The 115,343-nt window shown below is 62.7% G+C and carries 101 protein-coding genes, 1 tRNA gene and 1 pseudogene (2 of these 103 cut by a window edge); 43 read left to right on the forward strand and 60 right to left on the reverse strand.

Annotated features, from left to right (window positions below; genetic code table 11):
- A protein-coding gene (locus A6B35_RS06930) for a class II glutamine amidotransferase (RefSeq protein WP_006206865.1) crosses the window boundary here: on the forward strand, positions 1 to 204 show its end. Its footprint begins 597 nt before the window's first position; only the last 204 of its 801 coding nucleotides appear in the window; its start codon lies off the left edge, out of view; the stop codon is at positions 202 to 204.
- A gap of 172 nt (positions 205 to 376) precedes the next feature.
- Positions 377 to 1,750, forward strand: a complete 1,374-nt coding sequence (locus tag A6B35_RS06935) for an amidase (RefSeq protein WP_006206864.1) — start codon at positions 377 to 379, stop codon at positions 1,748 to 1,750.
- On the opposite strand, the gene A6B35_RS06940 is transcribed toward A6B35_RS06935, so the two are convergent.
- A complete protein-coding gene (locus A6B35_RS06940) occupies positions 1,744 to 2,817 on the reverse strand; it encodes an NAD(P)/FAD-dependent oxidoreductase (protein WP_006206863.1) in 1,074 nt (357 codons plus the stop codon). The genes A6B35_RS06935 and A6B35_RS06940 overlap by 7 nt on opposite strands.
- Positions 2,818 to 2,958: 141 nt before the next feature.
- Between A6B35_RS06940 and A6B35_RS06945 the strand changes: the two genes are divergently transcribed.
- A complete protein-coding gene (locus A6B35_RS06945) occupies positions 2,959 to 4,551 on the forward strand; it encodes a peptide chain release factor 3 (protein ID WP_006206862.1) in 1,593 nt (530 codons plus the stop codon).
- 139 nt (positions 4,552 to 4,690) lie between these two features.
- Here the strand turns inward: A6B35_RS06945 and A6B35_RS06950 are convergent, their stop codons facing one another.
- The 7 genes from A6B35_RS06950 to A6B35_RS06980 form a co-directional block, all read right to left on the reverse strand.
- Entirely contained in the window at positions 4,691 to 6,118 is a 1,428-nt protein-coding gene (locus tag A6B35_RS06950; RefSeq protein WP_065518159.1) for a gamma-aminobutyraldehyde dehydrogenase, read from the reverse strand.
- A 27-nt stretch (positions 6,119 to 6,145) separates the two neighbouring features.
- Positions 6,146 to 6,961: an ABC transporter permease gene (locus A6B35_RS06955; RefSeq protein WP_006204426.1), complete on the reverse strand. Its 816-nt coding sequence runs from the start codon at positions 6,959 to 6,961 to the stop codon at positions 6,146 to 6,148.
- Positions 6,951 to 7,919, reverse strand: a complete 969-nt coding sequence (locus tag A6B35_RS06960; RefSeq protein WP_006204424.1) for an ABC transporter permease — start codon at positions 7,917 to 7,919, stop codon at positions 6,951 to 6,953. The genes A6B35_RS06955 and A6B35_RS06960 overlap by 11 nt, the downstream gene beginning before the upstream one ends.
- The gene (locus A6B35_RS06965; RefSeq protein ID WP_006204423.1) at positions 7,916 to 8,914 is read right to left on the reverse strand and encodes an ABC transporter ATP-binding protein; all 999 of its coding nucleotides are present in this window, start codon (positions 8,912 to 8,914) and stop codon (positions 7,916 to 7,918) included. Before A6B35_RS06965 ends, A6B35_RS06960 begins: the two co-directional genes overlap by 4 nt.
- Positions 8,915 to 9,130: 216 nt before the next feature.
- The gene (locus A6B35_RS06970) at positions 9,131 to 10,285 is read right to left on the reverse strand and encodes an ABC transporter substrate-binding protein (protein ID WP_006204422.1); all 1,155 of its coding nucleotides are present in this window, start codon (positions 10,283 to 10,285) and stop codon (positions 9,131 to 9,133) included.
- Between the two features lie 142 nt (positions 10,286 to 10,427).
- The gene (locus A6B35_RS06975; RefSeq protein ID WP_006204420.1) at positions 10,428 to 11,339 is read right to left on the reverse strand and encodes a LysR family transcriptional regulator; all 912 of its coding nucleotides are present in this window, start codon (positions 11,337 to 11,339) and stop codon (positions 10,428 to 10,430) included.
- A gap of 64 nt (positions 11,340 to 11,403) precedes the next feature.
- Positions 11,404 to 12,180 carry a DeoR/GlpR family DNA-binding transcription regulator gene (locus A6B35_RS06980; protein WP_006204419.1) on the reverse strand — a complete coding sequence of 259 codons (777 nt, stop codon included), beginning with the start codon at positions 12,178 to 12,180 and terminating at the stop codon, positions 11,404 to 11,406.
- A 412-nt stretch (positions 12,181 to 12,592) separates the two neighbouring features.
- Here A6B35_RS06980 and A6B35_RS06985 point away from each other — a divergent pair, with 412 nt between their 5' ends.
- Both A6B35_RS06985 and A6B35_RS06990 read left to right on the forward strand, forming a co-directional pair.
- Positions 12,593 to 13,477 carry a phosphotransferase family protein gene (locus A6B35_RS06985; RefSeq protein ID WP_006204418.1) on the forward strand — a complete coding sequence of 295 codons (885 nt, stop codon included), beginning with the start codon at positions 12,593 to 12,595 and terminating at the stop codon, positions 13,475 to 13,477.
- Complete coding sequence (locus tag A6B35_RS06990) at positions 13,474 to 15,927, forward strand: GcvT family protein (protein ID WP_006204417.1); 2,454 nt, start codon at positions 13,474 to 13,476, stop codon at positions 15,925 to 15,927. The genes A6B35_RS06985 and A6B35_RS06990 overlap by 4 nt, the downstream gene beginning before the upstream one ends.
- Before the next feature lie 120 nt (positions 15,928 to 16,047).
- Here the strand turns inward: A6B35_RS06990 and A6B35_RS06995 are convergent, their stop codons facing one another.
- A complete protein-coding gene (locus A6B35_RS06995) occupies positions 16,048 to 16,680 on the reverse strand; it encodes a class I SAM-dependent DNA methyltransferase (RefSeq protein WP_065518160.1) in 633 nt (210 codons plus the stop codon).
- Positions 16,681 to 16,782: 102 nt separating this feature from the next.
- On the opposite strand from A6B35_RS06995, the gene A6B35_RS07000 reads away from it, so the two are divergent.
- Positions 16,783 to 17,685, forward strand: a complete 903-nt coding sequence (locus A6B35_RS07000; RefSeq protein WP_006202834.1) for a phosphotransferase family protein — start codon at positions 16,783 to 16,785, stop codon at positions 17,683 to 17,685.
- A gap of 12 nt (positions 17,686 to 17,697) precedes the next feature.
- Here A6B35_RS07000 and A6B35_RS07005 read toward each other — a convergent pair whose 3' ends face one another.
- The 3 genes from A6B35_RS07005 to A6B35_RS07015 all read right to left on the reverse strand — a co-directional run bounded on the left by A6B35_RS07005 (position 17,698) and on the right by A6B35_RS07015 (position 20,412).
- Positions 17,698 to 18,621, reverse strand: coding sequence for a DMT family transporter (locus A6B35_RS07005; RefSeq protein ID WP_006202835.1), 924 nt, complete (start codon positions 18,619 to 18,621; stop codon positions 17,698 to 17,700).
- A 128-nt stretch (positions 18,622 to 18,749) separates the two neighbouring features.
- Complete coding sequence (locus A6B35_RS07010) at positions 18,750 to 19,004, reverse strand: hypothetical protein (RefSeq protein ID WP_006202836.1); 255 nt, start codon at positions 19,002 to 19,004, stop codon at positions 18,750 to 18,752.
- Positions 19,005 to 19,119: 115 nt separating this feature from the next.
- Positions 19,120 to 20,412: an amidohydrolase family protein gene (locus A6B35_RS07015; RefSeq protein ID WP_006202837.1), complete on the reverse strand. Its 1,293-nt coding sequence runs from the start codon at positions 20,410 to 20,412 to the stop codon at positions 19,120 to 19,122.
- A gap of 175 nt (positions 20,413 to 20,587) precedes the next feature.
- On the opposite strand from A6B35_RS07015, the gene A6B35_RS07020 reads away from it, so the two are divergent.
- Positions 20,588 to 22,342 (forward strand): ABC transporter ATP-binding protein, encoded by a 1,755-nt coding sequence (locus A6B35_RS07020; protein WP_006202838.1) that lies wholly within the window; start codon positions 20,588 to 20,590, stop codon positions 22,340 to 22,342.
- Between the two features lie 35 nt (positions 22,343 to 22,377).
- Here the strand turns inward: A6B35_RS07020 and ilvD are convergent, their stop codons facing one another.
- Positions 22,378 to 24,222, reverse strand: a complete 1,845-nt coding sequence (gene ilvD / locus A6B35_RS07025) for a dihydroxy-acid dehydratase (RefSeq protein WP_006202839.1) — start codon at positions 24,220 to 24,222, stop codon at positions 22,378 to 22,380.
- A 263-nt stretch (positions 24,223 to 24,485) separates the two neighbouring features.
- On the opposite strand from ilvD, the gene A6B35_RS07030 reads away from it, so the two are divergent.
- Complete coding sequence (locus A6B35_RS07030) at positions 24,486 to 24,956, forward strand: VOC family protein (RefSeq protein WP_006202840.1); 471 nt, start codon at positions 24,486 to 24,488, stop codon at positions 24,954 to 24,956.
- Between the two features lie 111 nt (positions 24,957 to 25,067).
- Here A6B35_RS07030 and A6B35_RS07035 read toward each other — a convergent pair whose 3' ends face one another.
- The 7 genes from A6B35_RS07035 to A6B35_RS07065 form a co-directional block, all read right to left on the reverse strand.
- A complete protein-coding gene (locus A6B35_RS07035; protein WP_040582946.1) occupies positions 25,068 to 25,376 on the reverse strand; it encodes a formate dehydrogenase subunit delta in 309 nt (102 codons plus the stop codon).
- Positions 25,366 to 26,196 carry a formate dehydrogenase accessory sulfurtransferase FdhD gene (gene fdhD, locus A6B35_RS07040; RefSeq protein ID WP_006202842.1) on the reverse strand — a complete coding sequence of 277 codons (831 nt, stop codon included), beginning with the start codon at positions 26,194 to 26,196 and terminating at the stop codon, positions 25,366 to 25,368. Before fdhD ends, A6B35_RS07035 begins: the two co-directional genes overlap by 11 nt.
- A gap of 2 nt (positions 26,197 to 26,198) precedes the next feature.
- Positions 26,199 to 29,108, reverse strand: a complete 2,910-nt coding sequence (gene fdhF, locus A6B35_RS07045; RefSeq protein ID WP_006202843.1) for a formate dehydrogenase subunit alpha — start codon at positions 29,106 to 29,108, stop codon at positions 26,199 to 26,201.
- A gap of 10 nt (positions 29,109 to 29,118) precedes the next feature.
- A complete protein-coding gene (locus A6B35_RS07050; protein WP_006202844.1) occupies positions 29,119 to 30,675 on the reverse strand; it encodes a formate dehydrogenase beta subunit in 1,557 nt (518 codons plus the stop codon).
- A complete protein-coding gene (locus A6B35_RS07055) occupies positions 30,672 to 31,151 on the reverse strand; it encodes a formate dehydrogenase subunit gamma (RefSeq protein WP_006202845.1) in 480 nt (159 codons plus the stop codon). Before A6B35_RS07055 ends, A6B35_RS07050 begins: the two co-directional genes overlap by 4 nt.
- A 134-nt stretch (positions 31,152 to 31,285) precedes the next feature.
- The gene (locus tag A6B35_RS07060) at positions 31,286 to 32,185 is read right to left on the reverse strand and encodes a LysR family transcriptional regulator (RefSeq protein ID WP_006202846.1); all 900 of its coding nucleotides are present in this window, start codon (positions 32,183 to 32,185) and stop codon (positions 31,286 to 31,288) included.
- 60 nt (positions 32,186 to 32,245) lie between these two features.
- Positions 32,246 to 32,623: a VOC family protein gene (locus tag A6B35_RS07065; protein WP_006202847.1), complete on the reverse strand. Its 378-nt coding sequence runs from the start codon at positions 32,621 to 32,623 to the stop codon at positions 32,246 to 32,248.
- A gap of 195 nt (positions 32,624 to 32,818) precedes the next feature.
- Here A6B35_RS07065 and A6B35_RS07070 point away from each other — a divergent pair, with 195 nt between their 5' ends.
- Positions 32,819 to 33,991, forward strand: coding sequence for an Mrp/NBP35 family ATP-binding protein (locus A6B35_RS07070; protein ID WP_244425943.1), 1,173 nt, complete (start codon positions 32,819 to 32,821; stop codon positions 33,989 to 33,991).
- Positions 33,992 to 34,003: 12 nt separating this feature from the next.
- Here A6B35_RS07070 and A6B35_RS07075 read toward each other — a convergent pair whose 3' ends face one another.
- A complete protein-coding gene (locus A6B35_RS07075) occupies positions 34,004 to 34,453 on the reverse strand; it encodes an SRPBCC family protein (RefSeq protein WP_006202849.1) in 450 nt (149 codons plus the stop codon).
- A 149-nt stretch (positions 34,454 to 34,602) separates the two neighbouring features.
- On the opposite strand from A6B35_RS07075, the gene A6B35_RS07080 reads away from it, so the two are divergent.
- Positions 34,603 to 36,408, forward strand: a complete 1,806-nt coding sequence (locus A6B35_RS07080) for an IlvD/Edd family dehydratase (protein WP_006202850.1) — start codon at positions 34,603 to 34,605, stop codon at positions 36,406 to 36,408.
- A gap of 113 nt (positions 36,409 to 36,521) precedes the next feature.
- Here A6B35_RS07080 and A6B35_RS07085 read toward each other — a convergent pair whose 3' ends face one another.
- A complete protein-coding gene (locus tag A6B35_RS07085; RefSeq protein ID WP_006202851.1) occupies positions 36,522 to 36,941 on the reverse strand; it encodes a GFA family protein in 420 nt (139 codons plus the stop codon).
- A 162-nt stretch (positions 36,942 to 37,103) separates the two neighbouring features.
- Between A6B35_RS07085 and A6B35_RS07090 the strand changes: the two genes are divergently transcribed.
- On the forward strand, positions 37,104 to 37,502 hold the full coding sequence (locus A6B35_RS07090; RefSeq protein ID WP_040582948.1) for a hypothetical protein: 399 nt from the start codon (positions 37,104 to 37,106) through the stop codon (positions 37,500 to 37,502).
- A 21-nt stretch (positions 37,503 to 37,523) separates the two neighbouring features.
- Here A6B35_RS07090 and A6B35_RS07095 read toward each other — a convergent pair whose 3' ends face one another.
- Positions 37,524 to 39,113, reverse strand: coding sequence for a trimethylamine methyltransferase family protein (locus A6B35_RS07095; protein ID WP_006202853.1), 1,590 nt, complete (start codon positions 39,111 to 39,113; stop codon positions 37,524 to 37,526).
- Positions 39,114 to 39,310: 197 nt separating this feature from the next.
- The gene (gene pdxR / locus A6B35_RS07100) at positions 39,311 to 40,804 is read right to left on the reverse strand and encodes a MocR-like pyridoxine biosynthesis transcription factor PdxR (protein WP_006202854.1); all 1,494 of its coding nucleotides are present in this window, start codon (positions 40,802 to 40,804) and stop codon (positions 39,311 to 39,313) included.
- Between the two features lie 252 nt (positions 40,805 to 41,056).
- On the opposite strand from pdxR, the gene pgi reads away from it, so the two are divergent.
- Positions 41,057 to 42,700 carry a glucose-6-phosphate isomerase gene (gene pgi / locus A6B35_RS07105; protein WP_040582954.1) on the forward strand — a complete coding sequence of 548 codons (1,644 nt, stop codon included), beginning with the start codon at positions 41,057 to 41,059 and terminating at the stop codon, positions 42,698 to 42,700.
- Positions 42,701 to 42,705: 5 nt separating this feature from the next.
- The gene (locus tag A6B35_RS07110; protein ID WP_006202856.1) at positions 42,706 to 43,428 is read left to right on the forward strand and encodes an HAD family hydrolase; all 723 of its coding nucleotides are present in this window, start codon (positions 42,706 to 42,708) and stop codon (positions 43,426 to 43,428) included.
- A 78-nt stretch (positions 43,429 to 43,506) separates the two neighbouring features.
- Here A6B35_RS07110 and A6B35_RS07115 read toward each other — a convergent pair whose 3' ends face one another.
- The 4 genes from A6B35_RS07115 to A6B35_RS35445 form a co-directional block, all read right to left on the reverse strand.
- Positions 43,507 to 44,004: a GNAT family N-acetyltransferase gene (locus A6B35_RS07115; RefSeq protein ID WP_006202857.1), complete on the reverse strand. Its 498-nt coding sequence runs from the start codon at positions 44,002 to 44,004 to the stop codon at positions 43,507 to 43,509.
- 186 nt (positions 44,005 to 44,190) lie between these two features.
- Positions 44,191 to 44,922, reverse strand: a complete 732-nt coding sequence (locus A6B35_RS07120; protein ID WP_006202858.1) for a class I SAM-dependent methyltransferase — start codon at positions 44,920 to 44,922, stop codon at positions 44,191 to 44,193.
- An 8-nt stretch (positions 44,923 to 44,930) separates the two neighbouring features.
- Positions 44,931 to 46,910 carry a long-chain fatty acid--CoA ligase gene (locus A6B35_RS07125; protein ID WP_006202859.1) on the reverse strand — a complete coding sequence of 660 codons (1,980 nt, stop codon included), beginning with the start codon at positions 46,908 to 46,910 and terminating at the stop codon, positions 44,931 to 44,933.
- Positions 46,911 to 47,014: 104 nt separating this feature from the next.
- Positions 47,015 to 47,257, reverse strand: coding sequence for a hypothetical protein (locus A6B35_RS35445; RefSeq protein ID WP_139032215.1), 243 nt, complete (start codon positions 47,255 to 47,257; stop codon positions 47,015 to 47,017).
- A gap of 122 nt (positions 47,258 to 47,379) precedes the next feature.
- Between A6B35_RS35445 and A6B35_RS07130 the strand changes: the two genes are divergently transcribed.
- The 5 genes from A6B35_RS07130 to A6B35_RS07150 are packed head-to-tail and all read left to right on the forward strand — an operon-like array spanning position 47,380 to position 52,623.
- The gene (locus tag A6B35_RS07130) at positions 47,380 to 48,978 is read left to right on the forward strand and encodes an ABC transporter substrate-binding protein (RefSeq protein WP_006202860.1); all 1,599 of its coding nucleotides are present in this window, start codon (positions 47,380 to 47,382) and stop codon (positions 48,976 to 48,978) included.
- 45 nt (positions 48,979 to 49,023) lie between these two features.
- Positions 49,024 to 50,031 carry an ABC transporter permease subunit gene (locus A6B35_RS07135; protein ID WP_006202861.1) on the forward strand — a complete coding sequence of 336 codons (1,008 nt, stop codon included), beginning with the start codon at positions 49,024 to 49,026 and terminating at the stop codon, positions 50,029 to 50,031.
- 47 nt (positions 50,032 to 50,078) lie between these two features.
- A complete protein-coding gene (locus A6B35_RS07140) occupies positions 50,079 to 50,939 on the forward strand; it encodes an ABC transporter permease subunit (protein WP_244425944.1) in 861 nt (286 codons plus the stop codon).
- Positions 50,939 to 51,796 (forward strand): ABC transporter ATP-binding protein, encoded by an 858-nt coding sequence (locus tag A6B35_RS07145; protein ID WP_006202863.1) that lies wholly within the window; start codon positions 50,939 to 50,941, stop codon positions 51,794 to 51,796. Before A6B35_RS07140 ends, A6B35_RS07145 begins: the two co-directional genes overlap by 1 nt.
- On the forward strand, positions 51,793 to 52,623 hold the full coding sequence (locus A6B35_RS07150) for a dipeptide ABC transporter ATP-binding protein (RefSeq protein ID WP_006202864.1): 831 nt from the start codon (positions 51,793 to 51,795) through the stop codon (positions 52,621 to 52,623). Before A6B35_RS07145 ends, A6B35_RS07150 begins: the two co-directional genes overlap by 4 nt.
- Before the next feature lie 167 nt (positions 52,624 to 52,790).
- Here the strand turns inward: A6B35_RS07150 and A6B35_RS07155 are convergent, their stop codons facing one another.
- From A6B35_RS07155 to A6B35_RS07175, 5 genes are all read right to left on the reverse strand, one after another.
- Complete coding sequence (locus A6B35_RS07155) at positions 52,791 to 54,086, reverse strand: cysteine desulfurase-like protein (RefSeq protein WP_006202865.1); 1,296 nt, start codon at positions 54,084 to 54,086, stop codon at positions 52,791 to 52,793.
- Between the two features lie 51 nt (positions 54,087 to 54,137).
- Positions 54,138 to 54,812: an amino acid ABC transporter permease gene (locus A6B35_RS07160; protein WP_006202866.1), complete on the reverse strand. Its 675-nt coding sequence runs from the start codon at positions 54,810 to 54,812 to the stop codon at positions 54,138 to 54,140.
- A gap of 219 nt (positions 54,813 to 55,031) precedes the next feature.
- The gene (locus A6B35_RS07165) at positions 55,032 to 55,829 is read right to left on the reverse strand and encodes an ABC transporter substrate-binding protein (RefSeq protein WP_006202867.1); all 798 of its coding nucleotides are present in this window, start codon (positions 55,827 to 55,829) and stop codon (positions 55,032 to 55,034) included.
- Between the two features lie 73 nt (positions 55,830 to 55,902).
- Positions 55,903 to 57,099, reverse strand: coding sequence for a pyridoxal phosphate-dependent aminotransferase (locus A6B35_RS07170; protein ID WP_040582958.1), 1,197 nt, complete (start codon positions 57,097 to 57,099; stop codon positions 55,903 to 55,905).
- Positions 57,100 to 57,278: 179 nt separating this feature from the next.
- Positions 57,279 to 58,055 carry an HpcH/HpaI aldolase family protein gene (locus A6B35_RS07175; protein ID WP_040582959.1) on the reverse strand — a complete coding sequence of 259 codons (777 nt, stop codon included), beginning with the start codon at positions 58,053 to 58,055 and terminating at the stop codon, positions 57,279 to 57,281.
- A gap of 122 nt (positions 58,056 to 58,177) precedes the next feature.
- Here A6B35_RS07175 and A6B35_RS07180 point away from each other — a divergent pair, with 122 nt between their 5' ends.
- A complete protein-coding gene (locus A6B35_RS07180; protein WP_006202870.1) occupies positions 58,178 to 59,269 on the forward strand; it encodes an LLM class flavin-dependent oxidoreductase in 1,092 nt (363 codons plus the stop codon).
- A 1-nt stretch (position 59,270) separates the two neighbouring features.
- Here A6B35_RS07180 and A6B35_RS07185 read toward each other — a convergent pair whose 3' ends face one another.
- The 12 genes from A6B35_RS07185 to A6B35_RS07240 all read right to left on the reverse strand — a co-directional run bounded on the left by A6B35_RS07185 (position 59,271) and on the right by A6B35_RS07240 (position 72,437).
- Positions 59,271 to 59,666, reverse strand: coding sequence for a RidA family protein (locus tag A6B35_RS07185; RefSeq protein ID WP_006202871.1), 396 nt, complete (start codon positions 59,664 to 59,666; stop codon positions 59,271 to 59,273).
- A 68-nt stretch (positions 59,667 to 59,734) separates the two neighbouring features.
- On the reverse strand, positions 59,735 to 60,883 hold the full coding sequence (locus A6B35_RS07190) for an acyl-CoA dehydrogenase family protein (RefSeq protein WP_006202872.1): 1,149 nt from the start codon (positions 60,881 to 60,883) through the stop codon (positions 59,735 to 59,737).
- A 231-nt stretch (positions 60,884 to 61,114) separates the two neighbouring features.
- On the reverse strand, positions 61,115 to 61,927 hold the full coding sequence (locus A6B35_RS07195) for an enoyl-CoA hydratase family protein (protein WP_006202873.1): 813 nt from the start codon (positions 61,925 to 61,927) through the stop codon (positions 61,115 to 61,117).
- Positions 61,924 to 62,394, reverse strand: coding sequence for a MarR family winged helix-turn-helix transcriptional regulator (locus A6B35_RS07200; protein ID WP_006202874.1), 471 nt, complete (start codon positions 62,392 to 62,394; stop codon positions 61,924 to 61,926). The genes A6B35_RS07195 and A6B35_RS07200 overlap by 4 nt, the downstream gene beginning before the upstream one ends.
- Positions 62,388 to 63,161: an SDR family NAD(P)-dependent oxidoreductase gene (locus A6B35_RS07205; protein WP_040582950.1), complete on the reverse strand. Its 774-nt coding sequence runs from the start codon at positions 63,159 to 63,161 to the stop codon at positions 62,388 to 62,390. Before A6B35_RS07205 ends, A6B35_RS07200 begins: the two co-directional genes overlap by 7 nt.
- On the reverse strand, positions 63,158 to 65,452 hold the full coding sequence (locus A6B35_RS07210) for a bifunctional salicylyl-CoA 5-hydroxylase/oxidoreductase (RefSeq protein ID WP_006202876.1): 2,295 nt from the start codon (positions 65,450 to 65,452) through the stop codon (positions 63,158 to 63,160). The genes A6B35_RS07205 and A6B35_RS07210 overlap by 4 nt, the downstream gene beginning before the upstream one ends.
- A 145-nt stretch (positions 65,453 to 65,597) precedes the next feature.
- Entirely contained in the window at positions 65,598 to 66,434 is an 837-nt protein-coding gene (locus tag A6B35_RS07215) for an ATP-binding cassette domain-containing protein (RefSeq protein ID WP_006202877.1), read from the reverse strand.
- A complete protein-coding gene (locus A6B35_RS07220) occupies positions 66,427 to 67,308 on the reverse strand; it encodes an ABC transporter ATP-binding protein (protein ID WP_006202878.1) in 882 nt (293 codons plus the stop codon). Before A6B35_RS07220 ends, A6B35_RS07215 begins: the two co-directional genes overlap by 8 nt.
- A complete protein-coding gene (locus tag A6B35_RS07225) occupies positions 67,305 to 68,153 on the reverse strand; it encodes an ABC transporter permease (protein ID WP_006202879.1) in 849 nt (282 codons plus the stop codon). Before A6B35_RS07225 ends, A6B35_RS07220 begins: the two co-directional genes overlap by 4 nt.
- On the reverse strand, positions 68,146 to 69,153 hold the full coding sequence (locus tag A6B35_RS07230; RefSeq protein ID WP_006202880.1) for an ABC transporter permease: 1,008 nt from the start codon (positions 69,151 to 69,153) through the stop codon (positions 68,146 to 68,148). The genes A6B35_RS07225 and A6B35_RS07230 overlap by 8 nt, the downstream gene beginning before the upstream one ends.
- Positions 69,154 to 69,224: 71 nt before the next feature.
- Positions 69,225 to 70,751 (reverse strand): ABC transporter substrate-binding protein, encoded by a 1,527-nt coding sequence (locus tag A6B35_RS07235; protein WP_006202881.1) that lies wholly within the window; start codon positions 70,749 to 70,751, stop codon positions 69,225 to 69,227.
- Between the two features lie 111 nt (positions 70,752 to 70,862).
- Entirely contained in the window at positions 70,863 to 72,437 is a 1,575-nt protein-coding gene (locus tag A6B35_RS07240; protein ID WP_006202882.1) for a phytoene desaturase family protein, read from the reverse strand.
- Positions 72,438 to 72,556: 119 nt separating this feature from the next.
- Between A6B35_RS07240 and A6B35_RS07245 the strand changes: the two genes are divergently transcribed.
- From A6B35_RS07245 to A6B35_RS07270, 6 genes are all read left to right on the forward strand, one after another.
- Positions 72,557 to 73,348, forward strand: coding sequence for a cyclase family protein (locus A6B35_RS07245; protein ID WP_006202883.1), 792 nt, complete (start codon positions 72,557 to 72,559; stop codon positions 73,346 to 73,348).
- 312 nt (positions 73,349 to 73,660) lie between these two features.
- Positions 73,661 to 75,232 carry a phytoene desaturase family protein gene (locus A6B35_RS07250; RefSeq protein WP_006202884.1) on the forward strand — a complete coding sequence of 524 codons (1,572 nt, stop codon included), beginning with the start codon at positions 73,661 to 73,663 and terminating at the stop codon, positions 75,230 to 75,232.
- Entirely contained in the window at positions 75,232 to 75,714 is a 483-nt protein-coding gene (locus tag A6B35_RS07255) for a MarR family winged helix-turn-helix transcriptional regulator (RefSeq protein ID WP_006202885.1), read from the forward strand. The genes A6B35_RS07250 and A6B35_RS07255 overlap by 1 nt, the downstream gene beginning before the upstream one ends.
- Positions 75,715 to 75,760: 46 nt before the next feature.
- The gene (locus A6B35_RS07260; RefSeq protein WP_006202886.1) at positions 75,761 to 77,914 is read left to right on the forward strand and encodes a thiamine pyrophosphate-dependent enzyme; all 2,154 of its coding nucleotides are present in this window, start codon (positions 75,761 to 75,763) and stop codon (positions 77,912 to 77,914) included.
- A complete protein-coding gene (locus A6B35_RS07265; protein WP_006202887.1) occupies positions 77,907 to 79,478 on the forward strand; it encodes an indolepyruvate oxidoreductase subunit beta family protein in 1,572 nt (523 codons plus the stop codon). The genes A6B35_RS07260 and A6B35_RS07265 overlap by 8 nt, the downstream gene beginning before the upstream one ends.
- A gap of 161 nt (positions 79,479 to 79,639) precedes the next feature.
- Complete coding sequence (locus tag A6B35_RS07270; RefSeq protein WP_006202888.1) at positions 79,640 to 79,933, forward strand: GYD domain-containing protein; 294 nt, start codon at positions 79,640 to 79,642, stop codon at positions 79,931 to 79,933.
- A gap of 242 nt (positions 79,934 to 80,175) precedes the next feature.
- On the opposite strand, the gene A6B35_RS07275 is transcribed toward A6B35_RS07270, so the two are convergent.
- On the reverse strand, positions 80,176 to 81,918 hold the full coding sequence (locus A6B35_RS07275; RefSeq protein ID WP_006202889.1) for an adenylate/guanylate cyclase domain-containing protein: 1,743 nt from the start codon (positions 81,916 to 81,918) through the stop codon (positions 80,176 to 80,178).
- A gap of 589 nt (positions 81,919 to 82,507) precedes the next feature.
- On the opposite strand from A6B35_RS07275, the gene A6B35_RS07280 reads away from it, so the two are divergent.
- The 10 genes and pseudogenes from A6B35_RS07280 (at position 82,508) to A6B35_RS07310 (ending at position 90,742) form a co-directional block, all read left to right on the forward strand.
- Positions 82,508 to 83,701 (forward strand): tyrosine-type recombinase/integrase, encoded by a 1,194-nt coding sequence (locus A6B35_RS07280; RefSeq protein WP_006202890.1) that lies wholly within the window; start codon positions 82,508 to 82,510, stop codon positions 83,699 to 83,701.
- 373 nt (positions 83,702 to 84,074) lie between these two features.
- Positions 84,075 to 84,419, forward strand: coding sequence for a hypothetical protein (locus A6B35_RS07285; protein WP_006202891.1), 345 nt, complete (start codon positions 84,075 to 84,077; stop codon positions 84,417 to 84,419).
- Positions 84,420 to 84,421: 2 nt separating this feature from the next.
- Complete coding sequence (locus A6B35_RS07290; protein ID WP_006202892.1) at positions 84,422 to 84,706, forward strand: helix-turn-helix transcriptional regulator; 285 nt, start codon at positions 84,422 to 84,424, stop codon at positions 84,704 to 84,706.
- A gap of 5 nt (positions 84,707 to 84,711) precedes the next feature.
- Positions 84,712 to 85,776: a hypothetical protein gene (locus A6B35_RS07295; RefSeq protein WP_006202893.1), complete on the forward strand. Its 1,065-nt coding sequence runs from the start codon at positions 84,712 to 84,714 to the stop codon at positions 85,774 to 85,776.
- Positions 85,777 to 86,167: 391 nt separating this feature from the next.
- Positions 86,168 to 87,076: a hypothetical protein gene (locus A6B35_RS35450; protein WP_139032216.1), complete on the forward strand. Its 909-nt coding sequence runs from the start codon at positions 86,168 to 86,170 to the stop codon at positions 87,074 to 87,076.
- 154 nt (positions 87,077 to 87,230) lie between these two features.
- A pseudogene (locus A6B35_RS36425) lies at positions 87,231 to 87,439 on the forward strand (IS5/IS1182 family transposase); the annotation flags it as partial.
- Positions 87,440 to 88,538: 1,099 nt separating this feature from the next.
- Positions 88,539 to 89,246, forward strand: coding sequence for a competence protein CoiA family protein (locus tag A6B35_RS34300; protein ID WP_244425945.1), 708 nt, complete (start codon positions 88,539 to 88,541; stop codon positions 89,244 to 89,246).
- A gap of 17 nt (positions 89,247 to 89,263) precedes the next feature.
- Positions 89,264 to 90,133, forward strand: coding sequence for a PGN_0703 family putative restriction endonuclease (locus A6B35_RS07305; RefSeq protein ID WP_006202896.1), 870 nt, complete (start codon positions 89,264 to 89,266; stop codon positions 90,131 to 90,133).
- A gap of 28 nt (positions 90,134 to 90,161) precedes the next feature.
- Positions 90,162 to 90,401, forward strand: a complete 240-nt coding sequence (locus tag A6B35_RS35455) for a hypothetical protein (protein ID WP_139032217.1) — start codon at positions 90,162 to 90,164, stop codon at positions 90,399 to 90,401.
- A 71-nt stretch (positions 90,402 to 90,472) separates the two neighbouring features.
- Entirely contained in the window at positions 90,473 to 90,742 is a 270-nt protein-coding gene (locus tag A6B35_RS07310) for a hypothetical protein (RefSeq protein WP_006202897.1), read from the forward strand.
- A gap of 111 nt (positions 90,743 to 90,853) precedes the next feature.
- On the opposite strand, the gene A6B35_RS07315 is transcribed toward A6B35_RS07310, so the two are convergent.
- A complete protein-coding gene (locus A6B35_RS07315) occupies positions 90,854 to 91,363 on the reverse strand; it encodes a hypothetical protein (RefSeq protein WP_006202898.1) in 510 nt (169 codons plus the stop codon).
- Positions 91,364 to 91,549: 186 nt separating this feature from the next.
- On the opposite strand from A6B35_RS07315, the gene A6B35_RS07320 reads away from it, so the two are divergent.
- Positions 91,550 to 92,215, forward strand: a complete 666-nt coding sequence (locus A6B35_RS07320) for a hypothetical protein (protein WP_006202899.1) — start codon at positions 91,550 to 91,552, stop codon at positions 92,213 to 92,215.
- Positions 92,216 to 92,625: 410 nt separating this feature from the next.
- Positions 92,626 to 93,105 (forward strand): GIY-YIG nuclease family protein, encoded by a 480-nt coding sequence (locus A6B35_RS07325; RefSeq protein ID WP_006202900.1) that lies wholly within the window; start codon positions 92,626 to 92,628, stop codon positions 93,103 to 93,105.
- Positions 93,106 to 93,272: 167 nt separating this feature from the next.
- On the opposite strand, the gene A6B35_RS07330 is transcribed toward A6B35_RS07325, so the two are convergent.
- Positions 93,273 to 93,971, reverse strand: a complete 699-nt coding sequence (locus A6B35_RS07330; RefSeq protein WP_006202901.1) for a hypothetical protein — start codon at positions 93,969 to 93,971, stop codon at positions 93,273 to 93,275.
- A gap of 567 nt (positions 93,972 to 94,538) precedes the next feature.
- Between A6B35_RS07330 and A6B35_RS07335 the strand changes: the two genes are divergently transcribed.
- Entirely contained in the window at positions 94,539 to 96,272 is a 1,734-nt protein-coding gene (locus tag A6B35_RS07335) for a retron Ec67 family RNA-directed DNA polymerase/endonuclease (RefSeq protein ID WP_006202902.1), read from the forward strand.
- Between the two features lie 191 nt (positions 96,273 to 96,463).
- Here A6B35_RS07335 and A6B35_RS07340 read toward each other — a convergent pair whose 3' ends face one another.
- The gene (locus tag A6B35_RS07340) at positions 96,464 to 97,624 is read right to left on the reverse strand and encodes a Shedu immune nuclease family protein (RefSeq protein ID WP_006202903.1); all 1,161 of its coding nucleotides are present in this window, start codon (positions 97,622 to 97,624) and stop codon (positions 96,464 to 96,466) included.
- A gap of 448 nt (positions 97,625 to 98,072) precedes the next feature.
- Positions 98,073 to 98,148, reverse strand: a tRNA-Thr gene (locus A6B35_RS07345).
- Between the two features lie 373 nt (positions 98,149 to 98,521).
- On the opposite strand from A6B35_RS07345, the gene A6B35_RS07350 reads away from it, so the two are divergent.
- Positions 98,522 to 99,664 (forward strand): hypothetical protein, encoded by a 1,143-nt coding sequence (locus A6B35_RS07350; protein ID WP_006202904.1) that lies wholly within the window; start codon positions 98,522 to 98,524, stop codon positions 99,662 to 99,664.
- A gap of 3 nt (positions 99,665 to 99,667) precedes the next feature.
- Here A6B35_RS07350 and A6B35_RS07355 read toward each other — a convergent pair whose 3' ends face one another.
- Complete coding sequence (locus A6B35_RS07355; protein ID WP_006202905.1) at positions 99,668 to 101,266, reverse strand: cisplatin damage response ATP-dependent DNA ligase; 1,599 nt, start codon at positions 101,264 to 101,266, stop codon at positions 99,668 to 99,670.
- 4 nt (positions 101,267 to 101,270) lie between these two features.
- Positions 101,271 to 102,281, reverse strand: a complete 1,011-nt coding sequence (locus A6B35_RS07360; protein WP_006202906.1) for a ligase-associated DNA damage response exonuclease — start codon at positions 102,279 to 102,281, stop codon at positions 101,271 to 101,273.
- A gap of 109 nt (positions 102,282 to 102,390) precedes the next feature.
- Here A6B35_RS07360 and A6B35_RS07365 point away from each other — a divergent pair, with 109 nt between their 5' ends.
- Complete coding sequence (locus A6B35_RS07365) at positions 102,391 to 103,305, forward strand: class I SAM-dependent DNA methyltransferase (RefSeq protein ID WP_006202907.1); 915 nt, start codon at positions 102,391 to 102,393, stop codon at positions 103,303 to 103,305.
- A 183-nt stretch (positions 103,306 to 103,488) separates the two neighbouring features.
- Complete coding sequence (locus A6B35_RS07370) at positions 103,489 to 103,797, forward strand: hypothetical protein (protein ID WP_244425942.1); 309 nt, start codon at positions 103,489 to 103,491, stop codon at positions 103,795 to 103,797.
- A gap of 10 nt (positions 103,798 to 103,807) precedes the next feature.
- Here A6B35_RS07370 and A6B35_RS07375 read toward each other — a convergent pair whose 3' ends face one another.
- The 7 genes from A6B35_RS07375 to A6B35_RS07405 form a co-directional block, all read right to left on the reverse strand.
- Entirely contained in the window at positions 103,808 to 104,749 is a 942-nt protein-coding gene (locus A6B35_RS07375) for a 2-hydroxyacid dehydrogenase (RefSeq protein ID WP_006202909.1), read from the reverse strand.
- Positions 104,750 to 104,777: 28 nt separating this feature from the next.
- A complete protein-coding gene (locus tag A6B35_RS07380) occupies positions 104,778 to 106,406 on the reverse strand; it encodes an ABC transporter ATP-binding protein (protein WP_006202910.1) in 1,629 nt (542 codons plus the stop codon).
- Positions 106,403 to 107,542 (reverse strand): ABC transporter permease, encoded by a 1,140-nt coding sequence (locus A6B35_RS07385; RefSeq protein ID WP_006202911.1) that lies wholly within the window; start codon positions 107,540 to 107,542, stop codon positions 106,403 to 106,405. Before A6B35_RS07385 ends, A6B35_RS07380 begins: the two co-directional genes overlap by 4 nt.
- Complete coding sequence (locus A6B35_RS07390; RefSeq protein ID WP_006202912.1) at positions 107,542 to 108,636, reverse strand: microcin C ABC transporter permease YejB; 1,095 nt, start codon at positions 108,634 to 108,636, stop codon at positions 107,542 to 107,544. Before A6B35_RS07390 ends, A6B35_RS07385 begins: the two co-directional genes overlap by 1 nt.
- 30 nt (positions 108,637 to 108,666) lie before the next feature.
- Positions 108,667 to 110,535: an extracellular solute-binding protein gene (locus A6B35_RS07395; protein ID WP_006202913.1), complete on the reverse strand. Its 1,869-nt coding sequence runs from the start codon at positions 110,533 to 110,535 to the stop codon at positions 108,667 to 108,669.
- Positions 110,535 to 112,412: an extracellular solute-binding protein gene (locus A6B35_RS07400; protein ID WP_006202914.1), complete on the reverse strand. Its 1,878-nt coding sequence runs from the start codon at positions 112,410 to 112,412 to the stop codon at positions 110,535 to 110,537. The genes A6B35_RS07395 and A6B35_RS07400 overlap by 1 nt, the downstream gene beginning before the upstream one ends.
- Before the next feature lie 159 nt (positions 112,413 to 112,571).
- On the reverse strand, positions 112,572 to 113,219 hold the full coding sequence (locus tag A6B35_RS07405) for a c-type cytochrome (protein WP_006199378.1): 648 nt from the start codon (positions 113,217 to 113,219) through the stop codon (positions 112,572 to 112,574).
- 190 nt (positions 113,220 to 113,409) lie between these two features.
- Between A6B35_RS07405 and A6B35_RS07410 the strand changes: the two genes are divergently transcribed.
- Entirely contained in the window at positions 113,410 to 114,138 is a 729-nt protein-coding gene (locus tag A6B35_RS07410) for a 3-deoxy-manno-octulosonate cytidylyltransferase (RefSeq protein WP_006199379.1), read from the forward strand.
- Between the two features lie 9 nt (positions 114,139 to 114,147).
- Positions 114,148 to 115,011: a prephenate dehydratase gene (locus A6B35_RS07415; RefSeq protein ID WP_006199380.1), complete on the forward strand. Its 864-nt coding sequence runs from the start codon at positions 114,148 to 114,150 to the stop codon at positions 115,009 to 115,011.
- Between the two features lie 48 nt (positions 115,012 to 115,059).
- Here the strand turns inward: A6B35_RS07415 and A6B35_RS07420 are convergent, their stop codons facing one another.
- Positions 115,060 to 115,343, reverse strand: partial view of a LysR family transcriptional regulator gene (locus tag A6B35_RS07420; protein WP_006199381.1) — the end only. 559 nt of this gene lie beyond the right edge of the window; 284 of the gene's 843 nt are visible here — the last part of the coding sequence; its start codon lies beyond the right edge, outside the window — the gene reads right to left on this strand; it ends in the stop codon at positions 115,060 to 115,062.

Here is a 115,343-nt window from a genome sequence, read left to right on the forward strand (position 1 = left end):
TACGCCACCGACGCCCACGCGCCGACGCTCTACACCTCCGTCTTCCGCAATGGTGGCGGCCGCTGCATCGTGTCGGAGCCCTTCGACCGCGACGGCGGCGACTGGCAGGCGATCCCGCCATCGAGTTTCGTCACCATCGGCAGCGACGGCATGGCCATTCGTCCCTTCGCGCCCGCGTCGGCCAAGCTGGCACTCGTCGTCTAATTGCAAATTGCGGCCACGCCGGCAGGACAGGGGGCGTAGCGCGTCGACCTCGACGGATCCAGCGCAATCCCAATCAAGCGCCACAACGCCCTCCCATGCTGAACTTGGCTTGAAGCCGCGCCGCAGCCCGCCATCTTGATGCACAAGCGCGGCCGCCAGCCGGAGTATTGTCATGCACCTCGCCTTTTCCTCCACCATCAAACTCGCTGCCGCGATCGCCGCACGAAATATCTCCGCCGTCGAAGCGCTGGAGGCGCATCTGGCGCAGATTGACCGGCACAACGGAGCGGTCAACTCTGTCGTCATTCTCGACCGCGAAGGGGCCCGCGAGCGTGCGAAAGAGGCCGACGCGGCGCTGGCGCGCGGCGACGCTCTCGGGTCGCTGCATGGCGTGCCCTTCACGCTGAAGGACATGCATGAAACGGCAGGCATGAGAACCACGGTCGGCTTCCCGCCCTTTGCCGACTATGTCGCGAGACAGGACAGCCCGATCGCTGCCCGGCTTAAGGCCGCCGGTGGCGTTCTTGTCGGCAAGACCAATGTCGCGACGATGCTGGGTGATTGGCAGTCGGACAATCCGCTGTTCGACCGCACCGGCAACCCGTGGAACCTCGACCGTACCGCCGGCGGCTCCAGCGGCGGCGCGGCCGCGGCTGCCGCAACGGGCATGACGCCGTTCGAGGTCGGCACCGACATGCAGGATTCGATCCGCCTGCCTGCCAGCTTCTGCGGCGTCTACGGCCTGAAGCCGACCGAGCATCGGATCTCGCTGGCCGACGCCTTCCCCGATCCCGGCGGCGCTGCGCGCAGCGTGCGGCTGATGTCTTGTCTCGGCCCGCTGGCGCGGACCGTCGAGGACCTGGCTTTGATCTACCAGATCATCGCCGGACCGGACGGAAGCGACACCGACCTCGCGCCGGTGCCGGTCGAGCCCATGGAGACGCTCAACCTCAAATCGCTGCGCATCGCCATCGCGCCGTCCTTTCCCGGCTTTCCGGTGGCCGGCGAGATCAGTGCTGCCGTCGAAAACCTTGCCCGCCAGTTGCAGGGCGAGGGTGCCACCATCGAAGAAGCCAAACTGCCTAAGCTCGACCTGCACGACGATCTGGAACAGGGCGGCGAACTGATCGGCATGATGCTGGAGGCAGCGCAGCCGGAACCGCCCGAGCAGCCTTCGACTGTCTCCCGCTGGTTCGAGGCGCTCGCCCGTCGCGACCGCTCGATCCTCGCCTGGGACCGGTTCTTCGAAACCTGCGACGCGCTGCTCTGTCCGGTCGCGATGACCACGGCCTTTGCGCATTGCGCACCGGGTACGTCGATCGAGGTCGATGGCAAGGAGCAGAGTTACTGGATGCTGCCCGCCTATGGCGCGGTCTTCAACTATTCCGGCCATCCGGCGCTGGCGATACCATGCGGACAGGACCGCAACGGCCTGCCGATCGGCCTGCAGCTGGTCGGCAGGCGCTGGTCGGAATCGCGGCTGCTCGGCATTGCCAAGGCGATCGAACCGCTCACCGGCGGCTTCCGCCGCCCGCCCAATTATTGAGCTAAGCGCTCCACTCCATAGGGGGCAAGCAGCGGATCGCGCTCGCAGTCGAGGATTTCGCGAGAGGCAAACAGACCGACAGCCGGCGCCAGCGTGATGCCGGAATGCATGACCGCGACATAGAGGCCGTCGACGCCCTCGGCGCGGCCGATGATTGGAAAACCGTCGATAGGCGTTGGCCGGTAACCGATCGTGTGGAAATCCAGCTCCAGCCCGTCGGCGCCGCGCAGCATGCTCTTCGCTGTCGCGAACAGGTCCCGCGCGGTGGCTTCGGGGTCCATGCCGGGATCGCCGCCGCCGAAATCGGATCCGGCAATGATGCGGCCCTCCAACGTCTGGCGCATATGCAGCGGCTCGCCCATCACCAGGCCGTTGAGCAGCTTTTTGTACGGGCGCGAGTGGACGATCAGGCCGGCCGGTGTCTCGATCGGCAGATTCACCCCGGCCGTCGCGGCAATGGCCGGGGCGCCGGCGCCGGCAGCGATCACCACTTCGTCCGCGGCAATCCGTTGCCCCGAAATCTCCACGCCGGTGACCTTGCCGTTGCTGTGCACCAGGGCGGTGACGGCTCCGACCATCATTCTCGCGCCGCATCGTTCGGCATCGGCCAGCAGCGCTTTCGCGGTGGCGACCGGTTCGGCCACGCCTTCCTCGGCGACATGGAGGGCGAAGTCGGGAGGTTCTACGAGATTTGGCTCGATGCGCGCCGCTTGTTCGCGCCCGATACGTTCAACGCCATAGCCCCACGACGAATGCTCGGCGGCATGGGCTTCCAGCCTGTCCACCGGCATGTCCCAGCACAGGCTGCCGCACCAGGCGAGCGGCAGGCCGGGCAGGTCCTTTGCCAGCCTTGTCCACTCCGTCATGGCGCGGGTGCGCAACCGGAAATAGATCTCGGGATTGCCCCAGCTGGCATTGATCCAGGCAAAGGAATTCGGCGTGGCGACGCCGCCGGCGGCGCTTTCGGCAATCACCGTCACTCGCGCTCCGGCCTTGGCCAGATGCCAGGCGATCGAGGCGCCGATGATGCCAGCGCCGATGACGATGACTTCCTTCGCTTTGCTCATGCTGAACTCTCTCCGAATTGAGCTCCCTGATGCCATTGCGGCGGTCCAAGCTCAAGCGCGGTCGGGGCCCATCCGCCCAAAACCGTCGACAGGCCGGGAAAGCGCTGCTAGAAGCCCGCGCCACAGACAGGATTCCAAAAATTGGCTGAAGACATCGAACAGGCGGTATCGCGCCGCCGCACTTTCGCGATCATCGCGCACCCCGACGCCGGCAAGACCACGCTCACCGAAAAGCTGCTGCTGTTCGGCGGCGCCATCCAGCTTGCCGGCGAGGTCAAGGCCAAGAAGGACCGCATCCAGACCCGGTCCGACTGGATGAAGATCGAGCGTGAGCGCGGCATTTCGGTCGTTACCTCGGTGATGACCTTCGAATATGAGGACAATGTCTTCAACCTGCTCGACACGCCCGGCCACGAGGATTTCGCCGACGACACCTACCGCACCCTGTCGGCGGTGGACTCTGCGGTCATGGTCATCGATGCCGCCAAGGGCATCGAGCCGCGCACGCTGAAGCTGTTCGAGGTCTGCCGGCTGCGCGACATCCCGATCATCACTTTCGTCAACAAGATGGACCGCGAAAGCCGCGATCCGTTCGAGATCCTCGACGAGATCGAGCAGAAGCTGGCGCTGGACACCGCGCCGATCACCTGGCCGATCGGCCGCGGCAAGACCTTTGCCGGCACCTATCATCTGGCGCTGAACGCAGTGCGCAAGGGCGACGCCGAAAAAGAGCGCACGCCGGTCAACGGTCCCGATTCCAATCGCGTCGCCGGTCTGTTGCCGGAAAATGAGCGCGAGGCCTTCATCGAGGAACTGGAGCTCGCGCGCGAAGCCTGCCGCCCGCTCGACATCGATGCTTTCCGCGAGGGCCATCTGACGCCGGTCTATTTCGGCTCGGCGCTGCGCAACTACGGCGTGCGCGACCTGATCGAGGCGCTTGGCGCCTTCGGGCCGCCGCCGCGCGCGCAGGAGGCCGACAGCCGCAAGGTCGAGGCGACCGAGGACAAGATGACCTCCTTCGTCTTCAAGATCCAGGCCAACATGGACCCGAACCACCGCGACCGCATCGCTTTCGTGCGCGTCTGCTCGGGCAAGCTTGAGCGCGGCATGAAGGCCAGACTGGTGCGCACCGGCAAGCCGATGAGCCTGTCGGCGCCGCAATTCTTCTTCGCCCGCACCCGCGTCACCGCCGACGAAGCCTTCGCCGGCGATGTCGTAGGCATCCCCAACCACGGCACGCTGCGCATCGGCGATACACTGACCGAGGGCGAGGAGATCCTGTTCCGCGGCGTGCCCAATTTCGCTCCGGAAATCCTGCGCCGCGTTCGCCTCGGCGACGCGATGAAGGCCAAGAAGCTCAAGGAAGCGCTGCACCAGATGGCCGAGGAGGGCGTCGTGCAGCTGTTTTCACCAGAAGACGGCTCGCCTGCCATCGTCGGCGTCGTCGGCGCGCTGCAGCTCGACGTGCTGAAGGAGCGGCTGAACTTCGAATACACGCTGCCCGTCGATTTCGAGATGTCGCGCTTTTCCGTCTGCCGCTGGATATCGGCCGACGACAAGGCCGAAGTCCAGCGCTTCATCGAGGCGCATCGCGGCGACATCGCCCGCGACCTCGACAACGACCCGGTGTTTTTGGCCCAGCACGCCTTCTCGCTCAACTACGAAGCCGAGCGCTGGAAGGCGATCCGGTTTGCTGCGGTGAAGGATTATCAGGTGCGCGACAAGGCGGCGTAAGCTGCGGCCCTTCCCTTCTCACCTTACAAGCGGAGAAGGGAAGTGCTGCGACGGGCTGCCGGCCCTCCGCTATGGCTCCGGGCGTTCGTCGTTCGAAAAGCCAAATCGTTGGCTTTTCGTCCGCTACGCGGACCGCTCTTCACCCATGCGCCACCATCACATGCCGCACGGCGGTATAATCCTCAAGCGCGTAGAGCGACATGTCCTTGCCGTAGCCGGACTGCTTCACTCCGCCATGCGGCATCTCGTTGGTCAGCATGAAATGGGTGTTGATCCAGGTGCAGCCATATTGCAGGCGGGCTGCCGTCGCCATGGCGCGCGAGACGTCCTTCGTCCACACCGACGACGCCAGCCCGTAGTCGCTGTCATTGGCCCAGTTCACGGCCTCGTCGACCTCGGAGAAGCGTGTGATCGAAACGACCGGACCGAATACTTCGCGGCGCACGATCTCGTCTTCCTGCAGCGCGCCGGCAACAACCGTCGGCTGGTAGAAGAAACCCGAGCCCTCGCCCGGCTTGCCGCCGGTGGTGATCTCGATATGTTTCAGTTCCGAGGCGCGCTCGACGAAGCTGGAGACGCGGTCGCGCTGGCGGCGCGAGATCAGCGGCCCGATCTCGTTTTCGGTGTCGTCGGGGCGGTTGTATTTGATGGTCGAAACGGCCGAGGAGAGATCGGCGACGAGCTTGTCGTATATCTTCTTGCCGGCATAGATGCGGCAGGCGGCGGTGCAGTCCTGGCCGGCATTGTAGTAGCCGAAGGCGCGCAGGCCGTTGACCACTGCGCCGAGATCGGCGTCGTCGAAGACGATGACCGGCGCCTTGCCGCCGAGTTCGAGATGCGTGCGCTTGACCGACTTGGCGGCGGCCTGCAGCACCTTCTTGCCGGTGGCGACGTCACCGGTGATCGAGATCATGTTGACCTTGGCGTGGTTGATCAGCGTGTTGCCGACGCTGTCGCCACGGCCGAGCACGACGTTGACGACGCCTTCCGGCAGGATATCGGCGAGGATCTTGGCCAGCTTTAGCGCCGTCAGCGGCGTTTGTTCGGACGGCTTGAAGACGACGGTGTTGCCGCCGCCGATCGCCGGCGCCAGCTTCCAGGCCATCATCATCAGCGGATAGTTCCATGGTGCGATCGAGGCGACGATGCCGATCGGGTCGCGGCGGACCATCGAGGTGTGGCCGGGCAGATATTCACCGGCGACCACGCCTGGCATCGAGCGGACGGCGCCGGCAAAGAAGCGGTAGCAATCGACGATCGCCGGGATCTCGTCATTGAGCACGGCATTGATCGGCTTGCCGCAATTCAACGCCTCGAGCGCGGCGAACTCTTGCGCTTCGGCCTCGATGCGATCGGCGATCTTCAGCAGATAGCCTGAGCGCTGCGCCGGCGTGGTGCGCGACCAACTGACGAACGCGTGTTCGGCGGCACTGACAGCAGCCTCGATCTGCGCCGGGCTGGCTTCCGGCAGGTTGAGAATGGTCGCCCCGGTCTTGGGATTGAGGATCGGCTCCTCGGTCTCGGTGCCCTTGTCGAAGATCGAGCCGATCAGCATCTGGGTGTCCATGGAGGTTTCTCCCTTATTCTTTTGGGGTTATTTGCCCGAACCGGCGATCTGGTCGCCGTCGCGGGTCAGGTAGTAGGCAAGCAGGATGGGCAGCAGCGTCACCAGCACCACGACCATGGCCACGACATTGGTGACCGGGCGCTGGCGCGGACGGATCAGTTCCTCCAGCATCCAGATCGGCACGGTCTGCTGCTGGCCGGCGGTGAAGGTGGTGACAATGACTTCGTCAAAAGAAAGGGCGAAGGCCAGCATGCCGCCGGCTAGCAGAGCGGTGGCGATGTTGGGCAACACGACATGCCGGAAGGTCTGGAAGCCATCGGCGCCGAGATCCATCGAGGCTTCGATCATCGAACCTGAGGTGCGACGGAAACGGGCGACGGCATTGTTGTAGACGACGACCACGCAGAAGGTGGCGTGGCCGAGCACGATCGTCCAGAACGAGAACGGGATGTCGGCCAGCGAAAAGGCCGAGCGCAGCGCAATGCCGGTGATGATGCCGGGCAGCGCGATCGGCAGGATGACCAGCAGCGAAATAGTTTCACGGCCGAAGAAGCGCGTCTGCGAGACGGCGGCGGCGCATAGCGTGCCCAGCACCAGGGCGATGGCTGTCGAGATGGCCGCGACGCGGACCGACAGCGAAAGCGCTTCCCACACATCCGGACGATTCCAGGTGACGGCGAACCATTGCGTGGTCAGCCCCGGCGGCGGCCAGACGAAGCTTTTCTCTTCGGTGGTGAACGCATAGACGAAGATCAGCAGGATCGGCAGATGCAGGAAGAGCAGGCCGCAGGCTGCGGCGATCTTCAGGCGGAGAGGGGCCGACGGGCCGCGGTCAGAGCGCATCGAAGGCCCCCATGCGCTTGGCGCCCCACAGATAGAAGCCCATGATGACGATCGGCACCACGGTGAAAGCGGCGGCGAGCGGGATGTTGCCGGCCGTGCCTTGCTGCGAATAGACGGCCTGGCCGATGAACAGCCGTGACGTGCCGATGATCTGCGGGATGATGTAGTCGCCCAATGTCAGCGAGAAGGTGAAGATCGAGCCGGCGACGATGCCGGGCAGCGCCAGCGGGAACAGCACGTTGCGGAAGGTCTGGCCGGGCGAGGCGCCGAGATCGGACGAGGCCTCGACCAGATTGCCGGGCACGCGCTCGAGGGCGGCCTGAACGGGCAGGATCATGAATGGTAGCCAGACATAGACGAAAACGATGAAGGTGCCGGTGAAGGACACCGACAGCGAATTGCCGCCGACAATCGGCAGCGACAGCCAGCCATCGAGCAGCCACAGGAGGTGCAGCTTGGCGAGCAGCCAGGTGAGGATGCCTTCCTTGGCGAGGATCAGCTTCCAGGCATAGATCTTGACCAGATAACTCGACCACAGCGGCAGCATGACGCCGAGATAGAACAGCGCCTTCCAGCGGCCGCGTGCGTAGCGCGCAGCATAATAGGCGATGGGGAAGGCGATGATCGCCGAGGCCACCGTGACCAGCGCCGCCATCGTCACCGTGCGCAGGATGATATCGAGATTGGCGGCCTGGAACAGGTCGCCATAGGTCTTCAGCGTGAACTCGCGGTTGATCAGGCCGGAGAACTCGTCGATCGAGAAGAAGCTTTGCAGCAAGAGCGCAAACAGCGAGCCGATATAGACGATGCCGAGCCACAGCACCGGCGGCAACAGCATGAGCAAAAGCAGGAGTTGCGGCCGGCGCCAGAATAGGTCCGACAGCGTGCCGCGCAGGCCGCCGCTTCCCGGCAAGATGGCGGGGGCGGTGGTGCGCGGCATGGCAGCGTCAAGGCTCATGCCGGCTCGTCCATCAGATGCAGATGTTCGCGATTGAAGGTGAGCACGACCGCTTCACCTTCCTCCGGCACCGCAGTGCCTGCCGGCACGATGGCGTGCAGCCTCAGCCCGTCGGCATCAAGCGCCAGTCTTGTCGTAGCGCCGAGATAATTGGTCGAGACGAGACGGGCGGCGACGCCGTCGCCCTTGGCCCCGCGGCCGACGCGGATGGATTCGGGGCGCAGGCTGCCCCAGCGGTGCTGTCCGGAATAACGCTGGACGAAATCCGGCGGCAGCACGTTAGAGGAGCCGACGAAATCGGCGACGAAGCGCGTCCTCGGCCGCTGGTAGATATCCTCGGGCGTGCCGATCTGCATGATCTTGCCGTCGTTGAAGACGGCGACGCGATCGGCCATGGACAGCGCCTCGCCCTGGTCGTGGGTGACGAAGACGAAGGTTATGCCAAGCGCCTTCTGCAGAGATTTCAGCTCGTCCTGCATGTTCTCGCGCAGCTTGAGGTCGAGCGCGCCGAGCGGCTCGTCGAGCAGCAGCACCTTGGGCTGGTTGACCAAGGCACGCGCCAGCGCGACGCGCTGGCGCTGGCCGCCGGAAAGCTGACCCGGCCGGCGCGCGCCATAGCCCGGCAGCCGCACCAGCGACAGTGCCTCTTCGGCCGCCTTCTGCCGCTCCGGCTTGCCGACACCCTTGACCATCAACCCGTAGGCGACGTTGTCGAGCACGTTGAGATGCGGGAACAGCGCATAGTCCTGGAAGACGGTGTTGACGTTGCGACGATAGGGCGGGACGCCCTCTGCACGCTCGCCGAAAATCGAGATCGAGCCCGCGGTCGGCTGCTCGAAACCGGCAATCAGTCGCAGGCAGGTGGTCTTGCCGGACCCGGACGGGCCGAGCATGGCGAAGAATTCGCCCGGCTCGATGTCGAGATCGACCGCATCGACGGCGCGCACGCTGCCGAAATGGCGGGAGACCTTTTGGAAGGAGACGGCGGAGGTCATGGGCTGTCAGTCTGTTGCCTGTTGATTTGTCGATATCGCCAGCGCCGCCACGGATTGCGGGCGGGGCCAGCGAACTGCGCGCCCTTGTGGGGAGGTCGCGCGAAGTCGCGGGTGGGGGTGATCCGGCAAGACCTGCCGAGAATCCCCCCACCTCGCTGACCCCACCCCAACGTTACGCGTTGGCCCTCCCCACAAAGGGGAGGGCGATGGGCTAAATCACCGGCCGCCGATGACGCCGATATAGTCCGACACCCAGCGGTAATAAGGCACGCACTGGTTGTTTTCGCTGGCGCATTTCGACACCGGCGTCTTCCAGAACTTGATCTTGTCGAAATTGTCGTAGCCGTTGGTCTTGCAGCCTTCTTCGCCAAGCAGTTCATTGCCCTTGCAGGCGGCGGGCACCACGGGAAGCGAGCCGAACCAGGCCGAGACATCGCCCTGCACTTTCGGCGACAGCGAGTGCTCGAGCCACATATAGGCGCAGTTCGGATGGGCCGCGTCGGCCTCCATCATGGTGGTGTCGGCCCAGCCGGTGACGCCTTCCTCGGGGATGGTCGAAGAGACCGGCTTCTTGGCGGCGACCAGCGTGTTGACCTGGTAGGGCCACGAGCCCGAGGCCACGACGCCTTCGTTCTGGAAATCGTCGACCTGGATGGCGGCGTCGTGCCAGTAGCGGCCAACCAGCGTGCGCTGGACGCGCAGCAGGTCGAGTGCGGCCTTGTACTGGTCCTCGGTCAGCTCGTAGGGATCCTTGATGCCGAGTTCCGGCTTGTGGAACATCAAATAGTTGGCTGCGTCGGCGATGTGGATCGGTCCGTCATAGGCCTGGACGCGGCCCTTGTTCGGCTTGCCATCGGGCAGGTCCATCGCCTCGAAGACGACGTTCCAGCTCTTGGGTGCTTCCTTGAACACCTCGGTGTTGTACATCAGCACATTCGGACCCCACTGGTAGGGAACGCCGTAATGCACCTTGTCGACCGTGAACCAGGGCGCATCCTTCAGCCGGTCGTCGACCGTCTTCCAACTCGGGACGAGATCGGTGTTGATGGGCTGCACGCGCTTGCCGGCGACGAGCCGCAGCGAGGCATCCCCCGAGGCCGTGACCAGATCGAAGCCACCCTCATTCATCAGCGACACCATTTCGTCCGACGTGTTGGCTGTCTTGACGTTGACCTTGCAGCCGGTGTCCTTCTCGAAGGACGTCACCCAGTCATAGCCCCTGTCGGTTTCGCCGCGCTCGATGTAGCCCGGCCAGGCGACGATATTGACCTCGCCCTCGCCCTTGCCGAGTTCCTTGACCTGGGCGATAGCCTGGCCGGAGAAGGCCAGCGCGACCGTCAATGCAGTGCATGACTTAAGGAATGAATTCATCGTCGATCTCCCATTTTAGGGGCCGCACTCTCGCGGCGGCTTTGGTCCCTGAAATGAAAGGTGCGGCGAAATTTCCGGTTTCGCAAATTCATTTATCAGAAAGGCGATATCGGTTTTTCCGATAGGCCGAGGCCGAGCCTTGTCAGGGCCGCTGGCGGACCGTGCGCTGCGACTGGGCAAGGCCGATGAAGTCGCGCGCAGCCTGCGGCAGGCTGGAGCCGCGGCGCCAGACCATGCCTACCTGGACGACCGGCAGAGTGCCGGAAATATCACGCGATTCGATACGGTCGCCTTCAAGCGACCATGGCCGGTAGACGAGGTCGGGCAGCAGCGCCACGCCGGCACCTGTGGCGACGAGGCTGCGCACCGCCTCCACCGAGCGGGTGCGGAAGGCGACATGCGGCTTGGCGCCAATCGCCGCCAAAAGCTTGCCGGTGTTCTCCTCGATCTCGTCGACGGTGAGCATGATCAGCGGTTCGCCGGCGATGTCGCCGATGCCGATGATGTCGGCGCTGGCCAGCTTATGGCTGAGCGGCACCCACAGGCGGTAGGCCGAGACCTCGAGGATTTCCGACTGCAGTGCTGTGCGGTCGCGCAGGTTCGAGGTAACCATGACGGCGATGTCGAGCTTACCGCCGATCAGCAGGTGTTCAAGGTAATCGCCATTGTCCTCGATGGCCGAGACCTCGACGCCCGGATAGGCGCGACGGTAGCGGGCGAGCAGGTCGGAGAGCACATAGCCGGCGACCAGCGAGGTGACGCCGAGCTGCAGGCGGCCGCCGGCGACCAGCTGGTCGCCGAAGAAGGCGCGGCGCGCATCGGACACATCGGCCAGGATCTTGGTCGCGTGGCGCAGGAACTGGTGGCCCTTGTGGGTGATGTTGAGGCCGCGCGGATGGCGCTCGAACAGCTCGACACCGAGATCGCTCTCAAGCTCCTTGATCGCCTCGGTGACCGAGGATTGCGAGATCGACAGGTTCTGGGCGGCGCCCGACACCGTGCCTTGCTCGGCGACGGCGACGAAGAACTGCAGTTGTCTGATGGTGAAGGCCATGGCCGGACTAAACACGGCGAAGGCCGCGCTGGGAAGTGGCAGGGCACTGATCCTGCGGCGCGGATCAGAACCCGGCTTCGGCGCTCGCAATGCTCAGCCGCGCGCCGGCCTCGGAAAGGGCGGCGGCGATGTCGCGTGGCGGCGGGTGGTCGGTGGCGAGTTCGGAAAAGCCGCCGAAGCCGCAGACCTGGACCAGCCCCTGGCGGCCGAACTTCGAGTGGTCGGTGATGACGAGGGAACGCTGGCCGCGCGACAGCACCATGCGGGCGAATTCGGCCTCTTCCAAATCGTAGTCCATGACGCCCGCGACGGCATCGACGGCGCCGATGGAGATCACCGCGTGGCTGACGGAAAAGCGGCTGACGAATTCGATGGCCGAGGCGCCAAAGGCCGCGCCGGAATCGCTGCGCAGTTCGCCGCCGGCCATATAGACCTTGTTGCCATTGACGGTGGCCAAAGTGCGGGCGATGTCGGACGAATTGGTGACCACCGTCAGCCGCCGGTGGCCGAGCAGCTCGCGGGCGAGGAACGACGTCGTCGTACCAGTGTCGAGCATGATCGATTCGCCGTCGCGGATGGTGGTGGCGACCATGCGGGCGATGAGGCGCTTGGCGTCGGCGTTGTCGCGCATGCGCCGCTCGAACGGCGCCTCACCGATCAGTGATGGCAGGCCGATGGCACCATGCATCTTGAGGACGGACCCGTCGCCGGTGAGCGGCTTGACGTCGCGCCGCACGGTTTCCAACGAAACCCCCAGGCGATCGGCCAGGCTGGCGATGGTGACGGTGCCCTCCTCCTGCAGGAGGCGCAGGATCTCGCCATGCCGTTTCGAGTGGACCATGCGGCTTTCCCGGGGACTTGCGCAGTTGACCGATTCTAAGGCAATTCAAACGTTTTTAAAGGAATTGCTTATGGTTTCGGGCAAAACACCCAAAAAAAGTCACAGCTTTTTATTGACAGCCGGTCAGCACTGGCGTGAGATCAACCGCGTGACAGGCTCAAACTGCCACTGGAGGTTGATGGCAGAGCCGCAGGCAAACGCACCGGCCAGACCGTCTGTGCCTGCGCAAGGAATTTTCAGATCCGCGGGGGCGGATGCCGGGGGCTCAAATACCTGGCCAAAAGGGGCTCGTCGGTGCGGTGCGGGATAATGACCCGGCGTCCCGCACCGACGAGGTTTTTGTGTTTCTCCCCGCCAGCGTTGCGCTATGTGCGGCGCTTTGTCGAAGTTCAGCCGAACCAGGGATGATCCCGTGATTGCCGAAGACCGCATCCGCGCCCTGCCTTGCTGGACCGGCAGCATCGAGATTGCGCCGCTGCCGGGCGGCCTCAGCAACGCCAACTATGTGGTCAAGGACGCGGCCGGGCGGCATGTCGTTCGCTTCGGCCAGGACTATCCTTTCCACCACGTCTTTCGCGAGCGCGAAGTGATGACATCGCGGGCGGCCCATGCCGCCGGCTTCGCACCTGCGGTCCGCTATGCCGAGCCGGGCATCATGGTGACGGAATATCTCGGCGCCAGAACCTATACGGCCGAAGACGTGCGCGCCAACATCGGCCGCGTCGCGGCCCTGATGCGCGGTTTCCATCGCGAGATGCCCAACCACATCTCCGGCGCCGGCTTCATGTTCTGGGTGTTCCACGTCATCCGCGACTATGCGCGCACGCTGGAGGAAGGCGGCAGCCGCAAGCGGGGCGACCTGCCCTATCTCCTGACGCTGGCGGACGAGCTCGAGCGGGCACAGAAGCTGCTGCCGATCGTCTTCGGTCACAATGATCTTTTGCCGGCTAATATTCTTGACGACGGCAACAGGCTGTGGCTGATCGACTTCGAATATGCCGGCTTCAACACGGCTATGTTCGACCTTGCGGGTGCTGCCTCGAATGCCGGCCTGAGCGACCAGGAATCCTTCGCCCTGCTCACCGCCTATTTCATGAAGGAGCCGGACGAAGCGATCCGCCGCTCGCATGCGGCCATGCAATGTGCCTCGCTGTTGCGCGAGGCGATGTGGAGCATGGTCTCCGAACTCTACCTCGACGCACCGGGCATCGATTACGTCGCCTACACCGAGGAAAACCTGACGCGGCTGGAAGCGGCGCTGGAAAACTACCGGACAAAATACGGGATGCTGACATGACCTTGCCCAGCCATGCCGGGATCGTCGTCATCGGCGGCGGCATCATCGGCTGTTCGACGGCCTATCATCTGGCGCGCGACCACAAGGCCGATGTCGTGCTGCTGGAACAGGGCAAGCTGACATCGGGCTCGACCTGGCATGCGGCAGGCCTTGTAGGGCAGTTGCGCTCGTCGGCTTCGATCACCCGCGTGCTCAAATACTCGGTCGAGCTCTACAAGGGGCTGGAGGCCGAAACCGGTCTCGCCACCGGCTGGAAGATGACCGGATGCCTCAGGCTGGCCACCAATGCCGATCGCTGGACCGAATACAAAAGGCTGGCGACGACGGCCAAAAGCTTCGGCATGGACATGCAGTTGCTGTCGCCGGCCGAGGTCAAGGCAATGTGGCCGCTGCTCGAGACCGGTGATCTCGCCGGCGCTTCCTGGCTGCCGACCGACGGACAGGCAAGCCCGTCCGACATTACGCAGTCGCTGGCCAAGGGCGCACGCATGCATGGCGCGAAACTGTTCGAGGATGTCCGCGTCACCGGCTTCGAGATGAAGGACGGCCGCATCACCGCGGTGAAGACCAGCAAAGGCGATATCGGCTGCGACAAGGTGGTGAACTGCGCCGGGCAATGGGCAAGGCAGGTGGGTGCCATGGCCGGCATCAACGTGCCGCTGCAGCCAGTGAAGCACCAGTACATCATCACCGAGAAGATCGAGGGCCTGGCGACCGACGCGCCGACCATCCGCGATCCCGACCGCCGTACCTACTTCAAGGAAGAGGTCGGCGGGCTGGTGATGGGCGGCTATGAGCCGAACCCGCAGGCCTGGATGACTGATCTCCCCGGGGGCGACGTCCCGAACGACTGGGAATTCCGTCTGTTCGACGACGACTACGATCATTTCGAGCAGCATATGAGTCAGGCAATTGCGCGCGTTCCGGCGCTGGAGACCGTTGGCGTCAAGCAGATGATCAACGGTCCGGAAAGCTTTACCCCGGACGGCAATTTCATCCTCGGCACGGCGCCTGAATGCGCCAACATGTTCGTCGGCGCCGGCTTCAACGCGTTCGGCATCGCCTCCGGCGGCGGCGCCGGCTGGGTGCTGGCGCAATGGGTGGTCGATGGCGAAGCGCCGCTCGATCTATGGGTGGTCGACATCAGGCGGTTTTCCGGCCTGCACCGCGACCGGCAATGGGTCTGCGACCGCACGCTGGAAGCCTATGGCAAGCACTACACGATTGGTTTCCCGCATGAGGAGTACCTGTCGGGACGGCCGCGCATCGTTTCGCCGCTCTATGAGCGGCTGAGGACGCATCGCGCGGTGTTCGGCTCGAAACTCGGCTGGGAACGGCCGAACTGGTTCGCGCCCGAGGGCAGCAAACCGGAAGACATCTATTCGATGGGTCGGCAGAACTGGTTCTCGGCGGTTGGCGAGGAGCACAGGCATGTGCGCGAGAAGGTCGGCATTTTCGACCAGTCGTCCTTCGCCAAATACGAGATGACTGGCGCGGATGCGCAGAAGGCGCTGGACTGGATCTGCGCCAACGACGTCGCCAAGCCGGTCGGCCGGCTGACCTACACGCAGCTTCTCAACACGCGCGGCGGCATCGAGGCCGATCTGACCGTGGCGCGGCTTGGCGAAGAAAAGTTCTACGTCGTCACCGGCACAGGTTTCCGCACGCATGATTTCGCGTGGATCGACGACCATGTCGGCAAGGATCTCGACGTCACCTTCAGCGACGTCACCGAGGATTTCGGCACGCTGTCGCTGATGGGACCGCGTGCCCGCGACGTGCTCTCAGCAGTGACAGACTCGGATGTGTCGAACGCCGCCTTCCCGTTCGGCCATGTGCGCGAGTTCGCCATTGCCGGCCATACAATTCGGGCGCTTCGCGTCACCTATGTCGGCGAACTCGGCTGGGAGTTGCATGTGCCGATCGCGGCAACCGGCGAGATCTTCGACGCGCTGATGGCGGCGGGCAAGACATACGACATCCGCCCGGTCGGCTACCGGGCGCTGGAATCGCTCAGGCTGGAAAAGGGTTATCGCGCCTGGGGCTCGGACATCACACCCAACGACACGCCGCAGGAGGCCGGCCTTGGCTGGGCGGTGAAGCTGAGGAAGAACACCGATTTCGTCGGCCGGCGGGCACTTGAGAAGGTCAATGGCAACGCGCCGAAGAAACGCTTTGCCGGCTTCACGGTCGACGATCCGGAGATCGTGCTGGTCGGCCGCGAGACGATCCTGCGCAACGGCGAGCCGGTCGGCTATCTCACCAGCGGCGGCTACGGCTATACGGTGGCCAAGAATGTCGGCTTCGGCTATGTGCGCAATGCCGAGGGCATAAGCGACGACTTCCTCGCCTCCGGCGACTACGAGCTGGTGGTGGCGATGGAACGCACGCGGGCAAAAATCCATCTCGAGCCGCTGTATGATCCGGCGGGAGAAAGGATCAGGGCTTAATGCATGTCGCGCAAAAGTGCGCAGCGGTTTTGCGACAACGACATGCATAAAACAAGAACCTAAAGCGCGTCGCATGAATCCGTTTGAACGCGACGCGCTTTAGGCCTTCTCCAGTCTCGATCAGATGACGCGCAGGACAAGACCTCGGCTGGGCACGGTATCGGCCTCGCCCGGCATGGAGACATAGGGCGCCGTCTCTTCGTCGCGCGTGACGACGCCTTGCGCCTCCAATTCGGCGATGCGCGCGGCAAAGCCCGCCTCCCACAGCGTGTTCTTGACCGTCAGCACGATCGCGCCGCCCGGCCGGCAGATGCGGATCAGCTCGTCCAGTCCTTCGGCGCCGACATGGCCCGAAGTGAAGACACCGGCCGAGACGATTCCGGCATAGGCATTGTCCGCGAAAGGCAGCGGCCCGCCGAGCGCCAGGCAGTGAAGCGCCGAATAGATGCCCTTGGCCGACGCCTTGGCCAGCATGCCCTCGGAAATGTCGAGCGCCTCGACTTGCGGGTAGCCGGTGATGGCAAGCCATTCGCCGCTGAGCCCGGTGCCGGCGCCGGCATCGAGAAGCGGGGCTGCCCCGCGGGGCAGATGGCGGGCCAGCAGAGCGAGGCATATCGTCGGATGACGGTAGCCGGCGGTCGACATGTCGGCATCGTACGTCTCGGACCAGCTGTCGTAGAGCGCCGCCACCTCCTCGGGTCGCTTCGCCGCATAGGCCGCGCCTAGCGCAGTGTTCTGCTTGCTGTGTGCCATTGCCGCTCGCCCGACTCTTTGCCTGTGACGGGATGATAGCCAAATGGCGAAAACTGTGGAACCGTCGCTGCGATAATAAAGGCGTGAAGGGGGATCGAGGCGATGGCGGATGAGATAGCACGCGCTGCACTGGCCACCATTCCAGTGCTGGCCGGTTATGACGGACCGCTGGAACGGCTCGGCGGCCTCACCAACCTCGTCTACAGGGCCGGCGATTTCTGCCTGCGCATTCCCGGCAAAGGCACCGAGGAGTACATCAACCGCGCCAATGAAGCCGTGGCGGCGCGCGAGGCGGCGAAAGCCGGCGTCAGTCCGCAGGTGCTGCATGTCGACGCCGGCACGGGCGTGATGGTGAGCCGGTTCATCGCCGGCGCCGAGACGATGTCGCCGGAAAAGTTCAAACTGCGTCCGGGCAGTCCGGCGCGCGCGGGCGATGTCTTCCGCAAGCTGCACGTTTCCGGTGCGGTGTTTCCTTTCCGCTTCGAGTTGTTTGCGATGATCGACGATTATCTGAAGGTGCTGTCGACCAAGGAAGTGGCGTTGCCGCCTGGTTACCACGATGTCGTGCACGAGGCCGAAACCGTGCGTGCAGCACTTGCCGCCCATAAGCTGCCGCTTGCCGCCTGCCACTGCGATCCGCTGTGCGAGAACTTTCTCGACACCGGCGAGCGGATGTGGATCGTCGACTGGGAATATTCGGGGATGAACGATCCGCTCTGGGATCTCGGCGACCTCTCGGTCGAAGGCAAGTTCGATACCGCGCAGGATGAAGAACTGATGCGCGCCTATTTCGGCCGCGAGCCGAAGCCGGTCGAGCGCGGTCGCGTCGTCATCTACAAGGCGATGTGCGATCTGTTGTGGACACTGTGGGGGCTGCTCCAGCTTGCCAACAACAACCCGGTCGACGATTTCCGCGCCTATGCCGACGGTCGCTTCGCCCGCTGCAAGGCGCTGATGGAAACGCCGGAGTTTTCACGGCATCTGGCGGCCGTGCGCCAGGGTTAAGCCCGGCTCGGTTCAGTTCACGCCCTTCGGCACGTTCTCGGGCGGTACCACGGTGTCGACCACCTTCTGGCGGTGGAAGATGAACATGCCGGCGAGCACGACGATCGCCGAACCGACCAGAATGCGCAGGCTCGGCACGTCGCCGAAGAAGACCAGGCCGAAGACCACGGCCCACAAGAGCAGCGTGTAGTGCAGCGGCGCCAGCGTCGAAGCCGGCGCCAGCTTGAGCGCCCGCGTGATCATCAGATGCGCGGCGCAGGAGACGATGCCGAGCAGCAGCATGGCGCCGAAATCGAGCGCCGACGGCGTCTGCCACGCGCCGATGGTCAGCACACCACCGACAATCAACGTGCCGATGGTCTGCCAGGTGACCAGAGTGGTGTCGCTGGTGCCGCGCAGCCGCCGGTTGAGGATGATGGCGAAGGCGAAGGCAATGCTGCCGACGAGCGCGAATATCGAGGACAGCGAAAACGCCGCCGAGGACGGCTTCAGCATGATCAGCACGCCGCAGAAGCCGACCAGGATCGCCAGCCAGCGGCGCCAGCCGACCTTTTCGCCAAGCAGCAGGTGCGACAGCGCCGCGACATAGATCGGTCCGGCCATGTAGAAACTCATCACATCGGCGAGCGGCAAATAGACGACGGCGGCGTAGAAAAGCGCGGTGTCGAGCGTCGTCGCCACCACGCGCAGGACCTGCAGGTCCGGCCGCTCCATCTTGAACAGCCTGCCGGCGCCCTGGTTGGCGATCATCGGGCCGAGCACGAAAAAGGCGCCGACCGAGCGGATCAGCACGACCTGGCCGACGGAAAAGCTGGCAACCAGCCATTTGCCCATCGCGTCGTTGAGCGCAAACAGGAAATCGCCGGCCAGCATCAGCAAGATGCCGGCCAAAAGCACGTTCCTGATCGTAAGATTGCGGGCAAGGGAGGGAGCCATGCCGGCTCCGTAGACGCAAGCGGCCGATTTGACGAGCGCAATTCGAGGGAGTCGATAAGACCAGCGGCGGAAATCGGCTGGTTCTATGCCTTCCGTGCGCTTTCGGCAGGCCGCGTCTGTACGATCCGCTATTTAGGCTGCGGCCGAATGATGATCGGGCGATAGAGGATAGGCCTGTCCCAGGGATCGGAAGCCGATGCGCTTCGGAGTTCCGCGCGCCGATCGAGGTCGATGCGCTGCAGGCATTCGGCGAAGGCATCGTTCTTCTTGGTGAAGCCGTAGGACCGGCATTTGGCCTCATCGGCGGCGCGGCGGTCCTCCGCCGACATACAGCCCGCACAAGCCGCCGCCAGCGCAACCGCCATCACAGTCTTTTGCCACATGGTGATCCTCCTCGAACCAAAGTGGAGGTTTATTGCAGACTTAATTATGGCCAGACGAAGCGGAGAGCCTAGATGCAGAGAGGCTGGCCTTTTGGGCCTGAAAGGCTCGGCTCGCCTATGACAGGGAGCCGGCTGCCTTGTGCCGACGGTTCACCTGTGTCGGTCGGCCGGCGATCGACAGGCGGGTTTCCTGCTTCGTCCGCTCGGCAACCACTTTGCCCCTGGCGATGACGCAGAGACGTTCAGGGCGCAAACGAATGGCCTCGACCGGATTGCCGGCGTCGAGGACGACGAGACTGGCGCGCTTGCCGACGGCAAGGCCGAGATGGTCGAGCCCCATGATGGCCGCGTTGACGTTGGTGACCATGTCGAAGCAGCGCGCCATGTCGGCGGGGCTCGACATCTGGGCGACGTGCAGGCCCATGAAGGCGACGTCGAGCATGTCGGCCGTGCCCAGCGAATACCAGGGATCGAGCACACAATCCTGGCCCCAGCCGACGCGGATGCCCATGGCGAGCATTTCCTTGACGCGCGTCAGGCCGCGGCGCTTGGGAAAAGTGTCGTGTCGGCCCTGCAGCATGATGTTGATCAGCGGGTTGGGGATGGCCGATACGCCGGCCTCGGCGATCAGCGGCAACAGTTTGGAGACGTAATAATTGTCCATCGAGTGCATGGAGGTAAGGTGCGAGCCGGCCACCCTGCCTTGCAGGCCGAGCCTCTGCGTCTCATAGGCAAGCTGCTCGATATGGCGCGACAGCGGATCGTCGGTTTCGTCGCAATGCAGGTCGACCATCAGCCCACGCCTGGCGGCGATTTCGCAGAGTTCCGTCACCGAACGCGTGCCGTCGGCCATGGTGCGCTCGAAATGCGGAATGCCGCCGACGATATCGACGCCCATGTCGAGCGCGCGGACGGTGTTCTCAAGCGCCGTCGGCGAACGATAGAGCCCGTCCTGCGGGAAGGCGACCAGCTGCAGGTCGATATAGGGCGCGACCGTTTTCTTGACGTCGAGCAAGGCCTCCACCGCCAAAAGGCGATCGTCGCAGACATCGACATGGGTGCGGATGGCGAGCAGGCCCATCGATACGGCCCAGTCGCAATAGGCAAGCGCGCGCTCGCGCACCGCCTCGTGCGTCAGAAGCGGCTTCAGCTCGCCCCATAGCGATATGCCCTCCAGCAGCGTGCCCGAGGCATTGATGCGCGGAATGCCGTAGGAGAGCGTGGCGTCCATGTGGAAATGCGGATCGACGAAAGGCGGTGCGACCAGGTTGCCATGCGCATCGATCACCGTGCCCGCGGCAGCGTTCAGTTCGGGTTCGATCGCCGCGATCGTCTCGCCAGTAATGCCGATATCGGCAACCCTGCCGTCAGGCAGCGTGCCGCCGCGCACGATGAGGGCGAAATCCATCTTTCGTCATCCCCTTGAAGAACCAGCATCCCATCGTGGCGCAAAAGCCACCCTGCCGCAGCCATTTCCTTTCGCAGTGGCGAAAGGTTCCATCCGGCGGCAACTCGCTCTATAAGCCGCCTCTCGCCCCCGTGGCGAATCCGAATTCGCGTCAGCTAGGCATGGGATCAGCCGTTTGTTTCGCTTCTTCCGCTCGACGGAGAACCAGCGCCTCATCGTGAGGCTGGTCAAGGAATCCTTCCGGGAACATAGGTTCGGATACGGCGCCGCCATACTGTCGATGCTTGTGGTGGCCGCCATGACAGGCGCCAGCGCCTGGATCCTGCGTGAGATCACGAACGAATTCGTCATCTACAAGCGACTGGACCGCGTCAACCTGATTGCGGCCGCGGTCGCTGCCATCTTCATCTTCAAGGGCGTCGCCAATTTCGTCCAGGCCTATTTCATGAGCCGCGTCGGCAACGCCATCATCGCCGACCGGCAGCGCAAGATCTATGACCGGATCCTCGCGCAAGGCATCGAATTCTACCATTCGACCTCGTCGTCCGACCTGATCACCCGCATGACCAACAATGCACAGGCCGCGCGCAGCGTCCTTGACCTCGTTGTCACGTCCTATGTGCGGGACCTGGTGACGCTGATCGTGCTGGTGGCGGTGATGGTCTGGCAGCAGCCGGCACTGTCCCTGATCTGCTTCGTCATCGGGCCGGTCGCCATCTTCGGCGTCAACCGCATCCTCAAGCGCGTCCGCAAGATCGCCGCGATGGAGTTCCGCTCGCTCGGCCAGATCGTGCATGTGATGCAGGAAACCGCAATTGGCGTGCGTGTCGTCAAATCCTTCAATCTCGAAGGCGCGATGCGCAAGCGCATGTACAAGGCGGTATCGGACGTCGAGAACCGCGCCAACAACATCGCAACGCTGGAGGCTGCCACCAGCCCGGTGATGGAAACACTTGCCGGGCTGGCGATATCCGGCGCCGTCTTTGTCAGCGGCTTCCTGGTCCTGCAGGGTGGTCAGATGCCGGGCAACATCATGGCCTTCATCGGGGCGCTGCTGCTTGCCTATGAACCGGCAAAACGGCTGGCGCGCGTGCGCATATCGCTGGAAACCGGTATCGTCGGCGTGCGCATGATGTTCCAGCTGGCCGACCGGCCGCTGACCTTGGCCGAAAAGCCGGACGCCAAGCCGCTGCAGCCGGGGCCGGGCGAAATCCGCTTCGATGGTACGAGCTTCGCCTATCCGGAAAGCCCGCCGGTATTCGAAGGATTCGACCTGACGCTTGAGGCCGGCAAGATGACGGCGCTGGTCGGGCCTTCGGGCAGCGGCAAGTCGACGATCCTCAACCTGATCATGCGCATGTACGATCCGCAAAGCGGCAGGGTGCTGTTCGACGGCCAGGACATCTCCTACGCAACGCTGGCTTCGGTCAGGGAAAAGATCGCCTATGTCAGCCAGGACACGTTCCTGTTTGCCGGGACGATCATGCACAACATCCGGCTTGGGCGCCAGGACGCCACCGACGAGGAGGTGATCGCCGCCGCCAAGGCGGCCAATGCCCACGACTTCATCAGCGCCATGCCGAAAGGCTACGAGACGGATGTGGGCGAGAACGGCGCGCTGCTTTCCGGCGGCCAGCGCCAGCGCATCTCGATCGCCCGCGCCATGCTGCGCAATGCCGAAATCCTGCTGCTCGACGAAGCAACCAGCGCGCTCGACGCCGAATCCGAGGCCCTGTTTCGCGACGCGCTGCAGCAGCTGACGGTCGGGCGCACGACCATCGTCATCGCCCACCGCCTGTCGACCGTGCACCAGGCCGACACGATCGTGGTGCTGGAGAAAGGCAAGGTCGTGGAAAGCGGCCCGCACAAGATCTTGCTCAAGCAGGGCGGGCTCTACCAGAAGCTCTATGAATATCAGCTGATGCCGTGAGGCCCTTCTCCCTGTGGGAGAAGGTAAAGCGATCCTTAGTCCGGCACGTGCCTGACCGCACCTTTGTCAGCGCTGGTGGCGAAAGCAGCATAGGCGCGCAGGGCCGTCGTAACCTTGCGCTTGCGCTTTTCCTCGGGCTTCCAGGCCGTCGCGCCCTTCGCCGCCATCGCCGCGCGCCGCGCAGCCAGTTCGGCCTCGCTAACCGCCAGGTGGATCTTGCGGTTGGGGATGTCGATCTCGATCATGTCACCCTCCCGGACCAGGCCGATCAGACCGCCTTCCGCCGCTTCCGGCGAGACGTGGCCGATCGACAGGCCGGACGTGCCGCCCGAGAAGCGGCCGTCGGTGATCAGCGCGCAGGCCTTGCCGAGGCCTTTCGACTTCAGATAGCTGGTCGGGTAGAGCATTTCCTGCATGCCGGGTCCGCCGCGCGGTCCCTCATAGCGGATGACGACGACTTCGCCGGCCTTGATCTCGTTGGAGAGAATCGCCTTGACCGAGGCGTCCTGGCTTTCGAACACCCGCGCCGGACCGGTGAATTTCAGGATCGATTCGTCGACGCCCGCGGTCTTCACGATGCAGCCGTCGAGCGCCAGATTGCCCTTCAGCACGGCAAGGCCGCCGTCCTTCGAAAAGGGTGTGTCCGCCGAGCGGATGACGCCCTTCTCTCGGTCGAGATCGAGCTCGTCCCAGCGGCGGTCCTGGCTGAAGGCGACCTGCGTCGGCACGCCGCCGGGTGCGGCCAGGAAGAAATCCCGCACATTCTGGCTCGAAGTGCGGGAAATATCCCAATGCTCGAGCGCCTCGCCGAGGCTCGCCGTGTGCACCGTCGGCAGGTCGCGGTTGATCAGCCCGGCCTGGTCGAGCTGGCCAAGGATGGCCATGATGCCGCCGGCACGGTGGACGTCTTCCATGTGCACGTCGGACTTCGCCGGCGCAACCTTGCATAGCACCGGAACACGCCGCGACAGCCGGTCGATGTCTTCCATGGTGAAGTCGACCTCGCCCTCATGCGCTGCCGCGAGGATGTGCAGCACGGTGTTGGTCGAGCCGCCCATGGCGATGTCGAGCGTCATGGCGTTCTCGAACGCACCCTTGGAGGCGATGCTGCGCGGCAGCGCCGTCTCGTCGTCCTGCTCGTAATAGCGCTGGGCGAGATCGACGACGAGATGCCCGGCCTCGACGAACAGGCGCTTGCGGTCGGCGTGGGTGGCCAGCGTCGAGCCGTTGCCCGGCAGCGACAGGCCAAGCGCCTCGGTCAGGCAGTTCATCGAATTGGCGGTGAACATGCCGGAGCAGGAGCCGCAGGTCGGGCAGGCCGAGCGCTCGATGATCTTGACGTCTTCGTCGGAGATCTTGTCGTCGGCGGCGGCAACCATGGCGTCGACCAGGTCGAGCGCCTGCGTCTTGCCGGCCAGCACCACCTTGCCGGCTTCCATCGGACCGCCGGAGACGAAGACGGTCGGGATGTTGAGGCGTAAGCTGGCCATCAGCATGCCCGGCGTGATCTTGTCGCAATTGGAGATGCAGACCATGGCGTCGGCGCAATGGGCGTTGACCATGTATTCGACAGAGTCTGCGATCAGCTCGCGCGACGGCAGCGAATAGAGCATGCCGTCATGGCCCATGGCGATGCCGTCGTCGACGGCGATGGTGTTGAACTCCTTGGCGACGCCGCCGGCCTTCTCGATCTCGCGCGCGACCAGCTGGCCGAGGTCCTTGAGATGGACATGGCCCGGCACGAACTGGGTGAAGGAATTGACCACGGCGATGATCGGCTTGCCGAAGTCCGAGTCCTTCATGCCGGTGGCGCGCCACAGGCCGCGGGCGCCGGCCATGTTGCGGCCATGGGTGGTGGTGCGGGAACGATAGGCAGGCATGAGTATTCCCTAGCTGGCTGGCTGCGCTCCATGCGGAGCGTGGCGGCGCTGAATTCGGATCGCAGGGGTTATAGACGCCATAGTCTGGCCTGGCCACAATTTTGCGCTGCGCCAGATTTTCCCGAAAAGCCGGACTTTCCGAAAAAATTGCATGCCACTGTCGGATCGCCCGACGCACGGCCGTCCTTGGGCAGACGGCATGGCACCATTCTCGGAGCCAGCCGTTTACCGCAAAGCAAACGAAGCAACCCGAGGAGCACGACATGCAAAAGATCACCACCTGCCTGTGGTTCGACGACCAGGCCGAAGAGGCGATGAATTTCTACGTCTCCATCTTCAAGAACTCGAAGGTGCTGAGCGTGATGCGCTGGCCAGAGGGTCATGCAGATGAAGGCAAGGTGCTGGTGACCACGTTCGAGCTCGATGGCGTGCAGTTCCAGGCACTCAACGGCGGACCGCAATTCAAGTTCAACGAAGCCATGTCGCAGTCGATCGACTGCAAGACGCAGGAAGAGGTCGATTATTTCTGGGAAAGGCTCATCGAAGGCGGCGGCGAACCGTCGCAATGCAGCTGGCTGAAGGACAGGTTCGGCGTCTCCTGGCAAGTCGTGCCGGAGCAGCTGCCGCGCCTGCTTCTGGATCCGGACCGGGCCAAAGCCGGCCGGGTGATGTCGGCGATGATGCAGATGAGCAAGATCGACATCGCCAAGATCGAAGAAGCGGCGAAGGGGTGAGTGGAGGCGCACTTGCCTTCCCCCACAAGTGGGGGAAGGCGGATCGGCGCGCAGCGCCGAGACGCGATGAGGGGTGTTGGACGGAGTCCGGCGCGCTGTTGTCAGGCTATTTCAGCGGGCTGCGTTCTCGGCCGGGACAGGCCCGGTGTAGCCGATGTTCTTGTCGGCCTGTTCTGGTGCCTTGGGCCGCTTGATCCTGGCGGAGGCGGCCACCACCAACTCGTTGAAATTCTCGGTGCCGCCGTCCAGCATCTCGAACAGCTGCCGCCGCATGCGCGGCTCCCAAAACTTGTTGATGTGCTCGGCAACGCCGGCAATGCCTTCCTCGCGCGGCTTGGAATGGAAGAAATCGGCGATCTGGTTGGCCATGCGCACCAGCTTTTCCTTGGTGCTCATAATGTGTTCTTCGTCATGCGACATGCTTGGCAACTCCGGAAGCCACCCGGTCCGGGTGGGTGAAAACATCGAAATCTTCGCCGCGAACCAATGCCACCAGCGTCATTCCGGCGGCCTCCGCCGTGCGGATGGCAAGCGCGGTCGGCGCCGAGACGGCAATGATGAAGGCCGAGCCGATCGCCGCCGTCTTCTGCACCATCTCGACCGACACGCGAGACGTCACGATCACGGCGCCCGACGCGCCATCGATGCCGGCCTTGGCCAGCGCGCCGGCCAGCTTGTCCAGCGCGTTGTGGCGGCCGACATCTTCGCGCGCCATGACGATGCCCTTGCCGGGGATATAGAAGCCCGCGGCGTGCACGGCTCCGGTCTCGGTGTGCAGCGGCTGCACTTTCGACAAAAGCTTGACCGAACGGACGATGTCGTCGGCTTCAAGCGTAAGCTTTGACGCACCGACCGCGTCGACCGAACGCATGGCCTCTTCGATAGACTCGATGCCGCACAGCCCGCAGCCGACCGGCCCGGCAAGCCGGCGCCGCCGCGCCTGGAAGCGCGTATTGGCCTTGTCCTTCAACCGGATCTGGATGTCGATGCCGGCGCCGAGATACTCGACCTCGATCGCCTCGATCTCTTGCGGATCGGCGATGATGCCTTCGGTCAGCGAGAAGCCGAGCGCGAAATCCTCGAAATCGGCGGGGCTCGCCATCATCACCGCATGCGTGGTGCCGGCGAAGGAGAACGCCACCGGCGTCTCCTCCGGCACCATGCGGTTCGCGGCCGCCGTCCCGCTGGCGCGGTGCGCCAGCCGCGATATCTGCGTCGTTGCTTTGCGGCGCGCGGCCAAGGTTACTCCGCCGCTTCCAGCGGTGCGATGCGGCGGCTCTGGCGCGCCTGCTCGTTATAATCCCTCTGCCACTCGGTCGGGCCATTGGACGGCGCCACCTGCACGGCGGTGACCTTGTATTCCGGACAGTTGGTCGCCCAGTCCGAGAAGTCGGTTGTGATCACGTTCGCCTGCGTGTCCGGATGGTGGAAGGTCGTATAGACCACACCTGGCGAGACACGATCGGTGATCAGCGCGCGCAACGTCGTCTCGCCGGAACGGCTCGCCAACCGCACCCAGTCGCCTTCGCGAATGCCGCGGTTCTCGGCATCGTGCGGATGGATCTCCAGCATGTCCTCGGCATGCCACATCACATTTTCGGTGCGCCTCGTCTGCGCGCCGACATTGTACTGCGACAGAATCCGCCCGGTGGTGAGCAGCAGCGGGAAGCGCGGCCCGGTCCTTTCGTCCGTCGCCACATATTCGGTGCGGATGAACTTGCCCTTGCCGCGCACGAAGCCGTCGACATGCATGATCGGGGTGCCGAGCGGCGCCTTCTCGTTGCAGGGCCACTGCACGGACCCGACACGGTCGAGCAGTTCGAAGGAGACGTTGGCGAAGCTCGGCGTCGTCTTGGCGATCTCGTCCATGATCTCGGAAGGATGCCGGTAGTTCCAGTCCAGCCCGATCGCGCGGGCAAGCTCCTGCGTCGCCTCCCAATCGGCGTAGTGCGCCTTTGGCTCGATAACCTTGCGCACCATGTTGATGCGGCGCTCGGCATTGGTGAAGGTGCCGTCCTTCTCGAGGAAGGTCGAGCCCGGCAGGAAGACATGTGCGTAGTTCGCCGTCTCGTTGAGGAAGAGGTCGTGCACGACGACGCATTCCATCGCGGCCAGCCCTGCGGCGACGTGCTTGGTGTCGGGATCGGACTGCAGGATGTCCTCGCCCTGGATGTAGATGCCCTTGAAGGAGCCGTCGACGGCGGCATCGAGCATGTTGGGGATGCGCAGGCCCGGCTCGTCGTCGAGCTTCACGCCCCACAGGCTCTCATAGATGTCGCGCACGGCCTCGCCCGAGATATGCCGATAGCCGGGCAGTTCGTGCGGGAACGAGCCCATGTCGCACGAGCCCTGCACGTTGTTCTGGCCGCGCAGCGGGTTCACGCCGACGCCGGGACGGCCGATATTGCCGGTGGCCATGGCGAGGTTGGCGATCGCCATCACCGTGGTCGAACCCTGGCTGTGTTCCGTCACGCCGAGGCCGTAATAGATCGCGCCGTTGCCGCCGGTGGCGTAGAGACGCGCAGCACCCCGGATCAGTTCGGGATCGACGCCGGAGAGCTTGCCGACGGTTTCGGGGCTGTTTTCCGGTAGCGCAACGAACGAGGCCCAGTCCTGGAACTCCGCCCAGTCGCAGCGTTCGCGGATGAAGGCTTCGTCGAAGAGGCCTTCGGTGACGATGACATGCGCCAGCGCCGTCAGCACCGCCACATTGGTGCCGGGCTTCAGCGGCAGATGATAGGCGGCTTCGATATGCGCCGACTTGACCATCTCGGTGCGGCGCGGATCGAGCACGATCAGCTTGGCGCCCTGGCGCAGCCGCTTCTTCAGCCGCGAGGCGAACACAGGGTGGGCCGAAGCCGGGTTGGCGCCGATGACGACGGCGACGTCGGTGAAATCGACCGAATCGAAATCCTGCGTGCCGGCCGACGTGCCATAGGTCTGGCCGAGCCCATAGCCGGTCGGCGAATGGCAGACGCGCGCGCAGGTGTCGACATTGTTGTTGCGGAAGCCCTGCCGCACCAGCTTCTGGACGAGGTAGGTTTCCTCGTTCGTGCAGCGCGAGGAGGTGATGCCGCCGATCGCGGTGCGTCCGTACTGGTACTGGATGCGGCGGAACTCCTTGGCCGTATGGGCAACAGCCACTTCCCAGCTCACTTCACGCCAGGGATCGGTGATCTTCTCGCGGATCATCGGCGACAGGATGCGATCCTTGTGGGTGGCGTAGCCATAGGCGAAACGGCCTTTCACGCAGGAATGGCCGTGGTTCGCCTTGCCCTCCTTGTAGGGCATCATGCGGATGACCTCGTCGTCCTTCACTTCGGCCTTGAACGAGCAACCGACGCCGCAATAGGCGCAGGTGGTGACGGCCGAGCGCTCCGGCATGCCCTTCTCCAGCACCGTTTTCTCGCGCAACGCGTCGGTCGGGCAGGCCTGCACGCAAGCGCCGCAGGACACGCATTCGGAGGCGATGAAATCCTCGTGCATGCCGGCGACCATGCGCGATTCGAAACCGCGGCCCTCGATGGTCAGCGCGAAGGTGCCCTGCACCTCTTCGCAGGCCCGCACGCAACGCGAGCAGACGATGCATTGCGCCGGATCATAGGTGAAATAGGGGTTGGATTCGTCGCGGGCGATGTAGTCGACCGCCAGCGATCCGTGGCCGGGCGCGACGCCGTCCTCCTTGACGTGGTTACGGCCTTCGATGCCGAAGCGGTTTTCGGTCAGGCCAACCGACTTCGCCACAACGTCGAACTCGCTGGCGCCGGTGCCGGCCTTCTCGTTCCAGCCGGTCGGATGGTCGGAGATGTAAAGCTCCATGACGCCGCGACGAATGGCGTCGAGCCGCTCGGACTGCGTGTTGACCACCATGCCTTCGCCGACCGGTGTCGTGCAGGACGCCGGCGTGCCGCCGCGGCCCTCGATCTCGACGAGGCAGACGCGGCACGAACCGAACGAGTCCAGCATGTCGGTGGCGCAGAGCTTGGGGATTTCGACCCCGCCTTCCATCGCCGCTCGCATGATCGACGTGCCTTCCGGTACGGTGATGCTGCGGCCGTCGACGGTCAGCGTGACCCGCTTCTCCGCATTCGATTGCGGGGTTCCGAAGTCGATCTCTTCGATGAGTATCGGGAAGTCGGCCTTGATGTTCATCTGCCAGCTCCTATTCAGCAGCCACGCGCGCCGGCGCAGGCTTGAAATCTTCGGGGAAATGGGTGATCGAGCTCATCACCGGGTAAGGCGTGAAGCCGCCCAGCGCGCACAGCGATCCGAACTTCATCGTGTTGCAGAGGTCGGTGACCAGAGCGAGGTTCTTCTCCGGTTCGATGCCGGCGGCGAGCCTGTCGATGGTCTCGACGCCACGCGTCGAACCGATGCGGCAAGGCGTGCACTTGCCGCAGCTTTCGATGGCGCAGAACTCCATGGCGAAACGCGCCTGCTTCAGCATGTCGGCGGTGTCGTCGAACACGGTGATGCCGGCATGGCCGATCAGCCCGTCCTTGGCGGCGAAGGCTTCGTAATCGAACGGCGTGTCGAACAAGGCACGCGGGAAATAGGCGCCGAGCGGTCCGCCGACCTGCACCGCCTTCACCGGCCGTCCGGTCGCCGTGCCGCCGCCGATTTCGTCGACGATTTCGCCCAGCGTCATGCCGAAAGCCGCTTCGAACAGGCCGCCATGCTTGACGTTGCCGGCAATCTGGATCGGGATCGTGCCGCGCGAGCGGCCCATGCCGTAATCCTTGTAGAAGGCGGCACCCTTATCCATGATGATCGGCACGGAGGCTAGGCTGATGACGTTGTTGATCACTGTCGGCTTGCCGAACAAGCCCTGGATCGCCGGCAGCGGCGGCTTGGCGCGAACCACGCCACGCTTGCCTTCCAGGCTGTTCAGCAACGAGGTTTCCTCGCCGCAGACATAAGCGCCGGCGCCGACGCGGATTTCCATGTCGAAGGCGTTAGGCGAACCCAGCACATTGGTGCCGAGCACGCCGGCCTTGCGCGCGACCTGGACAGCCCGGTTCATCGTCGCCACCGCATGCGGATATTCCGAGCGGATATAGACAAAGCCCTTGGTCGCGCCGGTGGCGATGCCGGCGATCGCCATGCCTTCGATCAGCACGAAGGGGTCGCCCTCCATGATCATGCGGTCGGCGAAAGTGGCGCTGTCGCCCTCATCGGCGTTGCAGACGATGTATTTGCGGTCGCCGGCGGTATCGAGCACCGTTTTCCACTTGATGCCGGTCGGGAAGCCGGCGCCGCCGCGGCCGCGCAAGCCCGACTCCGTCACCTGCTTGACGATGTCGAGCGGCGCCATGGCCACCGCATTCTGCAGGCCCTTCAGCCCGCCGAGCGATTTGTAGGCATCGAGCGACAGCGGGTCGTTGATGCCGCAGCGCGCGAAGGTCAGGCGCGTCTGCTTGGCCAGGAACGGAATTTTGTCCGGCGCGCCCAGCCAGCGCTTATGATGGCCACCCTTGAGGAAGCCGCTATCGAACAGGCTCTTGACGTCGGAAGGCTTCACCGGTCCGTAAGCGACGCGGCCTTCGGCGGTCGCCACCTCGACCATAGGCTCGAGGAAATAGGCGCCGCGCGAACCATTGCGCACGATCTTGGCCTCGATGCCGCGTTCGGCCAATTCCTTGGCGATCGTCTTTGCGACCTTCTCGGCGCCGAGCGCCAGCGCGCCGGAGTCACCTGGAATGTAGATGCGCGGGATCATGAGCGTACCTCCGCGACGATCTCTTCGATCTTCTCGTCGTCGAGCCGCCCGATCACCTCGCCGTCCAGCATTGCTGAAGGCGAACAGGCGCAAAGCCCGAGGCAATAGACCGGTTCCAGTGTAACCGATCCGTCGCGGGTGGTCTCGTGGAAACCGATGCCGAGCAATTGCTTGATCTTGGCGGCGACTGCGTCCGACCCCATCGACTGGCAGGCTTCCGCCTGGCAGAGCTTGAGCACGTGCCGGCCGGCCGGCTTGGCGCGGAAATCATGATAGAAGGTGACGACGCCGTGCACTTCGGCCCGCGACAGGTTCAACCCATCGGCAATGACCGGCAGCGCGTCGTGCGGCACATGGCCGAACTCTTCCTGGATGCCGTGGAGGATCGGCAGCAACGGACCTTCGAGGTCCTTCAATTCCTGGACGATCGCCGCCGTGCGCGATGCGATCTCGGTACTTGCAGGCTGCATCGTCATGCAGCGCCCTCCCTGGTCGATAGCTTTTTTCGCTAAGTCTTTACAAAATCAGAGGAAACCTCTGGAATCAATAAAGCTGATCCGTTGCTTGATAGAAATTTTCTATCAAACCTGTTCAGCCAGCACTGTCTAGCTCAGCGGCGGGCGTGGAAATCGTCCGCCAGCGCCATTGCCTCGTCCAGCAGCGCCTGGACCAGCGGCGTGTGCGGCTCGCGCGGCGTCGCCACCAGCCCGACGGTGTGGCTGGCATCCGGCTCGACGATCGGAATGGCCCGGATCGGTTCGGAAAAGCCGAATGTTTCCGCAAGGTTGAGCGGCATGATCGAGGACCATTTGCCGGTGCGGATATGCGAAAACAGGACGATCATCGAGTTGGATTCGAGCGTCGGCCGCACCTGCACGCCGGCCTCCGCCAAATGCTGGTCGATGATGCGGCGGTTCTGCATGTCCGGCGTCAAAAGGCAGAGCGGCAATTGGCTGATTTCCGCCCATGTCACTTTGTCGCGGTCGGAATAGGGGTTTCCCACCGCAGTGATCAGTTGGTAGCGCTCGTCATAGAGCGGCACGCTGGTCACTCGCCCCAGCGGTTCGTTGTCGAGATAGGTGATGCCGGCATCGATGTCGAAATTGCCGAGCAAAGACAGCACCTCGATCGAGGTCCGCGACAGCACCGAGAAGGTGACGCCCGGATGCTTTTCGCGAAACGGCGTCGTCAGCCGCGCCACCATGGCCAAAGCCGTCGGAATGGCGGCGATGCGGATGCGGCCGGAAAGCCCGTGTCGCGCCGCGCGCATCTCCTCGCGCATGGTACGGCTGTCGCCGACGATGCGCCGCGCCCACACCAGCACTTGCTTGCCTTCCGGCGTCAGCCCCTGAAAGCGCGAGCCGCGCAGCACCAGCATGACGCCAAGCTGGCCTTCCAGCTGCTTGATGCCGGCCGAGAGCGTCGGCTGGGTAACGCCGCATACTTCCGCGGCCCGGCCGAAATGCTCTTCCTTGGCCAGAGCGATGAAGAATTCCAGCTTGTCGATCATCGGCGCAAGCTATCCGGCACGGCGCGGCTGCGCCAGATCATACCCGCGCCACCTGGCCGCCTATTTGTCCACCAGGTTCAGGATGTTGCCGTCCGGGTCCTTGAACCAGGCGACCTTCATGCCGTAGCCGACATGGATATCGCCTTCGAGCGAAAGGCCGGGCATTTCAAAGTGCTCGAAGGCCACGCCTTTCGACTTTAGCGATTTGACGACGCTGCCGATCTCGTCGCCGACCGTCCAGGTCACCGCCGTCGCCTTGTTGGTTCCCGCGAATTCGGAATGATAGACATTGATGACCGTGTCGCCGCTTTTGTAGACGACCAGTTCGTTGCCCATGTCGTCCACCTGTTTGAGGCCCAGCGTCCCTTCGTAAAAGGCCTTTGCCTTCGCCAGGTCCTTCACCGCGAGATTGGCCGTTGCGTTGCTGTTTGCGAGCATGATCCGTCTCCTTCCCTTGATGTCGTGCTCATGCTGCTCCTTCAGATAGGTCGCGCCGGATGGTTGGCGACCGTCGATCAGGCAAATCCGACAGCTTCCGTCGTTTTCCGGGGCACACCAGGCCGGCCGTTGCTCCACGGCTTGGTTCTGTCCGGAAACTGCACTATCTCAGGCACGAGCTTGCATAAGGAAGACCTGATGTCCGTTACCAAGGAAATCGTCGTCGAGCGCCTGAAGACGGTCAACGGGCCGGATTTCACCGGCAACATCGTCGATCTCGGCATGGTTTCCGAGATTTTCATCGCCGATGGCAAGGTGTTCTTCTCGATCACCGTTCCCGCCGCCCGCGCGCAGGAAATGGAGCCGCTGCGCGCCGCTGCCGAGCGGGTGGTCAAGGCGATCCCGGGCGTCGCCGGCGCCATCGTAGCGCTGACCGCGGAGAAGAAAGGCGGCGGCATGGAGGCTCCGGTTCCGCCGCGTCCAGCACCTCGGCCGGCACCGCCGGCAGCACCCCAGCGGCCTGCGCCCCAGGCGCCGGCCTCGCATAGCCACGGCAAGCGCGGCGTGCCCGGCATCGAAGCGATCATCGCGGTTGCCTCCGGCAAGGGCGGCGTCGGCAAGTCGACCACCGCCGTCAACCTGGCGCTTGGGCTGGCGGCCAACGGCCTGAAGGTGGGCGTGCTCGACGCCGACATTTACGGCCCGTCCATGCCAAGGCTGCTCAACATCCACGGCCGGCCGCAGACTGTCGACGGCAAGATCCTGAAACCGATGGAGAATTATGGCCTCAAGGTTATGTCGATGGGCTTCCTCGTCGACGAGGAGACGCCGATGATCTGGCGCGGGCCGATGGTGATGTCGGCGCTGACGCAGATGCTGCGCGAGGTCGAGTGGGGTCCGCTCGACGTACTGGTCGTCGACATGCCGCCTGGTACCGGCGACGCCCAGCTGACCATGGCGCAGCAGGTGCCGCTGGCCGGCGCCGTCATCGTCTCGACGCCGCAGGACTTGGCGCTCATCGATGCGCGAAAAGGCCTAAACATGTTCAGGAAGGTCGACGTGCCGCTGCTCGGCATCGTCGAGAACATGAGCTACTTCCTCGCCCCCGACACCGGCAAGCGCTATGACATTTTCGGCCATGGCGGCGCCCGCCGCGAAGCCGAGCGCCTCGGCGTCATCTTCCTCGGCGAGGTGCCGCTCGAAATGGGCATCCGCGAAAGCTCGGATGCCGGCACGCCGGTGGTGGTCTCGAAGCCGGAGAGCGCCGAAGCGAAGATCTATCGGGATATCGCAGCTAAGGTCTGGGACCGGGTCAATGAGGAACGCGGCGCGGCGGAAGCCGCGGTGCCAAGCATCGTGTTCGAGTAAGTCGGCCGCGGCTCAGCCGCCCACCTTCTCGCCAAAGCTCGAGAAAAATTGCCCCGCAAGCTTCTTCGACGTCGATTCGATCAACCGGCTGCCGAGCTGGGCGATCTTGCCGCCGACATCGGCCTTGGCAGCGTATTTGAGCACCGTCGTTTCCGGCCCGTCTGATGTCAGCGTCACGTCGGCGCCACCCTTGGCGAAGCCGGCGATGCCGCCCTTGCCTTCGCCCTGGATCGTGTAGGAATGCGGCGGCTTGAGGTTTTTCAGCGTCACCTCGCCGTTGAACGTCGCCTTGATCGGCCCGATCTTCAGCACCACCGTCGCCGCCATCTCGGTGGCCGACTTCATTTCGAGGCTTTGACAGCCGGGGATGGTTTCCTTGAGGATCTCGGGATCGTTCAACGCTTCCCACACTTTTTGCAGGGGTGCGGCGATGCGTTCCTCGCCTTCGATCACCAAAGCCATCAAAAACCTCCCGGAAAGATTGGCTCGAACCCCTAGCGCAGGGGCGCTGTTGTGTCTATCGCACCAAAGTGTTGGTTCGGATCGCGCATGCCTCTTGCCTGCTTCGGCGCGTTGCCATATCGATTTGTCCTACAAATATGGAGATCATGATGGCCGGCGCCCCCACAGATAAGAAGAAATTTCGCTCGCAGGAGTGGTTCGACAACCCCGATAACCCCGGCATGACGGCGCTTTATCTCGAGCGCTACCTGAACTACGGGCTGACGCGCGCCGAGCTGATGTCGGGCAAGCCGCTGATCGGCATCGCCCAGACCGGCTCCGATCTGTCGCCCTGCAACCGCCATCACATCGAACTGGCCAAGCGCGTGCGCGAAGGCATCGTCTCGATGGGCGGCATCCCTTTCGAGTTCCCGTGCCATCCGATCCAGGAGACCGGCAAGCGTCCGACCGCTGCACTCGACCGCAATCTTGCCTATCTCGGCCTGGTCGAGGTGCTGTACGGCTATCCGCTCGACGGCGTCGTGCTCACCATCGGTTGCGACAAGACAACGCCCGCCATGCTGATGGCGGCGGCCACCGTCAACATTCCAGCGATCGCGCTGTCGGTCGGCCCGATGCTCAATGGCTGGCACAAGGGCAAGCGCACCGGCTCCGGCACCATCGTCTGGGAATCGCGCCAGCGCCTGTCGGCCGGCGAGATCGACTATGACGAGTTCATGGACATCGTCGCCTCCTCGGCGCCGTCGACCGGCTATTGCAACACCATGGGCACCGCCACCACCATGAACTCGCTGGCCGAGGCGCTCGGCATGCAGTTGCCGGGTTCGGCCGCCATTCCGGCGCCCTACCGCGAGCGCGGCCAGATTTCCTACGAGACCGGCAGACGCATCGTCGAGATGGTGCATGAGGATCTAAAGCCGTCCGATATCATGACGCGACAAGCCTTCGAGAACGCCATCGTCGTCAATTCCGCCATCGGCGGCTCGACCAACGCGCCGATCCATCTCAATGCCATTGCCCGCCATCTCGGCGTGCCGCTCGACAATGACGACTGGCAGACGGTCGGCCTCAACGTGCCGCTCATCGTCAATCTGCAGCCGACGGGCGAATATCTCGGCGAGGACTATCACCACGCCGGCGGCGTGCCGGCCGTGGTCGCCGAACTGCTGAAGGCCGGGCTGTTGCCGCATCCCGACGCCGTGACCGCCAACGGCAAGTCGATCGGCGACAACTGCAAGGGCGTGGCCAACGAGAATGCCGACGTCATCCGCACCGTCGCCAAGCCGCTCAAGGCCAATGCCGGCTTCATCAACCTCAAGGGCAATCTGTTCGATTCGGCGATCATGAAGACCAGCGGCATCTCGCCGGAATTCCGCGAGCGCTATCTGTCCAACCCGAAGGACCCGGAGGCCTTCGAGGGCAACGCCATGGTCTTCGACGGGCCGGAGGACTACCACGCCCGCATCGACGATCCGGCGCAAGGCATCGACGAGCACACCATCCTGTTCATGCGCGGCGCCGGCCCGATCGGCTATCCGGGCGGTGCCGAGGTCGTCAACATGCAGCCGCCGGCCTACCTCATCAAGAAGGGCATCCATGCGCTGGCCTGCATCGGCGACGGCCGCCAGTCGGGCACGTCGGGCTCGCCGTCGATCCTCAACGCCTCGCCAGAAGCCGCGATCGGCGGCGGCCTGGCGTTGATCAAGACCGGCGACCGTGTCCGCATCGACCTGAACAAGGGCACCGCCAACATCCTCGTCAGCGACGAAGAGATCGCCACGCGGCGCGCGGCGCTGCAGAACAATGGCGGCTTTCACTACCCGCAGCACCAGACGCCGTGGCAGGAGATCCAGCGCGGCATGGTCGACCAGTTTTCGGCCGGCATGGTGCTGAAGCCGGCGGTGAAATACCAGGATGTGGCGCACACCAGGGGCGTGCCGCGCGACAACCACTGAGCGGCACATCACGGCTTTCGTGCAAGCAAAAAGGGCGGCTTGATCTGATCAAGCCGCCCTTTTGCGCCTGATCTAAGCCTGACGACGGGCCTTCCTGCCTTGGTCCGGACCGATCACAAATATCCGGTGATCTCGGGCGGTTGGTCCTGCCGGTCGCGTTTGCCGTCCTCGTAGATGATCGGTGCTGCGGCGAGTTCCTCCTCGGTGACGTCGTCGAGGCAGGCGACATTCACCGCCCAGAAATTGCCGCCCATGAAATCGAGGTAGCCGCGGGAGAAGAAATTCGCGCCGCAGTTCGGGCACATATAATGGTTGATGTCGCCTTCCGGCCAGTTGGATGGGCTCGCCTTGTATTCCCGCATCCGGTCGCGGCCATCCGTTACGCGCAGCGCCTCGAAGGCCGTGAAGGATTTCCTGTAGCCGAGCTTCCAGCAGAAGCTGCAGTTGCATTTGCGGATGCCCTCGGCGAGGTCGAGATCGGCCTCGAAATGCACCGCGCCGCAATGGCAGCTGCCGTGATAGGTCTTCTTCATGGGTTCTCCCTGCGGAATTGCACTGTCCCGTCGACGGTCGACGAAGCCAGACTCATGCTTGCAGCTACGCCAGATAGGCTCCCGATCGCTGCTGGCAATCCGCCTCCATGTGCAATAGCGGCACGCGCTGCCCATATTGTTTGAAAGCGGAACAGGATCATCATGACGAAACGGCGCTCTTCCCTTGGTTTTCTTGGAATGTTCGGCCGCTCGGGGGACCTCAGGGAACTCGACACGGCGCTGCGCGGTGCCGACCTTCATCCAGCCCTTGTTCCGGAGGGCGTGAAGCTCACCATCGTCAATCTGATGAAGGACCACTGGCCCGACGAGCCGCCGTCAGACGCTTATCGATCCATGGCGCAGCTTTTCGCCTACTGCATTGCCGGGCCGGAGACATTCGAGCAGGCCAATGGCACCGAGCGGCGGCTGGATGCGGAACGCCGGATCGAGGCGGCACTCGAAGCCGGCGACAGTTTCGATGCGCAGATCGTGTTGATGGCGCTGCATGCCAAGCTGATCAGCGCCGAAGTGGTCGAGCATTACGGGCTGAGCGCCGACTGACCGGTTTCCGAGACAGGCGCCTCAACCGCCCATGCTGCCGCGCGGCAGCTTGATCATTTCGCCGAAGCGGGCGCGCAGTTTGTCGTCGACCAGCTTCGGGACATGGCGCGGGAAGCGCTCGGCAAGCACGCGCTTCTTCTCGATGATCGCCCGCTGCAATATGTCGGGTCGGCCCTTCTCGTTCCATTCCTTCGGCGAAAAGCGATCGCCGACGGCCGGGTAGAAATATTCGGTTTGCATCAGCCTGAGCGTCTGCTCGTTGCCGAGATAGTGGCCCGGTCCCTTCAGGCACACATCGGCGATGGTGTCGATCGACAGCGCCTCGTCGGTCACCTCGATGCCGCGCACGCAGCGCAGGCAGTGGCCCAGCATGTCATTGTCGATGATCAGGCTTTCCAGGCAGAAGCCGAGCAGCGAGGCATGCATGCCGGCAGATTCGTAGACCAGGTTGAGCCCGGCAAGGCCGGCCATCACATCGGTGATGCCTTTTTCATAGCCGGACTGGATGTCGGGCAGTTTCGAATCCGTCATGCCGGCGGCCGAGCCGCCCGGCAGGTCGTAGAATTGCGCCATCTGCGCGCAGGCCGCAGTCAGCACCGCCTGCTCGGCGGAGCCGCCCGACATGGCGCCGGTCCTGAGATCCGAGACGAACGGCCAGGTGCCGAAGATCGCCGGGTGGCCGGGCTTGATGGCGTTGACATAGACGAGGCCGGCGAGCACTTCGGCCACCGCCTGCACCACTGCGCCGGCAATCGCCGCCGGGGCCGTGGCACCGGCCTGGCCAGCCGACAAAAGCAAGATCGGGATGCCGCCTTCGACGCAGGCTTCGAGCACGCCGCAGGCGTCCTCGGCGAACTTCATCGGCGGCACGACGAAACAGTTCGAGTTCGAGACGAATGGCCGGGCGCGGAAATTCTCCTCGCCGCCGGCGATCGCGTAAAGCATCTCAAGCGCCGGCTGCACATTCTCGCGCACCGTGAACGAGGTGCCGACATGCTTGGACGTTCCCATCACGCAGGCGTAGAGCGTGTTGAAGTCCATATCGAGCGGATCGGGAATGTCGCGCGGCACCATCGGCCGCTGGAAGAAGTGGATGTTGTCGAGCCCCTCGACGATGCGGGCGGCGTCATAGATGTCCTGCAGAAGCGACTCGCGGTATTCGCGCTTCTCGACGTCGACCAGATGCACGGCAGCACCCGCCGTTCCGTAATGCACGCGCTTGCCCTTGATCAGCATGTCGTGCTTCGGGTCCTGGCCGTGCAGCGTGAAATGCCGCGCCGCTTGTCTGATGGTGTCCAGCACCAGCGCGCGCGGGAAGCGGATGCGCCCATCATCGCCGTAGGTGGCGCCAGCCTTGGTCAGCGCCTCTATGCAGGAGGGAATGGCGTTGGCGAAGCCGACCGTCTCCAGCAGTGTCAGCACCGCCTCGTGGATGCGCTCGCGATCGTTCTCGCCGAGCGGTCCATAACTGCCGCCTTCGAGGCCGGCGCGCACCGGCCTGATATCGTCGGCGAGTGGCGCCGCCCGCATGGCGCGACGCGCTTCGCGCCCGCCTGAGCGCCGCGAACGCTGGTCGCTCGACGCTTCCTGCTTCTCAAGAGCCACTGACATGGAGGCACTCCACCTTTAGCTGCGAAGCGGGAGGCGGTGGTTGGTCCACCATCGGCCTGCTTCGTCCCCTTTATGCCTCGACTATGCCGCCGGCATTGGCACAGCCTATGAGCCAGCGGGTCCCGTCGCATATGCCAGAGCGCTAAAGAAAACGGGGCCGTTTCCGGCCCCGTTGTGAATTGGCTCCAATCAGCCTGTCAGGCTGCCGCCGGCCTGCGGCCTGCCGCCGTCGCCAGTTCGCGAATGCCGGGCTCGATGTGCTGCAGCGCGATCGAGGAAATGCCCAAGCGCATGAAACGCGACGGCTTTTCGGTCCTGTCGAAGAAGCGGTCGCCGGGTTCGATGATGACGCTGCGCGAGGCGGCCGCCTCTGCCAGGCCGCGCGAATCGGTGCCGCGCGGCCCTTCGAGCCAGAGCGACGTGCCGCCGGCCGAGTCGGTCGAGCGCCATTCCGGCAGGAAGGCGGAAATCGCATGGACCAGACGCTTGCGCCGCTCGTCGAAGGCGGAGGATAGCCGCCGCACCAGCGCCTCGTGGTGGCCGAGCGAGAGGAACAGCGCGACGGCACGCTGGTTGTTGGCCGGCGGATGCCGGAGCATGAAGCGGCGCAGCGCGCGAAGCTCGGCGATCAGCCCGGCCGACGCTACGATGTAGCCAAGCCGAAGGCCGGGAGCCAGCGTCTTCGACATCGAGCCGACATAGACGACGCGGCCGGAGCGATCGAGGCTCTTCAGCGCCTGCTGCGGTGCTTCGTCGAGAAGCTGGCTGTCATAGCCGTCCTCGATGATGATCTGGTTGTGGCGATTGGCGCGCGCCAGAAGGTCCTGCCGCCGCTCCGCCGACAGCGGCACCATGGTCGGGCAATGGTGGCTGGGCGTCACGAAGACAAAGCCGGAATCGCTGGGGATGGACGAGGTGACGATGCCGGACTGGTCGACCGGAACCGGCTGGATGTCGGCGCCCGCCAGCCGGAAGATCGAACGTGCGTCGGGGTAGCCCGGATCTTCCATCGCCACCTTCGAGCCCTTGGTCATCAGCAGCGAAGCCAGCATATAGAGCGCGTTCTGGGCGCCCAGCGTGACGATGATCTCGTCCGGATTGGCGAAGATGCCCCGCCGCGGCAGAAGCCGCGCCTGGATCTGCTCGATCAGCAGCGGATCGTCGCGATCGACCATGTCGGAGGCCCAGTTGCGGATCTCGAGCACGGCCAGCGCCATGCGGTTGCACTCGCGCCATTCGGCGGTCGGGAACAGCGCCGGGTCGAACTGGCCGTAGACGAAGGGGTAGGACGACTTGATCCAGTTGTCGTGCTTGGCCGGCGGCGGCATGTCGCTGGCGGCGATCTGCCGGCGCGCCTTCCAGTCGATCTCGTTGGCCTGGTCGGGTGCCTTCTGGTGCGGCTTGGCCGGCGTCGCCAGCACGTCCGGGTTGACGAAATGGCCGCGCCGTTCGCGCGCCACCAGGAAGCCCTGGTCGACCAGTTGCTGGAAAGCCAGCACCACCGTACCGCGGGCGACGCCGAGTTTCTCGGCCAGGATGCGGCAGGACGGAAGCGGCATCGAAGCGGCAATCTGCCGGTCGAGGATGGCGGCGACGATCGCCTGACGGATCTGCGCCTGCAGGGTCTGCCCGGATTCCGCAGAAATCCGGAACAGGCCGGACCATATGGCCGTGTCGTTACGCTGTGGCATGGGAAATGTTCCTCGATGGCCAGCCTTTTTCGCTTGGCTGGACCAGCCGAACGTAACCGTGGCACAAGGGGTTGCGCCAATCAATTTTTCTGATCGCTGGGATTTATGCCAGTGATCCTTCACGTGATTTTGATGCTGCACTGCGTCACCGCCGCGCATTGAACCGGATGGAAATCGGCTCAATACATTGTCGCGACGACACGCGCCGGAAACATCCGGTCCTTAATGATGGCTCAGGTCTCGGAGTTTGCAGTGGATCAATCGTCCTTTCAAAAACAGTTCGCCGCGTTGCGCGATCATCGCACAGCCGCGTCCGCCGGCATGCGCGAAGCTTTCGCCGCCGATCCCAAGCGCTTCGAGACATTCTCCGCCACCGACGGCGACCTGTTGCTCGACTGGTCGAAATGCGCGGTCGACGCGAAGACGATGGACCTGCTGGAGAAATTGGCCGCGGCCGCCGATCTCGAGGGCCGCCGCGCCGCCATGTTCTCCGGCCAGAAGATCAACGTCACCGAAGGCCGCGCCGTGCTGCACACGGCGCTGCGCAACCTCAGCGGCAAGGGCGTGGTGCTCGACGGGCAGGATGTGAAGACGGAGGTCCTCGCCGTGCTCGACGCCATGGGCGCCTTCGCCGACGCCGTGCGTTCCGGCAAGGCGGCCGGCGCCACCGGCAAGAAGATCACCGACATCGTCAACATCGGCATCGGCGGTTCCGATCTCGGCCCGGCCATGGCGACGCTGGCGCTGGCGCCCTATCACGACGGGCCGCGCGCGCACTATGTCTCCAACATCGACGGCGCCCATATCCACGACACGCTGAAGGGCCTGTCCGCCGAGACCACGCTGTTCATTATCGCCTCCAAGACCTTCACCACGGTCGAGACGATGACCAATGCCGAGACGGCCAGGAAGTGGGTGCAGAAGGCGCTCGGCAAGGAAGCTGTCGGCAAGCATTTCGTCGCCGTTTCGACCGCGCTCGATCTGGTGGCGAAGTTCGGCATCGAGGCCGACCGCGTCTTCGGCTTCTGGGATTGGGTCGGCGGCCGCTACTCGGTCTGGAGCGCCATCGGCCTGCCGGTGATGATCGCCATCGGCCCGAAGAATTTCCGCGCCTTTCTCGACGGCGCGCATGAGATGGACGAACACTTCCGCACCGCGCCGCTGCAGAAGAACCTGCCGGCGCTGATGGGGCTGATCGGCTGGTGGCACCGCGTCGTCTGCAAGTATCCCGCCCGTGCGGTCATCCCCTACGACCAGCGCCTGTCGCGTCTGCCGGCCTATCTGCAGCAGCTCGACATGGAATCGAACGGCAAGAGCGTGACCCTTGATGGTGGCGCGGTCACCACGCCGACCGGCCCCCTGGTCTGGGGCGAGCCCGGCACCAATGGCCAGCACGCCTTCTTCCAGTTGCTGCACCAGGGCACCGATTTCATTCCGGTCGAATTCCTGGCCGCCGCCGTCGGCCACGAACCCGATCTCAAGCACCACCACGACCTGCTGCTCGCCAACTGCCTGGCGCAATCGGAAGCCCTCATGAAGGGCCGCACGCTGGAGGAAGCGCGCACGCAGATGCTGGCCAAGGGCATGAAGCCGGCCGATGTCGACAAGATCGCGCCGCACCGCGTCTTCTCCGGCGATCGTCCATCGGTGACCATCCTCTACAGGAAGCTCGACCCGCGCACATTCGGACGGCTGATCGCGCTCTACGAGCACCGCGTCTTCGTCGAAGGCACGCTGTTCGACATCAATTCTTTCGACCAGTGGGGCGTCGAACTCGGTAAGGAACTTGCGACCGGCCTGCTGCCTGTCGTGGAAGGCAAGGAGAATGCCGCAAAGCGCGACGCCTCGACTGCCGGACTGGTGGAACACATTCACCGCTTGCGCGGTCAGGAGTGAAAAGTTTGGCGGATATCAAGGGCATATTGTTCGACAAGGACGGCACGCTTGTCGACTTCAACGCAACCTGGCTCGGCATCGCGGATTTCATGGCCATGGACGCCGCCGAAGGCGATCGCTGGAAGGCCGACAGGCTGCTGGCCGCGGCCGGCTTCGATTTCGTCAACAAGCGCTTCAAGCCGGATTCGATCTTCGCGTCCGGCTCGAACATGGATGTCGTCGAGCTGTGGTTCCCGCGCCTGTCCGACGAGGACCAGATGCTTGCCGTCGCCCGCTTCAACGAGATCACCTCGGTCCAGGGCTCGGCCATGGCGGTGGAACTGCCCGGAATCGTCGATTCGCTGAGGGCGCTTCACAAGAAATCCTACAGGCTCGGCGTCGCCACCAACGATTCGACCAGCGGCGCCGAAAAGACGCTGGTGACACTCGGCGTCGCGCAGCTTTTCGACGCGGCCTATGGCTACGACTCCGTGGCAAGGCCGAAACCGGCGCCGGATACGATCCTCGCCTTTTGCGATCTGACCGGGCTCAGGCCGGCGGAGATCGCCATGGTCGGCGACAACCGCCACGACCTCGAAATGGCGCGGGCCGGCGGCTGCGGACTGGCGGTCGGGGTGCTCTCCGGCACCGGCACGCGCGAATCGCTGTCGTCGATCGCCGACGTCGTTCTGGATTCGGTTGCCGATCTGCCCGGCTTTCTTTCGGCGCGGGTCAAGGAGACTGTCTGACGGCCAAGGCCAGGGGCAAAACTCAAATCAACTTCGTTGCACCAGAAGCGGGCAGCCGAAGAGGACGGTTGCGAACCGCTAGACCCCCAAGCCTGGCTCGCCAGGTCGCGATACATACTCCGGGAACTCCGCGGCGCCTCGACTCAGGGCCTTCACCATGAGAAGGCCATCATCAAAGAAGCCGTTTCGAACGTAAAACTGGCGCGTGCGTTCCTTGCCAAGCACCATGGCAATACGGAAGACAGCGCATCCAGTCCGCTCGCCCTCCGCCTCGATCCACGCCATCAGCCTGGTGCCTGTGCCAAGGCTGCGTAGCGTCGTGTCGACCACCACATGGTCGGCTTCGATGTACTTCCCGCACCAGAGCTGGATGCCCGTCCAGAAGCCGGAGAGCCCCACCATTCGATCGCCGATATAGGCCGCGATACAGCGGTAGTTGCCCTGAGCGAGCATCGCTGAGAGTCGTTCACGAAATGCTGCTTCGTCCAGATGCGAGTTGCTCTGCCGGAACACTGGATAGATCGAGAGCATCTCATCGAGCCCGTTGAGTTCACGAATTGTCACCTCGTCGGTCACGACAGCCCTCCTCCCCTGTCGTTCCACTCTGCGGTCGATCCCGGCCGCGGTCCAGTGGGATCTTCCGATCGGGATTGAGCCAATGACCGCTCAGGGTCAGATCGCGTCATGCGACCCCTTCGAAACTGAACGACCGCGAAGGGTTGAACCTGGCCATTCAGAACGACCAGGCTTTGCCCCGTCGCACTAGCGATCTTCCGGTTCAAACGAAAAGACGCCGCTCGGCTTGCTCGCGGCACCCTTCGCGTCGCCGAAATCCGGCACCTGGTATTCGGCGAGCAGCCGCAGTCGCGACAATGGTAGATCGGCGCGACGGGGATCGCCGACCAGCACCTCGATGCCGGCTGCCAGGCAGCGGTCGAGAAACGGGGTAACCCGTAGGGCAACCTCACGGTTGTAGAACACGTCGCCGGCAAGAACTAGGTCGACCGCCGGCGGCGGGCCGGTGGTGATGTCTTCACCGATCAAGGTAATAGCAACGCCGTTGGCCGCCGCGTTGAGGCCGAGCGCGGCAACACCGTTGCGGTCGATCTCGGCCGCGATCACCGCGCTGGCGCCTGCCTTTGCCGCGGCGATGCCGACGAGGCCCGAGCCGGCGCCGAGGTCGAGCACGCGCCGCCCCGCCACCGTCTGCGGCCGGTCGAGTATGTAGCGGGCAAGCACCGCGCCGCCGGCCCAGGCATAGGCCCAATAAGGCGGCAGAGGCTCGGCCTGATCGACATCGGCGGCTTCGTCCGCTTCGACATCGTTCCCGTCCGGCTCAAGCAGCCGCCTCAGGCCGCTGCCGGGATGGGCCGTGTAGATCAGGATTTCGGGAAGCGCCGGAACAGGCTCAAGGCGCAAATTCGCCTTGATGAACGTCGCCGGGTCGGGATGCCGACGATCCGCTATCCCGCCGGTGCCCGTGCCGTCGTTCAAGATCGCGTCTATTCCCGCAATGCTCGCCGCAGGATCTTGCCCACCGGCGTCTTCGGCAGCTCGGTGCGGAACTCGATGTATTTCGGCCGCTTGTAGCCGGTCAGGTTCTCGCGGCAATAGGCGGTCAGGGTTTCGATGGTCAGCGCCGGGTCCTTCCTGACCACGAACAGCTTCGGCACTTCGCCGGAATGCTCGTCCGGCACGCCGATCGCCGCCACTTCGAGCACGCCCGGGTGCTGGGCCACGACCTCTTCCAGCTCGTTCGGATAGACGTTGAAGCCGGACACCAGGATCATGTCCTTCTTGCGGTCGACGATCTTGGTGAAGCCACGCTCGTCCATGAAGCCCATGTCGCCCGACTTGAAGAAACCGTCCTTGGTCATCACCTTGGCGGTCTCGTCCGGCCGGTTCCAGTAGCCGGCCATCACCTGCGGCCCCTTGATGCAGATCTCGCCGACTTCGCCGAGCGGCACATTGTTGCCGTCGTCGTCGCGGATGGCGATCTCGGTCGAGGGCAGTGGCAGGCCGATCGTGCCGGTGAAGTCGCCGGCGCTGAACTTGTTGGCGGTCGCCACCGGCGAGGTTTCCGACAATCCATAGCCCTCGCTGACCGGGCAGCCGGTCAGCGCTTTCCAGCGCTCGGCGACGCCCTTTTGCACCGCCATGCCGCCGCCCAGTGTCAGCACCAGCGGCTTGAAATCGAGCTTACGGAAATCCTCATTGTTGAGGAGCGCATTGAACAGCGTGTTGAGGCCCGGGAAAATGTGGATCGGGTATTTCTGCAACTCCTTGACGAAGCCGGGGATGTCGCGCGGATTGGGAATAAGCACGTTCTGGGCGCCTTGCTGCATGCCCATCAGCGCGTTCACCGTCAGCGCGAAGATGTGGTAGAGCGGCAGCGCGCAGACGAAGTTGGGATGCGCCGGTCGCGGCCTGACCGTATAGGCGTCCTCGAGCCAGAGCGCGTTCTGCGCGACATTGGCAAGCACGTTCGAGTGCAGCAGCGTCGCGCCCTTCGAGACGCCGGTGGTGCCGCCTGTATATTGCAGGAAGGCGATGTCGTCGGCCGCCACCTTGGCCGGCTTGAAGGCCGCGCCGGCGCCTGCCTTGAGCGCCGCGTTGAACTTGACATGGCCGGGCAGCGACCATGCCGGCACCATTTTCTTCACGCGGCGCACGACGAGGTTGACGATCGTGCCCTTGAGCGCGCCAAGCATGTCGCCCATCGCTGCGACGACGACATGTTTGACCGCCGTCCTGGCGATCACCGCCTGCAGCGTATTGGCGAAATTTTCGAGGATGACGATGGCCTGCGCCCCGGAGTCCTTGAGCTGATGCTCCAGCTCGCGCGGCGTGTAGAGCGGATTGATGTTCACCACCGTATAGCCGGCGCGTAAGATGGCCATCATTGCCACCGGATATTGCAGCACGTTCGGCATCATCAGCGCCACGCGCGCGCCCTTCTGCAGTCCTGTCGATTGCAGGTAGGCGCCGAAGGCGGTCGACTGCCGCTCGAGTTCGGCATAGGTGATAGACTTGCCCATGCACACGAATGCCGGCTGGCCGGCAAACTGCTTGCAGGCGCCGATCAGCAAGTCGCCGATGCAACTGTAGGGCAGGGGTCCGATCTCGGCCGGAACGCCTTTCGGGTAGCTGGCGAGCCATGGCTTTTGGGGCAGGCCGGCGGCAAGTGCTGTCAACGCCTTCGGCAGTCGCTTGGCCGGGCTCGATGCCGGCTTCGACGCGGGCTTTGCCGAAGCGGGCTTGGCCGCCGCCACGGTCTTGGCGTCCGGCGTGGCTGTCTTTGCAGCCGCGGCCTTGGTCGCAGGCTTTGCGCCTGTCTTCGCCGGCGCAACTGCCGCCTTCGGCTTGGCCGGCGCGGCGGCCTTGGCGGCTGGCGCTTTCGCCTTGTCGGAACCGGCGGCCGGCTTTGAAGCGGCCTTGGCCTTTGCCTTCGCCGGGGCCGTTGTCTTTGCTGCTTTTGCCACCTGTTGCCTCCCTCGATCCTTCCTTCGTGCCGCGCCGCTTCTGAATGACAGAAACGTCCTCCGCTGCAGCGGTTGCGGATTCCCCAAGAAATCCAGCATGCCGCCTATGTATTGCGACTATCGGCGAGCGTGCAAGTCTTGCCCTTGCGGCAGAACGGGAAAGATTTGCCGTCGAAATCTTCCGGCACCGACCCTCTCGAGCCCTTGCCTCCTGTCACGCCGGCGGCGATGCGAAGCCTGTGGTTCATTGTATTCGCGAGATCGGCAATCAATAAAAAAATGCAGTCGTTAACAATCCTGTGATTGGTAGGTTTTGCTATTTTTTTCTGAAATTCAGCAAAAACCAAGAAGTATTTTCTGCTTCCCATGGGGTACGCAAACAGGGTGTTCCAAAGCCGGAAAAACGGTGCTTATATGCGCGCTTCGCGAGCCTGATAGAGGGGCTTGGAAGAACATCAGGGAGTGCTCCATGAAAAAGAAACTGACTTTTGCAGCCGCGTTGCTGGCTGCAAGCGTCCTCGGCGGCGTGGCCAATGCCAAGACGCTGGTCTACTGCTCGGAGGCATCGCCGGCCAATTTCGATCCGGGTACCACGACGGGCGGCAACGATTTCGACGCCTCGTCGCGCACCGTCTATTCGCGCCTGGTCGAGTTCAAGCATGGTGGCACCGAGATCGAGCCCGGTCTCGCCGACAAGTGGGATATCTCGGACGACGGCCTGGTCTATACCTTCCACCTGCATCCGGGCGTGAAGTTCCAGACCACCGACTATTTCAAGCCGACGCGCGACCTCAATGCCGACGACGTCGTCTTCTCCTTCGATCGCCAGTTCAACAAGGAAAACCCCTGGAACGGCGAGAAGTACCTGCCGAACCTGACCTGGGACTACTACACCGGCATGGACATGCCGAAATACGTCGCCAAGTGGGAAAAGGTCGATGACCTGACCGTCAAGCTGACGCTGACCGAGCCGAACGCGCCGATGCTTGCCAATCTCGGCATGGACTTCGCCTCGATCGTGTCGAAGGAATATGCCGAGCAGCTGGAGAAATCCGGCAAGATGGCCGATTTCTCGACCAAGCCGATCGGCACCGGTCCGTTCCAGTTCGTCGACTACCAGCTGGATTCGGTGATCCGCTATGCGGCCCATCCGGATTACTTCAAGGGCAAGGAAAAGATCGACGATCTCGTCTTCGCCATCACGCCCGACGCGACCGCCCGCATCCAGAAGGTGCTTGCCGGCGAGTGCGACATCGCGCCCTATCCGAATCCTGCCGACATCGGCACGATCAAAGCCAACCAGGACGTGACCCTGATGGATCAGGCCGGCCTGAACATCGGCTACATGAGCTACAACACCACCATTCCGCCGCTCGACAAGCCCGAGGTGCGCCACGCGCTCAACCAGGCGATCGATCGGGAAGCGCTGATCAAGTCGCTGTTCCAGGACGCCGGCGCCACGCCTGCCGACAATTTGATCCCGCCGACCATGTGGTCGTGGGACAAGAGCGTGAAGTTCGATTCCTACGATCCGGAAGCGGCCAAGAAGGTGCTGGCCGATGCCGGACTGAAGGAAATCCAGCTCTGGGCTTCCGATCGCGTTCGTCCTTATAACCCGAACTTCCAGCGCGCCGCCGAACTGATCCAGGCCGACTGGGCCAAGGTCGGCGTCAAGGCCGAGATCGTCAGCTACGAGTGGACGAAGTATCGCGAGGAAGGCAAGAAGAAGGAACGCCCCGGCGCCTTCCAGATCGGCTGGACCGGTGACAATGGCGATCCGGACAACTTCTTCGCTACCCTGTTCGCCTGCTCGGCCATCGGCGTGTCGAACTACTCGAGCTGGTGCGACAAGGACTTCGAGGACCTGATCCAGAAGGCCAAGAAGACCAGCGACCAGGGCGAGCGCACCAAGCTCTATGAGCAGGCGCAGGTCGTCTTCCAGAAGCAGGCTCCTGCCTTCCTTATGGCACACAGCCAAGTCTACGCAGTCGTGCGCAAGAACGTCAGCGGTTTCATGATGGACCCGCTCGGCATTCATCGCTTCGACGGCGTCGACAAGGCCGAATAGAACTGTTAGGCGGGCGGCGCCACAAAGCGCCGCCCCCTTTTCAAGATGCTCCGATATCTCCTCCACAAAATCGTATTGGTGCTCCCGACGCTGATCGGCATCACCATCTGTGCCTTCGCTTTCGTCAGGCTGCTGCCCGGCGATCCCATCCTTGCCATGGCCGGCGAGCATGGCGTGTCGCCCGCGCGCTACGAAGAGCTCAAGGAACAGTTCGGCTACAATCTGCCGATCTGGCAGCAATATGCGCACTATGTCCGCGATGCCGCGACCGGTAATTTCGGAGTGTCGATTTCGTCCAAGCGCCCGGTCATCGAAGATTTCATGACGCTCTTCCCGGCAACCATCGAGCTCTCTTTCTTCGCCTTGATCTTTGCCATGGTGCTGGGCATCCCGGCCGGCATCGTCGCAGCGGTCAAACGCGGCTCCTGGTTCGACCAGTCGCTGATGGGCACCGCCCTTGTCGGCTACTCCATGCCGATCTTCTGGTGGGGTCTGCTGCTGATCATCTTTTTCTCCGGCTATCTCGGCTGGACTCCGGTTTCCGGCCGTATCGGCCTGCAGTTCTTCTTCAAGCCGATCACCGGCTTCATGACCGTCGACACCCTGCTCTACGGCAAATTGGATGCTTTCCGCTCGGCATTGAGCCATCTGGTGCTGCCGGCGGTCGTGCTCGGCACCATCCCGCTGGCGGTGATCGCCCGCCAGACGCGCTCGGCGATGCTCGAGGTGCTGGGTGAGGACTATGTGCGGACCGCCCGCGCCAAGGGCCTTTCGTCGGCCCGTGTCATCGGCGTGCATGCCTTGCGCAATGCGCTGATCCCGGTGGTCACCACCATCGGCCTGCAGGTCGGCACGCTGCTTGCCGGCGCCATCCTCACCGAAACCATTTTCGCCTGGCCGGGCATCGGCAAGTGGATGGTCGATTCGATCTTCAAGCGCGATTATGTCGTCGTGCAGTCAGGGCTGCTTTTGATCGCACTCATCGTCATGGCCGTGAACCTGATCGTCGACGTGCTCTATGCCGTCATCAACCCGCGCATACGGGCGGCATGATGAGCCAGTCGACCGAAATCACGCCGCTTGCCGCCAGCCCCGACCGCATGCTGGGGTTCAGGACCTTCTGGCATTATTTCTCGGTGAACCGCGGCGCCGTCATCGGCCTGTTCGTCTTCATCCTTTTGGTGCTGGCGGCGCTGCTTGCGCCGGTGCTGGCCCCCTATGCGCCTGACGTCCAGGACAAGACCGCGTTCTTGAGACCTCCGGCATGGCAGGCCGGCGGCAGCGCCCAGTATCTGCTCGGCACCGACGCGGTCGGTCGCGACATGCTCTCGCGCCTGCTCTATGGCGCCCGCTTCTCGCTGCTCATCGGTGCGGTCGTGGTCACGCTGTCGCTGTTCGGCGGCATCACGCTCGGCCTGCTTGCCGGCTACTTCCGCGGCTGGGTCGATGTGGCGATCATGCGCGTCATGGACCTGATCCTCGCCTTTCCGTCGCTGCTGCTTGCATTGGTGCTGGTCACCATCCTCGGGCCTGGTCTGTTCAATGCGATGCTGGCGATTTCACTCGTGCTGCAGCCGCATTTCGCCCGGCTGGTGCGCGCCGCCGTCATGGCGGAGAAGAGCCGCGAATATGTCGTGGCTGCAAAGGTCGCGGGTGCTGGCCATCTCAGGCTGATGCTGGCTACCATCCTGCCTAATTGCCTGGCGCCGCTGATCGTCCAGGGCACGCTGTCATTCTCGAACGCCATTCTCGAGGCGGCGGCCCTCGGCTTCCTCGGCCTCGGCGCCCAGCCGCCGACGCCCGAATGGGGCACCATGCTTGCCTCGGCGCGTGAATTCATCCTGCGCGCCTGGTGGGTCGTGACCTTCCCGGGCCTCGCCATCCTGATCACCGTGCTGGCCATCAACCTTATCGGCGATGGCCTGCGCGACGCACTCGATCCGAAGCTCAGGAGGTCGTGATGGCACTGCTCGACATCCAGAATCTCATCGTCGAGTTCCAGACTGCTTCCGGTCCGTTCCGGGCGGTCGACGGCGTCTCGCTCCATGTCGACGAGCGCGAAGTGCTGGCCATTGTCGGCGAGAGCGGCTCCGGCAAGTCGGTGTCGATGCTGGCGGTGATGGGGCTGTTGCCGTGGACGGCCACGGTCACGGCCGACAAGATGAGCTTTGCCGGCCGCGATCTCCTGAAAATGAGCTCCGCCGAGCGGCGCAAGATCGTCGGCAAGGACATGTCGATGATCTTTCAGGAGCCGATGGCCAGCCTCAATCCCTGCTTCACCATCGGTTTCCAGATCGAGGAGGTGCTGCGCTTCCATATGGGCATGGACAAGGCCCAGCGCCGTGCCCGCGCCATCGAGTTGTTGAAGCAGGTTGGCATTGCTGACCCAGCGGAACGGTTGGACTCCTTTCCGCACCAGATGTCGGGCGGCCAGTGCCAGCGCGTCATGATCGCCATCGCCATTGCCTGCAATCCGAAGCTGCTGATCGCCGACGAGCCGACCACTGCGCTCGACGTCACCATCCAGAAGCAGATCCTTGACCTGCTTGTCTCGCTGCAGGTCAAATACGGCATGGGCCTGATCATGATCACCCACAATATGGGCGTCGTGGCCGAAACCGCCGACCGCGTCATCGTCCAGTACAAGGGCCGCAAGATGGAAGAGGCCGACGTGCTGTCGCTGTTCGAATCGCCGAAGAGCAATTACACCCGCGCGCTGCTGTCGGCGCTGCCGGAAAATGCCGTCGGCGACCGGCTGCCGACCGTATCCGACATGCTTTTCGAACCGGCGCCCTCTGCAGCAGGAGCCGCCCGATGAGCGTCAGGGTCCTCGAGGGCAAGGACATCAGGCGCGACTACCATGTCGGCGGCGGGCTGTTCCGCGGTGCACGCACCGTGCATGCGGTCAAGGGCGTCTCCTTCAGCGTCGACAAGGGCAAAACGCTCGCCATCGTCGGCGAGAGCGGCTGCGGCAAGTCCACGCTCGCCCGCATCATCACGCTGATCGATCCGGCGACTTCCGGAGAGCTGTTCATCGATGGCAACAAGGTCGACATCGCCAGGGACGGGCTGACGAAGGAGATGCGCCGCAAGGTACAGATCGTCTTCCAGAATCCCTACGGCTCCCTCAATCCACGCCAGAAGATCGGTGACGTGCTGGGCGAACCGCTGCTGATCAACACCGACAAGCCGGCCGAGGAACGCCGCGACCTTGCGATGAAGATGCTGAAGAAGGTCGGCCTCGGCACCGAGCACTACAACCGCTACCCGCACATGTTCTCGGGTGGCCAGCGCCAGCGCATCGCCATTGCCCGCGCGCTGATGCTGAACCCGAGCCTGCTGGTGCTGGACGAGCCGGTCTCGGCGCTAGACCTGTCGGTCCAGGCGCAGGTGCTCAACCTGCTCGCCGATCTGCAGGACGAGTTCCAGCTGACCTATGTCTTCATCAGCCACGACCTTTCGGTGGTGCGCTACATCGCCGACGACGTCATGGTCATGTATTTCGGCGAAGCGGTGGAATACGGCTCGCGCGACGAGGTCTTTGCCGACCCCAAGCACAGCTACACAAAGACGCTGTTCGCAGCGACGCCACGCGCCGACGTGGCAAGCATCAAGGCCAGGCTGGCGAAGAAGAAGGCTGCCTGACCGGGCGTGTCGATATCCAGGTGAGGTCGGCCTGCGAATGGCGGTTTCCTGCGCTTCCGGTGCTCACGTACTTTAGTACGCTCCGCTCCGGTTCTCGGAAGCCACCATTCTCGACTCGACCTGACCTGAATCTCAACACGCGCTAACAGCCGTTGTGGCCAAGGTGATCACGACAGCTTGGCGATGATCGTGCGCAAGGCTTCGCCGAAGCGGCGCACTTCATCCACCGTATTGTAATGCACCAGCGAGGCGCGGATAGCGCCGCTGTCCATCGACAGGTTGAGCCGCTTCATCAGCCGCGGCGCATACATGTGGCCGTCGCGGATGCCGATCTGCAGCTCGGCCATTTCCTCGACGATCCGCTGCGGTGACAGCGCGCCGATGTTGAAGCAGAAGGTCGGCACGCGCTCATGGATGCGGGCCTCGTCGGCGACGCCGTAGATCGTGGCATTGCAGTCCTTGAGCACGGCGAACATCTCGCGGGCCAGCACCAGCTCGTAGTCGCGGATGGCGTTCATGCCGGCGACGATGTTGTCGCGGCGCGAGCGGTTGTTCTCGGACAAAAAATTGCGACCGATCGACTCGAGATAGCGCACGGCGGCATCCATGCCGGAGACGTTCTCGTAGATGAAAGTGCCGGCCTCGACCTTGTAGGGTGGTTCGTCGGGGATGAAATCCTCGCGGAAGGTCGGCAATCGCTTCAGCGTCTCGAAGCGGCCCCACAGGAAGCCCATATGCGGCGAGAAATTCTTGTAGCCGGAGCAGACCAGATAGTCGCAGTCCCAGGCCTGTACGTCGATCAGCCCATGCGGTCCATAATGCACGCTGTCGAGGAACACTTCGGCGCCGGCCGCGTGCGCAATCTTCGCCACGGAAGCGACGTCGACGATCGACCCGATCGAATGCGCCGTCACCGTGCAGGCGACGAGCCGGGTGCGGTACGAGACCAGCGGGCGTAGGTCGTCGACATGCAGATTGCCGTCCTCGCGCATGCGCCACCATTTGAACTTGGCGCCGGCGGATTCCAGCGCCAGCCATGTGGCGATGTTGGCGTCGTGGTCCATGTCGGTGACGATGATCTCGTCGCGCCCTCCATCTGTGTCTTTGGCGAGCATCTGGCCGATGCCGAGGCTGACCAGGCGGATGAACGAGGTGGCGTTCATGCCGAAACAGATTTCGGATGGGCTATAGGCGTTGATCAGCAGCGCTACGCTTGTCCGCGCATCGGCGACCGACTGGTCGACTGTGACGCTTCGGCCATAGCGGCCGCCGCGCTGCACATTGTGCGCCACCAGATGGTTGGTCACCGCGTCGAGCACGCTCTGCGGGATCTGTGCGCCGGCGGCATTGTCCAGGAAGATGAAGTCGCCGGCCCGCTGCAGGGCGGGGAACATGGCGCGAATGGCCTCGACCGGAAACGCACCGGCGGCGCCGTTCGCATTGGCGGTTTGATGCTTGTTCAAGGTCGTCTCCTGCGTAGTGCTTGGTAGATGGGAAAGAACTGTTGGCGGCGGTCAGCGCGTCTTCTCGGTCTTGAAGCGGCGTTCAAGCAGGCTGACGAGGCGGACCATCGGCCAGAGGAAGATGAGATAGACCAGCGCCGCGCCGATCAGCGGCGAGGGGTTGGCGTAGAGCGACTGCGCGTTGGTCGCCTCCTTGAGCAGTTCCGGCAGCGCCACGGTGGAAGCGAGCGACGTGTCCTTGAACATCGAAACGCAATTGCTGGTCATCGGCGGAATGACCACGCGGATCGCCTGCGGCAGCACCACCTTGCGCAAGGTCAGCAGGAACGGCAGGCCGAGCGCCTGCGCCGCCTCGAACTGGCCGCTCGGAATGCTTTCTATGCCGGAACGGAACACCTCGGCCGAATAGGCCGCCATGATGATGGCGAACGCCGTCACCGCGGATGTCCAGGACGACAGGCGGATGCCGAGGAACGGCAGTGCGTAGTAGATCAGGATCAGCACGACCAGCACCGGCATCGCACGGAAGATGTCGATGTAGCCGACTGCCAGGAGCCGCAGCGGCTTCGGCGCGTAGAGCCGCACCAGGCTGATCGCCAGCCCGATCGGGATACCGATGCCGATGCTGAGGATGCCGAGCAGCAGCGTGTTCAGGAAGCCGCGCAGCAGCGCCGGCAGGCTCGACATCATGACGTCGGCGTTGAAGAATGTGTCCAGCAGCGACATGGGAGCATTCCCGAAACGGTTGGCGTCCCGCGACGCTAGAGCAAAGGATGCTCAAGTTGAAACCAATATGTCCCGCTGAGGGCAAGACGGCGCGGCCGCTGGCGCTGGCCCGTGAAACAGGAGCGCTGTGCCCCCCTCTGCGGATCGGCAGCAGGTGCAGCGCCACCATGAAATCGTGCCGGCCTGGAGAGCCGGCACGATTGCAGCGAAGCCTGCCGGTCAGGCCTTCGGCAGCGGCATTTCCTTGACGGTCGAGGAATCGGCCGGTGCGTCGCTGCCGAACCACTTCTTGTGGATCGCGGCGATCGTGCCGTCCTTCTTCATCGCGCTCAGCGCGTCGTTCAGCTTGCCGAGCAGCGGATGGTCCTTGGTCATCATCAGACCGTACTGTTCGCCGGTCTTGATGCGCTCCTTGACGGTGAGGTCCTTCATCTTGGTGAAGGAGTATTCCATGCCGGGAATGTCGCTGACGGCGGCGTCGACGCGGCCGGCGCTGAGATCGAGCAGCAGGTTCTGCTGCGTGTCGTAGCCCTTCACATCGCTGAACCCGCCGGCCGCCTGGTGCTCCTTGACCCAGGTTTCGCCGGTCGAGCCGGACAGCACGCCGATGATCTTGCCCTTGAGATCGGCTTCGGCCTTGATCGGGCTGTCGGTCTTGGTGGCGATGCCCATGTCGGAATCATAATAGGGCTGGGTGAAGGACTGCGACTTCAGGCGTTCCGGCGTGATGGTGATCGACGAAATCGCCACGTCGATGCGCTTCGACGTGGTGGCGGCGAACAGTGCCTGGAAGCCGAGATCTGCGATTTCCGTCGTCATGCCGATGCGCTTTGCCGCTTCGTTGACGATGTCGACTTCAAAACCCTCGAAAGTGCCGCTCTCGTTCTTGTATTCGAAAGGCGGATTGGTCGGATAGGCGCCGACATTGAGCACATCCGCGGCATAGGCGGTGGCGGGGCCGGCGGCGATGCCGATGGCGGCTGCGAGAAGAAGCAGATTGCGACGCGTGAAGCTCATTGGTGTTCCCTCTGTTGTTGAACGGGCGGGTTGGTCCCGCACGGCTTTTTGCCGCCCCGTTTCCGGCAGGGCGTCAATTCATGGCAGCGACCATGCGATCGAGCGCGGTCGCTATCTGGTCGCGGTCACGGCAGACGCACATGCGCAGGAAGGCCGTTGCCGAACTTCCGAACAGGTGGCCGGGCGCCAGCCCGACGCGCGCCGTCTCCAGGATTTTGGCGCAGGCGCGACGGGCGTCGCTTTCGCCTTCCATCGCGAAGAACGCATACATGCCGCCGCGCGGCTTTTTGGGCAGGACGATGCCGGGGATCTCAGCCAGCCTGTCATAGGCGAGGTCGAGTCCGGTCTTGATCCGCTGCCGGATCTCTTCGACCAGCGGCTCGCCCTGGCGGATCGCCGCCACGGCACCAGCCTGGATCGGGGCCGCCGTGCCGCTGTTGACATATTGGGTCATGGCGCCGAGCTGGTCGGCCACCCCTGAAGGATGCGTCAGCCAGCCAACGCGCCAGCCGGTCATCGCCCAGGCTTTCGAGAAACTGTTGACCGAGAGCACCCTGTCGCCGTCCTCGGCGATCTGCAGGATCGAAGGCGCCACGACGCCGTCGAAATAGAGGCGGCCGTAGACCTCGTCGGAGATGATCCAGATGCCGGTGCGCCGGCTGAAATCGAGCAGCGCCTGCATCTCCTCGCGCGACGCGGTCCAGCCGGTCGGGTTGGACGGCGTCGACAGGAAGATCGCGCGGGTGCGCGCATCGCAGGTCGCAAACAGTCGTTCGAGATCGAGCTGCCAGTCGCCCTTGAAGTCGAGCGAAAACGGCCGCGGCTCGCCACCGATCAAATGGATGGCGTTGTGGATGTTGGGCCATTGCGGCGCGATGTAGACGACGTTGGTGCCGGTATCGACCAGGAGATCCAGCGCCAGGAACAGGGCCTGCATGCCGCCGGGCGTGACCGTGGTGCGCGCGATCGGGATCGGCCTGCCGTGGATGCGTGTCTGATACTCCGACAGCGCTTCGTTCAACGGGCCGTGGCCGCGCATGTTGGGAACGTAGAAAGTCAGGCCTTCATCGAACGCCGCCTTGGCCGAATCGCGGATGAAGGCCGGCGTCACCATATCGCCTTCGCCGTACCAGAGCGCGATCACGTCGCCCAGTTCGCGGGCGCGCACGGCAAGGTTGGCGATGTTTTCGGTGTGCAGATCGCGGATTTGGGCGCGGACGCCATCGAAAGCGTAACGCGCGCTGGCCAGAGACGACGACTGGGGCAGCATGAACGACAAGGACTGAACCTCGCACCCTGAACGCCTCGACAGGACTGCCGGCAAGCCCTTCCGGCACGGCAGCCACGATCGATATTGAATGCTTATCCAAAGCGTCGGACTTTTCAAGGCAAAAGTTTTAAGCTTAAAAAGTTTTCCGCTGTACCACGGACGATGCACTTCAAGCCGAACTACCGGCGTTCGTCTCGTTCCAGTTCGGCGCGGGCGGCGGCATGGTTGGCCGCAGCGCCGGCGCCGAGAAACATCGTGTCGCTGGCTAGGATGAAGAAGCTGGCGCCGACGGCGCTCCACTGGCCGACCGGCTGCGGGCTGGCGCAAAATATGCCTGCGGTCTTGTCGTGTGCGATCGCCGCGCCGACGATCGTCCGGATCGCTGCGTTGAGTTTGTCGGCGCCTCTCGCGCCAATAGCGTCGATCGACACAGAAAGATCTCCGGGGCCGACGAAGATCACATCGACGCCGTCCACGGCGGCGATCGCCTCGATATTGGCAAGCCCTTCGGCGGTCTCGACCTGCACCGCGACGACGGTCCTCGCATTGGCCTCGGCGAGGTACTCCGGAATGCGGTAGCCATAGCCGGCGGCCCGGCCAGGCCCGACGCCGCGCTCGCCTTGCGGCGGATAGCGACAGGCCCTCACAGCCGCCAGGGCCTGGGCGGCGGTCGAGATGCGCGGGACGAGAACACCTTGCGCGCCGCTGTCCAGCGCTGCCGCGATTGCTTCCGGCTGGTGGCCGGGGACGCGCACCATCGCAGGCACGCGATGCAGATCGGCCGCCCGGATCATGTTCTCGATCGTGTCCCTGGATATCTGGGCATGTTCCCAGTCGATGCAGAGGAAATCGAGCCCGGATTGCGCCATCACTTCCACCGCGACGGCATGCGGTATGGCGGCGAACGACCCGACGAGGCTTTTCTTGCCGATGCATTTCTGGCGGAATTCGCTCATGCCGATCCCTTTCTTGATGCTTGCCAATCCATATCCGCAAACCGCGATCAGGCGAAGCTATTTCAGGCTTGAAATATTTTGCCGGAGCCGTAGCGTGCCGTCTCCCGCCGGGAGTTCGCGACATGATCAAAGCCCATCCCCTGCACGGCCCGAACAGGCTGAAGCTCGGTGTCTTTTCGACCAATGCCGATGGCGGGCTTGCCATCACCGATGTGCCGGAACGCTGGACGGCGAGCTGGCAGGACAATCTGACGGCGGCCCGGATCGCCGACCGCGCCGGGTTGGAATTCATGCTGCCGATCGCGCGCTGGCGCGGTTTTGGCGGTCGCAACAAGGTGCGCGAATGGTCGTTCGAGACCTTCACCTGGGCAGCGGCACTCAGCATGGCCACCGACCAGATCGGCCTGTTCATGACCGTGCATGTGCCGCTCGTGCATCCGCTCTACGCCGCCAAGGCGCTGGCGACGGTCGACCACATCAGCCGGGGCCGCGCCGGGCTCAACATCGTCTGCGGCTGGAATCCGAAGGAATTCGGCATGTTCGGCACGCCTCTGGTCGAGAAGGGCTACGACCAGGCGGCCGAATGGATCGAAATCCTGGAAAGACTCTACGCCTCGGACGAGCCTCTCGATTATGAAGGCACCTACTACCGCCTCAAGGAGGCGGTGAGCCGGCCGGCCGGCCTGCAGCTTCCGCGACCGGTGACCATGAACGCCGCGTTCGGCGGGCCGGGTCGCGATTTCGCCGCCGCCAAATGCGACTATCTGTTCACGACCTTTTCCGAAATGTCTGACGCCGGCAAGCACGTCGCCGACATAAGTGAGCGCGCCGACAAGCAGGGCCGCGATGTCGGCGTCTACACGGTGGCCCATGTCGTCTGCCGCCCGACGATGGAAGAGGCGCAAGCCTATTACACGCGCTACGCCGTTGATATGGCCGACCACGACGCGGTCGACGCTCATATGGCCGGCAAGAAGGAGTTCTCGCAGTCGCACGACCCGCATGCCTATGACCGCTACCGGCAACGTTTCGCCGGCGGCGCCGGCACCTACCCGCTGATCGGGACGCCTGAAACCATCGCCGCCGACATGATCGCCATCGCCGGGCACGGCTACCAGGGGATTGCGCTATCCTTCGTCAACTACACGCAGGAACTGGCCTATTTCTGCGAGCGCGTGCTGCCCTTGTTGAGGCAGGCGGGCTACCGCACATAGCTCAGTCCGGAATCACCGCTGTCGCCTGGATCTCCACCTTGGCGCGATCCTCGACCAGCGCCACCACCTGCATGGCGGCCATCGCCGGAAAATGCCGGCCGATCACCGCGCGATAGGCCTCGCCGATCCCCTTGAGGTTGGCGAGGTACTCGGCCTTGTCGGTGAAATACCAGGTCATCGAGGTGATATGCTGCGGCTCACCGCCGGCCTCGGCCAACACCGCGACTATGTTGGCCAGCGTCTGCCGCACCTGGCCGACGAAATCATCGGTCTCGAACCGGCATTGCCCGTTCCAGCCGACCTGGCCGCCGATAAACACGAGCTGCCCCCGCGCGGCGACGCCATTGGCATAGCCGACGGGTTTCGCCCAGCCTTCCGGCTGCAGGATGGTGTGCATGTCTGGCCTCCCGATAGTCAATCTGCTTCTCAAAATGTCCAGTTCGAAAACAGTCCGGTCTATAGCCCTCAGGCCGCGCCCATCACTTGCCTGGCGATCACCACCTTCTGCACGTCGGATGCACCCTCATAGATGCGCAGCGCCCGGATCTCGCGATAGAGGCTTTCGATGATATGGCCCTTGCGTACGCCGTCGCCGCCATGCAGCTGCACGGCCCTGTCGATCACCTCTTGCGCCTTGTCGGTGGCGAACAGTTTTGCCATGGCCGCCTCCCGCGTCACCCGCGCGGCCCCCATGTCCTTGGTCCAGGCGGCGCGATAGATGAGCAAGGCGGCGGCATCGACATCAAGTGCCATGTCGGCGATATGGCCCTGGACCATTTGCAGCTCGGCCATCGGCGCGCCGAACAGTTTTCGGTCGGCCACCCTGCCGATGCTTTCGTCTAGCGCCCGGCGGGCAAAACCAAGCGCTGCAGCGCCGACGGTCGAGCGGAAGACGTCGAGCACCGACATGGCGATGCGGAAGCCATCGCCCGGTTTGCCGATCAGCGCCGAGGCAGGAACGCGGACGTTGTCGAACGACAGCCGTGCAAGCGGGTGTGGGGCGATCACCTCAAGCCGTTCCGCGATGCTCAGGCCTTTCGTTTCTGCCGGCACGGTGAAGGCGGAAAGTCCCTTTGCGCCGGGCGCCTCGCCGGTGCGGGCAAAGACGATGTAGAGGTCGGCGATGCCGCCATTGGAGATCCAGGTCTTTTCGCCCGACAGCAGATAGAAGTCGCCGTCGCGCGTGGCGGCCATCTCCATGTTGGCGACATCCGATCCCGAGCGCGGCTCCGACAGCGCGAAGGCGGAAATCGCCTTGCCGGTACGTGTCTTCGCCAGCCATTGCTGCTGCTCGATCGTGCCGAACAGGCTGAGCGCGCCGGTGCCGAGCCCTTGCATGGCAAAGGCGAAGTCGGCCAGCCCGTCATGCCGGGCCAGCGTTTCGCGGGTGATGCAGAGCGCGCGCACGTCGAGCGGTCCGGGATTTTCGGTATCGAGCGCCGTTGGTTTCAGCCAGCCGTCCCGCCCGAGCTTCGCCACCAGCTCACGGCAGGCGGCATCGACATCTTGGTGTTCCACCGGCAGGTTCTTCGCGCACCATGCGTCGAGCTGTTCCGCAAGATCGCGATGACGATCCTCGAAGAACGGCCAGCTGAGGAAGGAACGGTCAGGCATTTGCGCCCCCGCAGTGCTTCGAGCGTTGCGTTCTATGGCGCCCCCCTCTGTCCTGCCGGACATCTCCCCCTCTAGGGGGGAGATTGGCTGTCATTGCCGCTTTCGCTAATCGCCAGCACCGCAAGATGGGAGCCGGCGCCCAAGCTGCCAATCTCCCCCCTTGAGGGGGAGATGTCCGGCAGGATAGAGGGGGGTGCTGTCCCGCCAACGTTTCCAGTTGCGCACCCATCCTCAATTCCCCTCGAACACCGGTTTCTCCTTGGCGACAAAAGCCTTGTAGGCGCGCTCGAAATCGCCGGTCCGCATGCAGATCGCCTGCGCCTGTGCTTCCGCCTCGATCGCCTGGTCGAGGCCCATCGACCATTCCTGGTTGAGCTGCGTCTTGGTGATGCCATGCGCGAAGGTCGGGCCGGAGACGATGCGCGCTGCCATCTCCAGCGCGTCGGCCTCGAGTGCCGCGGCATCGACCAGCCGGTTGTAGAACCCCCAGCGCTCGCCTTCCGCGGCACTCATCGTGCGGCCTGTATAAAGCAGCTCGGCGGCGCGGCCCTGGCCGATGATGCGCGGCAGGATCGCACAGGCGCCCATGTCGCAGCCGGCGAGGCCGACGCGCGTGAACAGGAACGCCGTCTTCGCCTCCGGTGTCGCGATGCGGATGTCCGATGCCATGGCGATGATGGCGCCCGCGCCGACCGCCACGCCATCGACCGCCGCGATGATCGGCTTGCCGCAATTCAGCATCGCCTTGACGAAATCGCCGGTCATGCGGGTGAAGGCGAGCAGTTCCTTCATGCCCATCTTGACCAGCGGGCCGATGATGTCGTGGACATCGCCGCCCGAGCAGAAATTGCCGCCATTGGGCAGGAACACGACGGCATCGACGTCGTCGGCATAGACGAGGTCGCGAAAAATATCGCGCAATTCGGCATAGCTGTCGAAGGTCAGCGGGTTCTTGCGTTCTGGCCGGTCGAGCCGGATCTTTGCCACCCGGCCCTCGACCTGCCAAAGAAAGTGCTTCGGCTTGCGGCCTGCCATTTGGGTCATTCGCGTCCCTCCCAATTGCTGCGGAACGAGGTCAGCATGCCGGTCAGCCGGCGCGCTTCGTCCTCGCTGACAGTGCCCAGCAGTTCACCGACCCAGCCTTCATGCGCGGCGGCGATCATGGCGAAGGACCTCACACCTTCCTCCGTCAGCCGCACCATCGAAGTGCGGCGGTCGCCGTTGCGGCGGGCCCGGGCGACAAGCCCTTCCGACACCAGCCGGTCGACGATGCCCGTTACATTGCCGTTGGACACCAGCAGGAAGCGCGACAAATCGCTCATCAGCATGCCTTCCGGCGCACGGTAGAGCGCCGCCATCACGTCGAAGCGCGGCAGCGTGGTGTTGAACTCCTTTTTCAGACGCTCGCGCAGCTCCGCCTCTATGGTGCGCGAGGCGCGCAGCAGGCGTATCCATAGACGCAGCCGGTCTTTGCCGGGTCCTGAAGGGGTGGGCAGGGGACCGGCTACCATGTCTCGCCTCCTGAAATCGAAATCGTCTGTCCGGTGATCGATGCCGCCGCATCGCCGCACAGCCACAGCACCGCGGCGGCGACTTCCTCCGGCTGGATGAAACGTCCCTGCGGATTTGTCGAGGACAGGCTTGTGCGTGCGTCCTCGACCGAACGGCCGGTCTTTTCGACGATGCGCTGGATGGAGGTTTCCAGCATCTCTGTCTCGACGAAACCCGGGCAGACGGCATTGACGGTGACGCCGGATCTGGCGGTCTCGGCGGCGAGAGCCCGCATCAGCCCGACCACGCCATGCTTGGCAGCGACATAGGCCGAAACGTAAGCGTAGCCTTTCAGACCGGCGGTCGAGGCGACGAAGACGATCCGGCCGGCCTTGCGCGCCGCCATGCCGGCCAGCACCGGCTTCACTGTCAGGAAGGCGCCGGTCAGGTTCACGTCGAGCGTTCGCTCCCAGTCGCTGAGTGAGGTCCGCTGCGCCGGGGCACTGCCGGACATGCCGGCATTGGCGACGACGATGTCGAACGGTCCGCGCGCCGCTTCCGCCTGGCTGTAGAGGGAGATCATCGACACCTCATCGGTAACGTCGGCGGCAATGCCGAAGATGCGGTCGCTTTGCCCCGCGACTTCGGCAAGTGCCGCCTCGCGCCGGCCGCAGATGGTGACGTTGATGCCGGCACCGGCCAATGCCAGCGCGATGGCCCGGCCGACGCCTGAGCCGCCGCCGGTGACCAGTGCATGCCTGCCTGCGATCATTGACACGGCGCTCATACTTTCAGCCCCGCTGCCGCATCGCGCTCGGCCAGCCGATAGATCTGGTCACGTCCCGGCAGATAGGGATCCGGCCATTTGACGCCGCGGTCGCCAAGCGTGACGGCCGCATGCAGCGTCCAGTAGGGATCGGTGAGATGCGGTCGTGCCAGCGCCACAAGATCGGCGCGGCCGGCCATCAGGATCGAATTGACATGGTCGGGCTCGTAGATGTTGCCGACCGCCATCGTCGCCATGCCGACCTCGTTGCGGATACGGTCGGAAAACGGCGTCTGGAACATGCGGCCATAGACCGGCTTCGCATTGGCTGAAGTCTGGCCAGCCGAGACGTCGCAGATATCGACGCCGGCCTCGTGCAGCATGCGTGCGATTTCGACCGCGTCGGCCGGCGTCACGCCTTCGATGCCGACCCAGTCATTGGCCGAGATGCGCATCGAGATTGGTTTTTCGGCCGGCCAGACAGTGCGCACCGCTCGAAAGACCTCAAGCGGAAAGCGCATGCGGTTTTCCAGCGAGCCGCCATAGTCATCCGTGCGCCGGTTGGTGATCGGCGTGATGAAAGAGGACAGCAGATAGCCATGTGCGGCATGTATCTCCAGCATGTCGAAGCCGCAGCGTTCGGCCATCTCGGCGGAAGCGACGAACTGATCGCGAACCAGATCCATGTCGGTGCGGTCCATTGCCTTCGGCACCTGGTTCTGTGGCGACCATGGCACCGCCGATGGCGCCATTACCGGCCAGTTGCCGGATGACAGCGGCACGTCAGTCCCCTGCCAGCCGACTCGGGTCGAGCCCTTGGCGCCGGAATGGCCGATCTGGGCGCAGATTTTCGCCTCGGTCTCGGCATGGACGAAATCGACCAGCCGCTTCCAGGCGACCTCGTGCTCCGGCGCGTAGAAGCCGGGGCAGCCCGGCGTGATGCGGCCTTCCGGGCTGACGCAGGTCATCTCGATATAGAGCAGGCCGGCACCGCCCTTGGCCCGCTCGGCATAATGGGCAAAATGCCAGTCGGTCGGACAGCCGTCTACCGCCTTGTACTGCGCCATCGGCGAAACGACGATGCGGTTGGCGAGCACCATGTCGCGCAGCTTGAACGGCGCGAACATCGGCGCGCGGCGCAGGCTGTTGCCGCCGGCGCCGGCCTGGCGCTGGAACCATTCCTCGGCACCGGCCAGCCATTCGGCATCGCGCAGCCTGAGATTCTCGTGGCTGATGCGCTGCGAGCGCGTCAGCAGCGAATAGTTGAACTGCACCGGGTCGAGGCCGAGATAGCGCTCGACCTCCTCGAACCATTCGAGCGAATTGCGCGCCGCCGACTGCAATTTCAGCACTTCGGTGCGGCGCGCATCCTCATATTTGCGAAACGCCGCTTCGAGGTCCGGCTCGGACTCGACATAGTCGGCCAGCGCGACAGCGCTTTCCAGCGCCAGCTTGGTGCCGGAGCCGATCGAGAAATGCGCCGATGCCGCCGCATCGCCCATCAGGGCGAGGTTCTTGTACGACCAGCGCTCGCACAGCACGCGCGGGAAATTGATCCAGGCCGAACCCCTGATGTGGTTGGCGTTGGTCATCAGCGCATGGCCGCCGAGATGTTTTTCGAAGATGCGCTCGCAGACCGCGATCGACTCCTGCTGCGTCATCGCACCGAAGCCGAAGCGCTCCCAGGTCTGCTCGCTGCATTCGACGATGAAAGTCGCGGTTTCGCTGTCGAACTGGTAGGCATGCGCCCATACCCAGCCATGTTCCGTCTTCTCGAAGATGAAGGTGAAGGCGTCGTCGAACTTTTGCTGGGTGCCGAGCCAGACGAACTTGCATTTGCGGGTGTCGATGTCGGGTTTGAACACGTCGACGAAAGTGCCGCGCGCTCTCGAGTTCAGACCGTCGGCGGCAACCACCAGATCGTGGCTCTCCATGTACGGGCGCGGATCGGCGATGTCGGTCTCGAATTCCAGTCTGATGCCGAGCTCGCGCGCCCGCCGCTGCAGCAGGATCAGCAGCCGCTTGCGGCCGATGCCGCAGAAACCGTGGCCGGTCGAGACCGTGCGCACGCCGTCATGGATGACGGCGATGTCGTCCCAATAGGCGAAATGCTTCCTGATCCAGACCGCGCTGACCGGATCGTTTCTGGTCAGGTTCTCGAGCGTTTCGGCCGACAGCACGACGCCCCAGCCGAACGTGTCGTCGGCACGGTTACGCTCGAACACCGTCACCTCGTGCGCGGCATCGCGGAGCTTCATCGAAATGGCAAAGTAGAGCCCGGCCGGTCCGCCGCCGAGAACCGCAACCTTCATGCCTGCGATCTCCTCTTCGCTTTCCGAGTCGCCGGCAAGGCCGGCGATCCCGACGTTCAGTATCGCGCCGCAGGCAATTTATTTCAAGCTTAAAGTTTTATATCGAAACGATTCCCGACGTCCGCGCGTGGCATACGAATGACGTTCACGTCAGTGCCTTTGTCGTGGCAAGCGTACCCAGCCAGGCCGCGTCGATTTCGGGCAGTGGGATGGCTGATATCAGGTCGCGTGTGTAGGCGTCCTTCGGACTGTCGAAAAGGGCGTCGGTGGCGCTGGCTTCGACGATCCTGCCTTCGCGCATGACGATGACCTGCTGGCAGAGCCGCCGGATCACCGACAGATCGTGGCTGATGAAAGCGACCGTCAGGCCCATTTCAGCCGCGAGTTTCTCCAGCAAGGTCAGGATCTGCGCCTGCGTCGACACGTCGAGGCCGGAGACAATCTCGTCGGCGAGCACGAACCTTGGTGACAGCGCCAGCGCCCTTGCGATGCCGACGCGCTGGCGCTGGCCGCCCGACAATTGGTGGCGGTAGCGGCCGGCGAAATTCTGCGGCAGGCCAACGCGCTGCAACGCCTCCGCAACTCGGGTCTTGAGATTGTCGCCAAGGCCGTTCTGTTTCAGCGGCGCGGCGATGATGCTGAAAATGGTTCGGCGCGGATTGAGCGACGACATTGGATCCTGGAAGATCATCTGCAGGTCGCGGCGCAGCGGCCGAAGCTCAGCTTCCGAAAGATGGCTGATGTCGCGGCCATCGAAGCGGATCGAGCCGGCGCTGGGTTCGATCAACCGCACCAGGGCGCGGCCGAGCGTCGACTTGCCCGACCCGGATTCGCCGACAATGCCGGTCACCGACCCCTTGGGTAGGTCGAAATCCAGCCCCTTCAGGATTTCGGCCAGCGGTGCCCGGCCAATCAGCGGCTTGCGCGTCATATCGGGCAGCGCCACCTTCAAGCCGCGTACGGAGATGAGCGACTCAGCCATGACGCTGCCTCCAGGCCTGGTCGGCAGTAGCGATCTCCGCCGCAAGCCCGGCGAGCACAGCCTCGTCCACCGGCTTCAGCGAGGCGAGCGGATCGGTGTAGCGCGGCGTGGCTGCCATCAGCGCCCGCGTATAGGGGTGCTGCGGGGCGGCGAAGAGATCGGCCGTGTCAGCCTCCTCCACCACCTTGCCGGCATAGAGCACCGAGACCTTCTGGCTGATCTTGGCGACGACACCGAGATCATGCGTGACGAACAGGATTGCCGTGCCGTGATCGCGCTGCAATTGCGCGATCAGGCGCAGGATCTGCTTTTGCACCGTCACGTCCAGCGCTGTCGTCGGCTCGTCGGCGACGATCAGCCTCGGCTCGGCGGCGAAGGCGGCGGCGATCAGCACGCGCTGGCGCATGCCACCGGAAAGCTCGTGTGGATAGCTTTTCAGCACCCGCTCCGGGTCGCGGATCTGTACCTCGTCCAGCAACTGGCGGATGCGCTTGTCGGCCCTCTCGCCGCTCCAGCCGAGGATGCGCACCAGCCGGTCGGTCATTTGCGGGCCGATGCGGCGCGACGGGTTGAGCGCGGTCAGCGGGTCCTGCGGGATCAGCGCCGTGCGTGCGCCGATCAGCGTGCGCCTTGCCTTCGGCTGAAGTTGGCCGAGGTCTTCGCCTTCGAGCAGCATGTCGCCTTCGACGATGCGCACGCTGGACGGCAGCACGCCGAGCACCGCCTTGCCGATCATCGTCTTGCCGGCGCCGCTCTCGCCGACCAGCGCACGCACTTCGCCGGGCTGGACGGAGAGCGACACCGAGCGCAGCACGCGCTGGCCGTTGGGCAGCACGGCGCTCAACGAGCGGATGTCGAGGCAAGCCGCGCTCATCGCAGCACCGGATCGAAACGGGCTTTCAGCGCCTCGCCGAACTGGCTGAACGACAGCACGGTCAGGATCAGCGTGATCAGCGGGAACACCAGCACCCACCAGGCCTGGTGGATCGACAGCCGGCCCTCGGCGATGATGCCGCCCCAGGTCGGGTCGTCGGTCGAGATCGACAGATTGACGAAGGACAGGATCGCCTCGACGATGACGGCGATGCCCATCTCGAGCGACAGAAGCGCGACGATCGACGGCACCACATTGGGCAAGACTTCGCGCAGCATGATGCCGATGCGGCCATAGCCGGCGATGCGGGCATTCTCGACATAGTCCATGCGCGACTGCCCCATCGCCTCGGCGCGGATCACCCGGCAAAAGCGCGTCCAGTCGATGACGGCAATCGCGATGATGACGGAACTGAGGCCCGTGCCCAGCACCGCCACCAGCAGGATGGCGAACAGCACCGGCGGGAAGGCCATCCAGATGTCGACGACGCGCGAGATAATGCGGTCGGCCCAGCCGCCGAAATAACCGGCGATCAGCCCGAGCGCCGAGCCGACCAGGCAAGCAGCAAGGGCAGCGGCGAAGGCGACGATGAAGGCGATGCGGCCGCCGAAGATCAATCGCGACAGCAGATCCCGGCCGAGACTGTCAGTGCCCAGCCAATAGCCGGGCTCTGTCCCGTCCAGCCAGAAGGGCGGCAGCCGCTCCAGCATCAGATCCTGCGCCAGCGGATCCTGCGGTGCGATCAGCGGCGCAAAGATCGCCGCCAGCAGCGCAAGCAGCAGCCAGCCGCCGGCAAGCCACAGCCTCGGCCCCACGCCACGCCTGGCGATGCGTGCCTCATCCATGGCGTAGCCTCGGATTGAGCAGCGCATACATCATGTCGACGGCAAGGTTGATCAGCACGAACAGCAGCGCGAAGACCAGCACGATGCCCTGGATCAGCGGCAGGTCGCGATTGATGACGGCATCGATCGCCATGTTGCCGAGGCCTTCATAGGAAAACAGCCGTTCGACGATGACCGTGCCGCCGATGAGAAAGGTGAACTGCACGCCGACCAGCGTCAGCGTCGGCAGCGCGGCGTTCTTCAGCGCCTCGCGCAGGATGACCTGTGTTTCCGAAAAGCCTTTCACCCGCGCCAGCACGACATAGTCGAGGTCGAGCACTTCCTTCAGCGACTGTTTCAGCAACTGCGCGATGATCGCCGCCAGCGGCAGCGCCAGCGCCACGGCCGGCATCAGCATATGTTTCAGCAGGTCCCAGGTGAGGTCGAAACGCAGGCGCAGCATGCTCTCGACGAGATAGAATTGGGTGATGAAGGGCAGGTCGAGCTGTGGCGACACCCGGCCGGAAATGTCGAACACGGGTATGAGCACGCCGAACAGCAGGATCAGCACCAGCCCCCACAGGAAATCGGGGATGGAAAGTGCTGTCCCGCTGGCGATGTCGATGCCGGCCTCGACCGCCGTGCCGCGTTCGCGCGCGCCGAGGATCGCCGCCGTGCCGCCGATCGCCACCGCCATAACAAGCGCGACGGTTGCGAGCTCCAGCGTCGCCGGCAGCCGGTTGAACACCAGCCCGAGCACGTCTTGCCGCAGCGAGATCGAGGTGCCGAAATCGCCTCTGACGACGCCGGACAGCCAGATGAAGAATTGCTGCACGATGGTCTTGTCCAGCCCGTAGAGCGCACGCAGCCTGGCGATGTCGGCATCGGTCGCGCCGGGCGGCAGCATCATGGCGATCGGGTCGCCGGGCGCGACGCGGATGACGACAAAGACGACGACAGCGACGCCGAACAGCGTGATCGCCATCGTCAGCAGACGGATCAGAAATCTTTGCAGAAGCATGGTCGCCTGTACGTCTGGCGAAAAGGGGCGCGCCACCGGTCGCGGCAGCGCGCATGCAGTCTATGCCGCGATCAGGCCGGGGTCATCAGCGCCGGCAGCAGCGCGCCGGAGACGTGCTGGACGACGTTGACGCCCTTGGCATGCACGATCGGCTGCGCATACTGGATCAGCGGCAGCACATAGGCCTGCTCGGCGATGTATTTGTCGACCGCCTTCCAGCCTGCAATGCGCTTGGCCTCGTCCTTCTCGCCCCATAGCGGGTTGATCATGTCGATCAGGTCCTGGCTGTCCCACACCGAGTGCGGGCTCGGGCCATACATGGCAAAGCCGGTCGATGTCGTCGGATCGCCAATGGCGTTGCCCCAATTGTAGAAGGCCGCCGGCGCCAGCTTGTCGGCGGCGCGCAATTCGTAGTGCTTGGCGATCTCGTAGACCTCGATCGTCGCCTCGATGCCGACCTTGCGCCACATGCCGACGATCGCCTGGATCATCTCGTAGTCCTTGGGCTTGAAGCCCTTGGTCGTCTGTATGGTGAACTTGACCGGCTTTTCAGGCGAATAGCCGGAAGCGGCCAGCAGTTCCTTGGCCTTCTCCGGATCGTGCTCGACCTTGATCGAGGCATCGAAGGCCGTGTATTCCGGCGTCTCCAGCGTCGCGATCGACTGGCCGTAGCCGCGCAGGAGCCGCTTGACCAGAAGCTCCTTGTCCACCGCCATCACCGCCGCCTGGCGGACGTTCTTGTCCAGCATCGCCTCGATGTCATTGAAGAAGATCATGCCGATGTCGGAGACGTTCTTGCAGGAGCCGGCAAGCCCGTCCTTGGCGATCAGCCGGTCATACTCCTCATAGGGGATTTCGAGCGTCACCTGCGAGGAACCGGATTCGATTTCGGCAACGCGGCTCGCCGCGTCGGTGACGAACTTGATCGTCACATTCTCGAAGGCCGGCTTGCCGCCCCAGTAGTTCGGATTGGCCTTGAGCCGGAGGAAGGCGTTGCGCTCGAATTTGTCGACCATATAGGGGCCGGTACCGATCGGCGCTTTTTCGAAACCTTCGGCGCCGACCTTCTCGTAATAGGCCTTCGGCATGATGTAGCCGGTGAGGAACGACATCCATTTGAAATAGACCGGATCGAACTGCACGACATCGCCGGTGATCTTGTTGCCGTCGATCTTGAAGTTGTTGACGTTCTTCCAGACGAACTGGATCGGGTTGCCGGTCTTCTCGTCGCCCGCCCGCTGCAGCGACCAGACCACGTCCTCGGCCGTGAATGCCGAACCGTCATGCCATTTCACGCCGTCGCGCACCGTCATCATGATCTTGGTGCGGTCGTCGTTCCAACCCCATTCGGTGAGCAGGCCCGGCGCGAAGGACAGATCCGGCTTCTGCGGGATGAACTGGTCGAATACCGACTGGTAGAGACCCTGAATGGTCGGATTGACCGCCGACGGCCCGGTCGTCGGATCCCACGACGGCAGGTTGACGTTGTAAGCGATGGTCAGTTCGCCCGCTGCCTTGGCAATTTTCGGCAAACCGAGTGCGGTCGCGCCGATCGCTGCAGCACTGTATCCGAGCAAGTCGCGTCTGTTGATTGTCATGGTCGTTCCCCTGTTTGGTTTGTCTGCGCGGTGTCGTTGTCGTTCGCTGGGCTCAGGCTACTTGGGCGATCGCGCCTCGCCCTCCTTCGCCCTTGTAAATCTTCTTGGCTGCTACCTCCCGCCAAGCTGTTGCGCGAGCATGAAGCCCGAAGCCGCTCCGGTTCCGGCGCCTGGCCAGGTCGCGGCACCCGTCAGGTGCAGATTGGCGACCGGCGTGTTCCAGCCGGCATACCCGCGCGCCGGGCGGAACAAAAAGTTCTGCGCCAGATGGTGGCTGCCGCAGACCTGGTCGCCGCCGACGAGGTTCGGGTTCTCGCGTTCGAGGTCGAGCGGCGAGAACACCGCGCGGCCGAGGATTTTTTGGCGCAGGCCCGGCGCGTAGCTCTCGATGATGTCGAGCACGCGCTCGGCATAAGCTTGCTTGACCTCGTCCCAGCGGTCCGGCGCGATCTTGCCTGCCGCGTCGCCGAGGATTTCGGCCGGCAGCATGCGCACCTGCACCCAGAGGATGTGCTTGCCGTCGGGCGCCCGCGACGGGTCGACCGCCGTCGGCTGACCGACGACCAGCACCGGCTCGTCCGGCAACATGCCTGCCATCGCCTGCTGATAGGTGCGCGACATCGCATCGAGCGAGGGTGAAAGATGTACGTAGGCAAACTGCCGGAGTTCTGCCCCGGCGCGCCAGTCCGGCAGATCGTCGAGCGCCAGATGGATCATCATCGTGCCCGGCGCATGGCGGAATTTTTTCATCGCCGCATCGAAGCCGGCATCGCCGGACCCATCAGGCAGCAGCTTGCCAGGCAATGCCTTGGGCGCGACGCCGGCGATGACGGCCCTGCTGGCGATATGGAAATCGCCGAAAGCGAGCCGCACGCCGGTAGCCCTACCTCCGGCAACCGTGATCTCGGCCACCTCGGCGCCGGTGGCGATCTTGCCGCCGGCCGCGGTGACCATGCCGGAGAGCGCGCGGATCATGGTGTCGGCGCCACCCTTGCCGAGCACCATGCCGAAAGCCTGATTGGCCATCGATTCCAGATAGGGGAACACCGCACCGCCGGCGATGTCGGGGGCGAAGTCGAGGTGCATGCCCCAGGCGGCAAGCGTCGTCCGGACATGCGGGGATTCGAAAGTCTCCTCGAGCCACGCGCGGGGTGAGGACAGCAGGAGACGCCCTGTATCGAGCGCGCCGGAAAAACCTTTCTTGCGCCACAGGTTCCAGGCGTTGCCGGCGAGCGCGCGTCCGCTCATCGGCGAGCCCAGCAGGCGGAACAGATGCTCGGCCTCGGGCATGAAACCGGCGACCAGCCGGCGCCATGTCGCGGCATCGGCCGCGGAAAAGGCCGCCAGCCGGGACGCGGTCGTTTCCAGATCGTTGCTGACGCCGAACCAGCGACCATCGGGGAAGGCGCTGGCGAAACAATCAGCTACGGGTGCGAATTCCAACCCGTGGGTTTTCAATTCATTTGCATATTTCCGATGAAAGGCCGAGCCGGCAAACAGGCTCAGATTCATCGCGCCGAAATCGTGGCGGAAGCCGGGAACGGTATATTCGTGGGTCTGGACAGCGCCGCCTATTGTTGCACTGCGTTCAAAAACGGCAGTTTTCCAGCCCTTGAGCGCCAGATGCGCGGCGCATGCCAGACTGTTGTGGCCTGCCCCGACAAAGATGGCGTCGAACTCGCTCACGCCCCAAACCCATTTCCTTTATGCTTAAAGATAATTGCAGATGCATATGTTTTCGTCTAGTAGGATATTAAGGGCCGAGACGAGCCTCGATCATCATCGACAAAGAGGGAACTGAGACCATGGACACGCAAAAACTCCTCGGCGAAGTCGCCGGCCAGCTGCTTTCAGGCGGCATCAAGGTGGTCGACCTGTCGGCGCCGCTCGGACCCGACACGCCGCTGATCAAGCTGCCGCCGGAGCTTGCCGTCGACACGCCGAAGGTCGAGATCCACTCGATCTCCCGTTATGACAAGAACGGCCCGTGGTGGGCCTGGAACTGGCTGAAGCTCGGCGAGCATTCGGGCACGCATTTCGACGCGCCGCAGCACTGGATCACCGGCAAGGACTATCCGGACGGCGCCACCGACACCATTCCGGCCCAAAATTTCGTCGGCCCGGTAAACGTCATCGACTGCTCGAAGGAAGCCGCCGCCGACCACGATTTCCTGCTCACCGTCGACCACATCAAGGCATGGGAAGCCAAGCATGGCGCCATCAATCCCGGCGAGTGGGTGGTGATGCGCACCGACTGGTACAAGCGCAACGGCTCGGAAGCCGAATTCCTCAACGCCAACGAGACCGGGCCGCACACCCCTGGCCCGACCGCCGAGGCGATCCAGTTCCTGATCAGCAAGGATATCAAGGGCTGGGGCAGCGAGACGATCGGCACCGATGCCGGCAAGGCCGGCGGCATGGAGCCGCCATTCCCGGCGCACACGCTGATGCACAAGGCCAACCGCTACGGCCTCGCCAGCCTCTGCAACCTCGACCAACTGCCGCCGAAGGGCGCGATCCTGATCGCCGCCCCGCTCAAGATCGAGCACGGCACCGGCAGCCCGATCCGCGCGCTGGCGCTGGTGCCGGGCAAATAGACGAGGCGGCGGTCTTCGGGAGAAGATCATGCTTGCGGGCGAAACTCTGGTGACGAAGTCGGGGCGGCCGTCCTGTAGGGCCAGCGCTCTACGGCGCCCCCCTCTGTCCTGCCGGACATCTCCCCCTCCAGGGGGGAGATTGGCAGTTCTGGCGCCGCTCTCATCCTTACAAGGTCGGAGATTGGCGAAAACCAGCGTGACGGCCGATCTCCCCCCTAGAGGGGGAGATGCCCGGCAGGGCAGAGGGGGGCGCGAAGGAACGCCATCCTGGGTAACTGAAGCCCACTTTCCGAAGACCGAGAGCATTCGCCAATGACCGCCCCCGATCACATCATCGTCGGCAGCGGCATCAACGCCCTGGTCTGCGCGGCGATGCTTGGCGGCAAGGGCGCCAAGGTGCTGGTGCTGGAGCGCAACGACCGCATCGGCGGCTGTATGCGCACCGAGGAGATCACAGCACCCGGCTTCGTCCATGACGTGATGGCGACGACTTTCGTCCTGTTCATCACCTCTCCGGCCTTTGCCGCTCTGGGCAAGGACCTTGCGCGGCATGGACTGGAGTTCTGCCATACGACCACGCCGACCGGCGTGCTGCGGCCGGACGGCAGCCACGCCGTGCTCAGCACCGATCGCGCCGCCAATGTTGCGGCGCTCAACAAGATTGCCGCCGGCGACGGCGACCGGCACGGCAGCGACGTCGGTAGCATCGAGCGCAATGCCGGCCTGCTGTTCGGCCTGCTTGGCGGTGCCCTGTGGTCCTATCCGACGGCAAAGATGCTGGCTGGCGACGGCTGGCGGCGCGGCCCGCGCGGTCTTGCCGCCTTTCTCGGCGAGGCGCTGGTGCCGGCGCGCGGATGGCTGGAGAGCACCTATCAATCCGAGACCCTCCGAGCGCTCTGGGCGCCCTGGGTGCTGCATGCCGGCCTTGGTCCGGAAGATGCGTTTTCCGGCCAGATAGCCAAGGTCATTGCCTTTGCGCTGGAGGCCGCCGGCGCGCCGATCGTCAAGGGCGGCGCAAGAAACCTGCTTGCCGCCTTCGAAGCGCTGATCATCGAGCGCGGCGGCGTCATCTCCACCGAAGCCGACGTTGCTTCCATCATCCTGGATGGGGGCCGTGCCACCGGTGTGCGGCTTGCTTCGGGCGAGACGGTCCACGCGAAGAAGGGCGTCATCTGCTCGGTCACGCCGACCCAGCTCTACGAGCGGCTGCTCGGCAAGGATGCGCCGGCGGCGGCTACTGAAGCCGTACGGAACTATCGCTATGGCAAGGGCAACTTCCAGATCCATTATGCCCTCAGCAAGCCGCCCGCATGGCGCGGCGAAGGCCTCGACAAGGTCGCGCTCCTGCATCTGACGCCGGGGCTTGATGGCGTCTCAAAAGCCTGCAACGAGGCGGTGCGCGGTCTGCTGCCGGAAGTGCCGACCATCTGCGTCGGCCAGCCGCACGCGCTCGACCCGTCGCGCTGTCCGGAGGGCAAGGCGATCCTGTGGTTGCAGCTGCCCGAGGCGCCGCGCCACATCAAGGGCGATGCCGCCGGTATCCTGCAGGCGTCAGCCGATGGGCGATGGACCGAAGCACTGCGCGAGGCCTATGCCGATCGCGTCGAGGCGATCCTCAGCAACCATATCAAAGGCTTCAAGAGCAGCGTCATAGCGCGCCGTGCCTATTCGCCGGCCGATCTCGAAGCGATGAACATCAATCTCGTCGGCGGTGATCCCTATGGCGGCTCCTCGACCATCGACCAGTCGTTCCTGTGGCGGCCGTTCAAGGCAAGCCGCAATCACGACACCGGCATCAAAAACCTCTACCACATCGGCGCCTCGACCCATCCCGGCGCCGGCCTTGGCGGCGGCTCCGGCTTCCTGCTGGCGGGGAGGCTGTGATGGAACAGAAGGTTCCCGAAAAACGCCAGCGCATCTCGACCCTTGGTGAGATCGGCCTGCAGCAATTCGCGCCCTATCTGATGAACCGCATCATGGGCCGCTACAACGCCACCTTGCGCGAGGATTTCCGCAAGCAGGGCCTGACCATCCCGCAGGTGCGCACGCTGGCCGTGCTGTCGGTCGCCGACGGCATCACCGTCAACGACCTCTCGGTCTACACCGTCATCGAGCAGTCGACCTTGAGCCGCACGCTCGACACGCTGGAAGGCCAGGGCCTGGTGCGGCGCGAGCAGGGCGTCGCCGACAGCCGCTTCCGCCATGTATTCCTGACAGAAGATGGCCGCGCTCTGTTTACCCGCGCCTGGCCAGCCATGCATGACGCTTTCGAGGCCATGTTCGACGGCGTCGACGATGCCGAATATGCCGCGCTCATCGCCACGCTTTTGAAGATGCTGAAGAACATCCGCAAGCACGACATCTAGACCTACGCGCCGCCAGCGCCGGGCGGCAACGGAAGGAGTAGAAGAAATGGCCGAACGGTCTTTTGCCAAGGAAGTCGAAAAGCTGAGGCTCGGTGCCGGCGAGGAGTTTGCCGGCGAAGGCATCCTCGCCATCACCAAGGCGCTGCTGCAATGCGGCGTCGGCTATGTCGGCGGCTACCAGGGCGCGCCGATCAGCCATCTGATGGACGTTCTGGCCGACGCGCAGGACATTCTGGGCGAGCTTGGCGTGCATTTCGAGGCGAGCGCCTCGGAAGCCACCGCCACCGCCATGCTGGCGGCCTCGGTGCATTATCCGATCCGCGGCGCCGCTACCTTCAAGTCGACGGTCGGCACCAATGTCGCCTCCGATGCGCTCGCCAACCTGGCCTCAGGCGGCGTCACCGGCGGCGCGCTGATCATCGTCGGCGAGGATTATGGCGAGGGCTCCTCGATCATGCAGGAGCGCAGCCACGCCTTCGCCATGAAGAGCCAGGTCTGGCTGCTCGATCCGCGCCCCAATTTGCCGTCGATCGTCAAGGCGGTGGAGGACGGATTTGAGCTGTCGGAAGCGTCCAACACGCCGGTTATGCTGCAGGTCCGCATTCGCTGCTGCCATGTGCATGGCCATTTCATCGCCAAGGACAACAAGCGGCCGCCAATGTCGGTGGCCGATGCGCTCGACGCGCCGCGCCGCGACACCGGCCGCATCGTGCTGCCGCCTGCTTCCTTCCTGCACGAGAAGGAGAAGGTGCAAAAACGCTGGCCGGCGGCGGTGGATTTCATCCGCAGGAACAAGATCAACGAGATTTTTGGATCGGACCACGGCGCGGTCGGCATCGTCATGCAGGGCGGCATGTACAATGCGGTGATCCGCGCCCTGCAGCGCCTCGGCCTCGCCGACACCTATGGCGACACCGACGTGCCGCTCTATGTGCTCAATGCCGTCTATCCGCTGGTCGACGACGAATTCCTGTCCTTTTGCGAGGGCAAGCAGGCGGTGCTGGTCGTCGAGGAAGGCCAGCCCAACTACATCGAGCAGGCTTTTGCCGCCATGCTTCACAAGGCGGGGCGCGGCACCAGGCTGGTCGGCAAGGAACATCTGCCGATGGCCGGCGAATACACCGGCCAGGTCATGCTCGACGGCATCGGCTCCTTCCTGCGCGCCGAGGCGCCGCATCTGCTGCCAGGTGAGGTGCGCGCGCCGAACAAATCGGGCGAGGGCGTCGACACCGCCGACCTCATCAATGTCGTTCCAGGACGACCGCCCGGTTTTTGCATCGGCTGCCCGGAGCGGCCGATCTTCGCCGCGACAAAATTGGTCGAGCAGGAGCTCGGCAAGCACCACATCGCCTCCGACATCGGCTGCCATCTGTTCTCGATCATGCCGCCCTTCGAGCTCGGCGCCACCACCATGGGCTATGGCCTCGGGCCGGCCTCGGCTTCGGCCTTCAATTCGCCCGACGCCAAACGCCGCTCGATCTCCTTCGTCGGCGATGGCGGCTTCTGGCACAACGGCCTGACCTCCTCGATCGGCAATGCCGTCTTCAACAAGAATGACGGCGTCATCGTCATCGTCGACAATTTTTACTCGGCCGCGACCGGCGGCCAGGACATTCTGTCGTCCCGCGCCGGCAACCGGACGAAATCGACCAAGCATCCGATCACCGAGGCGGTGAAGGGCATGGGCGTCAAATGGCTGCGCCACATCGACCGCACCTACGACGTCGGCAAGATGCAGGACACGCTGCGCGAGGCGCTGACAACGGACGAGAAGGGGCCGAAGGTCATCGTCGCCTCGTCGGAATGTATGCTGAACCGCGAGCGCCGCGAAAAGCCGCTGGTCGACAAGGCAATCAAGGGCGGCGAGCGGGTCGTAAAACCGAAATTCGGCGTCGACGAGGATATCTGCACCGGCGATCACGCCTGCATGCGGCTGTCCGGCTGCCCGTCACTGTCGGTGAAGTCGCTCGATGATCCGCTGCGCGATGATCCGGTCGCAAGTATCGACCAGAACTGCGTCGGCTGCGGCAATTGCGGCGAAGTGGCTGATGCTGCCGTGCTCTGCCCGTCCTTTTACCGCGCCGACGTCGTGCACAATCCGAGCCGCTGGGATCGATTCCTCGAAAGCGCGCGCCGCGCGGTGATCGGGCTTCTGCAGCGCCGCCGCGAAAGCCGTCGTTTGACGTTCGCCGATGCTTGACCACAATGCCCCATTGCGCCCCAAGGCGGGTGCCGCCGAAGATCAGCGCGTCATCAAGCTCGCGGTGCTCGCCGTCGGCGGCCAGGGCGGGGGCGTGCTGGCCGACTGGATCACCGACGTCGCCGAGCGCAATGGCTACGTCGCCCAGTCGACCTCAGTCGCCGGCGTCGCCCAGCGCACCGGCGCCACCATCTACTATGTCGAAATGGCCCGTGACACCGGCCGCCTGCCGGTCTTCGCCCTGTCGCCCGCGCAAGGCGATGTCGACATACTGATCGCCGCCGAACTGATGGAAGCCGGACGCGCCATCATCAGAGGTTTCGTCACGCCAGAGCGCACGACGCTGATCACGTCCTCGCACCGCATCGCCGCCGTTTCAGAAAAGATCGAACCGGGCGATGGTCGCGCCTCGTCCGCCAAGGTGCACGCGACCGCCGAAGCCGCCGCCAGGCGCTTCATCGCCTTCGACATGGAAAAGATCGCCGCCGATAACGGAACGATGATTTCGGCCAGCCTGCTCGGCGCGCTGGCTGGTTCCGACGCGCTCCCGTTCACCCGCGAAACCTACGAGCAGGCGATCGGGGCGGGTGGCCGGGGCGTCAAGGCCAGCCTCGCCGCCTTCGGCGCTGCCTATGATCGCGCGCGCGGTATCGCGGGCGCTGCACCCGCCAGCGGAACGACCGAGACGCCGTCGACCTCGGAAGCCGGTCCAGGCGTGGCGAAAGTGAGCGGGCCGGAAAGCCTCCTGCAGGGCTGGCAGCAGCTGGCAGCTCGCATCGATGCTTTGCCGGCGCCTGTTCGTGACATGGCGCTGCGCGGCCTGAAAAAAGTCGTCGACTATCAGGACATCGCCTATGGCGGCGAATATCTCGACCGGCTCGGCCGGGCGCTCGCATTGGACGATGCCGGACATGCCTATGCGCTGTCGGTCGCCGCCGCCAAGCATCTCGCCAACGCCATGTGCTACGACGACATGATCCGCGTCGCCGACCTCAAGACCCGCTCGACCCGCGACAAGCGGGTGCGTCGCGAGGTCGGCGTCAAGGACGGAACGGTCCTGCAGGTGACAGAATATTTCCACCCGCGCATCGAGGAATTCTGCGGCACGCTGCCGGCGGGGCTGGGCAGCTATATCGAGAGCCGGCCAAAACTCGCCGCCTTCCTCGACCGCCGCATCAACCGCGGCCGCCATATCCGCACCGACAGTTTCGCCGGCTTTGCTGCGCTCTGGTTCATCGGCGGCCTGCGCCGCTGGCGCCGCAGCCTGCTGCGCCACAAGGTAGAGGTCGCGCACCTCGAGCGCTGGTACGAATTGGCGCTTGGCCATGTCCGCGAAGACTACGCGCTGGCCGTCGAAATCCTCAACTGCCGCCGGCTAATCAAGGGCTACAGCGACACCCACGCCCGCGCCCAGTCCAAGTTCGACCGCGTGCTGTCGGCACTGGATCTGGTCAAGGGCCGCCCCGACGCCGCCGACTGGATCCGCCGCCTGCGCGAAGCGGCGCTGAAGGATGAGAAGGGCGACATGCTCGACGGAGCGCTGAAGACCGTGGCGTCCTTGTAGCAACGGATCCTGCTGCCTCAGCCGATCGGTGAAATAGCGGCTGCCGCGGCCGCACCTTGCGTGCCGCTTGTGGTTCGCCCGCCCGGCTCGTGCTATCGTATTTCTGGGAGACGGCGGACGCGCCGTGAGCGCCCGTACGCTCCCCATTGTGGGAGGAACCAATGGCTTACTACGTATTGCTGTCGAACTTCACAGATCAAGGTATCAAGAGCATCAAGGACACGCAGAAGCGTGCCGAGGCTTTCAAGGCGATGGCCAGCAAGAGCGGCGTCAAGGTTCACACGCTGTTGTGGACGCTTGGTCAGTTTGACGTCGTGGCGATTGCAGAAGCCGACGACGAGATTGCCGCGACCGCCCTGGCCTTATCGATCGCATCGATGGGTAACATCAGAACCCAGACATTGAGAGCTTTCGACACGGCAGATATGGCCAAGATCCTGGCTAAGATGGCCTGACCGCCACCGTGCTGCCCTGCGCAGACGATTGAAGCCGGCCGCTGAGCCGAACGGCGGCAGGCTTGTCTGTTTCCCTGATGCGAGAACCCCGGCCTCGGGCCGGGGTTTTTGGTGACCCTCGAAGGTGCGGGCCTTGCTGGGACGGGTAGTTAATCCTGTCCTGGCCTGTCAAACGCTTCTTGCAGGGGCTGTCCTACACAGGTCGGCGACACGGGGAGGGGGCATACTTGCAACCGCGACGGTCATTCCGGCACGCCGGCGATGCCCAGCGCCTCGACGTAACGTTCGGCGAACCCCTTGTCCAGCCACGGGTTGATCTGTCTCTGCAGGGTGAGCGTGTAGGTCGGGAACGCCTCCATCAGCCGCCGCGCCGCCGCCTGCGCCTCGTCCAGCCGGTTGAGTTTGACCAGCGCCATGATCACCACCCGGTGCGAGGACCCGTAGTTCGGCATCTCGTGCAGCGCGCGTTCTCCCCATGCCAGCGCTTCCTCGTAGCGCTCGAGCATCAGGTAGCTCATCCCGATGCCGGAGAGCGCGATGCCCTTCTCGGGGTCGACCGGGCTCAGTCGCATTGCCTTGTGAAAGTGCTCGATCGCGACGAGCGGGCGGCTGGAATGTGCGTTCACCCAGCCGCAGCCCGTATGGCCCTGCGCCGAATTGGGGTTGAGCAGCAGGGATCGTCCGATCGTGCCCAGCGCCATCTCGTAGTCCTTCGCGCTGTAGGCGAGCACCTGCGCGGCGAAACGCAGGCTCGTGGGGTCGTCGCGCGCTTCCGCCAGCACCTCGCGCGCCATGCGCGCGGCGACTCGGATATCGTCGGGCTCGTGCCAGCACTGGCTCACGGATATGCTGCGGACATAGGCGCCGAGTGCCTTCGCCAAGCTGAAGCCAGGGTCGATGCTGAGCGCCTCGTTGGTGAGCCGGCGCACGTCGGCAAAACCTTCGCGCGTCATGCTGTATAAGCGTGGCAGCGCGCGAAGGTAGAGGTCGTAGGCGCTGATGTAGTCGGTCGGCTTCATCCGCGCCTGCTTGATCTCCTCCAGCCGGATGCTCGGCTCGACAGCGCCGACGACGCTCTCGGTCACCTTGTCCTGCAGGTCGAAGATGTCGCTCACGTCACCCTCGAAGCGGCCGGTCCAGACATGGTGTCCGCTGATCGCGTCCACCAACTGCCCGCTGATGCGCACACGCGATCCGGCTCTGCGGATGCTGCCTTCGAGCACGTAGCGGACGCCAAGCTCGCGCCCGACCTGGCGCAGGTCCACCGCCCGGCCCTTGTAGGTGAAGGACGAGTTGCGGGCGATCACGAAGAAGGAGTTCACCCGGCTCAATCCCGTGATGATGTCCTCCACCAACCCGTCGGCGAAGTATTCCTGGTCGGGGTCGCCGCTCATGTTGGTGAAAGGCAGAACCGCGATCGAGGGTTTCTCGGGCAGGGGAGGCGGTGCAGCCGAGGCGCTGGCGTCGGTCTCGACGCGGTAGGCGCGCACAGGCCGCTCGATGTTCTTGAGGCGCAGGTTGCCGAGCGGCGTGAAGCCGCAGTCGAGCTTGCCCTGAAGGTGGTCGTAGGCGGTGCCCGAGATGACCACGGTGCCGGGATCGGCGATGCTTTCGAGGCGGGCGGCGATGTTGACCCCATCGCCGTAGAGGTCGCCGTCCTCCTCGCAGACCACGTCGCCGAGATTGATGCCGATGCGGAAGCGAATCTGCTCTTCCTCGGGCGTCTCCGCCTCGTGTTCCGCCAGAGCCTGCTGGATCGCCATCGCCGAGGTCACCGCGTTGACGACGCTCGCGAACTCGCACAGCATGCCGTCGCCGGTGAGCTTGACGATCCGACCATGGTGCTCGGAGACCAGCGGTTCGAGGAGGTCCTTGCGGTAGATCTTCAGCCGCTCGAGCGTGCCCCGCTCGTCGCGCTCCGTCAGGCGCGAATAGCCGACCACGTCGCAAGCCAGGATCGCTGCGAGGTGGCGCTTCGTGGCCATTGCACCGCTCGGCCAAGCGCCTGCATGCGGGCCGCCCCGCGTCCATGTCCGGCCAACTTCCAGACGCCTCACGTGCATGGTATCCATCTCTCCCAGTCTCCGCCCGTCGCCGATACAGAACGGAGAACGCAGCTTGACCTTGCCTTCACGACATTTCGCTATCCCGCTTGCGAGGCGCGGGCGTTCCAATCGCCGCGCTAGCAGCCAACCGACGACACACCCACGCAGCCTCCGGGGACGCTGACACGCCACTCCCAGAAGGCCGGAGATATTTCCTGCCTTGTGTAACCGGCTGACGCCACCGTGGCGGTGCTTTTGTATCGGGCACCTTCGCGCTTGGGAGATGGCGCGGGCGTTTTTGCCGTCAGGCAGACCGGGATTGCAGGCTGAAGCAAGTGGTGCCGCTTAGGGGCATTTACATACGACCTCAGCGTGTATCGCGTCATATCATTTGCCATATAGCGCAGACACTTAGCCGATTCTCAAGTCTCACACTGTCGCAAATGATTGCAACCTATCATAGATAGAAAGGTGGATTTTGCGGTGGTTTGTGATAGGTGGATTTGGGAATTTTGGAAAGGTGGATGCAATGCGCGCCCTCAACAGGCTAAGCGCCATTGCCGTCAAGAAGTTGGCGCCAGGAAAATACGCCGACGGCGGTGGATTGTGGTTGCTCAGACGCGATGACGGGGGAGGCCAATGGTTCTTGCGCTATACCATCCATGGCAGGCGGCGCGAAATGGGCCTTGGTTCCATCATGGAAGTCAGCCTCAAGGAAGCGCGCGATGGTGCCGACAAATGGCGGGCAGTGGCGCGGGCTGGAAAAGATCCCATCAAGGTACGTGACAAAGAAAAGCGGGAAGCCGCACGCAACCTGCACCTGTTGGTCGACATCGCCAAGGATGCCTTTGAGTCGCGCAAGGCGGAATTGAAAGGCGACGGGAAGGCTGGCCGTTGGTTCACGCCTCTGGAACTGCACGTGCTGCCCAAGCTTGGAAAGGTGCCGGTTGGGGAAATAGACCAACGGGACATACGCGACACGCTAGCGCCTATTTGGCATTCCAAGGCCGACACGGCGCGCAAGGCAATGAACCGGCTGAGCATATGTCTCAAACACGCCGCCGCGCTGGGCCTGGAAGTCGACCTACAGGCCACGGACAAGGCAAGGGCCTTGTTGGGAAAGCAGCGGCACAAAGCCGAGAATATTCCGGCCATGCCTTGGTCGCACCTGCCGGCGTTTTACGCCACGCTTAAAGACGACAACATCACGCATTTGGCCCTGCGCCTGCTAATTCTCACGGGGGTGAGGTCGGCGCCTATCAGGCATATCCACGAGGACCAGATCGAAGGTGACGTGTGGACGATACCGGCCGAAGCAATGAAGGGGCGGCGGGACGCCACCACGGAATTCAGGGTGCCTTTGTCAGCGGAGGCGCTGGCCGTCATTGAGAAGGCCCAGGAATTTCAGCGCGACGGCTACCTTTTCGCCAATCCGAAGAAGGGCGTCATTAGCGACATGGCCATGAGCCAGCACATGAAGCGTGCCGGCCTGGAATACAGACCGCACGGGTTCAGATCATCATTACGGGATTGGCTGGCGGAAGCGACCGACGCCCGGCACGAGGTGGCAGAAACCATTCTCGGCCATACGATTGGCTCAAGCGTTGAGAGGGCTTACCGCCGCACCGACTTCTTGGATCAAAGGCGGGATTTGCTGGAGCGCTGGGCAAGCCATGTCACAAGTCACGTTGGCAAAAACTATCGTGCTCGGGTGAGACTTTAGCTGCGCGAAAGGTTGGCCGGCAAGTGCGCAGGTTGTCCGCGCCCAGCTCATCGCCTTTTGTGTCGGACCTGCAACAATCTGTGACAGCGGGTAATTCACGATACACGATTGCTTAAGTCTCTGAAAACGCTTTTGATTTTTTTCAGCTAGAAAAACGTTAGTCTACGTAACTCTCAACCGGGCACTCGGATCAAATTTCGCAAGCTTAGTTCTCTTGCGGAGATTGTTATGCTATACAACTCGCACAGCGAAGAATTTTAGCGCGCTTACCGCCTTCGACATTCTAATAGAATTCAACAACCTTGCTTAGAAGTAAGGTCGGTAGTGTATCTTATACTTATGTATCTGAGAAACTGGCTACGAGGTTGCGCCGATGGACAAAAAGATCACGAAGGGACCACGAGTAAGGCTGCATGACACAGCCACCCAACGGGCAAGAACTTGGCAAGAGCTGACCGACTGCGAGCGGGACGAGTTGCTGTCCCCGAGTCAGCGCCGCGCGCTGGGCCTGAGTATTCTCTTGTGGTCGCACCAGTATGTTCGGGAAAGCGTGGCGGCCACCATGCTCGGTCTGAGCACTGCTCAATTTCGCCAGCTGAGCCGAGAACATGCCCATGAGATAGAGAAGTTGGAAAAGAAAGGGCAACGCCACTTTCTTACCCGCGACGTGCTGCTCATGAAAGCGGACCTGCTGCTTAGCCGTGGCACAGGAGATTAGGGATGGCTCAGCCTGTGAAATTGCTGAGCGTCAAGGAAGTAGCGGTGATGATGCACGTGTCAGTAGCGACCGTTTGGCGCTACGCAAAACGCGGCACGTTGCCGGAGCCGATCAGGATAGATGGTCATACGTGGTGGATTGAGGCGGAAGTGCTGGCCGAGATCGAGAAGAAAATGGCAAACCGCCAAAAGCACGTGAATGCGTCGGTGCTGCCGGCACCGGCACCGGCATCGGAGACCAAGAACAAGCGTTTTCGTGTGCAGCTTGAAAGAAGCGGCCTGAGGTAAGCACCGTGGCAGCGATCTTGACCATACCTGGTATTGGGATTTTTCAGCCCACGTTCGACAGAATCAACATTTGCACCGACGTACCCAAAGCTCGACTTCGGCAACTCTTGCCGATTAGGCAACTCGAGCGTTGTAGTCACATTTTCAAAATTGAGAAACTGCGAGGAAAGCAGGGCTGCCGATTGGTTTTTACCTGCCTGCCAGACAGGAAGGTTCTTGAGCTATTGAAGGAGCACGAGCCCGTGCTCGGCCCATACCGTGTGACGGCAGTTGAAGGGGCCTTTGACATTCAAGCTCGCTCAAAGAACGCCGCCATCCATGCGTGGAACCGGCTGGCGTGTCACCTTGGAAAAATCAATCACGAACGTGGGTACATCTCACTGGTTGATACCTTTGGCAAAGCAAAGAGACTATCAAAGGCAGACTTGAAGAAAGTTGGCCTGTTTGACTGGCCAACCATCTACTTCGAGGAGCGTGGGGCGGCCCACAACCTGAAACTCTACATTCGACGGAAGAAGCTTGCGCAGAAGCAGTTTGGGTCAATTATTGTGCGTCTCGAATGGACATCGACCCGAAGCCGTGCCGTCAAGGCGCATTTCGCCGGCGATCAGCTTTCCGACCTCATCAGCGCGAACCTAGTGACCTATTTCCGCAAGTTCGCTGTTTTCCAGCAGATCGATTACCGGCGCCTTGGCTGGTTGCTCTCTCCACGAACCATCATGAGGCCCAGAACGCGCAACCCTGCTTTTTCGAGTGCCCGCGTCATAACAACGGGCGTTGCGACTTTGTTTCAAGACGAGACCTACCGAGCCATGCGTGTTGCGCACCTGGTGATCAAGGTGTTGGAAGAGCGCGCATGGTCAAAGGATAAGAGGAGCAGTCGTGTGCCTGAAGACATTTGGCGGTCTTCACCCGCGCAGATCAAGGGACGCTTCCGTGCTCACATCAAGAAGCAGCAAGGGAGCCCTAAGAGAAACGGCGTACGTCGCTTGCGTCGCCGCAACCTGCTCACGATGAGGAAGCTAGAAGACTGCTTCGGCCCGCCAAGGCGCCACCGCGTCCGGCTGTAAGATAGCCGCCCGGCGACCCTAATAGATAGGCGTACACACCACGACCAGACATTTGATACGAGAGAACAGCAACTTAGACACACAGACCAAGCCCACGAACGACACCACGCTCAGGAAAAGAACCATCCATGAGACAATGGTGGCTCTAAACACAAAAAGAGTCCTGTCAGTGAGAACTGTCGCGACCAGGCCGTTTGCCGAAGGGTATTGGTCAATGCCCTTTCCCTCATCGTCATGCCCTAGACAAAAGAGTTTCTACTGCGGTCAAGGCGCCGCAGGAGCGGTTGAGCAACTCCACGCGAGGATGGCGTGCAGTACAAGAGCGCCGCACGCTATGAATAGTTGGGAATGGGAGTCTTTTGCTGTATCTTTGGGGTGGGAGGACACTTAGATGAGAAAAATTGCGATAAGCGCATTGCTCCTATCGTTCGGCTTTCACCCATCATATGCGCAGACAGTAGAGCAGATGCGGAGCGCACTGAATTCCAATCCCAAACAATGCCCCTCGAGTTTGGATCCCATAGAGGGGTTCACTTATCCTGATCGATGTGGGGCCAGAAAAACCAACAAGAATTGGGGGCGCTGCTCAAATCAGGTAGACAAAGATAATGAAATAGTTTTTAAGTATAATGAGATGCTCAGGAAGTGTGGGAAAAGCACTGCGGACAGTGCAAAATTAGATACGGCTAGGAAATTGGCAAGAAAGAAGGAGCAGGAGGCGGAGAAAAAAGGATATGATGTTAAGGTAGGGGGCGCTAAGTCCTCTTACACTTGGGGAACAGTTGAAGGATCATTCTGGCGAGAATGCTCGAAAGAATTTGAAGGCGATTATGCAAGGGCCAAAGGCGGCACGGTAATGGTAGCCGGCTATGAAAAACGTTCAAATAAAATATATTGTATTTGGGCCAACAATAGACATGTGCCTAAGTCAAAGTTTTCTCGATGGATGGTGACTGTACTTATCAGTCGGTGCGACAACCTAAAGATGAAGTGCGAGTTTTTCGCCCATGGCGGGAAATTCAGTAAGCATGCTCTCCGCTGGCGGGAGATGGATCGTAAGGACAGAGCCGAAGCAAACCGGAAAGACGCAGTTGCTGCTCGATCCAAAGCGAGACAGAAACAAGGTAGGAGCGATGCGGACGCCCAGGCTCTGGGCGACTTTTTCAACGGCCTTGCGATCGGCTTAGGTGCAGCAGCTCAGCAGGGAAACAGTTCTACAAGTTCTCCGACCACAACGAGGCGGCAGGTCGCTCCACAGGGCAGCAGCGATTGTCCGCCAGGTGCCGAGGTCTGTAGATAGCTGCGAGAACCGATCGGCTTTTTACCGGTAGAATCGCCCGTTCGCGGATGGAGAAGGCCGGTCTGGCCCTTGTCCCGTCCCAAGTCCCGATTCTTGCTTGAGGTGTCGGCGGCGGCGCGCCAAGCGCAATCCGCAACAAGTTCGAGGGTAAAGGGCAATGCCGAACATCGCACCCAAGGCCAACCGGCGCTGAAGAAATTGCTTCTCGCCGTTCCTTACCGCGACCGCAACGCCATCGAGCGTATGTTCGGACGCCTCAAGGATTTCCGCCGATATGATCGATCGGCGACGAACTTCCTTGCCGCCGTCTGCCTCGTGGCCATCGTCAGCTACTCGACCGGAGAATACTCCCCTCAAGCCTAGAAAAGCGGTAGGCGACGACCCTAATAGATAGGCATACCGACCAATCCCCCTTTTTAATATGAATTATCAAAACGATAGAACGACGTAGAATACCCAACGAACGATATGGAACGACGACGACCTGGAAAAGACGCCTCACCTGAGATTGACCGTTTGCCTGTTAGGCCGACGACCGGTTTTTCTGGGGATGTGGCGTATGGACTTTCCCTTTCAAAGGAAAAGAAACATCCACCGAAAAGTGAAGTTACCTTCATGGTGGAGAATGCCCGTTCTCACGCCACATGCCGAAGCCAGCATGGAGCAATGCTCTGTTCGTTGTGACTTCCGCGCGGCTTCAGAAGGACCGGTACTGCAATGGTGAGCTTGGCGCGCTGTTGCGCCGTCGTCGGCCGACAAATGCCCGGACAGTGCCGCTTTGCGCCTGACGGGTGCGCCTATACCGGCAACGCTAGCCAACTACGCGACAGCCTTGTGTCCATGTGCATCAGACTAACGGGCCAGGTGCGGTGGGTCGTGGGTAGCTGGGCGAGCACCTTCATGTGTACGGTCTGGACGCCTGCCGGCGCCGGCTCACACTGAGTCTAGACCGCATATCTCAGGAAGCTAGCAAGGCTAGGAATTAGGCGCACACTGACCGTTCGTTGATTTTCCTGAGCGAAACGCGTTGGGAGGGGCTGGTCCTAGTTTGTGGCATGGGAGGGGTACACATTCCCATCTACCTTGCTTCGAAATCGCGCCAGATTTTTTCTCACTTCCTGCGGATGAACCACAGACTTGACTGTACCAGCGGGTTAGATAATTTTTAGTGCGTGCTTTGAGAAGAAGCGGCGCCGGGCATTTTCTGAGCCGCGTGATAACCGACGACGGTTGGCCCTCACGTCGAAGATAAAAAGAAACAGCACCAGCTTAGGCTGGCCGCGCTGCCGACATAGCTTCCCGAACAAGAATCTGGCTGCCGCCTGCGATGGGTGTGCGGCCCTGAACGCTTACGGAGAGGAACATGCGGTTTGCATTGGTGAACAATATTCGGTGTGAGGCATCGCCTGGAATGATCGCTTTCTGCCCGGGCTGTTCGCAGCCAATGACTGCAAGGTGCGGAATGCAAAGGGTCTGGCATTGGGCGCATCGCGGCAACAGGAACTGCGATCCGTGGTGGGAGCCAGAAACCCCGTGGCATCGCGGCTGGAAGGACCAATTTCCAGAGGGATGGCAGGAGGTGATCCAGCGTGACGAGGCAGGTGAGAAACATATTGCAGATGTGAAAACCGAGTATGGCTTGGTCATCGAGTTCCAGCATTCGCACTTGCCGGCACAGGAGATGGCAGCACGCGAGGTGTTCCATCGAAATATGGTCTGGGTCGTGGATGGAACGAGGCTGAAGAGAGATAGGTCCCGTTTTCTTCAAGGTCGAAGGCTTTTCAGGCTGATACCCCGAACAAGCATTTTCATTACACCTAGCCCAGAAGCGTGCTTCCCTATCGCGTGGGCTAAATGCACTGCGCCTGTGTTCTTCGACTTTGAAGGTGTCGCGGCAACAAGTGAGCCGTCGGGACCAAATCCCAGCATGCTCTGGTGTTTGTTGCCGGAACGCGTCGAAGGGCATGCCATCGTTGCGGCGCTGCCGGCAAGTGCATTCATAAATGCGGCGCGGAAGCGTGCGGAGATCTTTCCAGGTCAAGCGATATTGGGAATGGTCGCCACCAGATTCAGGTATGAGCGGGCGCTTGAGGCCAGCCGTTGGGCTTATGCATCTCCTCCGCGCCGCCGGAGACCGTTCCGCCGAAGTAGCAGGATGAGGGACGCTTGAGGAGCTAGAGGGGCGCCATGACGATAGAAGCTGCCAAAGTCAGACCGGTATCTGCTAGCGCAGCATCGGCCGCCTGCCGAACTGCCCTTGCTAGCGCCCTCCTGCGTTATGCGCCCCATCTCCAGTTGAGCAAGAACGGCTACACCTTGGAAATGGAGGAGAACCTGATTTCCGGAGTGCGACCGGTAGATTTTGTCAGCGACCTAATGCAAGGGGACGGCAACGAACTTGGCGGGAAATTCCGCGCCGCACATTCATCCTCTGCTCTAGCTGTAAACACGTTCGCGCCGTTCAAGGCAGACCCCAGCGCCCTTCGGTTGCCAGGTGGCGATCGCTTCACACATCTAAGCTTTGAGCGGAAATGCCCACATGGCCTTCGCGGACGAAGATCGCCTAACCTAGACCTGGTCGCCGAACACCCAGGCGGCATCGTGGCCGTGGAATCAAAATTTCTGGAACCGTTGTCGCCGCACAAGCCAGGGTTCGCCCCGGCGTATTTCCGGGAGATTACAGATAGCAGGCGCGACACCGGCTGGTTCGCAGAAATGACGCGACTGACTCTGATCCCAAGCCCCTATAGGTGGCTGGATGCGGCGCAATTGATCAAACATGCGCTTGGTATTTCTTATACCTTCCCGGACCGCCCTACCACGCTGCTCTACCTCTTCTGGGAGCCGCTGAACCCCAACGCCCACCCAGTGTTTGAAGAACACCGACGGGAAATCAGGGAATTTGCACATGCGGTGAATGGGAATGGCGGTCCGGTATTTGCGGCCTTGTCCTATCCGGACTTGTGGGCTTCATGGGAGGACGCTGGGCTGGCCGGCGGGTTGCAGGGTCACCTAGCCCGATTGCGTTCGCGATACGCCGTGTCCATTCTGGGGTGACTAGCTTTGGATCGCGCAGGAGAGGAATATGGTTGACGACATACGCAAGAGTGAAAAAGGCGGAAATACTGCGTATCTCAGCGTAGGAGCATGGTACAACGCAGAAACAGGACATATCCATTTGACGCTACCGCACTCAGGCTGGTTTCACACTACCGTTAATGCTGATGAGGGAAGCAAACGGGGCCACCCCAATTTGTATAGAAAGCTTGCTCGAGCACTGAAAGAAGCTGGTGTTCCAGGGCCAGATGTTGCCGAAACCAATTGAACACATCCACAACAATGTGTGTTCACAGGTCGTCCTGGGGCGGATCGGCTATGACCTCACGGAGGTGACATATGAAGGGCTATACTGCTGCTGAATGGAAATTCTTACGCAAGCATATTCAAGAGCAGCTTCGAAGGCAAACACCGGGAGCTGGTGCATCGGATTTTCAAGTGCTTCTGTCGCTAAAGCGGACGAAGCGAGTGCTAGGGGTGAAGGTTTGGTCCCGACTGGAAATGTTGGCCATTGCGCGTCAGCTAGAGTTTGAAGTCGGTCCGGCCGAGGGCGCGAAGTATGGCCACATTTTCTGGCCGCAGGGTCGAGCGACGTCTGTCGAGGAATGAGAGTTGGTATAGAAATGATGGTATCGGCATTTCCCAGGGAGATGCATTGATGGCGTATTATCCCCTGGTTTTAGATTCGGCTCAAAGGACTTGATCAAAGAGGCTACCGGCTCACTTGGAGAGCGCCGCAGCACACTCCTGTGCCGTCCTGCTAATCAGCTCCATCATATCCGGGTAGTCCTGCACCCTCATGGGTTCTGCGTTGAACTTCGCGAAAGTTTCAATAGCCTTCCATTCACCTGCCGGTGCTAAATTCTTCGACATGCACGCGCAGTAGCCCTTGAGCTGGTCGTCGGAGAGGGAGCTGGCGGCTTGCTTGTTGCCAATGCATCCCTTGTAGATGCCCGCCTCCCCGTCCCTGATGCCGCTCTGAAACTGCTGATAGACCAGGATGGCCATAAATCCCACAAACAGCACGTAGCCCGGCAAGAGGCCTTTGAACGTGCTGGCCTTGCGGGTGGCAAAGTACCCGACAAGAGCCGGAATGCCCATGTAGCCGGCGCCATACCAAAAGTTGGTCGTGAGAAGTCCGATAATGACTACGCCGATCGCGTAGAGCAGCCAGAAGACTGGCCAGTGTTTGATCGTCGGCCGAACTCCCGCAGCATCGACATTGCTCATGTTGCCACCCCCTATAATGCAGTCAGCTTACGCAGCTTTTCGCTCCAACTCAAAGAGGCTAAATGGTCAGGCCGATCCCCTTCCACATATAGGGCTTTGCAGAGCATGGAAATCATTGACGCGCAAATCGACTAAAGGCAGGGTCGAGAAGTTCCCAGTGCGATAGATGCCTGGTGGAGGGCATTCATGGATGGACGGGGCTTCACTAATCTGTTGCTAGCGGTAATCGCCGGTGTTCTGTTGTTTGGTCGCGACGCAGTGCTAAGCGGCCTGAAGGGATTCGTCCTAGTCGCTGTTGCAATTGCCGTGATCTGGGGGGCTCTGTCGCTTGCGCTCTACCTGATCCGGGAGGCCCTCCGGGGTTTTCGCGAAGCCAAGAACTTGGGGGATGTCGGCAAAGTTCTTTTTCTAATCGCTCTTTGCTGCATAGGTCTTCCTATGCTGGCATACGCGGGCTGGCTATGGCTCGAGGGTGTTCCAAACCCGTTGAACGCGGCTGCTTCCTCCGGCATCGGCGCCGCCTGGATGGTGGTAGTGGCACTGTTCGCTGCGGGGTTCGTGGTTGCTTGTCTCCACGGCGGTTTCCGCTGGGTCACCCGCAATCGATCTGACCTCCCTGCGATAGCAGGCCATCGTCTGCGGTTGATCTTCTGGGGCTATCTGGAGTTCCTTGGCGGACCGGTAACTTTCCCAATCCGCGAGCGGCGCATCCACGGCCAGGGTGGCTCCGCCTCCCACCACTTCCGGATGGTCTTTGCCGCCTTCATCGGCCTAATCGTGGCCGCAATGACGGCACTCCTTACTCTGGGCGCCGTGGTCTGGGGGTTGTACGAGGTCGGCCTCATCGAGTAGGCGTGCTCCTTGGGTTTCTAGCGACCTGGGCATGGCTTTTTATCCCCTGCACCCAGCCGAAAAATGGAAGTCGACATGGCCTTTTTTGTAAAAGTCATACCCCCAAGCGGTCGCGCGCGCATCCATGCCGGTGATTGCAAGTTCTGTCGCGACGGTCAGGGGATGGAGAACCAAGACAAAGGAACTGGGCCGACATATTGGCATCCAACGTACCCATCGCCGGGATTCCAGACTTCCGCTGAGGCAAGAGCGTGGATGACAGTTCTTGGTGATCGCTACCAAGATGTCGGGCCTTGCTCATATTGCATGCCCAAAGAAAACTAACGTCCCCGACGCTTACCCTGGAAGCACCCAGTCGGCGTGATCTGGTAGCCCTTGCACAAATTAGTGGCAACGCGGTGGGGAGAAGTATGCAGCAGCCTGATTGGAAGTTCAGCAAGGCGGTAGGCGCTAAACTGCCCGGTTTCAAAGTCATAGCACGACTGCGTTGGGAGGGCGGGTGTCATATCGAACCGCCGCTGAAAGAGGTGCCAAGTGCGAGTGCAATCTACGTTCTCATCCAGAAGGAGCAGGTTTGCTATGTCGGTTCAGCCGACAACCTCAGGAGACGCCTTGGGTCTTACCTGAGGCGGCAAAACGCGGGCGCTCCCAGTCCGCGCCCCGTGCACAAACTGTTACACGAAGCACTTCGCAAAGCTGAGGTCTACGTTCTCTGTCTAACGTTTGAGAAGAGAGGGCGATGGGTCGAGAAACTTCCCGTGGATATGATCCTGGGGGCAGAGGCAGGCTTGATCGCGACCCTGATGCCGGATTGGAATCGGCGAAAGAGCGGCGGGTTCATCATAGAGTTTCCTGGTGCGGGTGACGCCGCCTCCATGAAGATTCAGTGAGCGTACACCTTATCGAGATGACTGCGCACCAAGGCAACGAATGGACGACCTTGACACCCGCCTACAAGCGCGACCTGCTTATGGCCGAGGAAGGCGGCGGCGGCAACAAGATGGTCAAGGACGGCATACGAGGGTTCACCCCCGTGGCTTGCTCACGATTGGTGGGATTAGAGAAGTCGATTAGCCAGAAACCAACCTATGCTCGAGCCGACTGGGTAAGTTTTGCTCAGCATATAGACACGCCGCTTTGAGAGCGTGACTTCTAACCCTATTTCATCATACCGAAGGGACTTTGACGCTCCCTCGATTTTTTGGGCATCAGGGCTGCCCAGTTTCGCTAAGACCTCGTCTTCGGAGCTGTTGCTGTCAATGCCAAAAAGCGCGGGGCAGAGTTGCTTTGTATTTCCGTTGACCGAGCTATTCGCATAGCAGCCGATCTCTGAAATTCGTTTGGTTTCAGGATCGAACGAAAGGTCTATGCGGTGGTCAGTTTCTTCGTACTGCCAACCCAAGAAATCCCCCACCTTTTTTCCATCAGGCATAGCGTTCTTCGGATCGTTGCCGTCCGTTTGGTAGATGGGCGAAAATTGAAAATCCGGCGCTGGCTTGTCGGGTGTTCCAGATTCTGGTGGCCCAACCACAAAAGGCGGATACCCCAGCGCATACTTTGTTTCATCCATTGAATCGCCCAGCTTGACGCCCTGATAGGTGTTTAAGTCGCGCATGAAGTCGCGATATGCGCTGACTTTGAAGCCGACCCATGTGAGCACGCTTAGAACTGCTGCAAGAGTGAGAAATTTCACTAGCGGCCGACTACCGAAACCGGGCTTTCTTGTTTTGTGCGCGCCAGTGATATTTTCCGCCATCCCTCCCTCCCATCCGAATCATCGGTGAAGTTACCATGGCGCATGCAGGCCGCACATGTCCCCACCCCCGTGCTTATCTCTCAAGCCCAGGAGGGGCTGGTCCGAATTTGCGGCACGGGAGGGGTACCCGTTCCCATCTACCTTGCTTCTAAATCTCACCAGATTTTTTCTGACTTCCTCATAGGGGACGGTTCGCGGGAGATTTGGCCGCTGAGTGGCATATGCGCTTTCCGGCACTTCCCGTGCAGTAATGGCTTGTCGGCCACTGTCGGGCTTTCCCGGCAACGACAGGGGCATTCTCTTGCCTAAAGTAGTGACCCACCCCGAAGCCTGGAGACGGCCCTGGTAACCCGAACAAGTCGTAATTCCCTACTTTTACTTGTAGGCGACTTGCGAATCAGCGCCAATTCTGGCTTAGAGGAAAAAGGCTTGCGGATAGATTTTGCTGTGATGATTCGTCACAGTTGAAACCATCGTGGAGGGTTTTGCTCTCCCGGTACCTGACGACTCCGAATGGGGCCTGCATGATCTGCGAATGCGCAAACGAGTATCCGCAAGCCGCCCTAAATGACAGTAAAGTCTTTAACACTTGAACGTCTTAAAAAGTCGACCGATCTTACTGAGGTCGCGATTCTTCTTGGGGTGAAGCCATCGGCTCTGTCTCATGCCCTCTACATCACCCCAACTGCGAAGAAATATCATACATTCTCCATCCCTAAGAAGCGGGGTGGCGAGCGGATCATTACGGCTCCGAATGAGCGACTGAAACTGATCCAGGCAAGATTGGCAGCCCTGCTCCTCCAGATAGAGCAAGACCTAGAGGCCACCCAGTCAAAATCTTGCATCCTGGCGCATGGGTTCAAAAACGAGCTGTCTATCATCACTAATGCAGCGAAGCACCGAAACAGGCGCTTCGTGTTCAACGTCGATCTGAAAGATTTCTTTCCATCGATTAATTTTGGAAGAGTGCGTGGCTTCTTCATGGCCAATCGCGACTTCCAACTAAGCGAAAAAGCAGCAACGATACTTGCTCAAATCGCCTGCCATCAGAACAAGCTGCCGCAAGGGAGCCCCTGCTCACCGCCAATCTCGAACTTAATCGGTCAGATATTGGATGTGCACCTGAACAAGCTAGCGAAGGAGTGCCGCTGCACCTATACTCGGTACGCGGACGACATCACGTTCTCAACCAACCAGAAGAAGTTCCCGGAAAAGATAGCAGTCCTACAGGCCGGTTCCGAACATACCTGGGTGCCGAGCGATGAACTAAGTTTTCGGATTATCCGCGCTGGTTTCGAGCTCAACAAGCAGAAAACCAATATGCAGTACCGCGATTCCCGGCAGACCACCACTGGGCTGATCGTAAACCAGAAGCTCAATGTGCCAGTTGAGTATTACAAGACAGTCAGGGCAACGTGCCACAAGCTCTTCACAACCGGAACGGCATTTAGAAAACTTGGCAGCAAGTTGATACCTACTACTCCGCCGAAAATTCGTGGACAGCTTAGCTTCTTATTCCACATCAAAGGACTAGAGACTGGCCATAGAAAGCTGCCCAAGCCCGAAATGCCTAATTTCTACAAGCTTTACGCGCAATTTCTCAATTTCATGTCATTCTGGGCAATTTCCCAGCCCACGCTTGTCTGTGAGGGTAAGACTGACAACATCTACATCCGCAGCGCCATACGGGCGCTATCCGCTAAATTCCCGGATCTAGTGGAGAAGAAGGACGGAAAAGAGCGTATAAAGCTGACGTTTTTCAAATATACTGGAATCGCTAAGACCATCCAAGATCTGTCAGGCGGAAACGGGCAGCTGAAGAATCTCGTTCGCGAGTACCCAGGGCGTACAGAGAAGTTTAAGGTGCAGCCTGCACACCCCGTCATAGTCGTGACTGATGTCGACAAAGGTGCCGTGGACCTCTTCAAGGCGGTGTCCGACGAAGTCGGCAAGACCATCTTAGGACATGAGCAGCCTTGGTATTTCCTGCGTGACAATCTTTATGTGGTGCCAGTCCCGAAGGGGGCTGGAGCTGAGACTGCGATTGAAGACCTATTTGACTCAGCCCTCCTCACAACCGAAATAGACGGAAAGAAGTTCGATCGCACGAACCACGAGAAGGACGGCGACAAGTTCTATTCCAAATTCACATTCGCAACCAAGGTTATCAGCGCTAGTAAGACGCCAATAGATTACGGCGGCTTCGAACCACTCTTGCAGGCGATCCTTGATGTGCAGGCTGACTATGCGGCCAGAATTGCGGCTCCGCCTGTGGGGACCGCTGCAGCCGCAGCTTCCTAACTGAAAGCAGTCTCTCAGAAGAATTGCTCGGCGTTAGATCAAAGCGCGATATGCTTAAGTCTTGCCAGCGGAGTTCGTCCGCAAAGCCACCCATGCCAACACAAGGCGGCTATGCCTTTCCAAACAGCGTCGGCACTCAGCCGACCGTAGTGGTGTGAGTTGGCTGTGATTTGTAAGGACCGTTCGAGGCGCTATCCACTCTTCGTGATGAACCGTGCGCGTTCAAGCAGTTCATCGAACGTGATGATGTCGATGCTGCGGTTCTCACGCCGGAACAGTTCAAAGGTGTCGCGCTTCACGTTCGCGGCTCTGTCGTTGTCGGCCTGTGAGAACTCGTCCCGCGAGCCAATGACAAGTATGCTTTTCGCGTTTCTTGTGCGGGCAGTCAGAAGGTCGCCTGCCTTGTTATGGTGCTCACCAGTCTGTGCGAAGGTAAGCCATTCTGCCTTCTGCTCAATGATCTGAGAAAAGGCGCCCAGGAATTCTGGACTGAATTCCCATGTCCCAGCACGTCCGCCACGGCTGGGTCGGAAAATCAGGGTGTCGGGCTTCTTGATTTCAACGAGCACCGTGTAATCTGTAAAGGTCCCAAGGAAGTCGACTACAGGCTTGTTTCGGTTGTCAGTGCCGCCAGCGCCAACCGTCATTTCTCGATCAAACTGGCGCATCACGCGGTAGTCGAGACCATAACCGAAAACCCACTGCTCGCGCTCAAAGAAGTCCTGCCAATGGGTCTCGCTCCAATCCTTGTGAAGCATGTGCTTTTCATATTCTTCCAGTCCCTGCCTGCGGCCAAGAAGGATGTTGATTTCTTCGCTGGTCAGTTGCCCTTGCAAGGCGTGCAGAAGGCCGGTCCTCTGTCCCTCTGACATATTCTTGATGCGGTCAAGGATCCCACGATCTGAGGCATCGATGATGGCCTTCGGCCCGGCCTTTGTGGATATGTCTTCGATATGGAAAGTGTCTTGGTTGGACAGGTCCACGAATTTGATTTGCGCCAGGAAGCTTTGAAGCCGGCTCCACTCGTCGGAGCGGAAACTGAATTCCTCCTTCTCCATCGCTTCAATCCAGCCGCCTGCCCGGGACTTGAAGGTTTCAAAGGTTAGCCGCTTCACCTGTTTGTCGTCTTGGGTGACAAGGGCAGTCACTTGTGTCTTGCGGATGTTGCCGGTCAGGCGAAGGCACATCGCGCCTTCGATCTCGCCAAGGTGAACTTCGTCGCTGCCTTCATTCACCATTCTGACATAGCGACGACGCTCCGTGTTCAACCCGTGGTGCATGAAGACCTTCGTTATGTAGGTCTTGGCGTGTTTGCGCAGCTTGAAGAATTCGTATCCGCTATCGTCGCTCATTCCTTGATACTATCGCAGACACGACGCAACCGGAACCGGACGGATTCTTTGAGGGTTATCGACTGACGCGGGGACGACATGAATGTGCTGTTTGGTTCCAATCCTCCAGTTTACGTCAAGACGGATCGAATAGGCATGCGGGCTGGCATCAATCACGAATGTCCTTCAGACCAACCTCGTCCCGATCCCGATTTTTTTTCGCGTTTTTACCGAAGGCGAATCTATCCAAGGTGATTGTGCTTGAGACCAAAGGCGACCAATTGGATAGCCCTTGCCGCCGCCTACAAGGTAAGCGGGAATGTCAAACTGACTGGTGCCAGCGTACAACAGGGCTGGACGCGACCCTCACAGGGCTGCCAACGAAGCATTCTAAGGTGGATACTCGGGTGGATTGGAAATCTGTTAAGTCTTATATCCTACTGGAAATAAAGCATTTTCAGTAGGGGAATGGTGCCGCTTAGGTGACTCGAACACCTGACCCCATCATTACGAATGATGTGCTCTACCAACTGAGCTAAAGCGGCCCGGGAAGCCAAGACCTCCAAGATGGGCTGCGTGATAGACTCAACCAGGTGGGATTTCAAGATGGACCGTCACGAATTCAAGATGGGCGGCCGCGAATTCAGGTCGGGACGCGGCAATTCGTGTTGGCGTTCTACGCAGAACCCGAACTCCCATCGTACGCATCCGCCACCTGCTCGGACGGCGGCGCGCGGGCAGGTTGCGCTCGAAGGCACCGGGTGATCAGGCGAAATCTGTTGATTCTCTTGCTGAAAACCGCCGAAATCGGCCCTGGATGCATGCCCGGGGCAGAATGCGGCCGCTCGCTTGTTGATTGATTGGTCGCCTGCGGCTAACGATCATGGCAATGTGAGCGAACGTGCAGAGGGAATTCGCTTGGACCCGATCGAAAAAGCGATCCGCAACGCCTTCGACAAGGGCAATGCCGAGGACCGTGCGTTTCGCGAGCGGGTCTACCGCTCGGCCTTTGCCGCGCTGGACCGCGTGCTCCAGGCCAATCCGAATGTGACCGTGGAAGTCGCCATCAAGCGCCGCAAGGAGGTGCAGGCCAAGATCACCGAGATCGAATCCGAATTCCTGCCGGCGGTTCCCGATATTGCCCTGCAGACGGAAACCGACGCGGCAGCGCCCGCCGTGGAGGCGCCGACGGTGGCTGCGGCTGACGCCGCGCCGTCACCCGCTGTCGTCATCGACGGGCCGGTCCAGCCGCCTGCATCCGACGCGCCAAGGTCGCGCGTCCTGCCTGTCGTTCCAGACATCATGCCGGATGCGGTTCTTCCCGGTGCGCCCGCGCTCGATTCTCCGGCCATCCTTTCGACAGAAAGCGGTGAGGCCGAGGTGGCGCCGGACCGCGATGAGCGGCGCATAAGAGGGCGGCGCCTGCCGCTGACCGCGATCTTCCTCGGCGTGACGCTGCTCGCCGCTGCCGGCATCGGCCTCTATTTCGCCAAGCAGACCGGCGTGTTCAAGACGCCGGCCCAACTCGACACGGCCCCGCCCGAAGCGCCGCCGACGGTCGAGGACGACGACTTCACGCCGCCTGCCGGCTCGCCGGAGAAGTCGGGCGAGGACGAACTGGCGCGTGACTGGATCAATGTGTTTTCGCCTGCCGACCCGACCCATGTCGCGACACCGTCCGATGCCAAGGCCGAGGTGATGGAGGACGACACCGGTTCATTCCTGCGCATCCGCTCCGGCACCTCCGGCTCGGCCATCGCCTTCGATGTCGGCCAAGGCGTACTGGAAAAGCTTGCAGGCAAGCACGCGGTGTTCGACATTGTCGCCCGTTCAGAAGAGGGCAAGGAGACGCAGATTTCGGTCGATTGCAATTTCGGCGAGCTCGGCGATTGCGGCCGCAAGCGCTATGCGGTCGGCAACGAGCGCAACGAGTATCTGTTCGACGTGCAATTCCCGGACAAGGCCCCCGGTGCCGCCGGCACGATCGCCATCAATTCCGACTTCGACAAGCAGGGCAAGTCGGTCGACATCTATGAGATTCGCGTCTCGATCGCGCAGTAAATCTCACGCATCGAGCAGCGCCTGCAGCGTCTCGATGCGGTCGGCCTCGGCCGCGGGCTTGTCCCAGCGCAGCCGCGAAATGCGCGGAAAGCGCATGGCGACGCCCGATTTGTGCCGGGTCGAGCGGTTGAGCCCTTCGAACGCCACCTCCAGTACCAGCCCGTTCGTGCGGTCGGCGCGCACCGAGCGCACCGGGCCAAAGCGCTCGACCGTGTTGTCGCGGACATATTTGTCGATCTGCTTCAGCTCCTCGTCGGTGAAGCCGAAATAGGCCTTGCCGACCGGCACAAGCTCTTCCGCGCCTTCCGGGCCCGACCAGACGCCGAACGTATAGTCCGAGTAGAAGCTGGATCGCTTGCCGTGGCCGCGCTGCGCATACATCAGCACCGCGTCGACCGTGTGCGGATCGCGCTTCCATTTGAACCATGGACCCTTCGGCCGGCCGGCGAGATAGGGCGAGTCCCAGCGCTTCAGCATCACACCTTCGATGATCGGATGCGGCGGCGCCTGGCGCAGCCGTTCCAGCGCCGGCCAGTCCTCGAATGCGACCAGCGGTGAAAGATCGAAACGGCTGGGGTCGAGCGTGCCGACAAACGCCTCGAGGCGGAGCCGGCGCTCGCGGAGGGGCAGCGTGCGAAGGTCCTCGCCGTCGATCTGCAGCACGTCGTAGCAGCGCATGAAGGCCGGATATTGCTGCTGCATTTTCGGGGTAACGGTCTTGCGGTTCAGCCGCTGCTGCAGGTCGGAGAACGTGCCTGTAGCAGAGGGCTCGCCGACCAGCAGCTCGCCATCGAGGGCGGCCGAAAAATGCATCGCGTCGGCAAGGTCGGGAAAGGCGCCGGAGACGTCGTCGCCGGTGCGCGAATAGAGCCGGCGCACGCCGTCTTCGCAGACCGCCTGGACGCGGATGCCGTCCCATTTCCACTCCGCGGCATAGTCGGCCGGGTCGAGCTTTTCGAGATCGCCGTCACCGATCGGGTTGGACAGCATTACCGGCCGGAACAGGGCCGACGCCGTCCTTTGCGGTTTTTCCGCCTTGCCCTCCAGCCAGGCGAACAGGCCGGCATAGGGCGGCGTCAACCCGTGCCACAATTCCTCGATCTCGGCGACGTCGACCTTGCCGAACTCGGCCAGCGCCTGCTTGGCCAGCCGCGCCGAGACGCCGATCCGCAGGCCGCCGGTGACCAGCTTGATGATGGCGAAGCGGGCCGAGATGCTGGCACTGTCGAGCAATCTCGCCAGCACCTTCGGCCCATCGGAACGGCTCGCCGCCTGCAGTTTCGCCACCACCTCGCCGAGCGTCGGCTCCCGGTTCGGGATATGGTCCGGCGATTGCGGCCAGACCAGGGACACGGTCTCGGCGAGGTCGCCGACATAGTCGTAGGAATAGCCGAACAGCACCGGGTCCATGCGCTCGACGACCAGCGCGCGCAGCATCGCCGGCTTTACCGCCGCGATCGACAGATCGCCGGTGATCGCCGCCAGCGCCAGGCCGCGATCCGGATCCTCGACGCTGCGGAAGTAGTCGATGAGCAACGTCAGCTTGCCGTTGCGCGACGGCGTCAGCACGAGGCGGTCGAGGAGTTCGGCGAAGCGGTTCATGCCATCAATCGCCCTCGTCCTCATAACCAACCAGATGCAGCGGCCGCGCCGCGATGCCTTCCAGCTCGCACCAGCGCACCAGCGCCTCCTCGCGGCCATGCGTCACCCAGATCTCCTCAGCTCCCGTCTCCTTGACTGTGGCAGTCAGTTCGTCCCAGTCGGCATGGTCGGAAATGATCAGCGGCAGCTCGACACCGCCTTGCTTGGCGCGTTGGCGGATGCGCATCCATCCGGACGCGAAGCACGAGATCGGATCGGGAAAGCGCCGCGCCCAGCGGTCGGCGAAGGCCGAGGGCGGTCCGACGACGATGGCCCCGGCGAAATCGTCCTTGCCGCCGCTGTCGACCGTTGCCGGATCGAGCTGCCCGAGGTCGATGCCCTGGCTCTGGTAGTATTCGCTGAGCCTGGTCAGCGCGCCGTGGATGTAGATCGGCCTGTCGTAGCCGGCGTCGCGCAGCAGCCGCATGACGCGCTGCGCCTTGCCGAGCGCATAGGCGCCGACCAGATGCGAGCGTTCGGGAAACTGTGCCGCCGATTTCAGCAACCGGGCGATCTCCTGCGTATCCGGCGGATGCCGAAACACCGGCAGGCCGAATGTCGCCTCGGTGATGAACACGTCGCAGCGGACCGGTTCGAACGGCTCGCAGGTGGCGTCCTTCTGGCGTTTGTAGTCGCCGGAGGCGACGATGCGCAGCCCCTGACGCTCAACCGCGATCTGCGCCGAACCGAGCACATGGCCAGCCGGGTGGAATGTGACCGAGACGCCGTTGAGCGCCATCGTTTTGCCAAGCGCAGCCGTCTGCACGGTCTCGGCAAAACCTTCGCCGTAGCGCAGCTCCATGATGTCGAGTGTCTGCTGTGTCGCCAGCACCGAGCGATGGCCGGAGCGGGCATGGTCGGAATGGCCATGCGTGATCAGCGCCCGGTTGACCGGCCGCACCGGGTCGATGAAGAAATCGCCGGGCGGGCAGTAGAGGCCTTCCGGCCGGGGATGGAGCAGGTCGCTGGCGCGCATCCCGCCAAGATAGTTGCTAATTCAGCCGCGGGAAGCCTGTTGCAAGAGACTGCTGACTCATCCTACAGCCAGCGGCCGATTACGTCCTGCCGGCAGGGATCCTTTCGCCATGAAACCGTTCCAGGCCACGTCCGGCGACTTGACCGCAGACCGTCGCGCCGACTTCGCCGAGATGCTTTACGCCTCCGGCGAGCCGGCAGCGGCGGCCGAACTGCTGCTTGGCGCGCTGGAACTGGCGCCGCAATGGGCGGCCGGCTGGTTCCGTCTCGGTGAGATGCACGAGGCGGCCGCACCCGACAAGGCCGCGCAAGCCTGGACCATGGCGCTGACGCTGGAGCCGACGGACCGGCTGGGTGCCGCGCTGAAGTTGCAGCTGATCGGCAAGGCGCCCGCCGCCACGGCACCGCCCAGCGCCTTCGTCGAAATGCTGTTCGACCACTATGCCGAAAGCTTCGAGGAGTCGCTGGTCGACAAGCTCGGCTACCGGCTGCCCGACTTTCTCGACCAGGCCGTCCGCAGAGCGAGGCCGGGACGTTTCCGGCTGGTGCTCGACCTCGGCTGCGGCACCGGCCTGATGGGGCAGAGGCTGCGGTCGGTGGCCGACCGGCTGGAGGGCTACGACATCTCCGCCGCCATGCTCAAGAAGGCACGCGCCAAGGGCGTTTACGATCTGCTCGCCAAGGCGGATTTGCAGGACTTTTCCTATGTCAGGCCGAAAGCCGACCTCGTGGTGGCGGCCGATGTGTTCATCTATGTCGGCGCGCTCGATCGCGTGATCAGCAGGATCGCCGGCCTGCTTGCCGGTGACGGCCTGTTTGCCTTCTCCGTCGAGACATTGGTGGGCGAAGGCGGGTTCGCGCTGCAGCCGTCACGCCGCTACGCGCATTCGCACGCCTATGTCGGGCAGGTTCTGGCAGCCAACGGCTTTTCGGTCCTGTCGATGGACCCTACCGTGATCCGGCTGGATCGCAGCCAGCCGGTCGAAGGGCTCGCCGTCGTGGCGGCGCTGCCGGCCAACACCTGACGTCTTTTCCTGTTTGAAAATGTGATTATGTTTTTTCGGTCCGCGCCTGCATCACTCGTGCCGGTTCGCGAAATGGCCTGATTTGTGGGCGAAGGCCATACTCGATACGGAGCAGATCCCATGCGCTGGATGGTGGTTTTGGCATCTTGCCTGGCAATGGCCGGTTGCGTTGGTGGCACTTCGATGGCGGAACGCCAGGACGAGAATGTCCAGTCCTCGCTGCAATATGACAACGTGCCTTGCGATCAGTTGCTGGCGCAGCGCAATGGGTTGGCGCAGCAATACAACCTTCCGACCACCGCGAAGCCGACCTTCTCCAATCCCGCGATGGGCTTCGGCCCGTTCACGCCCGACATGCGCTCCAAGGCCAAGCGCGATAGCGACAAGGCCAGCGGTGAGATCGACGCCATGAACCGGTCGATCGAGCGCCGCGACTGCGGCAAGCCGAAGAAGAAGGAAACCTTCGCCCTGCCGGGCGCTAAAACTGGTTGAAGGCGAAGCCTCAGTAACCCGCCTTGCGATCCACCAGATTCTCTAGCTTTTCGCCGCGCTCGTAAGCCGCCATCTGCCGCAGCATGATCGGCACCAGATGGACAGGGTCGGACGTCGCCGCCGCATGCGGCGTGACGAACACTTTTGGATGCGCCCATAGCGGGCTGGTCTTGGGCAGCGGCTCAACCTCGAACACGTCGAGGCTGGCTTCCTTCAGCGTGCCGTCCTCCAGCGCGCGCAAGATGTCTGCGTCCTTCTGCAGCCGTCCGCGCCCGGCATTGATCAGCACCGAGCCGCCGAGGCCGTTGCGCTTCCTGAGCTCCTTCAGGAGACCGTAGTTGACGATGCCCTGTGTCTGGGTGGTCAGCGGCAAGAGCACCACCAACATGTCCGTGGCGTTCAGGAACGGGATCAGTCCCGCATCGCCCGCATAGGTGGACACGCCCTTCATCGGGTGCTCGCTGCGCGACCAGCCATTGACGGCAAAGCCGAGCGACAACAGCACCGACGCCGCCGCGCGGCCGAGATTGCCGAGCCCCATGATGCCGACGGAGATGTCACCGGCCGGCCGCTGCGGCGGTTCGTGCCAGGTCTTCTTCTTCTGCTGCGCCTGATAGAGCATGCCCTGGCGATGGTGGTCGAGCACCCGCCAGACGACATACTCGGTCATGTACTGCGTCAGATTGTCGGCGACGACCTTGACGATCGGCACTTCCGGCAGGCCTGGGTCGGCGAAGATATGGTCGACGCCGGCGCCGATCGAGAAGATGGCGCGCAGATTGGGCAGTTTCGACAAGAGGTTCGGCTTCTGCTTCCACACCACCGCGTAGCTGATCGAGGGATCGCTGGCCCCGTCCGGCTCGAGCACGACCTCGCGCTCGGCCGACAGCAGCTCGCGCCAGCGCTGCGGATGAAAGCCGGTGACGGCAAGCAGGATACGGCCCTTTTCCATCTGCGGATGTTTTCCCTGTTGCTTCAGCCTACTCGCTGACGATGCCGGCCGGCGCGGTCTCTATTCTGAACGCGGCCGATATCAGTGCCCGAGTATAGTCGGTTTGCGGGTTTCCAAAAATCTGTTCGGAAGGCCCGGCTTCGACAATTTGGCCATTGCGCATGACGATGACGTCGTTGGCAAGCGCGCGGATGACTTTCAGATCGTGGCTGATGAACAGATAGGCCAGATCATGCTTGGCCTGCAGGCTGCGCAGCAGGTCGACGACCTGCGCCTGCACGCTCATGTCGAGCGCCGAGGTCGGCTCGTCCAGCATGACGAAGCGCGGGTTGAGCACCATGGCGCGCGCGATGGCGACGCGCTGACGCTGGCCGCCGGAGAATTCGTGCGGATAGCGGTTGCGGGTGGCCGGATCGAGCCCAACCTCCTTCAATACGTCGACGACGCGCTCGTCACGCTGGTCCGGCGACAGTTTCGGCTCGTGGATCTTCAGGCCCTCCTCGATGATCTCGGATACCGACATGCGCGGGCTGAGCGAGCCGAACGGATCCTGGAAGACGATCTGCAACTCGCGCCGGAGCGGCCGCATGGCGTTGAAGGACAGCTGGTTGATGTCGCGACCGTTGAACTGGATGGTTCCGGTCGACGAGATCATCCTGGCCAGCGCCAGGCCGAGTGTCGTCTTGCCCGAGCCGGATTCGCCGACAACGCCGAGCGTCTGGCCGGCGCGCACGGTGACGTCGATGCCGTCGACCGCCTTCACATTGTCGACGGTGCGGCGGAAGAAGCCCTTCTTGATTGGAAACCAGACCTTTATGTCGCTGCCCGTCATCACCGGCTTGGCGGTCGCGTTGGCGGCCGGCGGCTTGCCCTTCGGCTCGGCGGCCAGCAAATGCTTGGTATAGGGGTGCTGCGGGTTCGCGAAGATATCCTTGGTCGGTCCGGTCTCGACGATCTTGCCCTTGGTCATCACGCAGACCCGGTCGGCGATCTTCCTGACGATGCCGAGATCGTGAGTGATGAACAGCATCGACATGCCCTTGCGGCTCTTCAGCCCCGCCAGCAGTTCGAGGATCTGCGCCTGCACGGTGACGTCGAGCGCCGTCGTCGGCTCGTCGGCGATCAAAAGCTCCGGCTCGTTGGCCAAAGCCATGGCGATCATGACGCGCTGGCGCTGGCCGCCGGACAGCTGGTGCGGATAGGCGTCGAGCCGCTTCTGCGGCTCGCGGATGCCGACCTCGTTGAGCAGTTCCAGGGTGCGTGCCCTGGCCTGGCGGTCGCCCAGGCCCTGGTGCAGCTTGAGCACTTCGACGATCTGCTGCTCGATCGTGTGCAGCGGATTGAGCGAGGTCATCGGCTCCTGGAAGATCATGGTGATCTTGTTGCCGCGCACCTGGCGAAGCTGCTTCTCGTTCATGGCAAGCAGGTCGGCACCATGGAACAGGATCTTTCCCGACGGGTGGCTGGCGCTCGGATAGGGCAGCAGCTTCAGAACCGACAGCGCCGAGACCGACTTGCCGGACCCGGACTCGCCGACCAGCGCCACCGTCTCGCCCTTGGCGATGTCGAAGGAGATATGGTCGACGGCCATCGACTGGCTGCCACCTTGCGCGAAGGCGACGCTGAGGTCGCGGACGGAGAGCAGGGCGTCACTCATTTGAACGTCTTGCGCGGGTCGAAGGCGTCGCGCGTCGCCTCACCGACGAAGACCAGCAGCGACAGCATCAGCGAGATGACGACGAAGCCGGAAATGCCGAGCCATGGCGCGTTGAGGTTGCGCTGCGCCTGCTTCAGCAATTCGCCGAGCGAGGCGGAGCCGGGCGGCAGGCCGAAGCCGAGATAATCGAGCGAGGTCAGCGTCGAGATAGATCCGCTGAGCAGGAACGGCAGGAAGGTCAGCGTCGCCACCATGGCGTTGGGCAAAAGATGGCGGAACATGATGGTGAGGTTGCGCACGCCGAGCGCGCGCGCCGCGTTGACATATTCGAAGTTGCGAGCGCGCAGGAACTCCGCCCTGACTACGCCGACCAGCGCTACCCAGGAGAACAACAGCATCAGCCCAAGCAGGATGAAGAAGCCGGGCGGCAGGATGGCGGCGACGATGAGCAGCAGATAGAGCACCGGGATCGCCGACCAGATTTCGATGAAGCGCTGGAACAGAAGGTCGGTCCAGCCGCCGAAATAGCCTTGCACGGCGCCGGCCGCGACGCCGATCAGCGCCGAGCCGAAGGTCAGGATCAGGCCGAACAGCACCGAGATCCTGAACCCGTAGATCACGCGCGCCAGCACGTCGCGCGCCTGGTCGTCAGTGCCCAGCCAGTTCCAGTTGCCGACGATGCAATTGGGGTCGGCAGCACCTTGCGGATACTGGCTGCAGCGCTTCGTGGCGTCATATTGCCAGGAAGGCTTGGCGGGCGCGGCCTCCGGGATGGCATTGTTGACGGTCTGGTAGGAGTAGCGCACCGGCGGCCAGATCATCCAGCCATTGGCGTTGATCTCGTCCTGTATGACCGGATCGCGATAATCGGTGACCGCGTAGAAGCCGCCGAACTTCTCTTCCGGATAGGCGACCAGAACCGGAAACAGGATCTCGCCCTTGTAGGAAGCGATGATCGGCTTGTCGTTGGCGATCAATTCGGAAAACAGCGACAGCACGAACAGGATCAGGAAGATCCACAGCGACCAGTAGCCGCGCCGGTTGGCCCTGAAGCTCTGCAGGCGCCGCTTGTTGAGCGGCGACAGCCAGGGCCGGGCGATCCGTTCCGGCGCCGTGCCGGCAGCGGCCTCTGCCATCAGACGTCTCTCCGCTCGAAATCGATGCGCGGATCGACCCAGGTGTAGATCAGGTCCGACAACAGGCCGACGAACAGGCCAAGCAGCGAGAAGATATAGAGATTGGCGAACACCACCGGATAGTCGCGCTCGACCACCGACCTGAAGCCGAGCAGTCCGAGGCCGTCGAGCGAGAAGATGTTCTCGATCAGCAGAGAGCCGGTGAAAAAGGCCGAGATAAAGGCGCCCGGAAAGCCGGCGATGACGATCAGCATGGCGTTGCGGAAGACATGGCCGTAGAGCACCTTCCGCTCCGACAGGCCCTTGGCGCGCGCGGTCACCACATATTGCTTGCGGATCTCCTCGAGGAAGGAGTTTTTGGTCAAAAGCGTCGTCGTCGCGAAGGCCGACAGCACCAGCGCCGTCAGCGGCAAGGTCATGTGCCAGAAATAGTCGACGATCTTGCCTGACCAGGACAGCTGATCCCAATTGTCGGAGGTGAGGCCGCGCAACGGAAACCAGTCCCAGAAGGATCCGCCGGCAAACAGCACCATCAGCATGATGCCGAACAGGAAGCCGGGAATGGCATAGCCGACGATCACCACCCCGCTGGTCCAGACGTCGAAGGTCGAGCCGTCCTTGACCGCCTTGCGGATGCCGAGCGGGATCGAGATCAGGTAGGACAGAAGCGTGATCCACAATCCGATCGAAATCGACACCGGCATCTTTTCCAGGATCAGGTCGAGCACCGAGATGTCTCGGAAATAGCTGTCGCCGAAATCGAAGCGGGCATAGTTCCACAGCATCATGCCGAAGCGCTCGAGCGGCGGCTTGTCGAAGCCGAACTGCTTTTCCAGCTTCTTGATGAATTCGGGGTCGAGCCCCTGCGCGCCGCGATATTTCGAGCTGACGTCTCCGGCCACATCGACATTGCTGCCGCCGGCATCGCCACCGCCACCACCGAGCCGGTCGCTGCCACCCTGGTTGGTCAGCCTGGCGATGACCTGTTCGACCGGCCCGCCGGGCGCGAACTGGATGACCGCGAACGATATCGCCATGATGCCGAACAGCGTCGGGATCATCAGAAGGATGCGGCGCAGTATATAGGCGCCCATCAGGCTGCCGGCCCTGCGTGAACTGGAATGTCAGGCTTTGCCAATTTTTGCCGCCTTGCCCTTGTCGAACCACCACAGCGCTTCGACCGGAAAGCCGAAATCGGGTTTTTGCTCGGGAAAGCCGAACATGTCCCAATAGGCGCTTCGGTGATTCGCCAGGAACCAACTAGGAATCCAATCGCGCCGCGCACGCAAGGCCCGATCGAGCGCCCGCATCGCGACGGTCAGGCTTTCGCGGTCCTTGGCGGCGCCAACCGCGTCGATCAGTACGTCGATGGCGGGGCTCGATATGCCGGGAAGATTGCGCGACCCGGACACTGTCGCCGTGCTCGAATGGAAGAAGATTTCGAGATCATCTCGAGTCGGTGTCGCCGAAAACGAGAAGGCGACCGAGATCAGGTCGAAATCGAAGCTCGACTGCCTGAGCTGATATTGCGCTGGATCGACCAGTCTTATCGTGGCGTCGATGCCGACCGCCCTCATATTGGCGATCCAGGGCGAATAGACCTTCACGAAGGTGTCGTCGTCGACGAGGAATTCGGCTGACAGCCGCCCGCCCTTTTCGTTGACAGCGAAATCGCCGGAACGTTTCCAGCCTGCCTCGGCGAGAAGTTTCGCAGCCTTCCCCAGCATCTTGCGATCCCGCCCTGAGCCGTCCGAGGCAGGCTGCGTCACCGCCTCGCCGAAGGTCTCCGGCGGCAGCTTGTCACGCAGCGGCTCCAGCAGCGCGAGTTCTTCAGGCGAAGGCATGCCTTCGGCGCGATAGTCCGACTTCTCGAAGCAGGATTGCGAGCGCTCGTAGGAACCGTAGAAGAAGTTGCGCCGTGTCCATTCGAAGTCGAAGCAGAGCGCGATCGCCTGCCTCACACGCGCGTCGCGAAACTGCTCGCGCCGCTGGTTGACGGCGGTGGCCTGCATGGAAGGGACTGTTTCAGTCGGAAATTCGTGCTTGACCACCTTGCCGGCAGTGAAGGCCGGAAAGTCATAGGCCGTCGCCCAGACCCGCGAGGTGAACTCCTCCCGGTAGAGGATCTCGCCCTTCTTGAAAGCCTCGAAACCGGCGGTGCGGTCCTGGTAGAACTCGATGCGGATGCGCTCGAAATTGTTCTGGCCGCGATTGACCGGGAGATCCTTGCCCCAATAGTCGGCGACACGTTCATATTCGATCCACGACCCCGCCGACCACCGCCCGACCTTGTAGGCGCCGCAGCCGAGCGGCGGGTTCAGTTGCGAGGAATCGAAGGGATTAGCGCTGTAGAAGGCCTTCGACAGGATCGGGAATTCGGCGACGTTGAGGATGGTGCGAACGGAGTGCTTGCCGGAAAAGCTCAGCCTGAGCGTGCGCGGATCGACAGCGACCGCGTCCTCCAGATGCGTCAACGACAGCGACAGGTCGGGATGGCCTTTTTCCTTGAACAGCTTGAAGGTAAAGGCCGCGTCCTCGGCGGTCAGCGGCGTGCCGTCGTGGAAGCGCGCTTCGGGCCGAAGCGAGAATTCGAAGCTCTTGCGGTCGTCCGAGATGGTCACACCGTCGGCAATCAGGCCGTAGACGGCATCCGGTTCGTCCAGCGCCCTGGCCATCAGCGAATCGAAGCACATTGCCATGCGCGGTGGCGCGTCACCCTTCGGCGTGAAGGAATTCAGCGTGTTGAAGGTCTCTGTGTTCTGATTATAGCCCCAGTTGGGCGGCGAGAAGTTGAAAGTGCCGCCCTGCGGCGCATCGACATTGACATAGTCGAAATGGGCGAAATCCGGCTTGTACTTGAGATCGCCGAAGGCCGACAGGCCGTGCATCTTGACGCCGGTCGGAATGGCGGCGAAGGCGCGGACGGGCAGCAGCGCGGCTGCGGTAGCCGCAGCGCCCAGCGCCAGGAAATCACGGCGAGGCAGCGTCGGCATCAATTGCTGCCCTTGTATTTCGCGGCCAGCGCCTTTTCCTTCTCGGGATCGATCCACCACGAGTCGGTGTCGGCGCCCCTGTAACTAGGCTGCTTTTCCGGAATGCCGAACTTGTTCCAATAGGCGATCCACGCCACGGCCCGATAGTATTGCGGCACGACATAGTAGTTCCACAACAGCACCCGATCGAGCGCGTGGGTGGCGGCGACGAGATCGTCCCGGTCGGTGGCAAAGATGATGCGGTCGACGAGGGCGTCGACGACCGGGTTCTTGATACCGGAATAATTGCGCGATCCCGGTATATCGGCGGCCTTCGAGCTCCAGAAGTCGCGCTGCTCATTCCCGGGCGATTCCGACTGCCCAAGCTGCCCGATGATGACGTCGTAGTCGAAATTGTTGACGCGGTTGACATACTGGGTCTGGTCGATCAGACGAAGCGTGGCGTCGACGCCGATCTTGCGCAGATTGGCGATGTAAGGACTGGAGATGACCTGGTCGGTATCGTTCCAGCCAAGGATCTCGAATTTGAACGGCTCGCCGGTCTTGGCATTGATCATCTTGCCACCCTTGATCACCCAGCCGGCCTGGGCGAACAGGTCGACAGCTTGCTTGAGATACTTCCGTTCCGCCTGCGGCGTGTCGTAGACCGGCAGCTTGAATTCCTGCGTGAACAGCTCGGGCGGCAGCTTGTCGCGATACTTTTCCAGGATTTCCAGTTCCTTGCCTTGCGGCAGGCCGCTTGAAGCCAGTTCCGTGCCCTGGAAATAGCTTTGGGTGCGGGTGTTGAAACCGTAGAACAGCGTGCGGTTCATCGTTTCGAAATCGAAGGGATAGGTCAGTGCGGCACGCACCAGCCGATCTCCGAACAGCGGGCGCCTCTGGTTGAGCATGAAGGCCTGCATCGGTTCGGGCGATGTGGTTTTGAACTCCTGCTTGATGACGTCGCCGGCCTTGGCTGCCGGGAAATCATAGAATGTCTTCCAGCGCTTCGAGCTGTTTTCCGGCTTGATGTCGTCAAGTCCGCCCTTGGTGAAGGCCTGCCAGGCGGCGTTGTCGTCGAGGATATAGGTGAAGCGCTGGGTGTCGAAATTCTCGCGGCCGATCTTCACCGGCAATTTGGCGGCCCAGTAGTCAGGCACGCGCTGCCAGACGATTTCCGAGCCCGGCTTGAAGCTGGCGATCTTGTAGGCGGCGGAGCCCAGCGGCACTTCCAGCGTAGGTTTGGTGACGTCGCGCTTCTTGCCGTTGGCGTCGGTGCCTTCCCACCAGTGCTTCGGCAGCACGGCAAGGTCGCCGAGAATCTTCGGCAGTTCGCGGTTGCCCTTCTGGTTGAAATGGAATTCGACCTCGCGGTCCGAGACTGCGACCGCATCGGTGACGTTCTCGAAATAGCGGCTGTATTGCGGGCTGTTGGCCTTCAGCACCTGGAACGACCAGATCACGTCGTCGACGGTTATCGGCTGGCCGTCATGCCATTTTGCCCGCGGATCCAGCCGATAGGTCGCCGAAGAATAATCGGCCGGGTATTTGTAGGCGTCGGCAATCAGCGGGTGGCTGACGCTGCCTTCGTCGGTCGCCTGATCCATCAGCGTGTCGTAGAGCAGGCCGCCACCGAACCCGATAAGGCCGGCCGCCGGCGACCCCTGCACGATGTAGGGGTTGAAGCTGTCGAACGTGCCAAGCTGCACCGAATTGTAGGTGCCGCCCTTGGGCGCGTCGGGGTTGACGTAGTCGTAGCGCTGGAAATTGTCGCCGTATTTGGAGGGGCCGATCAGTGAGGACGTGGTGCGCCATTCATCCGCATGCGCCGCCTGCAACCCGGCGGTCAGAAGCACCGCCGCCAGCAACGACCTCAGAAGCGTTCGGCCAACCGTCATGCGTTCTCCTCTTCGCGATGCACGTCCACAGGCAATCTAGATCATTTGACGCCCGTGAAAACCGCAATGGCCGGGCTTTGTCGCCGCATATGCGGTTTTCCTAAACAAAAAAGCCGGGCTGAACCCGGCTTTTCTGTGAATGTCCGCATGACAAATTCGTTATTTGGCGGGCGCCGCACCTTCGGCGGGTTTCGCCGGAGCCGCTGGTGCCGCACCTTCGGCCGGCTTGGCCGGCGCGCTCGCATCGGCAGCGGCCCCTGGTGCCGGCAGCGGTTTCGGATTGTCGGACAGCGTGCGCAGATAGGCGATGACGTTGGCGCGGTCTTCATCCTTCGCCAGGCCGGCAAAGCCCATTGCCGTGCCCTTCACGAATTTCTTCGGCGAAAGGAGGAAGTGGTTTAGGTTGTCGTAGGTCCACTTCTCGGCGCCGCCCTTGGAGAAATCCTTCATGCCGGCCGAATAGGCAAAGCCCTCATGCTCGGCCACCGGGCGGTCGACAAGATCCCAAAGGTCGGGGCCGACCTTGTTCGGACCGCCCTTTTCGCCGGTATGGCAAGCCTGGCATTTCTTGAACACGGCAGCGCCCGCCTCGGCATTGGCGGTGGCCAAAAGATCGGCGATCGGCTTGGCTTCGGCCGCCGGACCAGCCGCGCCGCCTTCGGCGGGCTCGGTCGCCTCGATGGCGAAGCCGGGCTTTTCGGGCGCGGGCGAAGCAAACAGCGCGTCGGAGACGATGCCGACGGAAAAGACGATGAAACAGGTGCCAAGGAATCCGGCGAGCAGCTTGTTGACTTCGTTGGAATCCATACGCCCCTTGCTCCCTTTTCCGGCGGACCGACCGTCCACTCCGTCCGTCGGTATCGTGGCCCGCCCCGCTGGGGCGGTCAAATCGGGCGGAAACTAGGTCTTTTGCTCTGGCGTTGCAACACATATAAGGGCGCTTCCAGTGAGACCTTTTGCCACTTTCCCATCCGCTTTTCCAACGCCCCACAACCCGATGTCCACGCTCATTCTCATCCCGGCCCGCATGGCCTCGACCCGCCTGCCGGGCAAGCCGCTGGCCGACATTGCCGGCGCGCCGATGATCGTGCAGGTCGCCCGCCGCGGCGCCGAGGCCGGTCTTGGGCGAGTTGTGGTGGCGACAGATAGCGAAGCCGTGGCGGAAGCGGTGCGTTCGCACGGTTTCGAGGCGGTGATGACCCGAGACGATCACCAATCCGGCTCCGACCGCATCTTCGAGGCGCTGACCGTCATCGACCCCGACCGCAAGGTCGAAACCATCGTCAATGTCCAGGGCGATCTGCCGACGATCGAGCCTGAGATCATCGGCGCGGCGCTAAGGCCATTCGAGGACGCAACGGTCGACATCGCCACGCTCGGCGTCGAAATCGTCCGCGACGAAGAAAAGACCAATCCGAACGTCGTCAAGATCGTCGGGTCGCCGCTGTCGGCGACGCGGCTCAGGGCGCTCTATTTCACCCGCGCCACAGCGCCCTGGGGTGAGGGGCCGCTGTATCATCACATCGGCCTTTACGCCTATCGGCGCGCGGCGCTCGAGCGCTTCGTCGCCCTGAAGCCGTCGCCGCTGGAGCGGCGCGAGCGGCTGGAGCAGTTGCGGGCGCTGGAGGCCGGCATGCGCATCGACGCCGAGATCGTCCAGTCGCTGCCGCTCGGCGTCGACACGCCGGAAGATCTCGAACGCGCCAGAGATATCCTTTCAAACTGAGATTTGGGCATGCCTGAAAAGACCAACAGAATATCCTTCCAGGGCGAGCCGGGCGCCAATTCCGACACCGCCTCCCGCAACATGTTCCCGGCGATGGAGCCGTTGCCGTGCCCGACCTTCGAGGATGCCTTCAACGCGGTCGAGACCGGCAAGGCCGAGCTTGCCATGATTCCGATCGAGAACACCATCGCCGGACGCGTCGCCGACATCCATCATCTGCTGCCGGAATCGAAGCTGCACATCGTCGGCGAATATTTCCTGCCGATCCACTTCCAGCTGATGGTGCTGCCGGGTGTGAAGCGCGAAGAGATCAAGACCGTGCACAGCCACATCCATGCGCTCGGCCAGTGCCGCAAATACATCCGCAAGAATGGCTGGAAGCCGGTGGTCGCCGGCGACACGGCGGGTTCGGCGAAGCTGATTTCCGAGGTCAAGGACCGCACCATGGCCTCGCTCGCCCCGGCGCTGGCAGCAGAGCTTTACGGGCTCGACATCATCGAGAAAAATGTCGAGGACACCGACTCGAACGTCACCCGCTTCGTCGTGCTGACCAAGAACAAGCACTGGGCAGAGCGCCCGGCACCGGACGTCAAGATGATGACGACCTTCATCTTCCGCGTCCGCAACGTGCCGGCCGCGCTCTACAAGGCCATGGGCGGTTTCGCGACCAACGGCATCAACATGACCAAGCTCGAGAGCTATCAGCTCGGCGCCTTCACCGCGACGCTGTTCTACGCCGATATCGAGGGCCATCCCGACGATCCGCTGGTCAAGCTGGCGCTCGACGAGCTGCGCTTCTTCTCGCGCGAAATGCGCATCCTCGGCGTCTATCCTGCCAGCCAGTCACGCGAGCAGTGGAAGGTGGCCGACTAGCTCCCTCGTTTTGAACGGGATCGTCCGCGGTCGGTGGACTGCGCACGCTCAGCTCTTGCCATCGAAGGATCGATCCGAACCAATGAGCCGTGCGATCTTGTCGATCGTCGCGCGCACCTCCGGCAATTTGCGATCATCGCCATGCACCACCAGCCACTGTTCATGTGACAGTTCCTCGATCACATCATCGGTGCGGACCAGATCGTTGTGGGCGTCGCCGACAAAGCAGGGCAACACCACATGGCCCGCGCCGGCAAGCGCGAGGTCGAGGAGCGAGCGCGGCTGAGTGACTTCGAAGCGTATTTGATCGCGTCTGTTGGCGCGCACCCAGA

Source organism: Mesorhizobium amorphae CCNWGS0123, from assembly GCF_001686985.1.
Classification (GTDB): domain Bacteria; phylum Pseudomonadota; class Alphaproteobacteria; order Rhizobiales; family Rhizobiaceae; genus Mesorhizobium; species Mesorhizobium amorphae.

Coding starts and splice junctions, on each gene's coding strand:
- A6B35_RS06935 (WP_006206864.1), top strand. CDS start 377: ATGCACCTCGCCTTTTCCTCCACCATCAAACTCGCTGCCGCGATCGCC.
- A6B35_RS06940 (WP_006206863.1), bottom strand. CDS start 2,817: ATGAGCAAAGCGAAGGAAGTCATCGTCATCGGCGCTGGCATCATCGGC.
- A6B35_RS06950 (WP_065518159.1), bottom strand. CDS start 6,118: ATGGACACCCAGATGCTGATCGGCTCGATCTTCGACAAGGGCACCGAG.
- A6B35_RS06955 (WP_006204426.1), bottom strand. CDS start 6,961: ATGCGCTCTGACCGCGGCCCGTCGGCCCCTCTCCGCCTGAAGATCGCC.
- A6B35_RS06960 (WP_006204424.1), bottom strand. CDS start 7,919: ATGAGCCTTGACGCTGCCATGCCGCGCACCACCGCCCCCGCCATCTTG.
- A6B35_RS06965 (WP_006204423.1), bottom strand. CDS start 8,914: ATGACCTCCGCCGTCTCCTTCCAAAAGGTCTCCCGCCATTTCGGCAGC.
- A6B35_RS06970 (WP_006204422.1), bottom strand. CDS start 10,285: ATGAATTCATTCCTTAAGTCATGCACTGCATTGACGGTCGCGCTGGCC.
- A6B35_RS06975 (WP_006204420.1), bottom strand. CDS start 11,339: ATGGCCTTCACCATCAGACAACTGCAGTTCTTCGTCGCCGTCGCCGAG.
- A6B35_RS06980 (WP_006204419.1), bottom strand. CDS start 12,180: ATGGTCCACTCGAAACGGCATGGCGAGATCCTGCGCCTCCTGCAGGAG.
- A6B35_RS06990 (WP_006204417.1), top strand. CDS start 13,474: ATGACCTTGCCCAGCCATGCCGGGATCGTCGTCATCGGCGGCGGCATC.
- A6B35_RS06995 (WP_065518160.1), bottom strand. CDS start 16,680: ATGGCACACAGCAAGCAGAACACTGCGCTAGGCGCGGCCTATGCGGCG.
- A6B35_RS07000 (WP_006202834.1), top strand. CDS start 16,783: ATGGCGGATGAGATAGCACGCGCTGCACTGGCCACCATTCCAGTGCTG.
- A6B35_RS07005 (WP_006202835.1), bottom strand. CDS start 18,621: ATGGCTCCCTCCCTTGCCCGCAATCTTACGATCAGGAACGTGCTTTTG.
- A6B35_RS07010 (WP_006202836.1), bottom strand. CDS start 19,004: ATGTGGCAAAAGACTGTGATGGCGGTTGCGCTGGCGGCGGCTTGTGCG.
- A6B35_RS07015 (WP_006202837.1), bottom strand. CDS start 20,412: ATGGATTTCGCCCTCATCGTGCGCGGCGGCACGCTGCCTGACGGCAGG.
- ilvD (WP_006202839.1), bottom strand. CDS start 24,222: ATGCCTGCCTATCGTTCCCGCACCACCACCCATGGCCGCAACATGGCC.
- A6B35_RS07030 (WP_006202840.1), top strand. CDS start 24,486: ATGCAAAAGATCACCACCTGCCTGTGGTTCGACGACCAGGCCGAAGAG.
- A6B35_RS07035 (WP_040582946.1), bottom strand. CDS start 25,376: ATGTCGCATGACGAAGAACACATTATGAGCACCAAGGAAAAGCTGGTG.
- fdhF (WP_006202843.1), bottom strand. CDS start 29,108: ATGAACATCAAGGCCGACTTCCCGATACTCATCGAAGAGATCGACTTC.
- A6B35_RS07050 (WP_006202844.1), bottom strand. CDS start 30,675: ATGATCCCGCGCATCTACATTCCAGGTGACTCCGGCGCGCTGGCGCTC.
- A6B35_RS07055 (WP_006202845.1), bottom strand. CDS start 31,151: ATGACGATGCAGCCTGCAAGTACCGAGATCGCATCGCGCACGGCGGCG.
- A6B35_RS07060 (WP_006202846.1), bottom strand. CDS start 32,185: ATGATCGACAAGCTGGAATTCTTCATCGCTCTGGCCAAGGAAGAGCAT.
- A6B35_RS07065 (WP_006202847.1), bottom strand. CDS start 32,623: ATGCTCGCAAACAGCAACGCAACGGCCAATCTCGCGGTGAAGGACCTG.
- A6B35_RS07075 (WP_006202849.1), bottom strand. CDS start 34,453: ATGGCTTTGGTGATCGAAGGCGAGGAACGCATCGCCGCACCCCTGCAA.
- A6B35_RS07080 (WP_006202850.1), top strand. CDS start 34,603: ATGGCCGGCGCCCCCACAGATAAGAAGAAATTTCGCTCGCAGGAGTGG.
- A6B35_RS07085 (WP_006202851.1), bottom strand. CDS start 36,941: ATGAAGAAGACCTATCACGGCAGCTGCCATTGCGGCGCGGTGCATTTC.
- A6B35_RS07090 (WP_040582948.1), top strand. CDS start 37,104: ATGACGAAACGGCGCTCTTCCCTTGGTTTTCTTGGAATGTTCGGCCGC.
- A6B35_RS07095 (WP_006202853.1), bottom strand. CDS start 39,113: ATGTCAGTGGCTCTTGAGAAGCAGGAAGCGTCGAGCGACCAGCGTTCG.
- pdxR (WP_006202854.1), bottom strand. CDS start 40,804: ATGCCACAGCGTAACGACACGGCCATATGGTCCGGCCTGTTCCGGATT.
- A6B35_RS07130 (WP_006202860.1), top strand. CDS start 47,380: ATGAAAAAGAAACTGACTTTTGCAGCCGCGTTGCTGGCTGCAAGCGTC.
- A6B35_RS07135 (WP_006202861.1), top strand. CDS start 49,024: ATGCTCCGATATCTCCTCCACAAAATCGTATTGGTGCTCCCGACGCTG.
- A6B35_RS07140 (WP_244425944.1), top strand. CDS start 50,079: ATGCTGGGGTTCAGGACCTTCTGGCATTATTTCTCGGTGAACCGCGGC.
- A6B35_RS07145 (WP_006202863.1), top strand. CDS start 50,939: ATGGCACTGCTCGACATCCAGAATCTCATCGTCGAGTTCCAGACTGCT.
- A6B35_RS07150 (WP_006202864.1), top strand. CDS start 51,793: ATGAGCGTCAGGGTCCTCGAGGGCAAGGACATCAGGCGCGACTACCAT.
- A6B35_RS07160 (WP_006202866.1), bottom strand. CDS start 54,812: ATGTCGCTGCTGGACACATTCTTCAACGCCGACGTCATGATGTCGAGC.
- A6B35_RS07165 (WP_006202867.1), bottom strand. CDS start 55,829: ATGAGCTTCACGCGTCGCAATCTGCTTCTTCTCGCAGCCGCCATCGGC.
- A6B35_RS07170 (WP_040582958.1), bottom strand. CDS start 57,099: ATGCTGCCCCAGTCGTCGTCTCTGGCCAGCGCGCGTTACGCTTTCGAT.
- A6B35_RS07175 (WP_040582959.1), bottom strand. CDS start 58,055: ATGAGCGAATTCCGCCAGAAATGCATCGGCAAGAAAAGCCTCGTCGGG.
- A6B35_RS07180 (WP_006202870.1), top strand. CDS start 58,178: ATGATCAAAGCCCATCCCCTGCACGGCCCGAACAGGCTGAAGCTCGGT.
- A6B35_RS07185 (WP_006202871.1), bottom strand. CDS start 59,666: ATGCACACCATCCTGCAGCCGGAAGGCTGGGCGAAACCCGTCGGCTAT.
- A6B35_RS07190 (WP_006202872.1), bottom strand. CDS start 60,883: ATGCCTGACCGTTCCTTCCTCAGCTGGCCGTTCTTCGAGGATCGTCAT.
- A6B35_RS07195 (WP_006202873.1), bottom strand. CDS start 61,927: ATGACCCAAATGGCAGGCCGCAAGCCGAAGCACTTTCTTTGGCAGGTC.
- A6B35_RS07200 (WP_006202874.1), bottom strand. CDS start 62,394: ATGGTAGCCGGTCCCCTGCCCACCCCTTCAGGACCCGGCAAAGACCGG.
- A6B35_RS07205 (WP_040582950.1), bottom strand. CDS start 63,161: ATGAGCGCCGTGTCAATGATCGCAGGCAGGCATGCACTGGTCACCGGC.
- A6B35_RS07210 (WP_006202876.1), bottom strand. CDS start 65,452: ATGAAGGTTGCGGTTCTCGGCGGCGGACCGGCCGGGCTCTACTTTGCC.
- A6B35_RS07215 (WP_006202877.1), bottom strand. CDS start 66,434: ATGGCTGAGTCGCTCATCTCCGTACGCGGCTTGAAGGTGGCGCTGCCC.
- A6B35_RS07220 (WP_006202878.1), bottom strand. CDS start 67,308: ATGAGCGCGGCTTGCCTCGACATCCGCTCGTTGAGCGCCGTGCTGCCC.
- A6B35_RS07225 (WP_006202879.1), bottom strand. CDS start 68,153: ATGGATGAGGCACGCATCGCCAGGCGTGGCGTGGGGCCGAGGCTGTGG.
- A6B35_RS07230 (WP_006202880.1), bottom strand. CDS start 69,153: ATGCTTCTGCAAAGATTTCTGATCCGTCTGCTGACGATGGCGATCACG.
- A6B35_RS07235 (WP_006202881.1), bottom strand. CDS start 70,751: ATGACAATCAACAGACGCGACTTGCTCGGATACAGTGCTGCAGCGATC.
- A6B35_RS07245 (WP_006202883.1), top strand. CDS start 72,557: ATGGACACGCAAAAACTCCTCGGCGAAGTCGCCGGCCAGCTGCTTTCA.
- A6B35_RS07250 (WP_006202884.1), top strand. CDS start 73,661: ATGACCGCCCCCGATCACATCATCGTCGGCAGCGGCATCAACGCCCTG.
- A6B35_RS07255 (WP_006202885.1), top strand. CDS start 75,232: ATGGAACAGAAGGTTCCCGAAAAACGCCAGCGCATCTCGACCCTTGGT.
- A6B35_RS07260 (WP_006202886.1), top strand. CDS start 75,761: ATGGCCGAACGGTCTTTTGCCAAGGAAGTCGAAAAGCTGAGGCTCGGT.
- A6B35_RS07265 (WP_006202887.1), top strand. CDS start 77,907: ATGCTTGACCACAATGCCCCATTGCGCCCCAAGGCGGGTGCCGCCGAA.
- A6B35_RS07270 (WP_006202888.1), top strand. CDS start 79,640: ATGGCTTACTACGTATTGCTGTCGAACTTCACAGATCAAGGTATCAAG.
- A6B35_RS07275 (WP_006202889.1), bottom strand. CDS start 81,918: ATGGCCACGAAGCGCCACCTCGCAGCGATCCTGGCTTGCGACGTGGTC.
- A6B35_RS07280 (WP_006202890.1), top strand. CDS start 82,508: ATGCGCGCCCTCAACAGGCTAAGCGCCATTGCCGTCAAGAAGTTGGCG.
- A6B35_RS07285 (WP_006202891.1), top strand. CDS start 84,075: ATGGACAAAAAGATCACGAAGGGACCACGAGTAAGGCTGCATGACACA.
- A6B35_RS07290 (WP_006202892.1), top strand. CDS start 84,422: ATGGCTCAGCCTGTGAAATTGCTGAGCGTCAAGGAAGTAGCGGTGATG.
- A6B35_RS35450 (WP_139032216.1), top strand. CDS start 86,168: ATGAGAAAAATTGCGATAAGCGCATTGCTCCTATCGTTCGGCTTTCAC.
- A6B35_RS34300 (WP_244425945.1), top strand. CDS start 88,539: ATGCAAAGGGTCTGGCATTGGGCGCATCGCGGCAACAGGAACTGCGAT.
- A6B35_RS07305 (WP_006202896.1), top strand. CDS start 89,264: ATGACGATAGAAGCTGCCAAAGTCAGACCGGTATCTGCTAGCGCAGCA.
- A6B35_RS35455 (WP_139032217.1), top strand. CDS start 90,162: ATGGTTGACGACATACGCAAGAGTGAAAAAGGCGGAAATACTGCGTAT.
- A6B35_RS07310 (WP_006202897.1), top strand. CDS start 90,473: ATGAAGGGCTATACTGCTGCTGAATGGAAATTCTTACGCAAGCATATT.
- A6B35_RS07315 (WP_006202898.1), bottom strand. CDS start 91,363: ATGAGCAATGTCGATGCTGCGGGAGTTCGGCCGACGATCAAACACTGG.
- A6B35_RS07320 (WP_006202899.1), top strand. CDS start 91,550: ATGGATGGACGGGGCTTCACTAATCTGTTGCTAGCGGTAATCGCCGGT.
- A6B35_RS07325 (WP_006202900.1), top strand. CDS start 92,626: ATGCAGCAGCCTGATTGGAAGTTCAGCAAGGCGGTAGGCGCTAAACTG.
- A6B35_RS07330 (WP_006202901.1), bottom strand. CDS start 93,971: ATGGCGGAAAATATCACTGGCGCGCACAAAACAAGAAAGCCCGGTTTC.
- A6B35_RS07335 (WP_006202902.1), top strand. CDS start 94,539: ATGACAGTAAAGTCTTTAACACTTGAACGTCTTAAAAAGTCGACCGAT.
- A6B35_RS07340 (WP_006202903.1), bottom strand. CDS start 97,624: ATGAGCGACGATAGCGGATACGAATTCTTCAAGCTGCGCAAACACGCC.
- A6B35_RS07355 (WP_006202905.1), bottom strand. CDS start 101,266: ATGAACCGCTTCGCCGAACTCCTCGACCGCCTCGTGCTGACGCCGTCG.
- A6B35_RS07360 (WP_006202906.1), bottom strand. CDS start 102,281: ATGCGCGCCAGCGACCTGCTCCATCCCCGGCCGGAAGGCCTCTACTGC.
- A6B35_RS07365 (WP_006202907.1), top strand. CDS start 102,391: ATGAAACCGTTCCAGGCCACGTCCGGCGACTTGACCGCAGACCGTCGC.
- A6B35_RS07370 (WP_244425942.1), top strand. CDS start 103,489: ATGGCGGAACGCCAGGACGAGAATGTCCAGTCCTCGCTGCAATATGAC.
- A6B35_RS07375 (WP_006202909.1), bottom strand. CDS start 104,749: ATGGAAAAGGGCCGTATCCTGCTTGCCGTCACCGGCTTTCATCCGCAG.
- A6B35_RS07380 (WP_006202910.1), bottom strand. CDS start 106,406: ATGAGTGACGCCCTGCTCTCCGTCCGCGACCTCAGCGTCGCCTTCGCG.
- A6B35_RS07385 (WP_006202911.1), bottom strand. CDS start 107,542: ATGGCAGAGGCCGCTGCCGGCACGGCGCCGGAACGGATCGCCCGGCCC.
- A6B35_RS07390 (WP_006202912.1), bottom strand. CDS start 108,636: ATGGGCGCCTATATACTGCGCCGCATCCTTCTGATGATCCCGACGCTG.
- A6B35_RS07395 (WP_006202913.1), bottom strand. CDS start 110,535: ATGCCGACGCTGCCTCGCCGTGATTTCCTGGCGCTGGGCGCTGCGGCT.
- A6B35_RS07400 (WP_006202914.1), bottom strand. CDS start 112,412: ATGACGGTTGGCCGAACGCTTCTGAGGTCGTTGCTGGCGGCGGTGCTT.
- A6B35_RS07405 (WP_006199378.1), bottom strand. CDS start 113,219: ATGGATTCCAACGAAGTCAACAAGCTGCTCGCCGGATTCCTTGGCACC.
- A6B35_RS07410 (WP_006199379.1), top strand. CDS start 113,410: ATGTCCACGCTCATTCTCATCCCGGCCCGCATGGCCTCGACCCGCCTG.
- A6B35_RS07415 (WP_006199380.1), top strand. CDS start 114,148: ATGCCTGAAAAGACCAACAGAATATCCTTCCAGGGCGAGCCGGGCGCC.